Annotated in this window: 77 protein-coding genes, 2 tRNA genes, 3 rRNA genes and 4 pseudogenes; 32 read left to right on the forward strand and 54 right to left on the reverse strand. The window is 37.7% G+C overall.

What is annotated here, in order from left to right:
* Window positions 1–502 precede the first annotated feature (502 nt).
* Window positions 503–1,828: an ISNCY family transposase gene (locus MZO21_RS12340; protein ID WP_248129642.1), complete on the forward strand. Its 1,326-nt coding sequence runs from the start codon at window positions 503–505 to the stop codon at window positions 1,826–1,828.
* A 147-nt stretch (window positions 1,829–1,975) separates the two neighbouring features.
* Window positions 1,976–3,193: pseudogene (locus tag MZO21_RS12345) on the forward strand (ISNCY family transposase); the annotation flags it as partial.
* A gap of 43 nt (window positions 3,194–3,236) precedes the next feature.
* Here MZO21_RS12345 and MZO21_RS12350 read toward each other — a convergent pair.
* A protein-coding gene (locus MZO21_RS12350) for an IS3-like element ISAba21 family transposase (RefSeq protein WP_085940850.1) occupies window positions 3,237–4,402 on the reverse strand; the annotation gives its coding sequence in 2 pieces (ribosomal slippage) (window positions 3,237–4,144 and window positions 4,144–4,402; 1,167 coding nt in all).
* A gap of 63 nt (window positions 4,403–4,465) precedes the next feature.
* On the opposite strand from MZO21_RS12350, the pseudogene MZO21_RS12355 reads away from it, so the two are divergent.
* Window positions 4,466–4,834, forward strand: a pseudogene (locus tag MZO21_RS12355) (macro domain-containing protein); the annotation flags it as partial.
* Window positions 4,835–4,933: 99 nt separating this feature from the next.
* Here the strand turns inward: MZO21_RS12355 and MZO21_RS12360 are convergent.
* Window positions 4,934–5,056, reverse strand: a pseudogene (locus MZO21_RS12360) (helix-turn-helix domain-containing protein); the annotation flags it as partial.
* 91 nt (window positions 5,057–5,147) lie between these two features.
* Here MZO21_RS12360 and MZO21_RS12365 point away from each other — a divergent pair.
* The 9 genes and pseudogenes from MZO21_RS12365 to MZO21_RS12405 all read left to right on the forward strand — a co-directional run bounded on the left by MZO21_RS12365 (window position 5,148) and on the right by MZO21_RS12405 (window position 14,070).
* Window positions 5,148–5,376: pseudogene (locus MZO21_RS12365) on the forward strand (VF530 family DNA-binding protein).
* Between the two features lie 543 nt (window positions 5,377–5,919).
* Window positions 5,920–7,035, forward strand: coding sequence for a bifunctional 3,4-dihydroxy-2-butanone-4-phosphate synthase/GTP cyclohydrolase II (gene ribBA / locus MZO21_RS12370; protein WP_248103292.1), 1,116 nt, complete (start codon window positions 5,920–5,922; stop codon window positions 7,033–7,035).
* 18 nt (window positions 7,036–7,053) lie between these two features.
* Complete coding sequence (gene ribH, locus MZO21_RS12375) at window positions 7,054–7,524, forward strand: 6,7-dimethyl-8-ribityllumazine synthase (protein WP_152873952.1); 471 nt, start codon at window positions 7,054–7,056, stop codon at window positions 7,522–7,524.
* A gap of 3 nt (window positions 7,525–7,527) precedes the next feature.
* Window positions 7,528–7,977, forward strand: coding sequence for a transcription antitermination factor NusB (gene nusB / locus MZO21_RS12380; protein ID WP_154773158.1), 450 nt, complete (start codon window positions 7,528–7,530; stop codon window positions 7,975–7,977).
* 19 nt (window positions 7,978–7,996) lie between these two features.
* Complete coding sequence (gene thiL, locus MZO21_RS12385; RefSeq protein ID WP_248103289.1) at window positions 7,997–8,914, forward strand: thiamine-phosphate kinase; 918 nt, start codon at window positions 7,997–7,999, stop codon at window positions 8,912–8,914.
* Entirely contained in the window at window positions 8,892–9,413 is a 522-nt protein-coding gene (locus tag MZO21_RS12390) for a phosphatidylglycerophosphatase A family protein (protein ID WP_248103286.1), read from the forward strand. The genes thiL and MZO21_RS12390 overlap by 23 nt, the downstream gene beginning before the upstream one ends.
* A gap of 20 nt (window positions 9,414–9,433) precedes the next feature.
* Window positions 9,434–10,798: a bifunctional UDP-N-acetylglucosamine diphosphorylase/glucosamine-1-phosphate N-acetyltransferase GlmU gene (gene glmU, locus MZO21_RS12395; protein WP_248103279.1), complete on the forward strand. Its 1,365-nt coding sequence runs from the start codon at window positions 9,434–9,436 to the stop codon at window positions 10,796–10,798.
* A gap of 12 nt (window positions 10,799–10,810) precedes the next feature.
* Entirely contained in the window at window positions 10,811–12,649 is a 1,839-nt protein-coding gene (glmS, locus tag MZO21_RS12400; protein ID WP_248103245.1) for a glutamine--fructose-6-phosphate transaminase (isomerizing), read from the forward strand.
* 50 nt (window positions 12,650–12,699) lie between these two features.
* Entirely contained in the window at window positions 12,700–14,070 is a 1,371-nt protein-coding gene (locus tag MZO21_RS12405; RefSeq protein ID WP_248103243.1) for a phosphomannomutase CpsG, read from the forward strand.
* Window positions 14,071–14,131: 61 nt separating this feature from the next.
* Here the strand turns inward: MZO21_RS12405 and galE are convergent, their stop codons facing one another.
* From galE to MZO21_RS12515, 22 genes are all read right to left on the reverse strand, one after another.
* Window positions 14,132–15,151: a UDP-glucose 4-epimerase GalE gene (gene galE / locus MZO21_RS12410; RefSeq protein ID WP_248103241.1), complete on the reverse strand. Its 1,020-nt coding sequence runs from the start codon at window positions 15,149–15,151 to the stop codon at window positions 14,132–14,134.
* Entirely contained in the window at window positions 15,144–16,817 is a 1,674-nt protein-coding gene (gene pgi, locus MZO21_RS12415) for a glucose-6-phosphate isomerase (protein WP_248103239.1), read from the reverse strand. The genes galE and pgi overlap by 8 nt, the downstream gene beginning before the upstream one ends.
* Window positions 16,817–18,073, reverse strand: coding sequence for a nucleotide sugar dehydrogenase (locus tag MZO21_RS12420; RefSeq protein WP_248103237.1), 1,257 nt, complete (start codon window positions 18,071–18,073; stop codon window positions 16,817–16,819). The genes pgi and MZO21_RS12420 overlap by 1 nt, the downstream gene beginning before the upstream one ends.
* A gap of 13 nt (window positions 18,074–18,086) precedes the next feature.
* The gene (gene galU / locus MZO21_RS12425) at window positions 18,087–18,965 is read right to left on the reverse strand and encodes a UTP--glucose-1-phosphate uridylyltransferase GalU (protein WP_248103235.1); all 879 of its coding nucleotides are present in this window, start codon (window positions 18,963–18,965) and stop codon (window positions 18,087–18,089) included.
* 26 nt (window positions 18,966–18,991) lie between these two features.
* Window positions 18,992–20,866 carry a polysaccharide biosynthesis protein gene (locus tag MZO21_RS12430; protein WP_248103233.1) on the reverse strand — a complete coding sequence of 625 codons (1,875 nt, stop codon included), beginning with the start codon at window positions 20,864–20,866 and terminating at the stop codon, window positions 18,992–18,994.
* Between the two features lie 120 nt (window positions 20,867–20,986).
* Window positions 20,987–22,156, reverse strand: a complete 1,170-nt coding sequence (locus MZO21_RS12435; RefSeq protein ID WP_248103232.1) for a DegT/DnrJ/EryC1/StrS family aminotransferase — start codon at window positions 22,154–22,156, stop codon at window positions 20,987–20,989.
* 21 nt (window positions 22,157–22,177) lie between these two features.
* A complete protein-coding gene (locus tag MZO21_RS12440) occupies window positions 22,178–22,834 on the reverse strand; it encodes an acetyltransferase (RefSeq protein WP_248103231.1) in 657 nt (218 codons plus the stop codon).
* Window positions 22,827–23,435: a sugar transferase gene (locus MZO21_RS12445; RefSeq protein WP_248103230.1), complete on the reverse strand. Its 609-nt coding sequence runs from the start codon at window positions 23,433–23,435 to the stop codon at window positions 22,827–22,829. The genes MZO21_RS12440 and MZO21_RS12445 overlap by 8 nt, the downstream gene beginning before the upstream one ends.
* Window positions 23,432–24,574: a glycosyltransferase family 4 protein gene (locus MZO21_RS12450; protein ID WP_248103229.1), complete on the reverse strand. Its 1,143-nt coding sequence runs from the start codon at window positions 24,572–24,574 to the stop codon at window positions 23,432–23,434. Before MZO21_RS12450 ends, MZO21_RS12445 begins: the two co-directional genes overlap by 4 nt.
* Window positions 24,571–25,665 carry a glycosyltransferase gene (locus MZO21_RS12455; protein ID WP_248103228.1) on the reverse strand — a complete coding sequence of 365 codons (1,095 nt, stop codon included), beginning with the start codon at window positions 25,663–25,665 and terminating at the stop codon, window positions 24,571–24,573. Before MZO21_RS12455 ends, MZO21_RS12450 begins: the two co-directional genes overlap by 4 nt.
* Complete coding sequence (locus MZO21_RS12460; protein WP_248103227.1) at window positions 25,662–26,792, reverse strand: glycosyltransferase; 1,131 nt, start codon at window positions 26,790–26,792, stop codon at window positions 25,662–25,664. Before MZO21_RS12460 ends, MZO21_RS12455 begins: the two co-directional genes overlap by 4 nt.
* Window positions 26,793–26,815: 23 nt before the next feature.
* Window positions 26,816–27,361, reverse strand: a complete 546-nt coding sequence (locus MZO21_RS12465; RefSeq protein WP_248103226.1) for an acyltransferase — start codon at window positions 27,359–27,361, stop codon at window positions 26,816–26,818.
* Window positions 27,362–27,521: 160 nt separating this feature from the next.
* Window positions 27,522–28,058: an acyltransferase gene (locus MZO21_RS12470; RefSeq protein ID WP_248103225.1), complete on the reverse strand. Its 537-nt coding sequence runs from the start codon at window positions 28,056–28,058 to the stop codon at window positions 27,522–27,524.
* Between the two features lie 65 nt (window positions 28,059–28,123).
* Window positions 28,124–29,257, reverse strand: coding sequence for an oligosaccharide flippase family protein (locus MZO21_RS12475; RefSeq protein WP_248103224.1), 1,134 nt, complete (start codon window positions 29,255–29,257; stop codon window positions 28,124–28,126).
* A 38-nt stretch (window positions 29,258–29,295) separates the two neighbouring features.
* Complete coding sequence (locus MZO21_RS12480) at window positions 29,296–30,321, reverse strand: NAD-dependent epimerase/dehydratase family protein (RefSeq protein WP_248103223.1); 1,026 nt, start codon at window positions 30,319–30,321, stop codon at window positions 29,296–29,298.
* A 26-nt stretch (window positions 30,322–30,347) separates the two neighbouring features.
* Window positions 30,348–31,625, reverse strand: a complete 1,278-nt coding sequence (tviB, locus tag MZO21_RS12485; RefSeq protein ID WP_154773138.1) for a Vi polysaccharide biosynthesis UDP-N-acetylglucosamine C-6 dehydrogenase TviB — start codon at window positions 31,623–31,625, stop codon at window positions 30,348–30,350.
* 165 nt (window positions 31,626–31,790) lie between these two features.
* Entirely contained in the window at window positions 31,791–32,612 is an 822-nt protein-coding gene (gene dapB, locus MZO21_RS12490) for a 4-hydroxy-tetrahydrodipicolinate reductase (protein ID WP_154773137.1), read from the reverse strand.
* 156 nt (window positions 32,613–32,768) lie between these two features.
* Window positions 32,769–33,095: a transposase family protein gene (locus MZO21_RS12495; RefSeq protein ID WP_178927752.1), complete on the reverse strand. Its 327-nt coding sequence runs from the start codon at window positions 33,093–33,095 to the stop codon at window positions 32,769–32,771.
* A gap of 49 nt (window positions 33,096–33,144) precedes the next feature.
* Window positions 33,145–33,807, reverse strand: coding sequence for an IS1595 family transposase (locus tag MZO21_RS12500; protein WP_152875444.1), 663 nt, complete (start codon window positions 33,805–33,807; stop codon window positions 33,145–33,147).
* Window positions 33,808–33,955: 148 nt separating this feature from the next.
* Complete coding sequence (locus MZO21_RS12505; RefSeq protein WP_152872730.1) at window positions 33,956–34,360, reverse strand: transposase family protein; 405 nt, start codon at window positions 34,358–34,360, stop codon at window positions 33,956–33,958.
* 258 nt (window positions 34,361–34,618) lie between these two features.
* Window positions 34,619–35,731, reverse strand: coding sequence for a molecular chaperone DnaJ (gene dnaJ / locus MZO21_RS12510; RefSeq protein WP_154773136.1), 1,113 nt, complete (start codon window positions 35,729–35,731; stop codon window positions 34,619–34,621).
* 106 nt (window positions 35,732–35,837) lie between these two features.
* Entirely contained in the window at window positions 35,838–36,215 is a 378-nt protein-coding gene (locus MZO21_RS12515; RefSeq protein ID WP_154773135.1) for a hypothetical protein, read from the reverse strand.
* 607 nt (window positions 36,216–36,822) lie between these two features.
* Here MZO21_RS12515 and ppc point away from each other — a divergent pair.
* The 3 genes from ppc to MZO21_RS12530 all read left to right on the forward strand — a co-directional run bounded on the left by ppc (window position 36,823) and on the right by MZO21_RS12530 (window position 42,106).
* Window positions 36,823–39,507 (forward strand): phosphoenolpyruvate carboxylase, encoded by a 2,685-nt coding sequence (ppc, locus tag MZO21_RS12520; protein ID WP_248104056.1) that lies wholly within the window; start codon window positions 36,823–36,825, stop codon window positions 39,505–39,507.
* Between the two features lie 296 nt (window positions 39,508–39,803).
* The gene (locus MZO21_RS12525; RefSeq protein WP_248104053.1) at window positions 39,804–41,105 is read left to right on the forward strand and encodes a solute carrier family 23 protein; all 1,302 of its coding nucleotides are present in this window, start codon (window positions 39,804–39,806) and stop codon (window positions 41,103–41,105) included.
* Between the two features lie 95 nt (window positions 41,106–41,200).
* Window positions 41,201–42,106, forward strand: coding sequence for a LysR family transcriptional regulator (locus MZO21_RS12530; RefSeq protein ID WP_248104051.1), 906 nt, complete (start codon window positions 41,201–41,203; stop codon window positions 42,104–42,106).
* Window positions 42,107–42,180: 74 nt separating this feature from the next.
* Here the strand turns inward: MZO21_RS12530 and MZO21_RS12535 are convergent, their stop codons facing one another.
* The 3 genes from MZO21_RS12535 to MZO21_RS12545 form a co-directional block, all read right to left on the reverse strand.
* Window positions 42,181–42,903 carry a sulfite exporter TauE/SafE family protein gene (locus MZO21_RS12535; RefSeq protein WP_154773131.1) on the reverse strand — a complete coding sequence of 241 codons (723 nt, stop codon included), beginning with the start codon at window positions 42,901–42,903 and terminating at the stop codon, window positions 42,181–42,183.
* Between the two features lie 145 nt (window positions 42,904–43,048).
* Window positions 43,049–43,333, reverse strand: a complete 285-nt coding sequence (locus MZO21_RS12540; RefSeq protein ID WP_154773130.1) for a chorismate mutase — start codon at window positions 43,331–43,333, stop codon at window positions 43,049–43,051.
* Window positions 43,330–44,631: a hypothetical protein gene (locus MZO21_RS12545; protein WP_154773129.1), complete on the reverse strand. Its 1,302-nt coding sequence runs from the start codon at window positions 44,629–44,631 to the stop codon at window positions 43,330–43,332. Before MZO21_RS12545 ends, MZO21_RS12540 begins: the two co-directional genes overlap by 4 nt.
* A gap of 213 nt (window positions 44,632–44,844) precedes the next feature.
* Between MZO21_RS12545 and MZO21_RS12550 the strand changes: the two genes are divergently transcribed.
* The gene (locus MZO21_RS12550) at window positions 44,845–45,546 is read left to right on the forward strand and encodes an IS1 family transposase (RefSeq protein WP_152874006.1); all 702 of its coding nucleotides are present in this window, start codon (window positions 44,845–44,847) and stop codon (window positions 45,544–45,546) included.
* 137 nt (window positions 45,547–45,683) lie between these two features.
* On the opposite strand, the gene ilvD is transcribed toward MZO21_RS12550, so the two are convergent.
* Both ilvD and MZO21_RS12560 read right to left on the reverse strand, forming a co-directional pair.
* Window positions 45,684–47,513, reverse strand: a complete 1,830-nt coding sequence (gene ilvD, locus MZO21_RS12555) for a dihydroxy-acid dehydratase (RefSeq protein WP_154773807.1) — start codon at window positions 47,511–47,513, stop codon at window positions 45,684–45,686.
* A 430-nt stretch (window positions 47,514–47,943) separates the two neighbouring features.
* Window positions 47,944–49,109 (reverse strand): IS3-like element ISAba22 family transposase gene (locus tag MZO21_RS12560; protein ID WP_248104027.1). Its coding sequence is split into 2 segments (ribosomal slippage): window positions 47,944–48,851 and window positions 48,851–49,109, totalling 1,167 coding nucleotides; the frame shifts between segments, so codons are not numbered across the junction.
* Between the two features lie 126 nt (window positions 49,110–49,235).
* Here MZO21_RS12560 and fmt point away from each other — a divergent pair.
* Both fmt and rsmB read left to right on the forward strand, forming a co-directional pair.
* On the forward strand, window positions 49,236–50,195 hold the full coding sequence (gene fmt / locus MZO21_RS12565; RefSeq protein WP_171501375.1) for a methionyl-tRNA formyltransferase: 960 nt from the start codon (window positions 49,236–49,238) through the stop codon (window positions 50,193–50,195).
* Window positions 50,195–51,499, forward strand: a complete 1,305-nt coding sequence (rsmB, locus tag MZO21_RS12570) for a 16S rRNA (cytosine(967)-C(5))-methyltransferase RsmB (protein ID WP_154773722.1) — start codon at window positions 50,195–50,197, stop codon at window positions 51,497–51,499. The genes fmt and rsmB overlap by 1 nt, the downstream gene beginning before the upstream one ends.
* Window positions 51,500–51,560: 61 nt before the next feature.
* Here rsmB and MZO21_RS12575 read toward each other — a convergent pair whose 3' ends face one another.
* The 11 genes from MZO21_RS12575 to MZO21_RS12625 all read right to left on the reverse strand — a co-directional run bounded on the left by MZO21_RS12575 (window position 51,561) and on the right by MZO21_RS12625 (window position 64,540).
* Window positions 51,561–51,668 carry a methionine/alanine import family NSS transporter small subunit gene (locus tag MZO21_RS12575; RefSeq protein WP_154773724.1) on the reverse strand — a complete coding sequence of 36 codons (108 nt, stop codon included), beginning with the start codon at window positions 51,666–51,668 and terminating at the stop codon, window positions 51,561–51,563.
* Between the two features lies 1 nt (window position 51,669).
* Window positions 51,670–53,154: a sodium-dependent transporter gene (locus MZO21_RS12580; protein ID WP_248104024.1), complete on the reverse strand. Its 1,485-nt coding sequence runs from the start codon at window positions 53,152–53,154 to the stop codon at window positions 51,670–51,672.
* Window positions 53,155–53,620: 466 nt separating this feature from the next.
* Window positions 53,621–55,066, reverse strand: a complete 1,446-nt coding sequence (locus tag MZO21_RS12585; RefSeq protein ID WP_248104021.1) for an aldehyde dehydrogenase family protein — start codon at window positions 55,064–55,066, stop codon at window positions 53,621–53,623.
* Between the two features lie 479 nt (window positions 55,067–55,545).
* Window positions 55,546–56,199 (reverse strand): hypothetical protein, encoded by a 654-nt coding sequence (locus tag MZO21_RS12590; RefSeq protein ID WP_248104018.1) that lies wholly within the window; start codon window positions 56,197–56,199, stop codon window positions 55,546–55,548.
* A 153-nt stretch (window positions 56,200–56,352) separates the two neighbouring features.
* Window positions 56,353–56,467, reverse strand: a 5S ribosomal RNA gene (gene rrf, locus MZO21_RS12595).
* A 187-nt stretch (window positions 56,468–56,654) separates the two neighbouring features.
* Window positions 56,655–59,549 (reverse strand): 23S ribosomal RNA (locus tag MZO21_RS12600).
* A 374-nt stretch (window positions 59,550–59,923) separates the two neighbouring features.
* A tRNA-Ala gene (locus MZO21_RS12605) sits at window positions 59,924–59,999 on the reverse strand.
* A gap of 68 nt (window positions 60,000–60,067) precedes the next feature.
* A tRNA-Ile gene (locus MZO21_RS12610) sits at window positions 60,068–60,144 on the reverse strand.
* A 60-nt stretch (window positions 60,145–60,204) separates the two neighbouring features.
* A 16S ribosomal RNA gene (locus tag MZO21_RS12615) occupies window positions 60,205–61,741 on the reverse strand.
* Together the 16S, 23S and 5S rRNA genes with 2 tRNA genes alongside form the textbook arrangement of a ribosomal RNA operon.
* Window positions 61,742–62,179: 438 nt before the next feature.
* Window positions 62,180–62,743: a peptidylprolyl isomerase gene (locus tag MZO21_RS12620; protein WP_154772980.1), complete on the reverse strand. Its 564-nt coding sequence runs from the start codon at window positions 62,741–62,743 to the stop codon at window positions 62,180–62,182.
* 936 nt (window positions 62,744–63,679) lie between these two features.
* The gene (locus MZO21_RS12625) at window positions 63,680–64,540 is read right to left on the reverse strand and encodes an MBL fold metallo-hydrolase (RefSeq protein WP_407060891.1); all 861 of its coding nucleotides are present in this window, start codon (window positions 64,538–64,540) and stop codon (window positions 63,680–63,682) included.
* A 109-nt stretch (window positions 64,541–64,649) separates the two neighbouring features.
* Here MZO21_RS12625 and MZO21_RS12630 point away from each other — a divergent pair, with 109 nt between their 5' ends.
* The 5 genes from MZO21_RS12630 (at window position 64,650) to MZO21_RS12650 (ending at window position 69,906) form a co-directional block, all read left to right on the forward strand.
* The gene (locus tag MZO21_RS12630) at window positions 64,650–65,525 is read left to right on the forward strand and encodes a LysR family transcriptional regulator (RefSeq protein WP_154772981.1); all 876 of its coding nucleotides are present in this window, start codon (window positions 64,650–64,652) and stop codon (window positions 65,523–65,525) included.
* 181 nt (window positions 65,526–65,706) lie between these two features.
* Window positions 65,707–66,246: a nucleotide exchange factor GrpE gene (gene grpE, locus MZO21_RS12635; protein ID WP_248103912.1), complete on the forward strand. Its 540-nt coding sequence runs from the start codon at window positions 65,707–65,709 to the stop codon at window positions 66,244–66,246.
* 121 nt (window positions 66,247–66,367) lie between these two features.
* Window positions 66,368–68,302, forward strand: a complete 1,935-nt coding sequence (dnaK, locus tag MZO21_RS12640) for a molecular chaperone DnaK (RefSeq protein WP_154772983.1) — start codon at window positions 66,368–66,370, stop codon at window positions 68,300–68,302.
* A 165-nt stretch (window positions 68,303–68,467) separates the two neighbouring features.
* Window positions 68,468–69,394, forward strand: a complete 927-nt coding sequence (locus MZO21_RS12645; RefSeq protein WP_154772984.1) for a matrixin family metalloprotease — start codon at window positions 68,468–68,470, stop codon at window positions 69,392–69,394.
* 134 nt (window positions 69,395–69,528) lie between these two features.
* The gene (locus tag MZO21_RS12650; RefSeq protein WP_171501291.1) at window positions 69,529–69,906 is read left to right on the forward strand and encodes a hypothetical protein; all 378 of its coding nucleotides are present in this window, start codon (window positions 69,529–69,531) and stop codon (window positions 69,904–69,906) included.
* Window positions 69,907–69,964: 58 nt separating this feature from the next.
* Here MZO21_RS12650 and MZO21_RS12655 read toward each other — a convergent pair whose 3' ends face one another.
* The 4 genes from MZO21_RS12655 to MZO21_RS12670 all read right to left on the reverse strand — a co-directional run bounded on the left by MZO21_RS12655 (window position 69,965) and on the right by MZO21_RS12670 (window position 74,118).
* Entirely contained in the window at window positions 69,965–71,251 is a 1,287-nt protein-coding gene (locus MZO21_RS12655) for a lytic murein transglycosylase (RefSeq protein ID WP_154772985.1), read from the reverse strand.
* Between the two features lie 667 nt (window positions 71,252–71,918).
* Window positions 71,919–73,040, reverse strand: a complete 1,122-nt coding sequence (locus MZO21_RS12660) for a 5-(carboxyamino)imidazole ribonucleotide synthase (RefSeq protein WP_248103915.1) — start codon at window positions 73,038–73,040, stop codon at window positions 71,919–71,921.
* A gap of 28 nt (window positions 73,041–73,068) precedes the next feature.
* Complete coding sequence (gene purE / locus MZO21_RS12665; RefSeq protein ID WP_154772987.1) at window positions 73,069–73,581, reverse strand: 5-(carboxyamino)imidazole ribonucleotide mutase; 513 nt, start codon at window positions 73,579–73,581, stop codon at window positions 73,069–73,071.
* 195 nt (window positions 73,582–73,776) lie between these two features.
* Window positions 73,777–74,118 (reverse strand): DMT family protein, encoded by a 342-nt coding sequence (locus tag MZO21_RS12670; RefSeq protein ID WP_248103917.1) that lies wholly within the window; start codon window positions 74,116–74,118, stop codon window positions 73,777–73,779.
* 246 nt (window positions 74,119–74,364) lie between these two features.
* On the opposite strand from MZO21_RS12670, the gene mpl reads away from it, so the two are divergent.
* Both mpl and MZO21_RS12680 read left to right on the forward strand, forming a co-directional pair.
* Window positions 74,365–75,729, forward strand: a complete 1,365-nt coding sequence (gene mpl / locus MZO21_RS12675) for a UDP-N-acetylmuramate:L-alanyl-gamma-D-glutamyl-meso-diaminopimelate ligase (RefSeq protein ID WP_248103919.1) — start codon at window positions 74,365–74,367, stop codon at window positions 75,727–75,729.
* Between the two features lie 101 nt (window positions 75,730–75,830).
* Window positions 75,831–77,135: an IS4 family transposase gene (locus MZO21_RS12680; protein ID WP_248104251.1), complete on the forward strand. Its 1,305-nt coding sequence runs from the start codon at window positions 75,831–75,833 to the stop codon at window positions 77,133–77,135.
* Window positions 77,136–77,200: 65 nt separating this feature from the next.
* Here the strand turns inward: MZO21_RS12680 and MZO21_RS12685 are convergent, their stop codons facing one another.
* Window positions 77,201–77,485 (reverse strand): GNAT family N-acetyltransferase, encoded by a 285-nt coding sequence (locus MZO21_RS12685; RefSeq protein ID WP_248103178.1) that lies wholly within the window; start codon window positions 77,483–77,485, stop codon window positions 77,201–77,203.
* A gap of 44 nt (window positions 77,486–77,529) precedes the next feature.
* Window positions 77,530–77,817 (reverse strand): GNAT family N-acetyltransferase, encoded by a 288-nt coding sequence (locus MZO21_RS12690; RefSeq protein ID WP_248103181.1) that lies wholly within the window; start codon window positions 77,815–77,817, stop codon window positions 77,530–77,532.
* Between the two features lie 186 nt (window positions 77,818–78,003).
* Between MZO21_RS12690 and MZO21_RS12695 the strand changes: the two genes are divergently transcribed.
* Both MZO21_RS12695 and MZO21_RS12700 read left to right on the forward strand, forming a co-directional pair.
* Window positions 78,004–79,200, forward strand: a complete 1,197-nt coding sequence (locus tag MZO21_RS12695; RefSeq protein ID WP_248103184.1) for a sugar transporter — start codon at window positions 78,004–78,006, stop codon at window positions 79,198–79,200.
* Between the two features lie 311 nt (window positions 79,201–79,511).
* Window positions 79,512–80,474: a TerC family protein gene (locus MZO21_RS12700; protein WP_154772992.1), complete on the forward strand. Its 963-nt coding sequence runs from the start codon at window positions 79,512–79,514 to the stop codon at window positions 80,472–80,474.
* 44 nt (window positions 80,475–80,518) lie between these two features.
* Here the strand turns inward: MZO21_RS12700 and MZO21_RS12705 are convergent, their stop codons facing one another.
* A complete protein-coding gene (locus tag MZO21_RS12705; protein WP_248103187.1) occupies window positions 80,519–81,097 on the reverse strand; it encodes a nucleotidyltransferase family protein in 579 nt (192 codons plus the stop codon).
* A gap of 124 nt (window positions 81,098–81,221) precedes the next feature.
* On the opposite strand from MZO21_RS12705, the gene guaD reads away from it, so the two are divergent.
* From guaD to MZO21_RS12720, 3 genes are all read left to right on the forward strand, one after another.
* Complete coding sequence (gene guaD / locus MZO21_RS12710; protein ID WP_154772993.1) at window positions 81,222–82,547, forward strand: guanine deaminase; 1,326 nt, start codon at window positions 81,222–81,224, stop codon at window positions 82,545–82,547.
* Window positions 82,548–82,756: 209 nt separating this feature from the next.
* Window positions 82,757–83,284 (forward strand): hypoxanthine phosphoribosyltransferase, encoded by a 528-nt coding sequence (hpt, locus tag MZO21_RS12715; protein WP_154772994.1) that lies wholly within the window; start codon window positions 82,757–82,759, stop codon window positions 83,282–83,284.
* Window positions 83,285–83,456: 172 nt separating this feature from the next.
* Complete coding sequence (locus MZO21_RS12720) at window positions 83,457–83,708, forward strand: GlsB/YeaQ/YmgE family stress response membrane protein (RefSeq protein WP_248103190.1); 252 nt, start codon at window positions 83,457–83,459, stop codon at window positions 83,706–83,708.
* Between the two features lie 55 nt (window positions 83,709–83,763).
* On the opposite strand, the gene MZO21_RS12725 is transcribed toward MZO21_RS12720, so the two are convergent.
* Window positions 83,764–84,459 (reverse strand): DsbC family protein, encoded by a 696-nt coding sequence (locus tag MZO21_RS12725; RefSeq protein WP_154772996.1) that lies wholly within the window; start codon window positions 84,457–84,459, stop codon window positions 83,764–83,766.
* A gap of 115 nt (window positions 84,460–84,574) precedes the next feature.
* Complete coding sequence (gene dmeF, locus MZO21_RS12730) at window positions 84,575–85,537, reverse strand: CDF family Co(II)/Ni(II) efflux transporter DmeF (protein WP_248103193.1); 963 nt, start codon at window positions 85,535–85,537, stop codon at window positions 84,575–84,577.
* 55 nt (window positions 85,538–85,592) lie between these two features.
* Between dmeF and MZO21_RS12735 the strand changes: the two genes are divergently transcribed.
* Together MZO21_RS12735 and MZO21_RS12740 are read left to right on the forward strand one after the other, a co-directional pair.
* Entirely contained in the window at window positions 85,593–85,859 is a 267-nt protein-coding gene (locus MZO21_RS12735; protein WP_248103196.1) for a metal/formaldehyde-sensitive transcriptional repressor, read from the forward strand.
* 45 nt (window positions 85,860–85,904) lie between these two features.
* Window positions 85,905–86,333, forward strand: coding sequence for an Sbal_3080 family lipoprotein (locus MZO21_RS12740; protein WP_248103199.1), 429 nt, complete (start codon window positions 85,905–85,907; stop codon window positions 86,331–86,333).
* A gap of 36 nt (window positions 86,334–86,369) precedes the next feature.
* On the opposite strand, the gene mnmE is transcribed toward MZO21_RS12740, so the two are convergent.
* The 5 genes from mnmE to rpmH form a co-directional block, all read right to left on the reverse strand.
* Window positions 86,370–87,725 (reverse strand): tRNA uridine-5-carboxymethylaminomethyl(34) synthesis GTPase MnmE, encoded by a 1,356-nt coding sequence (mnmE, locus tag MZO21_RS12745; protein WP_154773000.1) that lies wholly within the window; start codon window positions 87,723–87,725, stop codon window positions 86,370–86,372.
* A gap of 91 nt (window positions 87,726–87,816) precedes the next feature.
* Window positions 87,817–89,583: a membrane protein insertase YidC gene (gene yidC / locus MZO21_RS12750; RefSeq protein ID WP_154773001.1), complete on the reverse strand. Its 1,767-nt coding sequence runs from the start codon at window positions 89,581–89,583 to the stop codon at window positions 87,817–87,819.
* 5 nt (window positions 89,584–89,588) lie between these two features.
* Window positions 89,589–89,909 carry a membrane protein insertion efficiency factor YidD gene (gene yidD, locus MZO21_RS12755; RefSeq protein ID WP_154773002.1) on the reverse strand — a complete coding sequence of 107 codons (321 nt, stop codon included), beginning with the start codon at window positions 89,907–89,909 and terminating at the stop codon, window positions 89,589–89,591.
* A gap of 9 nt (window positions 89,910–89,918) precedes the next feature.
* Entirely contained in the window at window positions 89,919–90,311 is a 393-nt protein-coding gene (gene rnpA, locus MZO21_RS12760; RefSeq protein ID WP_171501296.1) for a ribonuclease P protein component, read from the reverse strand.
* A 29-nt stretch (window positions 90,312–90,340) separates the two neighbouring features.
* Window positions 90,341–90,475: a 50S ribosomal protein L34 gene (gene rpmH / locus MZO21_RS12765; protein ID WP_000831329.1), complete on the reverse strand. Its 135-nt coding sequence runs from the start codon at window positions 90,473–90,475 to the stop codon at window positions 90,341–90,343.
* Between the last annotated feature and the right edge of the window lie 655 nt (window positions 90,476–91,130).

The raw sequence follows: 91,130 nt of genomic DNA on the forward strand, positions 1-91,130 counted from the left end.
TCAATAATTATGTTGAAAAAGACCATATTTTAAATTTATGAGATAAATCTAATATTTTAATGTATAATTTATGTTCACTTATTAACTCCAAAAATATTTAAATATTCATGTATTTTTTAGAGTTAAGGTCAAAAATCTGAGACTAGGCTTGATATTTCTAAAATAAAAAAGCTCTGACAAAAAGTGTGCCTACTACAATGCCTCCTACTGAAGTAAACGTAAAAAATAATCAAAAGTCAAAATCTTGGTTTTATATTTCTGTACGTCAAAAATTTGTTATAGCAATCTTATTTGCCTGCCTATGGACTTGGTTCTCTCTTTGGATGGCAGAAAGTTGGATACATGACTTAAGTACTCTTATAGGTGAGATTCCAGCTCTTTTCTTTATTTATGGTTGTAAGCCCAAAATAGAAATGTCCGGTTTCTCCAAAGTAAAAATGTCCGCTTTTAGAATATGCACTTTTGCGATTATTGAAGCGGACGGTTTGATATGTTGGTGTCTATGTCGGATAAAGAACTTAAACGATTGTCGGTCTTGCAGGAAATCTGCGATCAACGCATAACTCAATCCCAGGCTGCTCAGCTACTTCATATTTCAGAACGTCAGATCAGACGCTTACTGCAGAAATACAAAGCTCAAGGCCCAGCTGCATTAGCCCATGCTGGTCGTGGCCAAACCAGCAACTGCAAACTTCCTGAAGAACTCAGACTCAAGTGCCTCAATATTGTTTCGGATCAACTCCATGGTTTCGGACCCACTTTAGCGCATGAAAAGCTCACTACCGTTCATGGATTCGATCTTTCAGTGGAAACCCTGCGTTGCTGGATGATTGCAGCCGATTTATGGATTCCTCGCTCCAAGCGCCTGAAACGCCCATATCAGCCTCGATATAACCGAGATTGTTATGGTGAACTGGTACAAATCGATGGCTCACACCATGACTGGTTTGAAGGAAGAGCCGCTAAATGCTGTCTGCTAGTCTTTATCGATGATGCCACAGGCAAATTGCAGCATTTACGCTTCTGTGAATCAGAATCAGCCTTTGACTATATGATTTCGACACGCTTGTATGTTGAACAGCATGGTAAGCCTTTAGCGTTTTACAGCGACAAACATTCAGTCTTTAGGGTGAATCAAAGCAGCAAGAAAGACAGCAAGATTACCCAGTTTGGACGCGTACTCAGTACCCTCAATATCGATATCATCTTCGCTAACTCACCCCAGGCCAAAGGTCGCGTAGAACGTGCCAACAGAACCCTTCAGGACCGTCTGATCAAGGAAATGCGCCTGGAGGGTATCAATTCGATTGCAGATGCGAATAAGTGGTTACCCTACTTTATCGAGCAGTTTAATCGTAAATTTGCCAAGATGGCTTTTAATCCCAAGGATCTACACCGGACTGTCACTGAAACAGCTGAGGAATTAGATGATGTTTTTACCTGGCGTGAACCCCGTAGAGTCACGAATAGCTTGACCATTACTTATGATAAATGCGTATATCTCCTGGAGAATACAGAGGAAAATCAGAGGCTAATCGGTAAATATCTTGAATTTCTGGAATACCCTGATGGTACGGTAGCGATTGAGCATCAAGGTCGGAAGATCAATTACAGCATCTTCGATAAGTTAAGTCAGCTCAACCAGCGAGAGATCGTTGAGAATAAACGTTTGGGTTCAGTCTTGGCTCATATCCAGCAACAGCATGAAGAATTGGAACAGCAAAACAAACGTAATCGTTCTCAAAAGATGCCACGTAGACGTGCACAGAAAACAGCAATCAAAGAACGAAATCTGAATCCTGTGCTTGACTTGGAAAGTCCTGTATAGGACATTTCTATTTGGTTATTAGGTAGGACATTTCTACTTGGGAATAACAGTTTTTGTTAGAACCCATTTAAAGTGTCTATATTCTCACCAATAAAAATGTCTGGTTTATGATGGTTTTTATCACCATGGACTGGATATAAAATATAGATGCTGATCACTATGTCTGACAAAGAAATTCAACGTCTTGCAGTTCTGCAAGACGTTCGAGATCATCGTATTACCCAAGTCCGTGCTGCTGAAATCCTGAATCTTTCCACCCGTCAAATTACCCGGTTATTGCAGAAGCTCAATCAAGATGGTGTTTCAGGCATGACGCATGCCAGTCGTGGTCAACCGGGCCATCATCGCCATGACGATTTATTAAAATCGCAATGTCTTTCCATTATTTCTGAACATCTGCTGGGCTTTGGACCTACCTTGGCGCATGAGAAGCTCAGCAGCATGTTTGACCTGAATATCCCGGTAGAAACGGTTCGGCGCTGGATGACTGCAAATGACCTTTGGATTCCGCGATCCAAACGTCTAAAACGCCCATACCAGCCACGCTATAACCGTGATTGCTTCGGTGAGCTGATCCAGATTGATGGCTCATATCATGACTGGTTTGAAGGAAGAGCCACCAAATGCTGTTTGCTGGTTTATATCGATGATGCTACCGGCAAGCTGTTGCATCTACGCTTTTGTGAGGCTGAAACGACCTTTGACTATATGCTTTCAACCCGAGCCTACATTGAGCAATACGGCAAGCCCTTGGCCTTTTATAGCGATAAACACTCGGTATTTAGAGTCAACCAGAAATCCAGGCAAGACAGCCAGATCACGCAATTTGGGCGGATTCTGAATGAGTTAAACATTGATATTATCTTCGCCAATTCACCCCAGGCCAAAGGTCGCGTAGAGCGAGCGAATAGAACCCTTCAGGACCGTTTGATCAAGGAGATGCGCCTGGAAGGCATCTGTTCGATTGCAGAAGCAAATGCCTGGTTGCCCTGCTTTATTGAGCAGTTCAATCAGAAGTTCGCCAAATGTGCGCGAAACTCAAAGAACCTGCATCGACCATTAACCGAATCTGATCTTGAACTGGATGATATTTTTACCTGGCAGGAACCGCGTAAGGTCACCAAGAACCTGACGATTACCTATGACAAATGTATTTATCTGCTTGAACCGACAGAGCTGAATCATAAGCTTGCTGGGCAATACGTTTCATTTCTGGAGTATCCGGATGGCACTGTGGCCCTCATGCATGAAGGACGAAAGCTCAACTACAGCATCTTCAATAAATTGGCTGGGCTGCAGCAAAATGAGATTGTTGAGAATAAACGGTTAGGTTCAGTCCTGGCGCATATCCAGCAACAACATGAAGTGATATGTGCTGAATTAGCAGGAGACTTTCACTTGGGATATGCTAGGCAGCTAACCGATAAAAGTTCTCTGCTATTTGATTTGGCGTTTTAAAATCCAAACTCTTTTGAATTCTTCGCTGATTATAAAATAACACAATGTATTTTGTAATATCTGCTTTAGCTTCATCTCTGGTTTTATAGTTGCAATGATGCACTAATTCATTCTTGAGTATGCCCCAGAAACTTTCAATCGGTGCATTATCGTAACAGTCCCCACGTTTGCTCATTGAACCTTGAAAATCACATTTTTCCAGTATCTTTCGATATTCATGGCTGCAATATTGGCTGCCTCTGTCCGAATGAACAATTAAGCCTTTCGTTGGTTTTTGATTACGAATCGCCATAGTCAGTGCATTGCAAACAAGTTGTGCGGTCATACGCTCATTTAAGCTATAGCCAACCACTTGTTTCGTGTACAGGTCTTTTACTGCTGCCAAGTATAACCAACCTTCAGCAGTCCAAATGTATGTAATATCGCTTGACCATGCAAGATTGGGCTTAGTCATTGAAAACTGTTGCTCTAGTAAATTTGCGTAGATCGCTCGATTATGATCACTCTTCGTAGTTCTTTTGAAACGCTTATGACGCTTACAATACAGCTGGTTGAGCTTTTTTATTTGACGTACAGCATACGTACTGATTTTGATACCTTGCGCTTGTAAATGTTTAGTTAATCGAATATAGCCATAGCTTTGTTTAGTTTCCTCATGAGCTATTTTGACCAAAATTGTCTGTTGATTTCGCTGAACCAATCTTTTATTCATGCCTCGTTTTAGCCAATCATAAAATCGTGACACTGAAACGTGAAGTAATCTAGCCATAAAGCTAATCGGGAATAAATGTCTTTGCTGTTTCATATAGGCGTACCTTACTGACTTTCTTTCGCAAAGTACGCTGCTGCCTTTTTTAGAAATTCACGTTCCATTTCAGCTGTTTTGAGCTGTTGTTTGAGCTTTTTATTTTCTTCGAGTAAGGCATTTAGATCAGGTGAATATTGTTTAGTGCCTGCTAAGGTGCCAGTCTTTGCTTTATTATTCCAATTTGAAAGAGTTTGCATTGAAATGCCAAGTTGTCTGGCTGTTTCCGATACATTGCCTTGATTGGCTTCAATCAATTTTATTGCTTCAACTTTAAATTCTGCGGTGTAAGTCTTCTGTTTCTTGCTCATGGTAAACTCCTGATGAGTGTCTATAGTTTACCAAGTTAAAACCTCCTGTTTTCTCAGCACACATCAGGTTCTGCAGAGGTGACTATTGCTGGCGATCTACCAGCAAAATTTGTCATTCATGCAGTAGGTCCTCGATGGTTAGACGGAACTAAGGATGAACCTCAATTGCTCTGCGATACCTATAGTAATGCACTACTTAGAGCTGAAAAAATCACAGCAAAAACCGTTTCTTTTCCAAACATTTCCACAGGAATTTATTCTTTTCCACCGCAACTTGCTGCTGAAATTGCGATAGGAACTGTTTTATCAACCTTGATGACATATAGAACAGTAGAACATGTTTTCTTCGTTTCTAAGGAAAGAGAACATTATGAAACGTACAGGAATATACTGCTGCAACTAGAAGATCCCCATATCGATATTTTGCTTTAAACAATCAAGGCAACTTTAGAGTTTTTACCGCATTCAATACTATCTGCTTTCATTTTAATTGGCTAATGACCAAAGCTCATTAACGCTAGTTCTAATAATTTAGTCTATGAATTTTAAATATCGGTAAACAGCCTGCCGGCTGATACCAAACGCTTTTGCCAGATCAGCTTTGGATGAATACTTCCCTTCTTTCCAGGCTTGTTGTAACGCTTTGGCCTGATCAGTGGACTGCCACCACTCTCCTAGACAAATTTCGTCTATTCTTGGACTGCCATCACTTTCCTTACCAAATAGATTGATCCAATATGAAAACATCAAAGACCCCTTACACGGCAAAAAGCTTGCTGATATTTTGGATGAGTTGCTAGATTACTATAGTGGCTTTGAAGGCTTGAATCGTAAAATTGAAATTAGATGCTTTTGGCATAGACCCAAGTTTTAAATCATCATTACGATTCTTGCGTACCACACCATAAGCACGTGAAAAAGTAGAAAGCTTATATTTGTACGTCTTACGCCAAAAGGCAAAACAGAAACCGTAGACCCAGGCACCCCCTCTCTCATCATAAAATTATACCAGTCAGTAAAATACCTTTAGATTAAGCATTTCTATGTTGGTTATTATTGTTGATTACTATATTGCAATTAGTGACCAAAAATCAAAGTACCCTACCCCACCTTAAATTACACCACACAAAATAAAAACCCTATATAACTGTTATATATAGGGTTTATTAAAATATAAATTATGTTATTTAGTGTATTTTATGTCGGTGACTCTTGCCAAGGTTGGGGTCATTAATTATACGAGAAACGCTTCAACCACCTATTCAAAACAGAAATACATCCACTAATTTCAATAGTGAATATCCATCTAAAATATTCTGCAAACCAACTGATTAAACATTCAACACAATTACATCTTTCAAAAGAATGTTCGCTTTTCAATATTTTGAAGACTGTGTATAACAATGAACAAGTAAGTAAAAATCAGAAGCATAGGCAAAATGCTGTAAAAAGCGTTAAACTATGCAACCATTTAATGAATTTAAACGTCATTAGTGACTTAAAAAAGGTGAAGGTTGATGCCGCTCAATACTGTTGAAGAGCTTGTAGCAGATATCCGTGCAGGAAAAATGGTTATCCTAATGGATGACGAAGATCGTGAAAATGAAGGCGACTTAGTTATTGCTGCTACTCACGTTCGTCCAGAAGATATCAACTTCATGATTACGCATGCGCGTGGTCTTGTATGTTTAACGTTAAGTAAAGAACGCTGCCAACAGCTTAATCTACCACTTATGGTCGATGCGAACGGCGCTCAGCATGGTACAAACTTCACTTTATCTATTGAAGCAGCTCAAGGTATTTCGACAGGTATTTCACCTGCTGAACGAGCGCATACAATTCAGACTGCAGTAGCAGCACATGCAAAGCCTGCTGACATTGTTCAACCAGGTCATATTTTCCCACTGATGGCTCAGCCAGGTGGTGTATTACACCGTGCAGGTCATACAGAAGCAGGCTGCGATTTATCTCGTTTAGCTGGCTTAGAGCCTGCATCTGTAATTTGTGAAATTATCAATGAAGATGGCACGATGGCACGTCGTCCTGACCTTGAAGTTTTTGCAGAAAAACATGGTTTAAAAATTGGTACAATTGCCGATCTTATTCACTACCGCATGACCAATGAGCAAACGGTAGAACGTATTGATCAACAAACACTTGATACTGAATACGGTACATTTGAACTTTTCCGCTATCGTGAATTAGGTAATCCTGATATTCATTTAGCATTAGTAAAAGGCGAGCCAAAAGAAGGCGTGACCACTGTTCGTGTTCATGGTTTTAATCCAACACGTGATTTACTTAAAATCAATAAGCAAGATGGCGAGCCTGCTTGGAACTTAGATCGTGCTTTAAAAGAAATTTCGAACAGCGATCGTGGTGTTTTAGTTTGGATTGGTCAGCGTCATTTACAAGATTTAGGTCCAGCACTTGATGTGTTAACAACACCTAAAAATGTGAAATCGAATTCTGCTCTTTCACAGCAATATCAAACAATTGGTGTGGGTGCACAAATTCTTCGCGATTTAGGCGTAGAAAAAATGAAGTTATTAAGTTCGCCTTTACGCTTCAACGCATTATCAGGTTTTAATTTAGAAGTGGTGGAATACATCACAGCACAACAAACATCTTAAGAAATAATCGAGGTTGTTATGGCTATTCGCCGTATTGAAGGTATGTTACATCTCGCTAGCGAAGGCCGTTACGCGATTTTAGTTGGGCGTTTTAACAGTTTTGTTGTTGAACATCTGTTAGAAGGTGCAATTGATACATTGAAACGTCATGGCGTATCAGAGGATAATATCACTGTTGTTCATGCACCAGGTGCTTGGGAACTTCCTGTTGTTGCGAAGAAACTTGCAGCTTCAAATGGTTTCGATGCAATTATTGCACTAGGTGCCGTGATTCGTGGTAGCACGCCTCACTTCGATTTTGTTGCTGGTGAATGTGCCAAAGGTTTAGGCGTTGTTGGCCTAGACACAGGCTTACCAGTAATTAATGGTGTATTAACTACGGATAGTATTGAACAAGCGATTGAACGCTCTGGTACAAAAGCAGGTAATAAAGGTGGTGAAGCTGCCCTTACTGCAATTGAAATGGTTAACTTGTTAAAGGCTATTTAAAGCATGTCGCAAACACTTCAAGCTACTTATGCAGCAAAACGTAAAGCACGTCGCTTTGCTGTACAAGGCATTTATGAATGGCAAATGAGCCACAATCCAGTACATGAAATTGAGGCACGTACACGTGTTGAAAATGCCATGCACAAAGTGGATCTTAGCTATTATCATGAATTGCTCACTCAAGTGGTTGCAAATCATGAAGCGTTAGATGCGCTATTAATTCCTGTATTGGATCGTGAACTTAGCGCATTAGATGGCGTTGAACTTGCGACCCTTCGTCTTGGCGCATATGAATTGAAAGAACATCTTGAAATTCCATACCGCGTTGTTTTAGATGAAGCAATTGAGCTTGCTAAACACTTTGGTGGTGCAGACAGTCATAAATACATCAATGGTGTATTGGATCGTTTAGCAACTACTTTACGTGAAGCAGAAAAACAACAAGCTAATTAATTTTAAGTAGTTTAGTTGTATGGCTGAGTTCTCTATCATTGACACTTATTTTAATCGAAAGGCTTTCTCGTCAGTCGATTTAGGTGTGGGTGATGACTCAGCCTTGCTCTCCCCTCCTCCACAGCAACAATTGGTCATTTGTGCCGATACACTTGTTGCAGGAAGACATTTCCCTCTAGATACAGATCCACATGCTATTGGTTGGAAATCTGTCGCAGTCAATTTATCTGATATTGCTGCTATGGGTGCAAAACCTCACAGCATCTTACTCGCATTGAGTTTACCCCAAATTGATCATGACTGGCTCAAAGGCTTTAGTCAGGGTTTATACGATTGTTGCGATCAATTTGGTGTAAGTTTAATTGGTGGTGATACCACTCAAAGTCCTCATCTAACTATTTCCGTAACGGCCCTTGGTTGGGTAGATACAGGGAAAGGCGTTCTACGTTCAGGTGCCCAAGTTGGCGACTACATTTGTGTGAGTGGTCAAGTTGGCGATGCTGCTTTTGGCTTAAATCATCGTGATCATCCACTAAAAAAACGTTTAGATTATCCAACACCTCGTTGTGCCTTAGGACAAAGCTTAAAAGACTTAGCTAATAGCATGATTGATGTTTCTGACGGCTTAGCTCAAGATCTTGGGCATATATTAAAAGCATCAAATGTTGGCGCTCAAGTTGAACTAAATCAACTACCAATCGATATTGCATTAAAAGAATTAGCACAAGAACAGCGATGGAAATATGCACTTTCTGGTGGCGATGACTATGAATTATGTTTTACAATCAGCCCCGCAAATCATACAAAACTATTGCAACAACAACTCGATATAAATATCAGTACCATTGGGCAAATTACAGAAAACAAAGAATTATGCTTTGTGCAAAATGGTAAAACTAAAATGTTAAAATTTAATGGATATCAACACTTTGCATAAGCCTGCAATCAAGTTTAAAGAGATGTCTTGGGGAAATCGCTTTATCGTCTTTTGTGGCGTCGGTTTTGGTTCAGGATTATCACCCAAAGCACCCGGCACAGCAGGTTCCGCTTTCGCTTTATTATTTGTGCCTATTTGGCTTGCAATTGGTTTTTTTAACTCCATTGTAGCCATCACAATTATGTCATTTATTGGCATTTATATTTGCGGACAAACTGCTAAAGTGATGGGCGTTCATGATGATGGTCGTATTGTCTGGGATGAATTTGCAGGTCAATCAATTACATTCTTGCCACTCATTTATTTGGGGCAAATGAGTTGGTTATGGTTATTAGTTGGTTTTGCACTATTCCGCTTATTCGATGTTTGGAAACCATGGCCAATACGTATAATTGATCGCCAAGTCGGTGGTGGTTTTGGTATCATGTTTGACGATATTATTGCAGGCCTATGGGCAGCAATCTGTATTGTTTTATACCTATATATTTCAATAGCTTAAGCCAATTTTCAAGGTGTATTATGTCAACTTCTGTGATTATTCTTGCTGCAGGCAAAGGCACTCGAATGCGTTCGAGCTTACCTAAAGTATTGCAGCCACTCGCAGGATGTCCTTTACTTGGTCATGTCATTGAAACTGCAAAAAAATTAGATGCAAAAAACATCATCACCATTTATGGTCATGGTGGTGACTTAGTACAACAAGCATTTACACATGAAAATGTTCAATGGGTAGAACAAACCGAACAGCTTGGCACAGGTCATGCAGTAAAAGTTACGTTACCAGTACTTCCTAAAAATGGTATTTCACTTATTCTTTCAGGTGACGTACCTTGCATTACCCAAGAAACACTTGAGAAGCTTCTTAATGTTTCACGTGAAACAGGTATTGGACTTGTAACACTTACACTTCCAGATGCAACTGGCTACGGTCGTATTGTGCGTGAAAATGGTAAAATTCAAGCCATTGTTGAACATAAAGATGCATCTAGTGAACAACATAAAATTAAAGAAATTAACACAGGTATTTACTGTGTTAGCAATGCGAAATTACATGAATGGTTGCCTCGCTTAAGTAACAACAATGCTCAAGGTGAATATTACCTGACTGATATTGTTGCTATGGCAATTGCAGATGGTTTAGAAGTTGCATCAGTTGAACCACTTATGCCATTTGAAGTTGAAGGCGTAAATGATCGACTTCAACTTGCGGCCTTAGAACGCGAGTATCAAGCAGACCAAGCTAAAAAATTGATGCAACAAGGTGTTCATTTAATTGACCCTACTCGCTTTGATTTGCGTGGTTCACTAAAAGTTGGTCAAGATGTTCGTATTGACATTAACGTGATTATTGAAGGTGATTGCGAGCTTGGCAACAATGTAGAAATTGGCGCGGGTTGCATCATTAAAAATACTAAAATTGCTTCAGGTACTAAAGTTCAACCATATAGCGTATTTGATAATGCTGTTGTGGGTGAAGATGCTCAAATTGGTCCATTTGCACGTTTACGCCCAGGTGCGAAACTGGCTGCCGAGGTTCATATTGGCAACTTTGTTGAAGTTAAAAATTCAAGCATTGGATTAGGTTCAAAAGCAAACCACTTTACTTACCTTGGCGATGCTGAGGTTGGCGCAGGTTCAAATATTGGTGCAGGTACAATTACCTGTAACTACGATGGCGCAAATAAATTCAAAACCATTATTGGCGATAATGCCTTTATTGGTTCAAATAGCTCGCTTGTTGCCCCTGTTCATATAGCAAATGGCGCAACAGTTGGTGCTGGCTCTACAATCACTCAAGATGTTGCGGAAAATAGCTTAGCTGTAGAACGTTCTAAGCAATTTGCTAAAGAAAATTATCAACGTCCACAAAAGATTAAGAAATAAGAGGAATTCACTATGTGTGGTATTGTCGGTGGCGTTGCAGAACGTAATATTAGTAATATCCTTATTGAAGGTTTAAAGCGATTAGAATACCGTGGCTACGATTCAGCAGGTTTAGCTTTAATTAATCAAGGGCAAGTGCTTCGTGAACGTCGGGTTGGTAAAGTTGCCAATTTAGCAGATGCTGTTTCAGAATCTCAAATTTCAGGTTCGCTTGGTATTGCGCACACACGTTGGGCAACGCACGGTAAACCAACCGAAGAAAATGCACATCCTCATATTTCAGGCAATGTCGCTGTTGTACATAACGGTATTATCGAAAATTACCAAGAATTAAAAGATGATTTAGAAGCGCTTGGTTATGTATTTACATCGCAAACAGATACTGAAGTTGTTGCTCATTTAGTGAATGATGCACTAAAAACTGCGCCAAGTTTATTAGAAGCTGTACGCAAAGTTGTACCCCAGCTTAAAGGTGCTTATGCGCTTGGTATCGTACATACAGATCATCCTGATGAATTAATTACAGTTCGTGAAGGTTCACCGCTTGTAATTGGTGTAGGTATTGGTGAAAACTTTATTAGCTCTGACCAACTGGCACTTCTTCCAATTACAAACCGTTTTATTTACCTTGAAGAAGGTGATATTGCACGCTTAACACGTCATACAATTGAAGTGTTTGTAGATGGTCAATTGGTTGAACGCCCTGTTAAGGAGCTAGATGCAACAGTAAGCAATGCGTCTAAAGGTGAGTATAAGCACTACATGCTCAAAGAAATTTATGAGCAACCTGAAGCAATTAAGCAAACGATTTCACAAGCGTTAAATGGCAATGCACTTCGTGAAGATTTCTTAGCTTCTGCAATTGAAGATTTCTCGAATATTCAGCAAGTTCAAATTATTGCTTGTGGTACAAGTTACCACGCAGGCATGATCGCAAAATATTGGTTCGAGCAACTGATTGATATGCCTTGCCAAGTTGAAATTGCGAGTGAATTCCGCTATCGCTCACCTGTGATTGTGAACAACACGCTTTATGTTTGTATTTCTCAATCTGGTGAAACAGCAGATACTTTAGCGGCACTTCGTGACACACAAAAACGTGCTGTTGCTAAAAACTTAAATATCACCACCATGACGATTTGCAACGTTGCAACATCTTCAATGGTACGTGAAACAAATCACAGCTTATTGACGCTTGCAGGCCCTGAAATTGGCGTTGCATCAACAAAAGCATTTACCACTCAACTTGCAGCATTAATGCTTCTTGTATTGAAAATTGGTCAAATTAAGCAAACAATTTCAGAAGATCAAATTGCAAAAATTGTGACTGAACTTTGGCATACACCAAAAGTTATTTTAGATACTTTGCAAAACGATAAAGAAATTTTACGTTTATCTGAACTCTTTGTTGAAAAGCAGCACTGCCTATTCTTAGGTCGTGGCACACACTTCCCTATTGCATTGGAAGGCGCTTTAAAACTTAAAGAAATTTCATATATTCATGCTGAAGGTTATGCAGCAGGTGAGCTTAAACATGGTCCACTTGCACTTGTAGATAATGACATGCCTGTTGTTATTCTTGCACCTAAAGATGACATGCTTGATAAGTTAAAATCGAATATGGAAGAAGTTCAAGCACGTGGTGGTGAACTTTTTGTGTTCGCAGATGAACATAGTGGTATTAAAGGCAAAGACCGTCAACATGTAGTGAATGTGCCAACAGTTGACCCAATTCTTGCGCCAATTGTTTACAGTATTCCTGTGCAATTACTGTCTTATCATGTTGCAGTACTTCGTGGTACGGATGTCGACCAACCACGTAACCTTGCAAAATCTGTGACTGTTGAATAATTGAATAAAGGGCTGGATTTTCCAGCCTTTTTTCTAAAGTTGGAAATAAAATGACAAAGCTTACTTGTTTTAAAGCCTACGATATTCGAGGCAAACTTGGCACAGAACTCAATGAAGAGATCGCATATAAAATTGGTCGTGCCTATGGTGAAATTTACCAACCAAAATCGGTTGTTGTTGGCTGTGATGTCCGTTTAACGAGTGAAGATCTAAAACAGGCAACCATCAAAGGTTTGAATGATGCAGGCGTAAATGTTTTAGATTTAGGCATGACAGGCACTGAAGAAGTTTATTTCGGTGCTTTCCATCTTGATGTTCAAGGTGGTATTGAGGTGACTGCAAGCCATAATCCAATGGACTATAACGGAATGAAATTAGTCCGTGAAAATGCACGTCCAATTAGTGCCGATACAGGTCTAAAAGAAATTCAATTACTTGCTGAATCAGGTCAATTTAAAGATGTTGCTGTAAAAGGCACTTCTGAAAAATATAATATTTTGCCTGAATTTATCGATCATTTGATGACGTATATTGATCCTGCAAAAATCAGCTCATTAAAGCTCGTTGTAAATGCTGGTAATGGCGCAGCAGGTCATGTAATTGATGCAATTGAAGAAAAATTCAAAGCATTAAATCTCCCTGTAGAATTTATCAAAATTCATCATGAAGCAGATGGCACGTTCCCAAATGGTATTCCCAACCCGATCTTAGTAGAAAACCGTGATAGCACACGTAATGCAGTTCTTGAGCATGGTGCAGATATGGGGATTGCTTGGGATGGTGACTTCGATCGTTGTTTCCTTTTTGATGAAAAAGGGCAATTCATTGAAGGCTATTACATTGTTGGTTTACTTGCACAAGCATTCTTATTGAAACAATCTGGTGAGAAAATTGTTCATGACCCACGTTTAGTTTGGAACACTTTTGATATTGTTGAACAGTTCAATGGTGAAGCAATCCAATCTAAATCTGGCCATTCATTCATTAAAGAAAAAATGCGTGAACATAATGCAGTATATGGCGGTGAAATGAGTGCTCATCACTATTTCCGTGATTTTGCCTATTGTGATAGCGGTATGATTCCTTGGTTATTGGCGGTTTCTGTACTATCAGAAACTCAAAAACCACTCTCATCACTTGTTGAAGAAATGATTGATAAATTCCCTTGTTCAGGTGAAATCAATTTTAAAGTTGCAAATACTCAAGTCACCATTCAAAAGATTTTCGATCATTTTGCAGAGCAAAATCCAACAATTGATAAAACAGATGGTGTGAGTTTAGATTTTGGTTCGTGGCGTTTAAACGTTCGTGCATCAAATACAGAACCACTGTTACGCTTGAACATTGAAAGCCGTAAAGATCAAAATCCTAAGCCTATGCAAGCTTATATAGATGAACTTACACAACTCATTCAGTCTTAATTTCTAGATTGATGTAGAAAATAAAAAAGAGCCTTAAAGGCTCTTTTTTTATTGCTAACATTTAATCACGATATCCATTTGGGTTTTGTTTTTGCCAGTTCCAACTATCAGCCAACATATCTTCCAAACCAAATTTTGCTGTCCAACCCAACTCTTGCACAGCACGTGCATTATTGGCAAAAGACGTTGCAACATCACCCTCACGTCGTGGTGCAAATTCAAATGGAATTTCTATACCATTCACTCTTTCAAATGTATTTTTAATTTCTAAAACTGAACAACCATTGCCTGTACCAATATTCCAAGCACGACAACCTTGAGCATTTAAACGATTATTCAATGCACATAGGTGCGCATTTGCTAAATCAACAACATGAATATAATCACGTACACCTGTGCCATCAACCGTGTCATAATCATTACCAAAAATAGAGAGTTTTTCACGACGACCAACAGCAACTTGTGTCACATAAGGCATTAAGTTATTTGGAATACCTTGTGGGTCTTCACCCATTAAGCCACTTTTATGTGCGCCTACAGGATTAAAATAACGTAATAGTGCAATTGACCAACGCTCATCGGCTTGAGCAAGTTTTTCTAATAATTGTTCAACAATCAGTTTGGTATAACCATAATTATTACTTGGCATCCCTGTTGGCATATCTTCATTCAGCGGAGAGATATTTGCCTCATCATATACAGTTGCAGATGAACTAAAGACCAAATTAAAAACATTGGCGCGTTCCATCGCTTGAACTAAGCTAATTGAACCCGAAATATTATTTTCAAAATACTTTAAAGGAATTTTCTGACTTTCACCCACGGCTTTTAAGCCTGCAAAATGAATCACTGCATCAATCTGATGATTCTGAAAAATTTGGTCTAAAACAACCTCATCAAGAATATCACCCTCTACAAAATCAACTGATTTTGCAGTAAGTGTTTGAACTCGATTTAATGCTTCTTTTGAACTGTTTGATAAATTATCTAATACAACAACATCATGTCCTGCATTTAAGAGTTCTACACAAGTATGCGAACCAATGTAGCCCGCGCCACCTGTTACCAAAACCTTAGACATGTTCTTTCCCCATTAAAATATGTATTAAACCTTGTGTAGATGCATCAAGTGTCGACAAATCAGTTTGCTCACCATTCAAAATTGGCAGTAATTGATTGGCGATTTCTTTGCCCTTTTCTACACCCCATTGATCAAATGGGTTGATATTCCATAATACAGACTGTACAAAAACTTTGTGCTCATACATCGCAATGAGCATGCCTAAACTATAAGGATTCAACTCTTGCATCAAAATAGTCGAGCTTGGTTGATTACCCTCATATTTTTTATATTCAGGTAAATCTGCAACTTCGTTTTGATCTAGTGCTTCATTACCAAAAGCCAAAAGCCGAGATTGTGCCAAGCAATTAGACAGCGCTAAATGATGTTGTTGAATAAGCGCTTCAGCGTTATCCACATAAGTAAATTGCTGACTGTTATAACGCTTTACAGGCGCAATAAAGTCACTACTTACCGACTGCGTCCCTTGATGTAGCAACTGATAAAATGCATGTTGGGCATTTGGGCCCACTTCACCCCAAACAATTGGGCAAGTATCCCATGCAACTTTTTCGCCATCTCGCTGAATCGACTTACCATTCGATTCCATTTCCAATTGCTGTAAATATGAAGCAAAGTATTTTAAGCGACCATCATAAGGCAGCACCGCATGAGTTTGAATATCTAAAAAATTATTATTCCAAGCACCCAACAGCCCCATCAAAACAGGAATATTTTGATCAAAAGAAGCCGTTTGAAAATGCTGATCAATTGCATAAGCACCTGCCAACAATTGCTTAAAGCCTTCCACACCAATCGTCAATGCAATGGGTAAACCAATACAAGACCATAATGAATAACGACCACCCACCCAATCCCACAATAAGAATTGATTTTCAGGTGCAATCCCCCAAGCGGTCATTTTCTCAGGCTTTGTTGAAACACCAATAAAGTGATGCTTTAAAATTTGTTGATCTTGACCCAGTGCTTTTTCTAGCCATAAACGTACAGTTTGTGCATTAGATAAAGTATCAATCGTGCCAAAAGACTTCGATGAAATAATAAATAGCGTTGTTTCAGGTCGTAGCTTATGCAATAAATCTGAGAGCTGACTTCCATCAATGGTCGAAACAAAATGTGTATTTAACGGCTTTGCTGTGGTTTTCTTAAAATCCGAAAGCGCATGACTCACCATGAGTGGACCTAAGTCAGAACCACCCACACCAATATTGACGACATCTTGAATGACTTCACCCGTTGCACCACGGTATTGCCCATCATGAATTTTATTCACTAAGGCATACATGCGATCTAACTGTTCATGTACTTGAGATGCTAATTCAGGATGCACTTGATCATTTTTAGGCAAACGAAGTGCCCAATGCATCGCAGCACGATTTTCTGTGTAATTGATTTGTTCAGTTGAAAATAAGCGTTTAATCCACGGCGTTAGATCTTGTGCATTTGCCCAAGCGGCCAAACCTTTTAATACATTTTGATTAATACGATGTTTACTAAAATCGAAAACAATTGGAGATAAAGACACAGAAAAATTTTGAAAACGTGTCGTTTCTTCAGCAAATAATTCTGTTAAATGCTTTTTCTCAAATTCAGTTTTTAACGCCTGTAAATTCTGAATCACCGAATCTAAACTTTCGACTGGATAAGGATGAATTTTACCAACCATTAGCGCCCCACCCCCATATATGCAAACCCTTGAGCTTTAACATAACTTGGGTCATAAATATTTCGACCATCCAAAATAAGCGGATGATTCATTGTTTTTAATAATATTGAATAATCTGGACTCCAATATTGCTTCCAAGCAGTCAATAAACAAAGTGCATGTGCATTTTGAGTCGCTTCATATTGGTCTGTACAATAAATTAAATCTGCACGCTGACCATATTCTTTTTCAATTTCAGCCAAAGCTTGGGGATCATGTAATTTTACAGTAACACCCTGTGCCCATAACGCTTTTAACATGGCATGAATTGGAGATTGTTGAATACGGGCTGTATTTTCTTTAAATGCCGCCCCCCAAATTGCAACCGTTTTACCGCTTAAATCACCATGGAAATAGTTCCACAATTTGCGGAATAAAATTTCTTTTTGTTGCTCGTTAATGTCCCAAACTTGTGCCAATAACTGACTTTTCGTGCCTGTATCGGACACTGTATTCGACAAAGTTAAAATATCATGTGAAAAGTTTTCACCACCAAAACCCGCTCCTGGATATAAATACGATGTACCAATGCGACTATCTGCCGCCATACCTTGGCGGACATGTTCAATATCAATCCCTAGTTTTTCTGCAACCACAGCTAAATCATTAATATAACTAATGCGCGTTGCCAACATGCCAGAAACACTAAGTTTGGTAAACTCAGCATCAAGTACAGGCATAAATAAATACTGATGTGCACGTGGAAAAAGCGGTCTTAAAAGCTCTTTAATCTTATTTTCACTACGTTCAGAAGAGCTACCAACAATCAATTGTTTAATTTGAATTAAACTTTGTAAAGCATTACCTTCTTGAATAATATCGGGTAAATAGACCCAATCATCTTCCGACAATACTTTTTCAAATTTCTCTGTACCATGAAGCCCTAAAGTTGAAGCATTAATCATTAATTTAGGGTGAATGATTGGACGTAATTTCAACTCTTTTAGAATTTCAATGCTTTTCGCTTCTTCCGTTGGATTAAAACTAAAGAAGTAAGCATCAATATCTAAAGGGATATGTGAAAAGTTGCAATAGGTCAAAAAACCGTTTTCTTGTTGCGTATCAAGCAAACGTTTTACCGCTTCATCTTGCGTATAAGCTTGTTCTGTTATTGGCTTTTTTAGTACATCACACCAAAATACTTGATGCCCACACTCAGCCAACAAAGCCGAAAACACACCTGAATAAAGGGTTTGTCCAAATACTGCAACTTTCATAAAAGGTCCTTTTCTATAGTTTTAATTCTTTGATGAGATCCTTAAATGCATCACCAAGTTTAGGATGATCTACACCATAATGAAGTACAGCTTTTAAATAGCCAAGCTTACTACCACAGTCAAAGGTTTGACCTTTCATACGATAAGCTTCAACAGTATCTGTTTCTTGCAACATCGCAATTGCATCGGTCAATTGAATTTCATTACCTGCACCTTTTGGTGTTTGTTCAAGTAATTGCATAATTTTTGCAGGTAAAATATATCGACCAACCACTGATAGATTAGATGGTGCCGTACCCACAGCAGGCTTTTCAACAATACCTTGCATTTGAATGCTATGACCTTCCGCAGGTGTAGACGCAACATCTACAATACCGTATTGATCAACTAAGTTATCAGGAACAGCTTCCACCATAATTTGAGAAGCTTGTGTTTCATTAAAACGCTGAATCATCAAACTCAAATCATTGGTTTCAGATGGATCTTTCACTAAAACATCGGGTAGTAGAACTGCAAAATCATCATTACCCACCACAGCTTTTGCGCATAATACTGCATGTCCCAAACCTAGCGCTTGTGGCTGACGTACACTAATGACGCTGACATGAGGCGGTAAAATTTCAGTAATTTCTTTAAGTAAATCAATTTTCTTTTTATTTTCTAACGTTGTTTCTAATTCAAAATTACGGTCAAAATAATTTTCAATAGATGCCTTTGAAGAATGCGTCACTAAAATAATTTGTTCAATACCAGCAGCAACAGCTTCTTTCACCACATACTCAATTGCAGGACGGTCAACAACGGTCACCATCTCTTTTGGAATTGACTTACTTGCAGGTAAAAAACGTGTACCCAAACCTGCAACAGGAAGAATGGCTTTTTTAATGCTCATAACTTAACTCAAATATATTTATAGGATTAGTTTACCTGAATCTGATTACCACGGTGATAACCATCGACATAATGTTCTAATTGAGTCAGCGCCCAGTTCACATCATCTTCAACAGCTGTGAGTGATTCAATTCGTTCAAATGTTTTTAAAATGTCTTCTAAAAGGTAATGCTTTTCATACGATCTTAAAATACGGCTATGTTCTGTTGTTTCCGTATTTTCTTGATCAATAAGTAATTCCTCATATAATTTTTCACCCGGACGTAAGCCTGTATATTGAATTTCAATATCACCATCTTGAGTATTTGCATCTTTCACTTTTAAACCGCTGAGTGAAATCATTTGGCGTGCTAAATCCTGAATACGTACAGGTTGCCCCATATCTAGCAAGAAAACATCCCCACCTTTACCCATCGCACCTGCTTGAATAACCAACTGAGATGCTTCAGGTATGGTCATAAAGTAACGTGTCACTTCAGGGTGAGTCACGGTAATTGGTCCACCTTTGGCAATTTGCTGTCTAAATAAAGGAACAACTGAACCAGATGAACCCAAAACATTACCAAAACGAACAATGCTAATTTGCGTTGTATTTTGTGCCTCAGCCATTGCCTGACAATATAACTCTGCCAAACGTTTTGAAGCACCCATGACATTGGTCGGACGCACCGCTTTATCTGTCGAGATTAAAACAAAGGTTTCAACGCCCTGTTTGACTGCTGCATTTAAGCTAAAAGCTGTACCCACTGCGTTATTTTTCAAGCCTGCAATTGGGTTGCATTCTACCAATGGCACATGCTTATATGCCGCTGCGTGATAGACTGTTTGTACTTGATATTGCTGAATCACACGTTCCAGTTTCCGCTGATCAAGCACTGTGCCCAAAATTGGTACAATGTCTTCATTCGACAATAAACGTAATTCTTTTTCAATTTGATACAGTGCAAACTCTGTCATTTCATAAATAATCAACATTTTCGGCTGATTTTTAATAATTTGACGACACAGCTCCGAACCAATAGAACCGCCTGCACCTGTGACCATCACCACTTTATGATGAATATTTTTGGCTAAAAGCTCTGATACAGGTGGAACAGGATCACGTCCCAATAAGTCAATAATATCAACTTCCTGAATATCTGAAATGCGGACTTCACCATCTACAAGACGGGTTAAACTAGGTAGCTCGGTAATTTTCAGATGCGTAGGTTCTAAGAATTTAATAATTTCACTTTTACGTTCACGACCGACCGATGGCAACGCAATTAAAATTTCATCAACCGTGTCTTTCTTTAAAATTTTAAGCGCATGTCGAGGATGATAAACTTTTAAACGCCCGACCATTTGACCCGATAAAGATGAATTGTCATCAATAAAAAATACAGGTAAATGTTCATCTGACTTATTTAAAAGTGCAGCAATTTGCTGTCCTGCGAAACCCGCACCATAAATCGCCACACGTTTACGTAGTACATCTGACTGGAAATGCGAACGTACCACAAAACGAATTACACCGCGGCTAAACCAAATCCATGCAAACATCATGAAACCAAACATGAGCGGAATAGACATTGGAATAAATGCAGGCGTTAAATATGCCAAAAGATATAAAGCAAAAACAGTTAAAGATGTCGCAAGTGCTAATTTAGCAATAAGTGCTTCATTAAAGGTGCGAACAATAAACTTATAAACACCACATGCCACCAAAATCAAACTGGCAATCGCAGCAACCCACAGCGGACCAAATGGGATATTTGGCACAGCTTCTACACCTAAATTCACCAAACGAATGGCATAACATAGCCAAATCAGGATGGGGAAAATAAGAAAATCCATCAGCACCAAGAAGCTTTGCTTCACAATACGAGGTGCTGTAGATAGTGGCAGAATGATTGATTTCACAGAGTAAGATTCGATCCAAGCATGTGTTGTTTTAGGGAAATAAACTCTCTAGCTTTAAACACTATTTTAAATGTTATACGCCAAATGATTATACCTGAGTTCATCATTTGGCGAATCTTTTTAGATTTGAGCAATCACCTGTTGAATCGCATTCACAGTTTTCTGAATACTGTCTTCAGATAATGTCGGATGAACCAAAAACATTAAACTTGTTTCGCCTAATGCTTTTGCATTTTTTAACGGTTTTTCAGGACGCCAATTTGTGTCATCGAATGCTTTTTCTAAATAAACTTCAGAACAAGAACCACTAAAGCACGGCACATTGAGCGCACTAATTTCTGCCATGATGCGATCACGTGACCAGCCTTCAGGTAAAACATCAACATTCACTTGCACATAACATTTATATGCTGCATGCACATAATCAGAAGATGGTTTTGCTACAGTAAAATATGGATTATTTTCAAATATGGCTTGAATACGTGCCATATTGGCATTACGTTTTGCAGTCCACTTCGGCATCTCAACAAGCTGTAAACGACCAATGACCGCTTGCATTTCCATCATGCGCCAGTTTGTACCAAATGAATCATGCAACCAACGGAAACCCGGTGGATGTTGTTTGTTATAAATACTGTCGTAGTTTTTACCATGATCTTTATAAGACCACATTTTTCTCCAAAGCATTTCATCATTGGTGGTGACCATACCACCTTCACCACCTGTGGTCATAATCTTATCTTGGCAGAAAGACCATGCACCAATATGACCAATTGAACCCGCAGGCTGACCTTTGTACATTGCACCATGCGCTTGGGCACAATCTTCAATCACGAAAATGCCTTTTTCTTCTGCCAATTGCATGATTGGATCCATATTACACATCCAACCTGCCAAATGTACACAAATAATGGCTTTAGTCTTTGGCGTAAGCATCGCTTCAATCGTACGACGTGAAATATTTTGTGAATCAAGTTCAACATCCGCAAAAATTGGATTTGCCCCTGCGGTCACAATTGAACTTGCTGATGCTAAGAAAGTACGTGATGTCACAATCACATCATCGCCTGCACCTACGCCCAATGCTTTTAGGGCTAAATCTAGGGCAACCGTACCATTAGCTACAGCTACTGCATGTTTCGTTCCTGCAAATTGAGCAAATTCCTTTTCAAATTCGCGACATTCTTGACCTGTCCAATAATTCACTTTATTCGACAACAGAACTTTTGATACCGCGTCTGCTTCAGCTTGAGTAAAGCTTGGCCACGGTTCAAATGCAGTATTTAACATGGATTTTTCCTAGTTTAAAATTTATTTTGGTTCGACAATGCGAGCCGGATTGCCGACTACAGTGACACCTGCAGGTACACTTTTCGTCACGACAGCGCCCATACCTACAATTGCACCTTTTCCAATCACCAAAGGCTTTTCAGGTGTTCCCTGTTTAATTACAGCACCTGCACCTATATAAGCATGATCTTCAATATGAATATTGCCGTTACATTTTACGCCTGGTGCAAAGGTAACGAAATCACCAATAACACAATCATGCTCAACATAACTATATAAATTGGCGTGGAAGCATTTTCCAATTTTAATATTTGAAGTAATGCTGACAAATGGACTAATTGCACAACCTTCGGCAATGTCTGTTTCATCCATCAACACGGCGTTATCTGCAACTACAGACCACAATGCAATACCATCTTCACTTAAGCGATTTGCTAATTTTTCACGCACACGACTATTTGCAATCGCGATGAGAACCGATTTTTCTGATGTTTGTTCTTTTAGAAATTGCGCATAGTTCATTGCACGATGACCATTTACCATGGCAATGTCCGTCAGTGCATCATCAATAAAGACAATTTCTGATGCATCTTGTTCTCGTGCTAATTGCTGACGGGCAATGGGCATAAGACTACGTCCACACCCTGAAACACCATACACAGCACAAAGTTTAGTCATTTTTATGTTCCACAGTACCTGTGAATTTACTCATAGTCACTTCGCCTTCAGCACTAATATCGTCTTTTGCGAGTACTTTCTTCACTGTTTTTAACATGATTTTGAAATCAAGCCAAAGTGATTGATTTTCAACATACCATGTATCAAGTTCAAATTTCTTTTCCCAAGAAATCGCATTGCGCCCATTCACTTGCGCATAACCTGTAATGCCTGGACGTACATGATGACGTTTGGCTTGTTCTTCGTTATACAAAGGTAAATATTCCACAAGTAATGGACGTGGTCCAACTATGCTCATATCGCCTTTAATCACGTTCCAAAGTTCAGGCATTTCATCCAAACTTGTTGCGCGAAGCATTTTCCCAAAAGGAGTTAAACGCTCGCTATCTGGTAACGGATTGCTATTTGCGTCAACAGCATCTTTCATGGTTCGAAACTTAATCATTTCAAATGGTTTACCATGCAAACCCGGACGCACTTGACGGAAAAGCACAGGCGAACCCAAATTCTTTTTAACTTTGCGAGCCACAATAAAATAAACAGGCGACAATAAAATCAATGCGATAGATGCAATCACAATATCAAGTAATCGTTTGATCATGGCAAAATTCCCATCTCTGTCATCATATGCTTATTCACTTGATGCACATCATATTTATTCAATGCAATTTCACGTGAACGCTGTCCCATGTAACGAATGAGTTTCGGATCTTCTATGAAATACTGCATGGTTTGTACCAAATCATCGACCGATTTTACCCCAACCAAATAGCCATTTTGACCATTGATTACCGTTTCACGACAACCCGGTGCATCTGTGGTAATAATCGCTCGACCCATTGCCATTGCTTCTAAAACTGTGCGTGGCGTGCCTTCGCGGTAAGATGGTAATACATACACAGAACTTGCCTGAATCGTAGGACGTACATCACTCAACTTGCCCCAATAATTTACCGTTTTATCTGCCACCCAAGCATCGAGTTCGGCTTGTGAAATTGCAGATGGATTATCATCAATCCAACCCACCAAATGAAACTCTGCTTCAGAATGCTTCGCTTTTACAATACGTGCAGCTTCTGCATATTCACGTACGCCTTTATCTCCAAGTAAACGAGCAATCAGTAAAAAAGATGCTTTAGCTTCGCCTTCATCATTTTCAGGCAAAGGCATAACATCAAAATCTTGAACATTCACACCTGAGCCGTTCACGACAACCGCAGGTTTTTTGGCATCGAGTAATTTCATGTCGTGAAAAAGCTTTAAATCATCAGGGTTTTGAAAAAAGACTTTATCGGCAAATTTCAAAGCTTGGCCATATAAATGATGCACCATTTTTTGGAAAATACTGCGCTTACCCGATTCCACATTTTGAAATGCATAACCTAGCCCTGTAATCAGCGCAAAGCTATGTGGAACTTGCGCTAAACGAGCTGCGAATGTGCCATAAATGACAGGTTTAATCGTATAAGAAAGCACATAATCGGGCTGAATGTGACGCATCAATGCAACCAAAGCCAATAAGGTTTTTAAGTCCTGAATAGGATTGGTTCCTGTGCGTTGCATGGGTACCGAATGAACCTGATAGCCCATATTTTTGAGTTGTTCAAGCTCATGAGGAAAGTCTGTTAAATCGGGCGCGCAAATATGTATTTCATAACCTTTGGCATGAATGGCTTCTAATAATTTGCCACGGAAATTCAAGACAGATGGTAAAAAGCTACTCACCATTAAAAATTTCATCTGCTTTTACTCCACATTGCCAAATATTGTTGGCTCACACTTTCAATGCCAAAATTCTGCTCTACACGTAATCGTGTTGCTTGTTTCAATTGCTGTTTTTCTTCAATTGATGAATGTACGTAAGTCAAAATTGCTTGTGCTAATGCATCTGCATCGCGTGGTGGAACAATCCAACCGTGATCATTCACAATATATTTTGCATCACCAACATCGGTACTAATACATGGTAAGCCCGAAGCCATTGCTTCAACCAAAACATTCGGAAAACCTTCCGTAATCGAAGTCATTAAAAAGGCATCAATTGACTGATAAAACTCAGGCATATTTGAAACTTGATCAAGCAATTGAACTTGGTTTTTATCTAAGTTGTATTGTTCAAAATATTGCTTAATTTCAGGGTTTTCTAAATTCGCCCCTGCACCTGCAATTTTAAAAATGATCGGCTGATCTTTTAATTTAGTAATCGTTTCAAATAAATATGGATAGCCTTTTGCAGTGTGATAACGCCCTGCAAAGCCAATGACAATAGGCTCGTGAAGCTCTGAATTCGGCTGATATTTTTCTAGAACCACGCCATTGGCTATAACAGCAGAATTGGCATTTTTAAAACCAAATTTTTCATGCTGTTCTAAAGATGAATGCGCACAATAAATAATGCCTTCAGGCTTTTTCGCTAAAAATTTACTGAAAGCTAAAGCCACTTTTGTGCTAATGGACTCATCTTTTGGAGATGCCAACGAATGATGAATACCCCAAAAAACCTGAGGCTTATTATTCATTTTCAATGTCGCAAGAGAAGTCAGTGCATTGGCGTGATACATCCAACATTGCACAGTTTCAGGCACTAAACTTTCAAGTAAATTACGTAATTTCCCTACAACAGAAATACTATTTAAACCATTCCAACCCAAAGCATAATGAGATGAGCACATTGCCAAAGCATCTGCATAAACTTCTGAGGTTTTCATTAATGAAATAATGATGTGTTCACATTCATGCTGAGTTTGCTGAATCAAGCGAGACAGCATCATTTCTGCACCACCAACGCCTGCAAAATTGGTAATCACATGAACAACTTTCTGTTTTTTCAAGATGGATTCTCCATCATGTTCAAATAGCGTTGAAGTACATTTTGCTTATGAAATTGACTGCAATGTTGTTCAAACTCAGCTTCGCTATAATCGACATAATTTTCGAATAATGCCTTTTTCATGGCTGAAGTCATTGCAGTTTCATCATTACATTCGACCAATAAGCCGAATTTCGAATTCACTAAAATTTCCATTGGACCACTTGGGCAATTGGTACTGACCACTTTAATTTTTGAAGCCAATGCCTGAATTAGCACACCCGGCAAACCTTCCCAATTTGAACTTAAAACAAATAAATCAGCATATTTAAAATACGCATATGGATTTGGGTCAAAACCTGCTAAATCGACCACATCGACCAGATTTAAGTCTCGAATGAGTTGTTCAAGTTCGCTACGTAACTCCCCCTCACCCAAAATAAGTAATCGAGTTTCAGGATGCTCTTGATTCAACTTTGCAAATGATTGAATAAGAAAACTAAAATTTTTCGCTTCGGTCAAACGCCCGACTGCCATCACCACTTTCGTGTTTGCTTGATTGTCTGCTTGGAAAAAATGATGTGATGTTGGTGCTTTTAGTTTTTCAAAATAAGCATCATCAATAACAGGGTTATAAATGGTGATTAAATTTTGTTTTTGATATGCATAATATTCACGAAAATCATCCAATACCCCATTAGAAACACAGACCACTTGATCTGCCATTGGGTAGGTAAAATTCACTAAACTTTTTAAAATAAATTTCGATAGCCCTTCATTTTTCATATTTTTAGAAGGTGTCGAAACTTCACGAAAAATCATTTTTGTTTTTACCCCTGCTAATTTTTTAGCAAAGGCACAAATCACATTGGTATGTGTTTGAGTTGCAACAACACAATCGTAGTTTTCAGTTTGAAATCTTTTTTTCAAAGGAAATAAGGCATTCACTACACGCCCACAGTCAAAATTCACCAATTGAATTTTCGGGTTTACCTCAGGTAGTAACTTTCCTTTTTCACCATGAATATTACAGACAGCTAAATGAATATTTAGACCTTGTTCAACGAAACTATTTGCAAGTTGAATGACGGTACGCTCTGCCCCACCGCCCCCAAGCGTAGGTAAAAAGAACATGACTTTATTCAGCATAACAAGACCTAAAAAATATGAAATTAAGAGTGTTTTTGATTTTGCAATTCAATGGCACACTGCACACGTTCAGCATAGCCGTGAACATCCGCCAAGTCTGTATCACTTGCACAGGTTGCTTTAATTTTGGCTTGGTAATCTTCAAAACTTGATACCACTTTTGCAGGTACACCAATTGCCACAGAATTATCTGAAATGTCTTTGGTGACAACCGAGCCTGCACCAATCACCACGTCTGAGCCAATTGTGACACCCGGCATAATAATGGTATTCACCCCAATAAAAACGCGTGAACCCACTGTAATCGGTGCAAACTTTTGATAGCGCTTACCGTGTTCATCTTTAACCAAACACGTACTACCATCATGGGTAATAAATTTTACGCCCGATGTCACCGTTACATCATCACCAATATTCACTAAAAATGGTTCTGACCCCCAACTTCTAATATAAATTCGGCAACGCTCACCAACAACCACGCCTTTCTTACGTGCGTAAGCGACACTACCTTTTATAAAGAAATAAACTAAATCAAAAACTTGGCATAAAATAGCTTTTATAAATTTCATGACGAAAAACCTTTGATTTAGTGAGGGGAATTGAATTGAAACGGGTGATGTATCAATAAATACAATACAAAATCGAATGCACTTATTTTAACTGAAAATCTACTTTTCAGATATGACATGACCATTGAGGATATATGTATTGATGTCCGTTTGAATCGAATTATTCTTTTGACTTTTGTTGCAGTTTTTTCGCAGGTGTTCCCACATACACGCCTGCTTCCGTAATGTTTTTACTGACCAATGAGCAAGCCCCAACCACTACATCATCGCTAATATGCACACCATCTAGTACAGTAACACGTGCGCCAAACCAAACATTTTGACCAATCTCAATGCCTTCTTTGGTAATAGCATCTTTAAACAAAATATCAGGATCATCAAATTTATGATTACTCGCAATCATAATACTTTGTGTGCCTATACGCGTGTTATCACCAATTTTTAAGCCGCCACAACCATTTAAAAATGACTTGGAATTGATACTCACATCACATCCAATTTCCACTTTTCCGCCAAAGCATTTGATATAACAACTTTCCCCAATAAAGCTGTTATCACCAATGACCAATGATGCTCCATTTTCTACAATCAGCGTTACATCATCGCCAATATAGACATTTTTACCAATGCGAACTTGCCCTGAAATATCTAATTTCGTACGTTTTCCAAAGTATTTAAACTGGCTAGAAAATGCCATGTTATATAGGCTTTTTCGGCACAAGGTAGAAAACCAATTGAGTACTTTTAAGCATTTAAAAAAGATCACTTTGGGTTTCTCCAAACCACGTACAAAATGGCAAAATTGTAAAAAATTAAAGACGCTGGCACAGCCAAAAGCATATACATTTTATTGTCTATCAACATATACAATGCTGCAAACAATGTAAATTTTATAATCAGTTCAACAATTTGCAATTTAAATAATTGTTGGCTATTTCGTTTTGCAATTAAATACGCAGAACTTGGCGGGTTACAGAATACTGCCCAATATCCTAAAGCTAAAATTTGGAAATAGAGCGAAATACCCACCCAATGCTGACCAAAAATCATTAAATATAATGATTCAGGTAACACAAAAAAAAGCGCAAAAAATGGCAACGAAATGAGACTTAAAAAGACACTACTTTTTAAGGCTTCGCGTGGTGAATCTGCATGTTTAAATTTACGAATGAAAAACTGACGAATAGTTTGCGACATCAAATTAATAGGTACGCGTAATGTCCGCTCAACAATTGCATAAAAACCAACGGCTTGATAACCAATAAAATGCGACACCACGTAATACGGCAAATTATGTGAAAAGCTGTTTAATAATGCATGTGGCGTATTGGAAAAAATGAAATCTTTGTAATTTTTATAACTACTCCAACTCACTTGGTATAAACCGTGAATTGCAATATAAAGTAACACGGTAAATAGCATAATCACCGAGCTAACAGCATAGCTACACACCAAGCTAATACTCATCAATAATGGCAAACTTAGCTGTGCCACCACCACAATTAAACTACGGTAAATATTTAAGCCAGCACAAAAAACTTCTGCTTCATGGGCAAATTTATAGTTATATAAACTTTGTAAAACAGTATTCGATAACACACCAAAACAAATGGCAAGAATCATCGAACTATCAAAAAAGAAGCTCAGAACACCTGCCGACAAGACGCAAAAAATAAGGGAAAAAACCGAACCCTCAAATATTAAACTTTTTTGATCTGCATCGTCTGCGACAAGTTGAGCTTGATCTAAACGTAAATTGGCAATGGTTGAAAGCACACTCACTATTGCAAGTGCCACACCATATTGACCAAAATCGTGAACAGAATATAGGCGCGTTAAAAAAGGAAGTGCGATAAATGTAATTATCGCACCCACTAATAAACTGGATGTAATCAATCCAATTGATTGATATTTTGAAACAAGCGCTTTTATCCTCATTTCAGATTTTTAACGTACCACTGCATTGCAAGTTGAATCCCTTCTGCAATTTTAAATTTCGGATCATAAGCTAAATGATTTTCGATTTTCGCAATGCTTGCTTGAGAATGACGCACATCCCCTGCTCGGAATTCACGATAAACCACATCTTTCTGATAATTCACTGAATTTTCAGCCAATGCAACTTTAATTGCGTTGAACAAGTCATTCAATGTTGTACGATCGCCCACAGCCACGTTATAGACTTGATTTTTCGCTTCATCATTCATGGTTGTTGCTGCCAAAATATTGGCTTGAACCGTATTATCAATAAAGCAGAAATCGCGACTTGTTTCGCCATCACCATTAATGAATACGTCATCGCCTGCAATCATCGCTGCTGTCCATTTTGGAATAACCGCAGCGTATGCACCGTTTGGATCTTGGCGTTGACCAAATACATTAAAGTAACGTAAACCAATGGTTTTAAAACCGTACGTACGTGCAAATACGTCAGCATAAAGCTCATTGACGTATTTTGTTACCGCATATGGTGATAATGGATTACCAATATGTTCTTCAACTTTTGGCAATGCGGGATGATCACCATAAGTCGAGCTACTTGCAGCATAAGTAAAACTTGAAACGCCTGCATCACGCGCAGCAGTCAACATGTTCAAGAAACCGCTAATATTGGTTTCATTGGTTGCAATTGGGTCTGCTATAGAACGTGGAACAGAACCTAAAGCCGCTTCATGTAGCACATAGTCCACGCCTGAACACGCTTTTTGGCAATCTTCAAATTTACGAATATCACCTTCAATGAAGCTAAAACCCGCCCACTGTTCTGCCGATACTAAGCTTTTTACTTCATCTAAATTGTGCTGATGACCTGTTGCAAAGTTATCTAAACCCACCACTTTTTGGTTGAGCTTTAATAAAGTTTCTAACAAATTCGAGCCGATAAAGCCAGCAACACCTGTCACTAACCAAGTTTTTGGTGTTTGTTTTAATTGCTCACAAACCACTTCAAATTGGTTCATTGTTTCTTTCCTAATTTCTATTTCAATTACAGACGAATATCTGACGCAGTTTGCGGTAAAACATATTTCAAGTCGTACAACACGTGGCTTTCTTTACCTAACGCACGAATTTTCTCTGCACCTAAAGCCACAAATTGCTCGTGTGCAACAGCTAAAATTACAGCATCGTAAATACCATTTTGCAGCGCATCCGTGGTACGAATGCCATATTCATGTTCAGCTTCGTCCGCATTTACCCAAGGGTCATAAATGTCTACATCAATATGATATTCTTGAAGTTCTTTCACAATATCAATAATTTTAGTATTGCGAATATCTGGACAGTTTTCTTTAAAACTCAAACCAAGCACAAGAACTTTCGCACCTTCAACCTGAATTTTTTTCTTAATCATGCTCTTCACAAGTTGAGTCACAACATAAGCGCCCATCGCATCATTTAAACGACGACCTGCCAAAATAATTTCAGGATGATAACCAATCGCTTGTGCTTTATAAGTCAAGTAATACGGGTCAACACCAATACAGTGACCACCGACTAAACCCGGACGGAACGGAAGAAAGTTCCACTTTGTACCCGCAGCTTTTAACACTGATTCAGTATCGATGCCCATTTTATTAAAGATGAGTGCTAACTCATTAATGAGAGCAATGTTTACATCACGTTGCGTATTTTCAATTACTTTTGCAGCCTCAGCCACTTTAATGCTTTCCGCTTTGTGCGTGCCTGCTTCAATCACTAATTTATAAACTTGATCGACAAATTCAGCCACTTCAGGTGTAGAACCTGATGTTACTTTTAGAATATTGCTTACGCGGTGCAGTTTATCGCCCGGGTTAATACGTTCAGGGCTATAGCCTGCGTAAAAATCTTGGTTAAATATTAAACCCGACACTTTTTCTAATACTGGAATACAGACTTCTTCAGTTGCACCCGGATAAACTGTTGATTCATACACCACGATATCACCTGCATTTAACACCTGACCAATGCTTGTAGACGCTTTTACAAGCGGTGTTAAATCGGGTTGTTTGAATTCATCAATAGGCGTTGGAACAGTCACAATAAAGAAGTTACAGTCTTTTAAATCTTCTAAATTTGCGGTGTAACTTAATTGAGCTGCTTGTGCTAATTCTTCAGGTGACACTTCTAATGTATGGTCATGTCCTGATGTTAATTCATCAATTCGTTTTTGATGGATATCAAATCCCACAACTGGCACTTTCTTACCGAACTCAACGGCCAAAGGAAGACCAACATAACCCAATCCAATAATTGCGATTTTTAGTTCAGCGAGTTGCAACATACAGAGCCTTATGGTTTTGTGTATATAATAAAAAAGAGCCTTTTAGAGGCTCTCTTTATTATAACAGAAATGGAGTTTTTCCCGTTATTAAAAGGTTTTGTAAATTTGTTTCTAATAAGATATTTATCCGATTGAACATATTCATATTACAAAACCTATTGTGCTTTAAACTTGAATATCATTAAAGCCTAAAACATCTTTCATATCGTATTTTTTAGCGTCACGACCCACCACCCAAGCAGCAGCACGTACTGCGCCCGATGCAAAGTTCATGCGGTTTGTTGCTTTATGGGTAATTTCAACACGTTCGCCATCTGCAATAAACATTGCTGTGTGTTCACCCACAATGTCGCCACCACGAATAGTTTGGAAGCCAATGCTTTGACGTTCACGTGCACCTGTATGACCTTCACGGCAATAGACTGCATCTTCTTTAAGGTCACGACCTAATGTGTCTGCAATTGCCTCACCCCACATTAAAGCAGTACCCGATGGTGCATCTACTTTATGACGGTGATGTGCTTCAATAATTTCGATATCTACAGTATCGCCAAATACTTTTGAAGCAAGTTCAAGCAGTTTAATTGATACGTTTACACCAACTGAGTAGTTTGCAGCATAAACCACAGGTGTTTGGGTTGCTGTTTCTTCTAAATATGCTTTTTGCTCGTCATTCATACCTGTAGTACCAATCACGATTGCAACGCCAGCTTCACGACAAAGTTTTAGGTGATTTGCTGTTGCCACAGGTGCTGTGAAGTCAATCACGACGTCACAGTCTTTTAATACTTCTTCTAGGCTACCTGAAACTTTTACGCCAACTGCTCCAATTCCTGCAAGTTCGCCCGCATCTGAACCAATCAAACTGCTTTCAGGGCGTTCTACTGCTGCTGCAAGTTGGTAGCCTGCTTGTTGAACGGCTTGAATTAGAATGCGTCCCATACGACCGCCTGCACCTAATACACCAATGCGTGGAGCTGCTGACATATCATTTTCCTAAAGATGATTCAAAATTGTTCTTACTATAGCAAATGTCGTGCTGAACTCTAAGATGCTGTCTATAAAATTGTGTGTTATTTGAAATTTGTTTTGCTGATGATTTTTTATTTTGTCTTATTTAATTTGTGGAACATTAGACTTCCTTCATAAATCATTTTTCAACCAATTTAATTGTTTATCTTTCACCCAATCTAAATTGTATATGCCAGCAAGTAAATTAAACCGCAGGTTTAATCGTTTACGACGATTTCTATATACACAAGATAAAATCTTAAAACATTTCATCCTTCCAAATACATGCTCTACTTGAATTCGTCTACGACCAATCTCTTTATTTAACTTTTTTAATTCAGAATCTAGTTTTTCAGTTTTCTTTGCTTTAGATGGCATGAGGCATCCAAAACCCAATTTCTTTATCCCTAAATACCCCTTATCAACGATAAAAAAGGGCTTAAATTTTAATTTCCTCATGCTTTTTTTAAATATTTTAGGCTCTAGACTAGCAGATTTGCACTTAGTTTTACCTAATGAGGTCCCACAACTCTGTTGCTAGCTCATTAGGCTCCCTCATCCAACGCCATTCTGTTTCTTTAAGATGATAATCAAAATACTCTTTTGATATACCGTTGAACTTTGCTAGCCTTCTTTTACAAAAGCTCCAGAATGATTCTATTCCATTTATATGACATTGTCCTCTGGCAAATTCATTCGCTCCATGATTTACTCTAAAATGCTTTGAGTAACCAACATCTACCAAACCATTGTATCCACGCCAACCATCACTATAAATTACACTTTCAAGTGCAACTTTACCTAAGATAACTTGTTGTAATGTAGTCTTTTTACAATCAGGGACTATTTCTGTATAAACTCGACCATTCCTTTCAAATATTCCAAATACAGGTTGTTTTAAAGTACCTCGACCTCGCTTCAATTTCCCATGAAAACCACGTTGTCTTTTTGCTCCAAAATAGCTCTCATCAACTTCAATAGAACCTACAAACTTTGCTCTTAAATCTGTTTGATGATCGTAGATTGCTTCTCTAAAAAGCATGTACCAATAGTTGATGGTATTACGGTTCAAGTTAAGCAATAAGGCTGTTTTAGAAGCAGGAATATCAATGCAAAAGCACTGAATAATTTTTTTAATCTTATAGTGACTTAATTTACTGTTTTCTATCATGATTCTAGACTAACATATCTATTCTGCTAGTCTAGAGCCTATTTTAAAATCATGCATGCTTCCATGACTTCCACATACACTCAGTATTTCACCTGTTGTATAGTGCATAGATAGCTGAAATTTAAAGGTATGTCGCTTTTTTTTACCGCTATACCATTTCTTCTGTTTTTTTTGGACGTTGAACTAATATTTCAGTTGCATCAATCACAACAACTTCCCAATCCACTTCATCTCGATTAGGAAGTTGTTTTGGCAAGTTAAATTTTCCAGAACGGATTAAGGTATCTTCAATAACGCGTGTGATACGAATTGCACTCGTTTCAGATACACCGTAACTCATACCAAGATGGAAAAATGTTCGATATTCTCTCCAATATTCTATACATAAGAGCAAACGATCTTCCAACGGTAATTTATGTGGTCGTCCTTTACCAATATGACAAGGTAACTCCTTATTTAGCTCGGCCAACATGAGGTTAAATGTAGCCCAACTAACACCGGTAAGCCTACGAAACTTAACGTCTGATAATTTTTGAATATCTTTGAATTTCATCCAAGGATTATCCCTTGGATTAAATAATTTTGCTGATTAATTTAAGATCAAATAAATTGTACGTTTTTTGATTTATGACGGAAGTCTATTGATTATTTAAGAGGCTTGAAATATGAAAAATTATAAAAAAAGCCCAATCGATTGAGATTGGGCTTTTTACTATGCGATAAAGCTATGAATTATAATGAATAAAAAATAGCTGTTATTCACCCAAAAACAAAAAAGGACGCCTCAGCGTCCTTTTTATTCAACTTCAAATTAGTCAAACAAACCAAAGAAAGACTTTTTCTTCGGAGAAGATTTATTGTCATCTCCATCCATAGAAGCTTGAAGCTCTTCTAATAATTCACGCTGACGTGCAGTTAAATTCACAGGCGTTTCAACCACAATACGGCAAAGCAAATCACCCGTCATGCTTGTACGAACAGGTTTTACACCTTTACCACGTAAGCGGAATAACTTACCAGTTTGCGTACCTTCAGGCACTTTCAAACTTACACGACCATCAAGCGTCGGAATTTCTATTTCTTTACCTAAAGCAGCATCAGCAATGCTTACAGGTACATCCATATAAAGGTCTGCGCCATCACGTTGGAAAATCTCATGCTCACGCACTTGAACTTCTACGTATAAATCACCCGATTGACCATCACGAATCGCCTCACCTTTACCAGATAAACGAACGCGATCACCATTATCTACACCCGCAGGAATAGTCACTTCAAGTGTTTGTTGACGGTCTGCTACGCCAGAACCATGACAAGACTTACATGGGTTCTTAATGGTTTTACCTTGTCCACGACAAGTACTACATGTTTGCTGAACAGAGAAGAAACCTTGTTGCATACGTACTTGACCAGCACCATGACATGTTTTACAGGTTTCAACATCTTTCGGATCTTTAGCACCCTTGCCATCACATGGTTCACATGGTGCAGGAGCAGTAAAAGTAATGGTCTTTTTAACGCCTTTCACAGCTTCTTCAAGCGTAAGATCCATTACATAACGTAAGTCAGATCCACGGCGCGCGCGTTGTTGCTGACGACCACCGCCACCAAACGCACCACCAAAAATATCGCCAAACTGGCTAAAGATATCTTCTGCGCTAAAACCACCACCAAAGCCGCCACCGCCGCCCATACCACCTTCAAAAGCTTGATGCCCCATACGGTCGTACATGCTGCGTTTTTCGCTATCAGATAAAATTTCATAAGCTTCTGCAGCTTCTTTAAATTTCTCTTCAGCTTCAGCATTGTCAGGATTTCTATCTGGATGATATTTCATCGCCAACTTGCGGTAGGCTTTCTTAATTTCATCATCACTAGCAGTTTTAGAAACGCCTAAAACCTCATAATAATCACGTTTAGCCATGTCAGGCGATGCTCCTCACGGAATTTTATTAATACTTAACTGTGGTCTGAATTGGGGGTCAAACCAAATTTTACAAGAGGGTGTTTGAAAAAAAATTATACCTAATTTAAAAAACAGCTTTGTTTTTGAAAAACTTAGACATGCCTTTTAACCATGCATTTAATAAGAACAGGAAGGCAATAATGGCAAAAACCACACCAATAACGGTACAAGCGGTTACCCACATGTAGGTATCCCAATAGTAAAAATACAGTGGAATGAACCATACAGAAGTAAACAGAGAAAGAAGTATATAAATAACGATGTTACGCATTACCCAAAAGGAATGTGTTTGTAACCAAACTTCCACACCTTGGGCTAAGGAGATTTTTCTAGCAAAAAGATAGGCAAATAGACCAAATACGATTGTAAATAAAGTAAGAAACATAAACACATATGAAATCGCGATGCTTCGGCGACTCTTCGTTATGCTGTCCTTTGCCATATTGGTTACTACCCCATTCTATACATATTTCGTTTTATGATTTTTAGCAAAATTATGTATTAAATATCTTAAATTTATTAAGGCGCTACTATAGTTAATTTTACAGTGTTTCGCACTTAATATTGACAGAAAATCATGCACAAATGTTATTTTTTTTTACTTTAAACTGCTGTCTGTATAAAGGTCGTAAGGAAATTGCGTTAAAAGTGACATAAGTATTGCTTAACCCTAAATTCATACACCATTACGTTCTCTATAAAATGATGTATAACACAACTTCTTTGTATTTTTATCTTCAATTTTTAGCCTTAATTTTTCATAAAGTTTTACTATATTTTTCATTTAAACGAAAAATCCCTTCAGCAATTTAGTCTTTATTTATTTCATTATTTTTATGTTCCACGTGAAGTCGATTTTCTTATATTTATTTTCATGATTAATATTGGCTATTTTTTCCATTTTATTTATAAGCTCACTTGCTCATTTTAAATAGAAATTCATTCGCAGGTTTTATCATCAACATTTGTGCTACTTTTGTCTGTAAATACCTAGAAATGTCATCTATTCACGGTATATTCAAATCAAGAACAAGCGGGGAATGATTAAAATGATTCAACAAATTGCTGCTCCATTACGCGAAGACGTACGTTTACTTGGAAACTTGTTGGGTGAAACACTCAAGGAGCAAGCAGGACAAGATTTGTTTAATCAAGTCGAGCAAATTCGTGCTTTATCTAAAGGTGCGAGAGATGGACAAGTTGAAGCTGAAAGAGAATTAGAAAAATTATTATCTAGCTTAGGTGATGAAGAAATTTTACCTCTCACCCGAGCATTCACCCACTTTTTAAACTTCTCCAATATTGCCGAACAATATCATGTGGTTCGTAGCCGTCGCCAAAGTGAGTTTGATGAGTCTTTACCATCACCAAATCCACTCGATCATTTATTTGAAAAATTTAAACAACATCAAATTTCCGCAGAAACCTTATATAAGCAAGTTTGCGAACTTAAAATTGAACTGGTTCTAACAGCTCACCCCACAGAAGTAAGCCGTCGTACGCTTATTCAAAAGTACGATGGTATTAACGATTGTCTACATAAATTTGATCAGCAAAAACTGACACCACATGAACGCCAAACGGTTTTAGATGACTTAAAACAACTGATTTGTTCTGCATGGCAAACAGATGAAATTCGTCAAAACAAGCCAACGCCAATTGATGAAGCAAAGTGGGGCTTTACAACCATCGAACAAACTTTATGGAATGCTGTTCCAAAGTTTGTGCGTGAATTAAATGGCATGGTGCAAGATCAATGCGGTAAAAGTTTGCCTTTAACTATTGCGCCTGTTCGCTTCGCATCTTGGATGGGTGGTGACCGTGACGGAAATCCAAATGTAACGCATAACGTTACTCAAGAAGTTTTGTGGCTTTCTCGCTGGCAAGCATCTGAATTATATTTACGTGATATTGAAGATTTACGTTGGGAACTTTCAATTCAGCAATGTTCAGATGAATTAAAACAAGCTTTAGGCAAAAATCATGCAGAACCATATCGTGAATATTTACGTGACACTCGTGAGCGTTTAAAAGCAACACGCCATTGGCTATCAGAAAAGCTTGCAGGTCGTGATGCAGATAGCAGCCGTGTTATTCAAAGTAAAGAGGAACTTCTGCAACCTCTTCTTTTATGCTATCGCTCTTTAATTGATTGTAATTTGCCTGAAATTGCCAATGGTAAATTGCTCGATTACATTCACCGTGTAAATTGTTTTGGTATTGAACTTTTAAAACTCGATATTCGCCAAGAATCTGGTCGTCATCGCCAAGCGATTTCAGCAATTACGGAATATTTAGGTTTAGGTAATTTTGAAACGTGGACAGAACAAGCGCGTCAAAATTTCTTATTGCAAGAATTACAAAGCAAACGCCCTCTTTTACCTAAATATTTAAATGAGCCTGCAGGTAGCCTCATTGAACATCCAGATGTTCAGGAAGTGTTTGCAACTATGCGCACTTTGGCAAAACAGCCTCAAGAAAGTTTAGGTGCCTATATTATTTCTATGGCGGAATATCCAAGTGATGTTTTAGCTGTTCTACTTTTGCAAAAAGAAGCAGACATTAAGCATTCTTTACGTGTAGTTCCGCTATTTGAAACTTTAAAAGATTTAGATGGTGCTGCATCAACTATGAATACCCTGTTTGGTATGCATTGGTATAAGCAACATATTCAAGGCAAACACGAAGTCATGATTGGTTATTCTGACTCTGCAAAAGATGCAGGTTTCATGTCTGCAAACTGGGCACAATATCGTGCTCAAGAAGAATTAACTGCTGTCGCACAAACGCATGGCGTTCAATTAACACTATTCCATGGTCGTGGTGGTTCAATCAGCCGTGGTGGTGCACCAACTCAACAAGCTTTATTCTCTCAACCACCTGGTTCAATTTCAGGTGCAATTCGTGTGACTGAACAAGGTGAAATGATTCGCTTCAAATTTGGTTTAGAAGGTATTGCGCTCCAAAACTTAGAGGTTTATACGGCTGCAACTTTAGAAGCAACACTTCTACCACCGCCTGTGCCAAAAGATGAATGGCGTGCGCTTATGGATGAAATGACCGATTTATCTGTACAGGTATATCGTCAAACCGTTCGTGAAAACCCTCATTTTGTGAAATATTTACGTACGGTAACGCCTGAGTTAGAACTTCAAATGCTGCCACTTGGTTCTCGCCCTGCAAAACGTAAAGTCAGTGGTGGCATAGAATCTTTACGTGCTATTCCATGGGTATTTGCTTGGACACAAATTCGCTTAATGCTTCCTGCTTGGTTAGGAACAGGTGCTGCAATTAATCAAGTCATTGCAAATGACCAAAAAGGATTGCTAGATGAAATGCTTCAAGAATGGCCTTACTTCCAAACACTTATTGATATGCTCGAAATGGTACTTTCAAAAGCAGATGGTCATGTAGCACTTTATTACGAAGCACACCTTACAGATGATGAAGATTTAAAAGTTTTAGGTGAACAACTACGCCAACGCTTAAAAGATGCTGTAAAAACATTATTGGCACTTAAAGGCGAATCTAAACTTTTAAGTAGTAATGAAGTTTTAGATCAGTCCATGAAAGTGCGTAAACCATACTTATTACCGTTGCATCTATTACAAGCCGAACTTATGAAACGTCGTCGTTTATATATGAATGAAAAACAGGCTGAAAATACCCCTGTCGATCATGCATTAATGGTTACTATTGCAGGTATTGCTGCTGGCTTACGCAATACAGGCTAATTTATAAACACCTACAAAAAAGCACACTATTATGTGTGCTTTTTTAATAAACGTTCATTAAAAATAATTATTATATATATAAGTAAAATTACAAACTTTAAACACTACAAAAACATATAAATTTTAGCGGTTAAGTGCTGATTTTATGCCATTTTTTAGTAAAAAAACTTTTATCACTCGTTAAAAAAACAAATAAAGTCATGCAATTAGTTTGAATTTTTTTTTTGTTAAAGACATTAAAACTTTTTTACAACAAGAGTATGATGTGTTCAATTTATCTTTTGAGTGCTCATTTTATGTCCAATTGGTTTCCAAAATGGCGCGCATACGAAGGCAGTATTGATGCTCGTCCTGTAGGTACAAACGAATATTTACCTCCTGCACAAAGTATTGTATTAGGCATACAGCATGCTTTTGCTATGTTTGGTGCGACCGTTTTAGCTCCGTTTTTAATGGGCTTCGATGCAAACCTTGCCATTTTAATGTCAGGTATTTGTACCATCCTGTTTTTCTTTATGACAGGTGGTCGTGTTCCTAGTTATTTAGGTTCTAGTTTTGCATTTATTGGTGTTGTTATTGCCGCAACAGGCTATGCAGCCTCAGGTACAGGCGCGCCAAATGCAAATATCGCCCTTGCTGCTGGCGGTATTATGGCATGTGGTGTTTTATATGCCATTTTCGGTTTTATTGTTATGGCAACGGGTACCCGTTGGATCGAAAAGCTCATGCCACCTGTTGTAACAGGTGCTGTGGTGATGATTATTGGTCTAAATTTAGCACCAATCACCATTAAAGGTGTTGCAGGTAATAACTTTAATATGTGGATGGCTTTAGTGACTGTGCTTTGCATGGGTTCAATTGCAGTATTCACTAAAGGCTTACTACAACGTCTATTATTATTAGTTGGCTTATTATTGGCTTACTTAACGTATTACATTATTTCAAATGTAATGGGTTATGGCACACCAATTAACTTTGCACCTATCCAACAAGCATCTTGGTTTGGTTTACCACAGTTCCATGCACCTGAATTTAGCGCAAATGCAATGCTCATTATTGCCCCTATCGCGCTTATTTTAGTGGCAGAAAACTTAGGTCATATTAAAGCTGTTGGCGCAATGACAGGTGAAAACCTAGATCCACATATTGGTAAAGCATTTGTTGCCGATGGTATTGCAACTACGCTTTCTGGCGGTGTTGGCGCTCCAGGTATGACAACTTACGGCGAAAATATTGGTGTAATGGCGGTTACTCGTGTTTACTCTACTATTATCTTTGTTTTTGCAGGTGTATTTGCTATTTTCCTAGGCTTCTCGCCTAAGTTTGGCGCAATCATTCATACCATTCCAACTGCAATTTTAACAGGTGCCTCAATTGTGGTATTTGGTTTAATTACTATTGCTGGTGCAAAAATTTGGATTGAAAACAAAGTCGATTTTTCTAAGAACAAAAACCTAATGGTTGCTGCAGTAACTATTATTTTAGGTACTGGCGACTTTGCACTTCAATTTGGTAGCTTTAACCTTGGTGGTATTGGTACCGCTACATTTGCTGCACTTATTTTGAACTGGTTCTTCAGTTTAGGCGACAAATCATAATAAAAGTTATTAAATATTTATAGCAGTCTTCGGACTGCTTTTTTTATGCTTCATTTTTTCATAAGATAAAGCTACATATAGAATGATTATTTACTATGCGCTTAGATTTGTTCGACCTACAACTCGTGCTTCATATTGTTGATACAGGTAGTCTCACCAAAGGTGCAGAACGTTCTGCTATTTCACTTCAAGCCTGTAGTGAGCGCATTAAAAAGCTCGAAAAATTACTTTCTGTTAGTTTGTTTACGCGTCACTCTTCTGGCGTTCAACTCACTTTAGCAGGGCAAACTTTTGTAGAACATGCACAACAAATTTTGCAACAAACTAAGCAGATGCAACAAGCGATGGCACCTTTTTCTGAGGGTTTAAGTTCTAGTATTACGCTTTGGTGTAACTCTTCTGCGCAAAGTGAATATTTACCTTTATTATTACCGCAATATTTAGTTGAAAACCCGAATACTCAAATAGATTTAAAAGAGGCGGAATCGAATGATATTGTGCAAGCAATTGAATCGGGTGTTGCTAAACTAGGTTTAATTTCAAGTTTTTTTAAGTCACACGAATTGCAAACTTTGGAATTTTCAGATGATCCTTTGGTGCTCATTTGCCCTATTCATCATGAACTTGCAACACAAAATCAACTACAGCTTTCAGACCTACTTTCACATGCTTTTGTGGGGCTCATGCAATACCACTCTTTACAGCAGTCGATTGAAACTCAAGCGAAGTTATTAGGCTGTACAATCCAATACCGTTTACGTCTACCCAATTTTGCGGCAATTGCGCAAGTTGTTGCCAATGGTGTTGGAATTGCGATTATGCCTAAACGTGCCGCTTTACGTTTAAAGGAGTTATATGCTTTTCAACATGTGGAATTGACAGGTGAATGGGCGAATCGGAAGTTATTACTAACTGCTAAAATTTTTGATGATCTGCCTGTAACATATCAGCACTTTGCACAGTTTTTAATATCGCAGAATAGTCAGTTAAAATTGGAATGAGTTATTAAAATATTAGCTCAAGCACATATTCTTAGATTTTATATATTCAAAATTAATTTATCTGAAAATTGCGATTACCGTAAAATCATATAACTACCCAAAGCAATTAAGCCAAAGAAAAATACTTTACGAAACTTTTGCTCAGAAATTCGGTAACGAATTTTTGTACCTAACCACATACCTATCAAAGCAGGAATCAATGCAATCATAGACATTACATAATCAATTGGCATATTTTCAACAGGATTTTGATGTAAAAATATCGCTAAACATATGGTCGATGTTGTAAATGCTAACCCAAGCGATTGAACTAAATCATCACGTTGTAAATTCAAGGTCTGTAAATACGGTACAACAGGAATAACTACAACTCCCGTCGCAACAGTTAAAGCACCGCCTAAATACCCCATAATTGGCGACAACCAATTTTCATACTTTGATAAATTAGGCATACTTTTGGCAAACAAACCATACAAACCATAGAGAGCAAGCATTCCGCCCAACAAAGCTTCACTATTAAAATCGCTATGGCCTAAAGTTGGGAAAACACTCCAAATAGAACCAACAATAATACCAATCAACAATAACCAAAATCGACGAATTAGCTGTAATACACGACCTTCAGCAAAAAGTTGCCAAATATTCGTCACCATAGATGGAATAATCAATAACGTTGCCGCTTGAAATGGACTAATCACCATGGTCAATAATCCCATAGATACAGCAGGTAAACCTAAACCAATTGTGCCTTTGATCATGCCTGCAAGTGCAAATACGGTAATTACAAACCAAACCATGTGATAAATCCTTCAATACGTTTGGCTATGCTAAATAAAATTTCATCTTTTAAAAATCAGGGTTTAATGTAGCAAGCCTCAATAAAATATTGAGGCTTGCTTTAAAATACACCTATAAAAAAAGGCATGTTAAACATGCCTTTTTTTATAGGTGTATTTCTTTTAATTCACGACGAATAAAATGCTGAATCATTTCTCTATAAATATTTTCAATTAACTCAGGATCTAAACCTTGTTCAGATGCTTGCACGCAAACTTTTTCGATCACTTCTTCAATACGTGGTGACTTTATATCTTCCGATTTACGCTTAAAACGAATGACCTGATCTACATAAAATTGACGCGTTGCAATGAGTTCAATCAATGCATCATCTATTGCATCTACTCGATTACGTGCATCTTCTAGCGATTCCACTTTTTCTCTTTTCATTTTAATTCGCTATCCGTATTACTTTCACTTTTATATCTATGTTCTAACACGTTACTGAAAATACTTTCAATCATCCAAACACGATATAAGCTATTAAATACATAACTTTGCTCGTCAACTCTTAAATCAAGCACAGGAAAGTTCGGTTGAGATTTCATTTCACAATGAATATCATTTTCTTGAAGCTTTGACCTTACATCTAAATCTGTAAGTTCTTTAATATCTAAATCATGCATTAATTCATTTAAATGAGATGCATAAGACAAGTCTTTTCCTTCAGTCCAAACTGCTTTTAAAATATGATAAATAGCATCTATTTGTTGTTCTTCAGGTACACTATAAAACAACTTCGCCATATTGATTGTGCTTGTTTCAGTTGGGCGACAAAATGGTGTAAAAGCAACTTCTGTACGCTTCGATAAGCGTGTTGCCAGACTCCAATCAAATTGATCTCGCCCTTGATAACTTAAAGGATAGATCTTCAATTGAATATTATAATAATTCGCCAATTCTTCTTTTATATATGCCAATAGCAACCACGAAATTGGGTCTTCTAAAGCAATATATAAATCTAATTCAGGATCTAATCCCTGAATTTCATTTAGCTCTTCTGCATCACTAATTAAATGCTCACGCCATTCAATATGATTAATTAAGAAAATTGGATTATCTGTAAGTAAATTTTGACGTTTTAAACGGCGCGTTAACCTTAATAAATCATCTACAGCATGATACTTTCGGTCAGCAAATTGAAAATAACCAGTAAGAACTTCATCATTATTAAAAATACGCTCTTCAAAATTTTGGACTTTATGATGTTGGCTTGCCATCGCATAGAGCGTACGTAATTTTCCATACTGCTTTTGCCAAAGCATGTGAAATACATCTTCCAATAAATATAGAAAATCCTGCCCTCTTAATGGCGTATTTTTTAAGATAACTTCAGCTTGTTTTAAAGCCTCTTCTGTTGGCTGTTCAGGTGCTTCATGAAAGCTAAAACGGTGCTGTTTAGACAAAATTTTGGCATCATTTAAACAATAATTTTGCCATTCCATTGCAGACATATTATTCGGTGGTTCTGCCGCTTTATCTGAAATTATGACTTTTAAAGGTTTTAATTCTTCTATTAATATTTCTTCTAATTGTGGTAATTGCTGAACCGCTAAATAGCTATAAACATCATCCAAACGCAAATGAATAGTCAATCCCTGATCTATAGATAACACCTCTTGGCGAATTGGTTTTTGATAAAACCAACTCGATCGAATTGGATCGAACCAACGGCGTAGCAATGACATGAGATAAACCTCGAAGAATGTTTGATATTCAACGTTTACATTGAATCAACATGCAACATAAAAAATTAAAAGTAAAAATAATTAAAATAGTATAAGCCTGATGAAAAAGTTATAGCAATTCGAAATGAAATGTTCAATCTTTAGATAAATTTCAGGTGGTGTTTCAAAAAGTATGCTGAAAAAAAACAGGTTGGCTTTTGATAAAATAGTGAGATGCAAATAACACTAGAAATCAAATGTCCAACCTGTCGAAGTGACAGTATAAAGAAAAATGGCTTCAAACTAAATGGTAAGCAAAACTATCAATGTAAAAACTGCAAGCGTCAGTTTATTGGGGATCATGCTCTTAGTTACCGAGGTTGTCATTCTGGTATAACAAATAAAATACTCCACCTGATGGTTAGAGGGGGTGGTATAAGAGATATTGCAGAAACCGAGCGTGTCAGCATAGGTAAGGTTTTACGAACATTAAGTAAATCCACTTATAAAATTCGCCCTAAGCAAAATTATTATGAATCTATTGAGGTTGATGAGTTTTGGACTTTTGTAGGAAATAAAAAGAATAAACAATGGCTTATTTACGCATACCATAGAGAAACAGGTGAAATTGTTGCTTATGTTTGGGGTAAACGAGATCTGGCGACAGTCCAACGATTGAAGGCAAAGTTAAAGCAATTAGGTGTTCACTACACCCGAATTTCAAGTGATCACTGGGATAGTTTTGTGACTGCCTTTAAAAACTGTAAGCAAAGTATTGGTAAGTTTTTTACTGTAGGTATTGAAGGAAATAATTGTAAAATAAGGCATCGAATTAGACGTAGTTTTAGGAAAAGTTGTAATTTTTCGAAAAAGCTTGAAAACCATTTTAAAGCCTTCGACTTAACCTTCTTTTATATCAATAATGGCTTCATTTAATTTCAGCATACTTTTGGAAACACCACCAAATTTCATTTTGAAAAATCCAGCAATATTTAACCAATTTCATGAATTTATTTCATAAAAAAGCACTCAAAAAATGAGTGCTTTTTTTGTGCTAATCTAATAATAAATACTTAGATTTCGCGTACTGCACCTTTCGCAGCACTTGTTGTGTGCATTGCATAGGCTTTTAAAGCTTTTGAAATTTTACGTGGACGTTCTTTTGCAGGCTTCCAACCTTTTGCTTCCTGAACTTCACGACGTTGTGCCAATACATCATCCGCAACTGCTAAATGAATTGTACGGTTTGGAATATCAATTTCGATACGGTCGCCATCTTCAACTAAAGCAATTGTACCGCCTTCAGCCGCTTCTGGTGAAACGTGACCAATTGAAAGACCTGAAGAACCACCCGAGAAACGACCATCTGTTACCAATGCACAATCTTTACCTAAACCTTTCGATTTTAAGTAACTTGTTGGGTACAACATTTCTTGCATACCCGGACCACCTTGTGGGCCTTCGTAACGGATCAGAACCACATCACCCGCAACAATTTTGCCACCAAGAATTGCCTCTACTGCATCATCTTGGCTTTCAAATACGCGTGCTGTACCGTTAAATTTAAGGATAGAGTCATCTACACCCGCAGTTTTTACGATACAGCCATCAAGTGCGATGTTACCGTAAAGTACTGCTAAACCACCATCTTTAGAGAAGGCATGTTCTGCATTACGAATCACACCATTTTCACGGTCACCATCAAGGCGTGAATAGTAACGATCTTGCGAAAATGCTGTTTGAGTTGGCACACCGCCCGGTGCAGATTTAAAGAATTTATATACGTCTTCATCTTCAGTGCGGATAATATCCCACTTGTCTAAAGCATCTTTTAATGTTGCCTCATGTACGGTTGGAACTGATGTATCTAGTAAGCCTGCACGATCTAACTCACCTAAGATTGACATAATGCCGCCAGCGCGGTGAATATCTTCCATATGGACATTTTTTACCGCAGGTGCAACTTTACATAGCACTGGCACTTTACGAGATAAACGATCGATATCGTCCATTGTAAAATCAACTTCTGCTTCGTGTGCAGCCGCCAACAAGTGAAGTACAGTATTGGTTGAACCGCCCATAGCAATGTCCAAAGTCATTGCATTTTCATACGATGCTTTAGTGGCTACATTACGTGGCAATACGCTGTAATCATTTTGTTCATAATGACGTTTAGTAATTTCAACGATCAATTGACCAGCTTTTTCAAATAACTTTTTACGGTTTGCATGTGTTGCAAGCGTAGAACCATTACCTGGTAAAGATAAACCTAAAGCTTCAGTTAAGCAGTTCATTGAGTTGGCAGTGAACATACCTGAACACGAACCACAAGTTGGACATGCAGAACGTTCATACGCTTTTACTTCTTCATCTGTAAAGTTGTCATCTGCTGCCACAATCATGGCATCAACAAGGTCAATTGCTTGTTCATTACCACGGATTTGGACTTTACCCGCTTCCATTGGACCGCCAGATACAAATACCACTGGAATGTTTAAGCGCATAGATGCCATTAACATCCCAGGTGTAATTTTGTCACAGTTTGAAATACACACCATTGCATCGGCGCAATGTGCATTCACCATGTATTCAACTGAGTCTGCAATTAAGTCACGTGATGGCAGTGAATACAGCATGCCGTCATGTCCCATTGCAATACCATCATCCACGGCAATGGTATTAAATTCTTTTGCCACACCACCAGATGCCTGAATTTGTTCAGCAACCAACTGACCTAAATCTTTTAGGTGTACATGACCCGGTACAAATTGAGTAAATGAGTTAACCACGGCAATAATTGGCTTACCGAAATCTTCATCTTTCATACCTGTTGCACGCCATAAGCCACGTGCGCCGGCCATATTTCTTCCGTGTGTTGATGTTTTTGAACGATAATCTGGCATGGTGTTTTCCAACAATGTATATGCTTGAATAAGTACTTAGCCTATTCTGGCGAAATATTCCTATTAATATTCAATATATCAGCCAAAGACTGAGTTTTCATACTATAACTTGTGTTTACAGTATGATCACTGAAATTTTCATTATCTATATGAAATTTCTTAATCAATCTTCAATTCAATACATGATTCTTTTTCTACTATACCGCTATATCGATAGAGAAAATATAAAAATTATATGAATAATTTTTCAATTTTGCATAAATAAAAGCTATAAAAAAGAGCTCCTCAGAACTCTTTTTTATAGCTTTTATATTATCTTTTATTGAAATATAAACCTGTACATTGTTTACCAATTTCATCCATACAAATTTCTGCTGCTATAGGAGAATGATATACGCTGAATTATCAGGAGACTTTCCCTTGGAAGATTCTAGGCAGCCAACTTATAAAAGTCTTCGGCCATTTGATTTGGTGTCTTAAAACCCAAACCCTTTTGAATTCTTCGATGATTATAAAATAACTCAATGTATTTTATAATATCTGCTTTGGCTTCTTCTCTGGTTTGATAGTTGTAATGATGCACTAACTCATTTTTCAGTATTCCCCAAAAGCTTTCAATCGGTGCATTATCGTAACAGTCTCCGCGCTTGCTCATTGAACCTTGAAAACCATATTGCTCAAGTATATTTCGATATTCATGGCTGCTATATTGACTTCCTCTGTCTGAATGCACAATCAGTTCTTTGGTTGGTTTTTGATTGTGAATAGCCATATTTAGCGCATTACAAACAAGCTGTGTTGTCATGCGCTCATTTAAGCTATAGCCAACCACTTGCTTCGTGTAAAGGTCTTTTACCGCTGCTAAATACAGCCATCCTTCAACAGTCCATATGTACGTAATATCACTTGACCATGCTTGATTTGGTCTAGTCATTGAGAATTGTTGCTCCAGCAGGTTTTCATAGATCGCTCGATTATGGTCACTATTCGTAGTCCTTTTAAAACGCTTGTGTCGCTTACAATACAGGTGGTTCAGCGCTTTTATCTGACGTACAGCGTACATACTCATTTTTATACCCTGAGCTTGTAAGTATTTGGTTAATCGAATATAACCATAGCTCTGCCTTGTCTCCTCATGGGCTATTTTCACCAATATCGTCTGTTGATTTCGTTGAATCGTTCTTTTGCTCACGCCTCTCTTGAGCCAATCATAAAAACATGAAACTGAAACATGAAGTAATCGAGCCATTAAGGTAATTGGAAAAGAATATCTTTTTTGTTTAATATAGGCGTACCTTACTGACTTTCTTTGGCAAAGTACGCTGCTGCCTTTTTTAAAAATTCACGTTCCATTTCAGCTATTTTGAGCTGTTGTTTGAGTTTTTTATTTTCTTCGAGTAGAGCGTTTAGATCAGGTGAATACTGTTTTGTACCTGCTAAAGTTCCAGCCTTTGCTTTGGTATTCCAATTTGAAAGAGTTTGCATTGAAATGCTAAGTTGTCTAGCTGTTTCCGAGACATTGCCTTGATTGGCTTCAATTAATTTGATGGCTTCAGCTTTAAATTCTGTGGTGTAAGTCTTGTGTTTCTTGCTCATGGTAAACTCCTGATGAGTGTGTTTAGTTTACCAAGTTAAAACCTCCTGTTTTTTCAGCACACATCATTTTCTTTTTAGTAAATAAAATCGCATATAATAAATGCAATTTTTCATTGGACTTGGTGTGTGAAAATCATCTTTGCAGGAACTCCTGAGTTTGCAGCATCTGCTTTGGCTGCTTTAATAAATACAAATCACGAAATTGTTGCGGTATATACTCAACCAGATCGTAAAGCTGGTCGTGGACAAAAACTCACAGCATCTGCTGTTAAACAACTTGCTTTAGAGCACAACATTCCCGTTTATCAACCTTTACATTTTAAGTCTTCGACTGAAGAAGGTTTAGCAGCACAAGCAGAGCTCAAAGCATTAAATGCTGACGTAATGGTCGTTGCCGCTTATGGTCTAATTTTGCCGCAAGTAGTTTTAGACACTCCTAAATACGGTTGTTTGAATATTCATGGTTCATTGTTACCCCGTTGGCGTGGTGCAGCGCCTATTCAGCGTGCTATTGCAACAGGTGATTCTGAAACTGGCGTAACCATTATGAAAATGGCAGCGGGTTTAGATACTGGCGATATGATGTTCAAAACAGTCTGTCCAATAGAAGCAACTGACACATCAGCAAGTTTGCATGACAAATTAGCAGAACAAGGTGCACAGGCAATTGTTGACGTATTAGAAACAGAAGAAAAATTACAACACTATTTAGATATTCGTGAAGTTCAAGATGAAGCTTTAACTGTTTATGCACATAAGCTTTCAAAAGCTGAAGCTGAAATAAATTGGGATGTTAATGCAAAGCAAATTGATTTAAATATTCGTGCTTTTAATCCGTGGCCTGTTGCCTTTATTGCTTTAGATGAAAAAAATAACTTGCGTGTTTGGAATTCACAAATCTCAACTCTAAGTGCAAACAATGCTAAAATAGGTGAAATTCTTGCCATAGATAAACACGGTGTACATGTTGCATGTGCAAATAATACCGTGATTACCCTTACATCTCTCCAATGGCCGGGGGGTAAACCTCTGAATGCCGTGCAAATTATGCAAACCCAAAAATTGAATCTTGGACAAATTTTATAATGAAGCAATCTTCCCACGCCTCGGGTAAAAACCTCAACTTACGTGCTCAGGTTGTGAAAACGTTATTGGCTGTCCAAAATGGTCAGTCATTACAATCTGTATTGGCTCAACACATGAATATTGTGTCGGATAAAGACCGTGCGCTTTATCATGAGCTAGTACTTGGTTGTTTACGTCAATGGCATTCGCTTAAACAGTTAACCCTACCTTTACTTTCTAAGCCTTTAGAAAATCAAGTTGTTGAAACTTGTCTTTATCTTGGTTTATATCAATTATTGTGTACTAGAGTTGCAGCACATGCGGCAATTTCAGAAACTGTAGAAGCTGCTAAACAACTTGGTATGGAAAGTTTAAGTGGCGTGGTGAATGCGATTTTACGTCGTGCTACACGTGAAACTGAAGAATTTTACGACGTACTTGAACAAGCACCTGGTTTACCAAGTTGGTTATCTAAGCGCTTGAAAAAAGACTGGCCAGAACAACTTGCTGAAATTAGTTATGAACTCAAGCAAGTTGCTCCTCTTACTTTACGTGTAAATACACGCCAAGTGGGTCGCGATGAATATCTTGATATTTTAGAAGATGAAGGTATTGATGCACATCGTTGTGAAATTTCAGAAGTTGGTATTGTGATGGACGAAAGTTTACACATTCCAAGCTTGCCTGGTTTCGAAGCGGGCGGTTTTTCTGTTCAAGATGAACATGCTCAACTTTGCGCAACTTTATTACCTAATTTAGATGGTAAGTTTGTGATTGATGCATGTTCTGCGCCTGGCGGTAAAACAGCGCATATTTTAGAAACATTCCAACCTAAAAAATTAATTGCACTCGATCAAGATGAAAAGCGCTTAAAACGTGTTTCTGAAAACTTAGAGCGTTTAATTTTAGATGGTAAGCATGTTGAAATTATTACTGCCAATGCAGTAACTTGGACTGCACCTGAACAAGCGGACTGTATTGTTTTAGATGCGCCATGTTCTGCTGTTGGTGTAATGCGTCGTCATCCTGATATTCGTTTACTTCGTCAATCTACAGATATTGCTAAAACTGTAGAATTGCAAAAGCAAATTCTTGAAAATATGTGGCAACAACTGAAAGCTGGTGGAACATTGCTTTACATTACCTGCTCAATTTTAAAAGCAGAAAATGAACAGCAGATGATTGAATTTTTCAAAAATCATTCTGATGCTCAAGAAGTTAAAATTGATGCAGATTGGGGTATTGAACAAATTCATGGTCGCCAACTTTTACCACAAGTTGGTCGTGGCGATGGTTTCTACTACTGCCGTATTCAAAAAGTTTAATTTCAGATTTATTTAAATTAAGCCATAAAAAAAGGAACCTTTGCGGTTCCTTTTTTTATGTTTATTCGTCTTCGTCAGGATGTTTAATTAAGTGAACTGTTGCCAAAATTAAACCACCCCAAAGTAAAACCGTTGAAATAATCAACATAATTGTTGCCGATGTATTCATCTTAGTTCTCCTCAGAATCTTTATCTTTTAAGCAACTAAATGCAATTGCACCAATAATAAATACAGCAAGAACAGCGCCTGCAATTGGCCATAGCACTTCAGGTGCGTATCCACCGTAACCTTCAGTTACTACAGCTTTAAGTGTTAAACCTAAAGCAACTAATAATGACAGTGGTGTAACTACTGTTAATAAGAAATCCCAACCTTTACCCAATTTAATACTTGAGTATTGGTTAATATGATCTTTTAACTGAGCCAATAAAGGACGACGGAACCAAGTTACCAATACAATAGAAAGTAAGCCACCCAATACAATACCAATGTTATTGGCAAAGTAATCGATAATATCTACAAAGGTGATTGCACTTTTTGTCGAGAAAATTAAAGTAGAAACAATAGCAGAACCACCAGCAACAATGGTTACGGCTTTCTTACGTGACCAACCCAATTTATCTTGGAAAGATGCAATTGGCACTTCTAAAATACTTACCATAGAGGTGATACCTGCTACAGCAAGAGATGAGAAGAATAAGAAACCAAATAAATCACCACCCGCACCTAAACTTGAAATAATTTTAGGGAATGCAATGAAGGCTAAGCCAATACCACCAGATACCACTTCATTTACAGGTACGCCTGCGCTAAATGCCATAAAACCTAGTGCAGCAAAAATACCAATACCTGCCAAAATTTCAAATGATGAGTTTGCTAATGCGACCACAACACCTGAACCGGTTAAGTTGGTTTTTACTTTTAAGTAAGATGCATAGGTCAACATGATCCCGAAGCCAATAGATAACGAGAAGAAGATATGACCAAAAGCAGCTAACCATACTTTATAGTTCGCCATTGCTTCCCAGTTTGGTGTAAAGAATGCATTTAAGCCCTCTACAGCACCTGGTAAACGCACAGCTTGAATCACTAAAATAGTAAATAAAATAACAAGTAATGGAATAAAAATCTTATTTGAAAGTTCTACACCTTTTTTCACACCACCATACAGAATGAACATGGTAATTGCCCAAACAATCACTAATCCAAAGAATAGTATTGGAACAAAACCAAATTCCAAACCTGTACCATTTTGTAAATAGGTATTAAAGAAGAAGCCTTGTGTATCTTCGCCCCATTTTTGACCAATGGAATAGAAGATATAACTACCAGCCCAAGATAGTACGCTTGCATAGTAAATACCAATGATTAGCGTAACCATTACTTGCCACCAACCTAAAGCTTCACTGTTCATAAGCTTTTTATAGGCTGTTGGTGGTGCTTTTCGGAACTTATGCCCTACAGCATAATCCAAGAATAATAATGGTAGCCCTGCTGCAAAAATAGCAACTAAGTATGGAATTAAAAATGCACCTCCACCATTTTCATAGGCAACATATGGAAAGCGCCAAATATTACCAAGGCCAACGGCAGATCCAATTGCGGCAATAATGAAGCCTGATCGTGCAGACCAATTTTCACGAGAATTTGTCATAAAACACCTAAATTTTGGGTACTCAATTGCTGCTTGTTATTAGGATGTATACGCAAGCAAGAAAGCGACCACTTAAAATATTTTTTGTCCGATTTAGTTTTATGCCTTTTGAGCATGCTGTTCTAAATATCAAACAGAACACCGTCAAAAATGCCTTGGTTAAAGTCCATTTTTAAATACGTGTCTTATATGAAAACAACAATAACGAGTTTTTACTTCTTTTTGTGTATTTTTTGCAAATTTTTTAGTTTTTATAATCTATATATTAATAAAGGATTAAAAATTAATCATATTTTGCAAAATAACTTAAAAATTATAATGTAATTTAAGTATCAACAATAGTATTCGCTATGCAAATGAGAAACAGAGAATAGAAATAGATTTTCATTTACTTGAATTGTCATTTATTCTTATGATCTGCAACCATATATTTATAGTTGCAGGTTTAAATTACACAAATGAAATATTAAAGCTTAATTGCTAAAACGCGTTCTTCTTGCATATCACGAATTGCTGACTGAATACCTTCACGCCCTAGTCCTGAGTCTTTGACACCACCATAAGGCATGTTATCTACCCGAAAAGATGGAATATCATTAATAATCACACCACCAACATGTAAGTTATTCCATGCATACATCATCTTATTTAAGTTTTGAGTATATACACCTGCTTGTAAACCAAATCGACTTGAATTGATTTTATCTATGCCCTGCTCAAAGGATTTATATTTCTCAATCACGGCAACAGGTCCAAAGACTTCATCTTTATATACTTCAAGTGATTCATCTACATTTTCAAGCAAAGTTGGTTCAAACATCACGCCTTGAACATCTCCACCTGAAAGCACTTTCGCTCCTTTTTTAATTGCTTTATCGACCCATTTTTTTAGTCGAATGGCTTCAGCATCCTTAATCATTGGACCCACCAATGTTGTGTCTAAAGATGGATCTGCGGCTTTAATTTTTTTCAGTTTTGAAATTAACTTTTTCTTCACATCTACATAAATATCCGCATGTACTAAAATGCGCTGTACGCTAATACACACCTGCCCTGCATGGTTATATGCTCCACCAATCAACCGATCAATAAATGCATCTGTAATTTCTGTGTCAGGTTCAACCAATACTGCGGCATTTCCACCCAATTCTAAGGTGACTTTTTTACGACCTGCACGGGCTTTCATATCCCAGCCCACAACATCTGAGCCTGTAAAACTCAAAAGCTTAAAGCGGTCATCTGTAACTAAGATATCTGCATGTTCTCTTGGGCAAGGTAAGACTGAAAATGCACCTTTAGGTAAGTCTGTTTCGGCTAAAACTTCAGCAATTTTAATTGCTGAAATTGGCGTTAAACTTGCAGGTTTTAATACAAATGGACAACCTGCTGCAATGGCTGGCGCAATTTTATGAGCCGTTAAATTAAGTGGAAAATTAAATGGGCTAATTAAAGAAACAACACCAATCGGAACTTGTTTTACGAAACCTTGATAACCTGATGATGATGCTGTGACCGCCAAAGGAATGAGCTTACCTTCATCTAGTTGTGTCACCGCATCTGCTGCAATTTGAAAGGTATTTATTAAACGTTCAACTTCTGCGGCTGCGGCTTTTCGAGGTTTTCCACCTTCTGCAATTAAAATTTCAATTAGTTCATCACGCATTTCATTAAAACGTTTTACGCAATGTAATAGTATTTTTTGTTTTTGAAATGGTTCTAATTTTGCCATTTCCTTTTCTGCTTTAACCGCAGATTGAATCGCTTTTTGTAATGTTTTCTCATCTGCTAATGCCACACGTGCAAATGTAGTTTGCTTGTATTTATCTTGCACATCTAACCATTTTTCGGTTTTGTAAGCCTTACCTGCAACATAAAGTGGATAGTCTTTAATGTGTTGATTGCTTTCGGTCATTACAGCATCCTCATTCTATAAAGCGTTTATATTTACTTGCCTTATATAATGCGCTTAGTTGGCTCAAGCTTCACTGTTTTTAAGTAACAATTTGATGTTTCCACTATGTACGCTATTTCGTACATTTAATGAGGAGAATGCCGAATATGCATCATTTTTTATTTATTTTATATTAGGTTCATACAGAGACAGGTAGGTCTCAATATAAGAAACAATAAAAAGAAGAAAATAATAGACAGCAGGATGCTAGGTACAACAGGAGTTTTACTTTTCATTGAATACAAAGAAACCCCGTCAGGATGATGGGGTATCTTTTTTATAAATTACACATTTTATTCTTATAATAAAAATATAGCATATTGAATTTTGTCTTTACTTCTTACAACTCATTTCTATAAGTAATTTTAATTTATCCATTTTCACTAATAGTTACTAAAACGTTAATTATCATTAGCTTAAAAAATATAATCCATCATTATTTATTCTAGAGGAAATTTGATTTTACCTTCTTTAACTAATTTACTCATACCTTTCATTCTCCGATAATGAGCCAATAATAGTTTAGAAACTTCTTCTTCATCTCCAAAATTATCATACATATCCTTCAAACTATTAAATCCTAAGCCTTTTGCTAGCTCTTCATTTAACTTTCTAACATGTTTTATAGTTTCTACATCAAGTTTTAAAAGATGATTCTGCTTCTCTTTACGCTTTCGTCCAAGTTCAATAAGTATACTATGCAACTTATTATAAGTTTCAGCAGTAGCCGTTAATCCCTTAATAAATGCAGCAATGCTTAAAGCTATATTTATCGCTACTTCATAATTTAAAATCAGCTCTATAAATCCAGGTGACGCATAAGATATAGCACGTACTTTTGGACGCTCCTTACTTGGTATATGCTTAATAAATAAAGAATATATATTTACATACGTTAATCCATCACGAAGCTTATATTCATTTAGCTCATTAAATAAAGCTGCTGCTCTTGAATTATTTATATTATTTTCAAGGCAATATAAAAATGCATAATTCTGCATATATAGTCTTGTAAAATCATTTAAATTTTCTAATGTCCACCTTTCATCTAAAAGCACTCTATAATTCTCTGCATCATACTTTTTAAGTATCATTAAAACTTCCCTATTATTAATACCTTAATTTGATAAATAATATTTTATTTTTCCTAATATTTTCATTCTTAAAATTCCATTTTTATTATTTCTTTTATTTCCCCCGCCCATAAAAAAACCCCCTCCAATACGGAGGGGGTTTTAGAATTAATGAGCTGGCGATGACTTACTCTCACATGGGTAACCCCACACTACCATCAGCGCAAAGAGGTTTCACTTCTGAGTTCGGGAAGGGATCAGGTGGTTCACTCTTGCTATTGTCGCCAGCACAACTGTTTATGGACTTATTCGGGTCTTATTTACATCATTTGATGTATGCCTTACTTCGTACCAAATAGAATACATTAACAGGTATATCTGAGTTGAACATTGTCTTACTAACTTTCTTCTGAATCAAGCTATTTTGCTTAATATCGAATCAATTGAGCTTTATACAACAACTGTTTGGGTGTTGTATAGTCAAGCCTCACGAGCAATTAGTATTGGTCAGCTTCACATATCACTATGCTTCCACATCCAACCTATCAACGTCGTAGTCTTCAACGGCTCTTTAGAGGACATAAAGTCCTAGGGAAATCTTATCTTGAGGTAGGCTTCCCGCTTAGATGCTTTCAGCGGTTATCCCTTCCGAACATAGCTACCCGGCGATGCGACTGGCGTCACAACCGGTACACCAGAGGTTCGTCCACTCTGGTCCTCTCGTACTAGGAGCAGATCCTCTCAAATTTCCAACGCCCACGGTAGATAGGGACCGAACTGTCTCACGACGTTCTAAACCCAGCTCGCGTACCTCTTTAAATGGCGAACAGCCATACCCTTGGGACCTGCTTCAGCCCCAGGATGAGATGAGCCGACATCGAGGTGCCAAACACCGCCGTCGATATGAACTCTTGGGCGGTATCAGCCTGTTATCCCCAGAGTACCTTTTATCCGTTGAGCGATGGCCCTTCCATACAGAACCACCGGATCACTAAGACCTACTTTCGTACCTGCTCGACTTGTGGGTCTCGCAGTTAAGCGCGCTTTTGCCTTTATACTCTACGCGTGATTTCCGACCACGCTGAGCGCACCTTCGTACTCCTCCGTTACTCTTTAGGAGGAGACCGCCCCAGTCAAACTACCCACCAGACATGGTCCTCGCTCCAGATTATGGAGCAGAGTTAGAACCTCAATATTACCAGGGTGGTATTTCAAGATTGGCTCCACCGCAACTAGCGTCGCGGTTTCAAAGCCTCCCACCTATCCTACACAAGTAAGATCAAAGTTCAATGTCAAGCTGCAGTAAAGGTTCACGGGGTCTTTCCGTCTAGCCGCGGGTACACCGCATCTTCACGGCGAATTCGATTTCACTGAGCCTCTGCTGGAGACAGCGCCCCCATCATTATGCCATTCGTGCAGGTCGGAACTTACCCGACAAGGAATTTCGCTACCTTAGGACCGTTATAGTTACGGCCGCCGTTTACTGGGGCTTCGATCAAGAGCTTCGCTTACGCTAACCCCATCAATTAACCTTCCAGCACCGGGCAGGCATCACACCCTATACGTCCACTTTCGTGTTTGCAGAGTGCTATGTTTTTAATAAACAGTTGCAGGGGCCTGGTTTCTGTGGCTGCCGATAGCTCAGGAAGCAAGTTCCATCACCGTCAGCAGCGTACCTTCTCCCGAAGTTACGGTACCATTTTGCCTAGTTCCTTCAGCAGAGTTCTCTCAAGCGCTTTGGTCTACTCGACCTGACCACCTGTGTCGGTTTCGGGTACGATTCCTGTGTAACTGAAGCTTAGAGACTTTTCCTGGAAGTATAGTATCAGCCACTTCGCTAATAAATTAGCTTGCTATCAGTTCTCAGCATAGAGTACCCCGGATTTGCCTAAGATACATGCCTACAACCTTTCACCTGGACAACCAACGCCAGGCTGACTTAACTTTCTCCGTCCTCTCATCGCATTACACAGAAGTATTGGAATATTAACCAATTTCCCATCGACTACGCCTCTCGGCCTCGCCTTAGGGGTCGACTCACCCAGCCCCGATTAACGTTGGACTGGAACCCTTGGTCTTTCAGCGAACGGGTTTTTCACCCGTTTTGTCGTTACTCACGTCAGCATTCGCACTTCTGATACCTCCAGCAGACTTCTCAATCCACCTTCATCGGCTTACAGAACGCTCCCCTACCACTTGCAATAAATTGCAAATCCGCAGCTTCGGCATATAGTTTTAGCCCCGTTACATCTTCCGCGCAGGCCGACTCGACTAGTGAGCTATTACGCTTTCTTTAAAGGGTGGCTGCTTCTAAGCCAACCTCCTAGCTGTCTATGCCTTCCCACATCGTTTCCCACTTAACTATAATTTTGGGGCCTTAGCTGGCGGTCTGGATTGTTTTCCTCTTGACTACGGACGTTAGCACCCGCAGTCTGTCTCCCGGATAGTACTCATTGGTATTCGGAGTTTGCATCGGTTTGGTAAGTCGGGATGACCCCCTAGCCGAAACAGTGCTCTACCCCCAATGGTATTCGTCCGAGGCGCTACCTAAATAGCTTTCGGGGAGAACCAGCTATCACCAAGTTTGATTAGCCTTTCACCCCTATCCACAAGTCATCCCCTGGCTTTTCAACGACAGTGGGTTCGGTCCTCCAGTTAGTGTTACCCAACCTTCAACCTGCTCATGGATAGATCACCTGGTTTCGGGTCTATGCCCAGCAACTAAACGCCCTATTAAGACTCGATTTCTCTACGGCTCCCCTATTCGGTTAACCTTGCTACTGAACATAAGTCGCTGACCCATTATACAAAAGGTACGCAGTCACCGGACACAATGCCGGCTCCCACTGCTTGTATGCATGCGGTTTCAGGATCTATTTCACTCCCCTCACAGGGGTTCTTTTCGCCTTTCCCTCACGGTACTGGTTCACTATCGGTCAGTCAGGAGTATTTAGCCTTGGAGGATGGTCCCCCCATATTCAGACAAGGTTTCACGTGCCCCGCCCTACTCGACATCATCATATAAGCCCTTTCGTGTACAGGACTATCACCCACTATGGTTGCACTTCCCAGAGCATTCCACTAGAACTTATATGACTTAATGGGCTGTTCCCCTTTCGCTCGCCGCTACTGAGGGAATCTCAATTGATTTCTTTTCCTAAGGGTACTGAGATGTTTCACTTCCCCTCGTTCGCCTTGCAACACTATGTATTCATGTTGCAATACCTACCTTATGGTAAGTGGGTTTCCCCATTCAGAAATCTCCGGATCACAGGATATTTGCCGCCTCCCCGGAGCTTATCGCAGGCTATTACGTCTTTCATCGCCTCTGACTGCCAAGGCATCCACCACATGCACTTAATTACTTGACTATACAACCCCAAACAGTCGTTAATCCCTACAAGTAGGATTAGCAACAGATCAACTAACAAGTTAGTCAATCATACAGTTGGCGTCTGTGCACTTAAGCACTGTACAGCTTCAATTAGATTCATATACCAAAACGCTTGATTCAGTTTAATCGCTAGTAAATCATCATTCTCGTAAACTCAGAATTGCTTCTTCGTTTTTAAGTTTGATGAGTTATGAACAAATTATTTCAACTCAAATATATTCTGTTAATGATTTTTCTAGCCTTCGTCAGGTCTAGAAACTGTGATAAATCACAGAACTTAATAAACTTAAACTCTATCGTTTAATTTACTAAATTCTATAATCTCTCAGCTTATATATCGTAAACGATATATGGTGGAGACTAGGAGAGTCGAACTCCTGACCTCCTGCGTGCAAAGCAGGCGCTCTACCAACTAAGCTAAGTCCCCAGCTTATCATATAGATTCAATGTCTCTGATTCTCTGTCTTACTCTGCAATTAATTGCTTCGTCAGTAGTGGTGGGTCTGACAAGACTTGAACTTGTGACCCCACGCTTATCAAGCGTGTGCTCTAACCAACTGAGCTACAGACCCTCAGGTACATCGTATGAAGAACAACTTGTTGTGGATTCTTACCAATCGTCAATCTTTCGTTAAGGAGGTGATCCAGCCGCAGGTTCCCCTACGGCTACCTTGTTACGACTTCACCCCAGTCGTCGGCCACACCGTGGTAAGCGTCCTCCTTGCGGTTAGACTACCTACTTCTGGTGCAACAAACTCCCATGGTGTGACGGGCGGTGTGTACAAGGCCCGGGAACGTATTCACCGCGGCATTCTGATCCGCGATTACTAGCGATTCCGACTTCACGCAGTCGAGTTGCAGACTGCGATCCGGACTACGATCGGCTTTTTGAGATTAGCATCCTCTCGCGAGGTAGCAACCCTTTGTACCGACCATTGTAGCACGTGTGTAGCCCTGGTCGTAAGGGCCATGATGACTTGACGTCGTCCCCGCCTTCCTCCAGTTTGTCACTGGCAGTATCCTTAAAGTTCCCACCCGAAGTGCTGGCAAATAAGGAAAAGGGTTGCGCTCGTTGCGGGACTTAACCCAACATCTCACGACACGAGCTGACGACAGCCATGCAGCACCTGTATGTAAGCTCCCGAAGGCACCAATCCATCTCTGGAAAGTTCTTACTATGTCAAGACCAGGTAAGGTTCTTCGCGTTGCATCGAATTAAACCACATGCTCCACCGCTTGTGCGGGCCCCCGTCAATTCATTTGAGTTTTAGTCTTGCGACCGTACTCCCCAGGCGGTCTACTTATCGCGTTAGCTGCGCCACTAAAGCCTCAAAGGCCCCAACGGCTAGTAGACATCGTTTACGGCATGGACTACCAGGGTATCTAATCCTGTTTGCTCCCCATGCTTTCGTGCCTCAGTGTCAGTATTAGGCCAGATGGCTGCCTTCGCCATCGGTATTCCTCCAGATCTCTACGCATTTCACCGCTACACCTGGAATTCTACCATCCTCTCCCATACTCTAGTCTCCCAGTATCGAATGCAATTCCTAAGTTAAGCTCAGGGATTTCACATCCGACTTAAAAGACCACCTACGCACGCTTTACGCCCAGTAAATCCGATTAACGCTCGCACCCTCTGTATTACCGCGGCTGCTGGCACAGAGTTAGCCGGTGCTTATTCTGCGAGTAACGTCCACTATCCAAGAGTATTAATCTCGGTAGCCTCCTCCTCGCTTAAAGTGCTTTACAACCAAAAGGCCTTCTTCACACACGCGGCATGGCTGGATCAGGGTTCCCCCCATTGTCCAATATTCCCCACTGCTGCCTCCCGTAGGAGTCTGGGCCGTGTCTCAGTCCCAGTGTGGCGGATCATCCTCTCAGACCCGCTACAGATCGTCGCCTTGGTAGGCCTTTACCCCACCAACTAGCTAATCTGACTTAGGCTCATCTATTAACGCAAGGTCCGAAGATCCCCTGCTTTCCCCCGTAGGGCGTATGCGGTATTAGCAGCCGTTTCCAACTGTTGTCCCCCATTAATAGGTAGATTCCTAAGCATTACTCACCCGTCCGCCGCTGAATCCTGTAGCAAGCTACTTTCATCCGCTCGACTTGCATGTGTTAAGCCTGCCGCCAGCGTTCAATCTGAGCCATGATCAAACTCTTCAGTTTAAAATCAGTAGTACCTTTAAAGGGTACCAATCTTGGCTCATCAATTTTCTGACAAATATTTCTCAAATAAACTTCGAGTAATTTCTACCTTCAAATCAATGAAAATAATTTCGATTGATCAATCAGTAAAAATCCACACAAGTTGTTCTTCATAATCTCTTAATGATCTTTCTAACACCTCGTCAGTGCTAGAAGCTGGACTTCAATAAACTTAACAACTCAGCACTTCGTGCTTCGTTCGTTTCCGTCTATCTCGTCGGTATGGGTGCATTCTAGAGGATTCCTTAAGCTTTGCAAGCGCTTTTAACCTCTTGTTTTCACGAGTGTTGTATTTTTACGCACCATTTTGAATCAAAAATACACAACTTAGCACCCAACCCATTAATATTTCACACAAATATGTATTTTTAATTAAAACACATTTTTATATGCATTTTTTTAATTCGTTGGTGCTTTTATCTTCATATTGATAATTTCAACAGCTTCTACAGGTACATCTTGATGTGTTAGTTTATTTTGCGTTGGCACATTTGCTATTTTATCTACTATATCCATACCTTTAATGACCTTGCCAAATACGGCATAGCCTGCATTTCTTTCTGCTTTATTCAAAAAAGCATTGTCCTCTAAATTAATAAAGAACTGGCTTGATGCAGAATTAGGATCATTACGACGCGCCATTGCTAAAGTGCCACGGCTATTTAACAGACCATTGCTAGATTCATTACGAATAGTTTCATTAGTTTGTTTTTCTGAAAGATCTTTAGTCATACCACCACCCTGAATCATGAATCCTGGGATTACACGATGGAAAACAGTTCCGTTATAAAAACTACTATCTATATAGCGCTTAAAGTTATCTACTGTAATAGGCGCTTTATCATCATAAAGCTCGAGTTCCACCACACCTACGGACGTTTTCATTTCAACAATAGTATTTGCAGCCATCACACTAATAGTAGCGAAGCCCATTGTCGTTGCTAAAATAATTTGCTTTAACATTTGATACCTATATTCAGATTCACATCACTTGCGTTGCATCATATGCATCTATAGCTATTAAATCTGTTTAAGAAACATAATTTGTTTAAAGTTTACGCTAAAAAACCACACGCATATATTTTTTACTTTTTAGACATAGATCTTAGTTGTTCATCATTTATCTTATCTATACGTTATTCACTACATATATAGTCAAAAAGCTGCTTTATCTTTATTTATATTATTTGTTTCACGTGGAACATTTTTTAGACAAATTATTTAATGATTGAGGTTTGCCTATATAGCCATTCTATCGATGTCTTAAAATGATGGCTTCTAACAAAGTTACTAAAATCAATGTAGCCCTTCTATCCTTTATTCTTCATCCGAAGAACCTAATATAGTTTTTATAAGAAATACTGCAACTCAACCAATTATACAAAACCTTAAATACGGTGATGAAATGCCGAAATGAAATAAACCCAAAGATAAAATGTATCTTTGGGTTTATTTTTGGGAGAGATCAACTATTGAGAATGCCGCTTTTTGTTTAACAACAAAGCGTATTAAATTAATTAAAAATAATATAAAAAAAAGGCCCACCCATAGGACGGGTAAGCCTTGAAAACTAAATAATAAAATAAGAAGAAACATACAGCGATATGAATCTGAGTAAATAATATTCAACTTATCACATCTTGTGAAATATAATTTTAATCGATATTAATAGGTTTTAAATCTTAATAAAATTTTAAGTATAAAAAAAGCTGACCATGGGGATGATCAGCCAAAAACAAGAATTGAGTTGCAGTAACCATATTTAGCTCTCTCCTCAAAATATAGCCACTGCGTATATAGACATAATAGCGATGAAATCTCGCTTCGTAAAAACGATATATTTCATAATATTAATCAACTATTACGATCAATCATTATTTTCTATTACTGATTAACAACTTAAGGCCACTTCACCTCACCTTTTACAACTTTTGCGCCAAGTTCAAGACTAGAATCCCCTGCTAATTCAGGATATTTCTTTTTCATTTGTGCAATAAGTTCTGCTGAATTTTTTGATGCTGTAACTGCTTTTTCATATTGAGCTAAATAGTCCAATGAAAAGTTCACTGCTGCTAAATTTTGCGGTGCATTTACAGAGGTATGTGCAGGAACAACAACTTCAGGATTCAGTTTTTTAATATCGTTTAAAGTGGCTGCCACGCTTGCACGATCTTGTTTTGTCGCAGAATCTGCCATCCACAAATGAGAACCCGAAGTTACAGGAATACCACCTACAACTGCTTTTTGTTGTGGAATCCACAAATAAGTCAGTTCATTTTTACCTTTAATCTCAATATTCACATCTTCGAGTCTTAACTTTTTAGATGTGTAAGCTTCTGGCACAATAATTTTGCTTGGTGCATTTGCGCCCATTTGCGGTGCCCAATAATCCACTTTCAATTGATATGTAGATTGAATATGTTTAACAGTTTCAGGGGTTGCAACAATTTGAACATTTGGGAAATATGTTTTAAATACGTCTAAAGCGAAGTAAAAATCTGGATCGCCATAACTAACAAAAATAGTTTTTAAATTTTTACCAGAATCGATAATATCTGCTGCAATACGTAATGCTTCTGATTTTGAAAATTGAGCATTTACTAAAATTGCATCTTTATCGCCTTCTAATAATGTTGATGTCACACCAAAATGTTCTGGTGCAGCAACATAGTTTTTAATTTTTAAATCTTGCGCCATTGCAGTATGCATACCAAGTGCAAGCGTTGTTAAAGTAATCGCTGTTGTTTTCAAAGATTTCATTTTTTGTATGTCTCTATATTTGATAGATACACTTTAAATTGCAATCATGTTTAATAAACACACAAAATTAAGATAAACTATTGCATAAATTGCAACAATCATAAAAATTATGGATACATTAAAAGCAATACAAGTTTTTGTTTGCATTGAAAAAAATGGTAGTTTAACCAAAGCAGCAGATCAGCTTGGCTATTCACGTGCAATGGTTTCTCGCTATTTAGAACATTTAGAAAACCACTTTTCGACACGTTTATTTCATAGAAGTACGCGTAATATCTCCTTAACAAGCGCAGGAGAAAAAGCACTTTTATATTGTCAAAATATTCTCCAGCAACAAAAACTTCTTCAAGAACTCTCTTTAGAAGAACAATATACGGGTACGATTCGTTTAACTTGCGGTTTATTTATTTTAGAAAATGGATTGGTTCAAGCTATTCAAGCTTTCCAAAAAAAATACACGCATATTCGATTTGATATTTTAATTACAGAAGAAACGCTAGATTTGGTTGAAGCTCAAATTGATGTTGCTTTTCGAATTACAGCAAAAGTGTCTGACAGTTTAATTGCACGACCTTTATTACAAGTGCATTCTGTACTGTGTGCTCACCGTGAATATTTAGAAGCACTACCTAAAATTGTGCATCCAGATCAACTCATTCAATATGCATGTATTACACATCACAGCATGCAAAATACTTGGACACTTTCCACACAAGAACAACAGCCTCAAAACTACCCTATTCGTATTGTTGCTCAAAGTAATGATGCGCATGCATTACATCAAATGTGTCGCAATAAAATGGGCATTGCAATGTTGCCTTATACAATAGTGAAAGATGACTTAGAAAATAGAACTTTAATTGAAGTTTTAAGCAATTATGAAGCACCTCAAATGACACTTTCTGCGGTGTATTCTTCACGACGCTATCTACCTAAAAAGACACAAGAATTTATCGCTTTTGTGATTGAGCATCTTAAAAAATAGTTCAACTTTCAAAATTTAAGTAAATTTAATTATTCATATCGCTTGAATTTTTCTAGCTCGCCCCGATTTCTGTATTAATCATGACACTTAACAAACGCATGGCAGTTCAGTAGTAACAGAGTTCAATCTGACGCCAAAAGGACTGTACATGTTTAAGAACCCATTTAAACGGAGTAAATCAATGGCGACTGATCAGAATCAAGAAGCTCAAGACCTTCAACAAGAGCCAGCCGAACAGCAAACTCAAGCTGAAAATGAGCAAGCTGAAGTTTCAGTTGAAGATTTACAAGAGCAAATTAAAACATTAGCAGAAAGCTTAAAACTTGAAAAAGCACGTACTGCAAATGCGGTATATGAAGCTCAAAAAAGCGTAGAACGTATTCAACGTGAATCTGAAAAGCATAAAGATACTGTGCTTGAAAAATTCTCTAAAGAATTATTAGACACTGTAGATAATCTTGAACGTGCAATTGCTGCCGTTGGTAAAGATAAATCAGCATTATCTGAAGGTGTAGAACTTACCCTTAAATCACTCCTTACAACTTTAGAAAAGTTTGGTGTTGTGGTTGTAGATACAGCAAATGGCTTCAATGCAGATTTACATCAAGCAGTAGGTATTGCTCCTGAAGCAAAAGCAAATGAAATTGGCACTGTATTGCAAAAAGGCTACACATTAAAAGGTCGTTTATTACGCCCTGCAATGGTGTTAGTTGGCGCATAAGGCCTAAAAATTCGGGAGTTTTTTAATTTTTTTTGAAAACAATACTTGAAAAAAATTGAACGGCTCTCATATCGGATAACAAGCGAAAACATTGTAAAAGAAATTCAGAGGAAACATCCAAATGGCTAAAATCATTGGTATTGACTTAGGTACTACAAACTCTTGCGTAGCAGTACTTGAAGGCGACACAGTTAAAGTTATCGAAAACGCTGAAGGCGCTCGTACAACTCCATCTATTATTGCGTATAAAGATGGCGAAATTCTTGTTGGTCAATCTGCTAAGCGTCAAGCGGTAACTAACCCGAAAAACACATTATTCGCAATCAAACGTTTAATTGGTCGTAAGTACCAAGACCAAGCAGTTCAAAAAGATATTGGTCTTGTACCTTACAAAATCATCAAAGCAGACAACGGTGATGCTTGGGTTGATGTAAACGACAAAAAATTAGCGCCACAACAAATCTCTGCTGAAATCTTGAAAAAGATGAAAAAAACAGCTGAAGATTACTTAGGCGAAACAGTAACTGAAGCAGTTATTACTGTTCCTGCTTACTTCAACGATGCTCAACGTCAAGCAACTAAAGATGCGGGTAAAATTGCTGGTTTAGAAGTTAAACGTATCATCAACGAACCTACAGCTGCTGCTTTAGCGTTTGGTATGGATAAGAAAGAAGGCGACCGTAAAATCGCTGTTTACGACCTTGGTGGTGGTACTTTCGACGTATCAATCATTGAAATTGCTGACCTTGATGGCGACCAACAAATTGAAGTGTTATCTACAAACGGTGACACATTCCTTGGTGGTGAAGACTTCGATAACGCATTAATTGAATTCCTTGTTGAAGAATTCAAAAAAGAGCAAAACGTAAACTTGAAACAAGATCCTCTTGCTCTTCAACGTTTAAAAGAAGCTGCTGAAAAAGCGAAGATCGAACTTTCATCTTCTAATGCAACTGAAATTAACCTTCCGTACATCACTGCTGATGCAACCGGCCCTAAACACTTAGTAATTAACGTTACTCGTGCAAAATTAGAAGGTTTAGTTGCTGATTTAGTTGCTCGTACAATTGAGCCATGTAAGATTGCGCTTAAAGATGCTGGTCTTTCGACTTCTGACATCTCTGACGTAATTTTAGTTGGTGGTCAGTCTCGTATGCCACTTGTACAACAAAAAGTACAAGAATTCTTTGGTCGTGAGCCACGTAAAGACGTAAACCCTGACGAAGCTGTAGCAATGGGTGCTGGTATTCAAGGTGCGGTACTTTCAGGTGACAAAACTGACGTACTTTTACTTGACGTTACACCGCTTACACTTGGTATTGAAACAATGGGTGGCGTGTTAACAGCAATTATTGAGAAAAACACAACGATTCCTGCGAAGAAATCTCAAGTGTTCTCAACTGCTGCTGACAACCAACCTGCTGTAGACATTTCGGTTTACCAAGGTGAACGTAAAATGGCTCAGCAAAACAAATTATTGGGTAACTTCCAATTAGGCGACATTCCACCTGCTCCACGTGGTGTGCCACAAATTGAAGTATCTTTCGACATCAATGCTGATGGTATTTTGAAAGTATCTGCTAAAGATAAGAGCACTGGTAAAGAGCAATCTATCCAAATTAAAGCAAACTCAGGTTTGTCTGATGCTGAAATCGAAGCAATGATTAAAGATGCTGAAGCGAATGCTGAAGAAGACCGCAAATTTGAAGAGTTAGCAAAAGCACGTAACGAAGCTGATGCACTTGTATCTTCTGCTCAAAAAGCAGTTAAAGATCTTGGCGAGCAAGTAACTGCAGATGAAAAAACTGCAATCGAAACTGCTGTAGCTGAACTTGAAGCTTCTACAAAAGAAAATGATGTAGAAGAAATTAAAGCGAAAACTGAAGCGCTTCAAAACATCATCATGCCTATTAGCCAACGTGCTTATGAAGCTGCACAAGGTCAAGGCGGTGCTGAAGGCTTTGATCCGAATGCATTCGGTGGCGATGCTGGTCAAAAAGCTGACGATGGCGTTGTAGATGCTGAGTTTAAAGAAGTTAAAGACGACAAAAAATAATTTGTCACTTTAGAAAAAACCGCGCGAAAGCGCGGTTTTTTTATGACTTTGATTCAATATATTTTCACTTTTAAAATAGAATAATCATTTAAATGATAAATTTAATTGTTCTAAATTTAACTTAAATCTTATACAGTTAAAGCACAATAATTCTTCGATTTAAAAATGCGTGTATTTATTCTGGTCTTTGTAAGCTTAGTTTTTATTTTATTGATTGTTCAAAATAAAAAACATCCTCAAGTGATATTAAATAGCCCCATTGATAGAGTTTTACACCCTACAGATACTCGACTCAGATATAAAATTTCAGAAATAGATTCTAGATTTAATATTTCACATGAACGAGCTATTCAATTAAGCCAAGAAGCAGCTGCAATTTGGACAGCAGGCACAGGAAAAGAATTTTTTATTTATGACCCAAAAGCAAAATTAACTATAAATTTTCACTACGATGAACGTCAAGAAGACAGTTCAGCTCGTTTAGCACATCAAAAAAATATTCAGAATGAGCAAACACAATGGGAAGCAAAAAATAACGAAGTAAACTCACTTCACAATGAAATTGATCGGATTAATGCCCTTTTAAATGCCAAGAAAATTGAATACGAAACACAAGTTCAAAATCATAATCAACAAATTGCACACATTAACCAAAATGGCGGAGCACATGCTTCACAACGCGAAGCTTTCAATCAACAAAGAGTATTTCTAGAACAAAAATTGCAGAATTTAAAATTTGAAATAGATAGCTATAATTCAAAAATCCATCAGCTCAATATGCAAATAGATGAGTTAAATCAAATCAACCAAAATATTAATGCATCTATCCAGCATTTTAATTCGAAATTTAAACCTTATTTATTCGATAAAGGTAATTTTGATGGACGTAATATTAATATTTTTGAGTTTCAATCTGAAGATGACTTACGTTTAACACTTGCACATGAATTTGGTCATGCATTAGGTTTAAAACATCATGAAGACCCTAAAGGTCTCATGCACCCAATGATGCAAGATCAAGAACAAACTAATTTTAGATTATTACATTCAGATTTAATGCTATTTCAAAATCGTGCTTATTCAAGGGAATAATCAATAAAATAATGTATCTAACAAATATCACTTATTAAAAGCTTTTTGCTTTAAAAAAACTCAACCAATCTGCCAATTTCTTGAATATCACGATTCATGCTATTGTATAGATAGATCACTTAGAGGAAAAAGCTGTGAGTTACTATCATATTATTTTGGAAGTAAACGATCATATCAGCACGATTGAAGAAACACGTGATATTGAACTATTTGATATTGTTGAACTTCAACCGTATCTTCACTCAATTTTATTACCTTATTTCAATGAACAAATACTTGAATTAGATGATGATAATATTGAGTTTAAAGATGTTCTTCACCTTGAAATTAAGCAAACATTATTACCAATAAATGACTTAATTGAAGAAGAACAGCGACTTCTTCCTAGTGATACAGACGTGACCATCACAGCGTATGAAATTTTTAATAATCGTGATTTAAGTATTGATATCACAACAGCTGTTTTTGACTTATTAGAAGCTGTAAAAATTGATCCGAATGCGACAATTTAACTAGCTCTAATTATAAAAAAGGTCTGCAAATGCAGACCTTTTTTATTTGTATCATTTGTTATTTCATTATCTTTTTTGCATTTTCATCACGAATAGCATTCAAAAATAATTGCCCTGCTCTACCCGTTGGACTCAAACCAAAACGTAATTGTTCCTGACGAATTGCTTGGCGAGTTCTATCTCCAATCAAACCATCAACATCACCAATTGAATAACCTCGGCTTAATAAATAAGCTTGAATTTGACGACGTTCAGTTCTAGATGTTCCTGCATCGTTGGTTGGCCATTCTGCTACAAAACCTTCTGCACCTTGTAAACGATCAGATAAATGTGCAATTGCAAGTGCATAACTTTCTGCTGCATTGTAGCTATAAATGGCATCAAAGTTTTTAAAGACTAAGAATAATGGTCCACTTGCACCCGCTGGTGACATTAAACCTGCTTGCGATAATTCGGTTAAGTTACCTTGAATTAAAGGTGTACCATCTACTCGAACAACGCCACGCTCCACCCATGAAGCAAGTGTCTTTTTATTACGACGTCCTTCGCCAGCAATAGACATACCTTCAGGCACTTTAATTTCAAAACCCCATGGTTGACCTGTTTGCCATCCACGTTTTTTCAGAAAATTAGCTGTAGAGGCTAAAGCATCTGTCGTACTTGAAACTAAATCACGACGACCATCACCATCAAAATCTACCGCAAGTTCTTCATAAGTTGATGGCATAAATTGAGTATGACCAAATGCCCCAGCCCAAGATCCTTTTAGCTGATCTTGTGTTAAATCGCCACGTTGAAGAATTCGCATTGCCGCAAAAAACTCTCCTCGGAAAAAGTTTTGACGACGACCTTCACAGCTTAATGTTCCCAATGACTGTAATAAATCATTTTTACCGGAAATATTACCGTAGTTACTTTCAACTCCCCAAACGGCAACTACTGTTTCAATAGACACGCCGTAAGTTGTAGAAACTTTCTTTAGCACATCTGCATGTTGTCGAATTTTTATTTTTCCTAATTCAACGCGCTCAACATCAACCAAGCCAGATAAATAATCCCAAATGGGTGTCGAAAATTCTGGCTGATAATTAAGTTTTTCAATAACCGAATAATCTGGCGTTAAATTTTGTGTATAGCGATCAAAAGTTAAACTTGAAACACCAGACTGCATTGCCTGATTTTTTAAGTTCGAAATACAGATTTGAAAAGGACTTGGAGAATTGGAGTCAGAAATATTTTGCCCAGCAGTAATTACTGGAACCGTTTGACCATTAATAATGAGCTCAGCTTGAACCTGAGTTGTGATAAATAAAGCTGAACCAAAAAGAAAAGCAATATTACGCATATTATCCCGATGCTTTTTTGAATTTAAATTATGACTTAAACATACCACTAACAAAGCCAAATAATATAAGTAAATCGTAAATTTAAATTCATTTTCCTTCACTTTAAATTCATATTTTTACTTTTAAATTCAAAATATAGTTTTAAAGTGGATTTTTTGAATTTAAAACTATAAATATGCATAAAACTTTGAATTTAAAAACCATAAAATAGGTGCGTTTTAAATTTAAAATAAGGTTTTTAAATTTAAATTAGTGAGATATAAATTCAAAATAACCAAGTTACCCACAATGAAAACAACCCAAGGAGCTTTTAACTCACTAATTTTGAATTTAAATTGATGTTTTTAAATTCAAAATATCAGTTTTAAATTCATTTTTAGATAATTTAAATTCAAAGACAGCCTTTTGAATTCATTTTGATGGATTTTAAATTCAAAACTTTAAATTCAAACTACTTAATTTCTTATTTTTATGAATACCTCTCATATAACCATCTATTTTTATTCTTTAATTTTTATATAACTACTTTAATATATTGATTATTTTTAGATCAATAATCTTCCGATAAATGGTGCCAAACTCGAAAGAGGCGCAATCATGCCCGAACTACACGCATAAAAAAAGCGGTCATTTGCATGACCGCTTTTTTAACATTCAAACTTTGGTTTAAATGCTCATATCTTCGCTAAGTGCGAGTGGATTCGGTAAAATCTTCGCCAACTTACGACATAAAGTTGTCAATTCAGCACTGTCATTTGGCATAAGGGTAATATGACCAATTTTACGACCTTCACGCTCAGTTTTATTGTACAGGTGAAGATGTACACCGTCTAAAGCAAGTACGTCTTCAGATTTAGGATATTGACCAATGATATTGATCATCACTATTGGACGTACCACAGCTGTTGAACCTAATGGTAAACCTGCAACTGCACGAATATGATTTTCGAATTGTGAGCAAACAGCACCTTCAATAGACCAGTGTCCAGAATTATGAACTCGTGGTGCCATTTCATTGGCATATAAGCCTTTATCTGTCACAAACAACTCAAGCGTTAACACACCCACATAGTTCAAGTGATTGAGCAAGCGAGTAATGTAGTCTTGTGCAACAGGCTGTAAATCTGCGCTGTTTGGTGCAGGTACAATTGAATGCGACAAAATACCATTGTGGTGATGGTTTTCAGCCAATGGCCAAGTTTTTACATCACCGTTTTGACCACGTACCGCAATAATCGAAACTTCACGTGAGAAAATCACAAAGCTTTCTGCAATTAATGAACCAGCAGGACCAAGTTCCGCCCATGCTTGATCAATTTGATCTGCGCTGCGTAAAACAAATTGACCTTTACCGTCGTAACCGCCTGTCGCTGTTTTTAAAACAATAGGCAAACCAAGTTCAGCAACTGCTGACTTTAAGCTTTCTAATGAATCTACAGCTTTATACGGCGCAACAGGAATATCTAATTCATCGAATAATGCTTTTTCAGAAAGACGATGCTGTGCAATAGCTAATGCTTGACGCGGAGGATGCATATCTTTGTTTTGCGTTAAAACATCAACATCTGCCAACGGCGTATTTTCAAATTCAAGGCTAAAAACATCTGCACTTTCAATGAATTGTTGTAATCCATTTTCAGCTTTAGTCGAAATAACCTGACCCAAAGCTGCTGAAGGGCAATCTGTACTTGCTTCAAAGAAAGTACATTGAATGTTTAAAGGCAATGCCGCTTGCGCCATCATTCGACCAAGCTGACCACCACCAAAAATACCAATGGTTTTATCCATGATAAAAATTCCTTAATTAAGCTTGGCTTTAGATTTGACCAGGAATATTTTTGCTTGCGACTTTTTCAGTTTGTGCAGCACGGAAATCTGCAACATTTTTAGCAATTTCAGGACGTGTTAAACCTAGAATTTGCGCTGCCATAATTGCAGCATTTGTTGCGCCCGCTGGACCAATTGCAAGTGTACCTACAGCAATACCTGCTGGCATTTGTACAATTGAAAGTAATGAATCTACGCCATTTAAAATAGATGACTTCACTGGTACACCAAGCACAGGTAAATCAGTTTTTGCCGCACACATACCTGGTAAATGCGCTGCGCCACCTGCACCTGCAATAATGACTTGAATACCACGATCACGTGCTTGTTCAGCATATTCGAATAAGCGATCTGGAGTACGGTGTGCAGACACAACCTCAGCTTCAAAAGGGACACCAAGTTGCTTAAGCATATTGGCAGTGTGTTCTAGAGTAGCCCAGTCAGACTGAGAACCCATGATAATTCCAACGAGAGGAGTGTCTTGTGAAGCGGCCGCATTCATTGCAATGTTTCCAGAGATTAAAGTAAGAGAGATAAATCTCGACTATAGCCAAGCTTTAATAAGAGCCACATATTATAGACTGATTTTTCAACTCAATAAAATTTAACGCTTCATTCAAAGCATGATTTTTATTATTTTCTATAAATATTACAAAAAATGAAGCAAAAATAGGGCAGTAGTAAATTTCTGTTTTTACTACTGACTGCGGAATACAAAATAAACACAACCACATAAGCATAATGCTGCCCAAATATAGTCAAGTTTGAACGGTTGTTTAAATAGGAAAATCATAAAGGGCACAAATACCAATAAAGTTACAACTTCTTGGGTAATTTTCATTTGCCCAACAACCCAACCATTTTGAGCCAGCATTTTGGTCGCAGGAATCATCAGACCATATTCAAATAGCGCAATAAACCAACTGAATAAAATAGCCTGCCACAACGGAGCATCGTGCGGTAAAAATTTTAAATGACCGTACCATGCAAGTGTCATAAAACAATTGGCAAGAATTAGAAGTAATATTGGTACAAACATCTAAGAAATAACCTAAAAAAGATTTCGCTATTGTACAAATTTATTTCCAAATTTGATGCAAATTTATGAATCATTTTTTTTGAACAAAATTAGGTATTTTCATTGCGAAAAACGTCTTAATTGATACAAGAAAAACTATCTTTTCAGGTATAGCCTTGCTATCGTTGCTTACAAATCGAATAAATCATGACAACACCACCAAAAACAACGTGATGTGTCAAAAAAAGAAGTGGAGTTAAACGTATTATGCATCTGCATATTTTAGGTATCTGTGGCACATTCATGGGTTCTTTAGCATTACTTGCGCGTGACCTTGGTCATACAGTTACAGGCTCAGATCAAAACGTTTATCCACCTATGTCTACGCAGTTAGAAAATGCGGGTATTACCTTAATGCAAGGCTATGACCGTAGCCACTTACAACCACATCCAGATTTAGTGATTGTTGGTAATGCCATGAAACGTGGTATTGATGCTGTGGAATATATGCTGAATGAAGGCTTACCGTATATTTCGGGTCCTCAATTCCTTGCAGATCATGTATTACAAGGCAAACATGTACTTGGTGTTGCAGGTACACATGGTAAAACAACAACAACAACAATGCTGGCTTGGGTGCTTGATCAAGCAGGTTTAGAACCAGGCTTCTTAATTGGTGGCGTACCTTTAGGTTTTAGCGAAAGTGCTCGTTTAGGCGGTGGAAAATACTTCTGTGTAGAAGCAGATGAATACGATTCTGCATTCTTCGACAAGCGCTCTAAGTTCGTGCATTACCATCCTAAAACAGCCATTTTAAATAACTTAGAATTTGACCATGCCGATATTTTTGATGATTTGGCGGCAATTCAAAAACAATTCCATCATTTAGTTCGTACCATTCCAAGTGAAGGTCGCATTATTGCGCCTATTACTGAAACCAATATTGATGAAGTTTTAGAACAAGGTTGTTGGACACCTGTTGTGCGTACAAGCTTAGATGCGAACGAAAAATCCGAGCTTTATGCAGAGCAATTATCTGCCGATGGTTCTCACTTTAAAGTGTTACAACACGGCGTTGTAAAAGGCGAAGTGAAATGGACAATGACAGGTCAGCATTCTGTGGCGAATGCTTTAGCGACCATTGCTGCCGCAGAACATGTTGGCGTTTCAATTGAAACGGCATGTGAAGCTTTATCTAATTTTGGTGGTGTAAAACGCCGTATGGAGCTTTTAGGCACTGTACGTGGTATTGAAGTTTATGATGACTTTGCACATCACCCAACGGCAATTGATACGACACTTGAAGGTGCACGTAAGCGTTTAGGCGAACGTAAACTTTGGGCAATTATTGAACCACGTTCAAACACCATGCGTATGGGTAGCCATAAAGATGGTTTAGCATATTCTGCTCGTTTGGCAGATGAAGTGATTTGGTATCAACCTGAAGGTTTAGATTGGGACTTACAACCTGTAATTGATGCTGCGCCAAATAAAGCTGTAATTGCACGTACTTTAAATGACATCATTCAAACTGTAGTCAGCCAAGCAGGTGAGGGCGATGCTGTTGTGATTATGTCGAATGGCGGTTTTGGTGGATTACATCAAAAGTTAATTACAGCGTTAAAAGCTTAACTTATTGCTTAAAAAAAGCCCGCAAATGCGTAATGCCAGTCAGTTAAGCAAAAAAAGTTAAAATGCTGTAAAAAGAGCGTATGTAAATACGCTCTTTTTTTATGAATTTATCTCAGAATCTAGATTTAACATTAAAACAAACCCTACCTTCACTTTCACAATTCAGTGAATTGATTGATTTAAACTGGATTGAAGATTGCTTAAACCAAACAGGTAAAGCATCAATTCGAAAAAGAAAACTGCCTGCTGAACATGTTGTTTGGCTGGTGATCGGACTTGCTCTATTTCGAAATCAGCCGATTTGGTATGTGGTTCAACAATTGCAACTTGTTTTCGGTACGGCAGAATACTGTGTACCGAGTGCATCCGTACAAGCAAGACAGCGCTTAGGATTAGAACCCATGAGTGCTTTATTTTCGACATTAAGTCAGGCATGGTTTAAAGACTCACAACAACAATATAGCAACTTTCACGGTCTATGCGTTTGTGCTGTAGATGGTGTGGTTTGGTCTATGCCTCATACAGAAGAAAACTTTAAGCACTTTGGTTCATCCAAAGGCAAAACAGCAGCTGCCCCTTACCCACAAGTCAGAGCGACTTGCCTAGTGAATACCAATACACATGAAATGATTGATGCCCAAATTGGCAGTATGGATCAAGGTGAATTAACCTTAGCCAGTCAATTAAAAGCACCAGTTCGCAGTATTACCCTATTTGATCGTGCTTACTTCTCTGCTGATTTTTTAGTGAGTTGGCAATCTCAGGCAGAAGAGAGTCATTGGTTGATGCGAGCAAAGGACAACCTGCGTTATGAAGTGATTCATCATAATGCGGCCCATGACTTTCAGATCAAAATGCCTGTTTCAGCAAGAGCAAAAAAGATAAATCCGTCATTGGGTGACTATTGGGAAGCACGTTTAATTGAAGTTGAATATGCAGGGAAAATAAGATGTTACATTACATCATTAACAGATTCTAAAGTTTATCCATTCAAAGACCTTGCAATGCTTTATATCCAGCGTTGGGAAATAGAAATGTGTTATCGGGAAATTAAAAGTGATTTACAGGATGCAAGGATTTTAAGAAGCAAACAACCTGATTTGGTCTATCAAGAATTGTGGGGGGTATTTATTGCATATAATATCTTAAGAAGACAGATGAGGTTTATCGCTGAACATGCAAAGGTGAGTCCTTTAAGGATCAGTTTCCATATTGCATCCATGAGTATTATCAATATCTTAAGGCACACACCTTTAGAATCAGCAGGAAACCTACCCAAACATTTAGCGCAATTATTTGAACAATCTAAAATATTTGTATTACCTGAAAAAAGGCAAAGGCAATGTCCGCGAGTAGTGAAAATTAAAGCACAAAAATATCCAAGAAAATGCCAGTCAATTTCTTAACTGACTGGCATTACGCAAATGCGGGCTTTTTTATTATTGAAAGATCAAAACTAAGGTTTAAAAATTTAAGCCTTCACATCTGAAAAGCTTTCATCTCGTCTAAACATTACTTCAACATAAGAACAAGTAGGCAAAATTTTAAGGTTCTTTTCACGTGCAAACTCGACTAAAACATCAAGTAATTGGCGCGCAACGCCTTGACCACGTAAAGAGTCATCTACCCATGTATGGTTTGCAATAACAGTATATTCACTGCTCCACACATAGGTGATTTCAGCAACTCTTTCCCCAGCAGCATCCACTGCAAAAAACTCACCCAATTGACCATTGTCTTCATGTTGAAATTGCATAGCAAATCTCTAATATTTCTATTTAAATAATAAACATGAATATTTTAACCGAATAAAACATCACGAATAGAAGAATCTTTATTAAAAACAGATTTTGCAAAAGGGCATAACGGTAAAATTTTCACACCCTTGCTACGCGCAAACTCTACAGCACTATTCACTAAATGCACGCCTACGTTTTGTCCACGCAATTCATCTTCCACATGCGTATGGTCAATAATAAATTTATCATCACCTGCCCAAGAATATGTCATTTCAGCTAAACGCTGACCATCTTCACCAATATAAAACTCACCTTTAGAGCCATTTTCTTTATGTTTAATTTCTAACACTTTTCTGTCCTTTAAATTATTCTTAATCTAAAAAATGCCACGTTTTTTTTGGGCATACTGTTAATTTTTATTACCCGCAACATATTTAGGTCACATACAAAATCTATGATGAGAAGGCAAACACATAACTTAACTTCATATTGAATTAAGCCTACAATTCCCCCAAATATTCTTTGCTATTTTTATATGAAAACTTCTCCCATAGAAGCAGATACCACTCCTACCAAGCAGTGGATTTGTGTGATTACACTTGCCTTTGGTGCTTTTATTTTTAACACCACAGAATTTATACCCATCGCCTTATTAAGTGATATAGGTAATAGTTTTGGAATGCCTGCAACAGATGTCGGCATGATGATTACGCTTTACGCATGGGTTGTTGCACCAATCTCTTTACCAATTATGTTACTCACGAAAAATATCGAAAGACGGTTTTTACTGACGGTTTTATTTGTTGTTTTTATTGTAAGTCACGTTTTATCTTATTTTGCATGGAGTTTTACGGTTCTGCTAATTAGCCGTATTGGTATTGCATTTTCACATGCTTTATTTTGGGCAATTACTGCATCTTTAGCCGTTCGTGTTGCACCTAAAGGCAAAGAATTTCAAGCTTTAGGTTTACTTGCAACAGGTACAGCTTTAGCCATGGTTTTAGGTATTCCATTTGGTCGCATGATTGGTGAAACTTACGGATGGCGAAATACCTTTGGGCTTATAGCCATTTGTGCAACTTTTGTCTGTATTACGCTTGCCAAAACTTTGCCATTATTACCAAGTGTCAATTCAGGTTCTATTCGAAGTTTATCTAGCTTTATAAAACGTCCAAGTTTAATGATGGTTTTTGCTTTAACCATTATTGTGATTACAGCCCAATTTACGGCATATAGTTATATAGAACCTTTTTCACTCAATATTGCTCAATTTAGTTCTGCACAAACCACAACTTTACTGCTTATTTTTGGTGGCGCTGGTTTCTTTGGTTCATATCTTTTTGGCAAATTTAGTGCTCGCTATCCAAAACTTGCAATTCCTTTAAGTACTTTTTGTTTAGCTACTTCAATGCTTCTTTTACTGCCGTTTTCGAGTGGCTTTTTAAGCTTAAGTGCTGTGTGTTTACTATGGGGCGTTGGCATTATTGGATTTAGCCTTGCACTTCAAGCCAAAACACTCAACCTCGCTTCCGATGCAACCGATGTCGCGATGGCAATTTACTCTGGCTTATACAATGTTGGTATTGGTGGCGGTGCATTATTGGGTGGACTTGTTAGCACACATATAGGGTTAAGCTATATTGGAATTATTGGCGGTGTTCTTGCTGTTTTAGGAACATTACTCACATTAATTTTGGTACGCCGTGCAGACTTTATGCCAAATAAAGTTTAATTGTTTTAACATTTACGTATTTGCAGATTCAGTCAAAATCTGTCATGCTTCGCGCATATTTGGATTTATCCAAAACAAAATTTAGTTGAACAAGGGGAGTAGCCTCCTCCAAACGTTAAACACTCTTTATGAATATTTAACGTGTCAGAATATCGTCATTACACTTTGCAAAAAGTCGGTATCTGAGCATCTTGAGTTTAAATACAAAGATGTAGGCAAGACCTTGATCATGTTGTTACAGATGTTTTATTTCATCTGACGACTGGTCAAGGTTTTTTTATGGCTGGTTGTTAGATGTGGAGAATTCCCCTATGGAAACAATCGGCACTTTATGGCTGTATTTAGCATTCTTCGGTATTGTTACTGTTATGCTCATCATCGACTTTTTAGGCTTTAAACAAAAGCAAGGTCAAGAAGTTAAAGTTAAAACCGCAGCATACTGGAGTATTGCTTGGGTTACAGTCGCGACTTTATTTGGTGGTGGCTTGTGGTTATACCTAGAACAAACCGCAGGCGCGACAGTCGCGAATACCAAAGTGATGGAATACTTTGCAGGTTATTTACTCGAAAAATCACTCGCAATTGATAACGTATTCGTTTGGCTGATGATTTTTGCCGCTTTTGCAATTCCTCCTGCATTACAACGTAAATTGCTTTTATACGGCGTATTAGGCGCAATTGTTTTACGTACCATCTTTATTTTTATTGGTGCATGGTTTGTTCAAGAATTCTCTTGGATTCTCTACATTTTCGGTGCGTTCTTAGTTTATACAGGCTTCAAGTTCTTAAAAGGTCAAGATGACGATCCGAATATTGAAGATATGGCGATTCTAAAATGGCTACGTAAACACATGCGTATTACACCAAAGCTAGAAGGCGATAAATTCTTTGTTCGTCAAAATGGTATGCTTTGGGCAACACCACTTTTCTTGGTTTTAATTTTAGTAGAAGCATCTGACGTTATTTTCGCAGTCGACTCTATTCCTGCTATTTTTGCGGTAACCACAGACCCGTTCATTGTATTAACTGCAAACTTAATGGCAATTTTAGGCTTACGTGCAATGTTCTTCTTATTGTCGGGCGCTGCATCTAAAATGCATTACTTACCGTATGGCTTAGGTCTTATTTTAGTGTTCATTGGCTTTAAAATGCTGATGCTTGACGTATTCCACATGCCAATTTGGATTTCATTAGGCTTTATTGTCATTACCCTGACAATTACAGCAATTCTGTCGATTCGACACAGCAAAAAATATAACGAAACAACCTTATAAGCTTAAAATATGAATGATAAAAGCCTTCCTTTGGGAGGGCTTTTTTAATCTATTAATTTTAACTTTGACCATTTCCCTAAAAAATCCTTTGTTTTTAATCTATATAAAAACACATCATGACTGACTAAATTTTTATTCCAACGTAGCTTCAATTCAAATAAGTCCGACAGTCCAAAGGGTGCGATATATTCGATTTCATTCATTGCATTCAAACGTACCGCAACAGATGTTGCTGTTTCAGGCCATAACGACAACGCATGCTCAATAGACCTTAATGGCGCAATATTTTCACCGGTATCGGTTTTATACCAAGTATGAACCAAAGCTTGATTGGTGATATCCCACTGTATATTTGGAAAGATTTTCGACATTTCTTTTTCTAAATTTTCTGCATAACAATCATCAGATACATCATAAAAAATAACATCAACTTCGGTATTTTCTAAAGCGTACTCTTGATCATGTAAATGTGCCCAAACCGTATTACGAATAATGCCTGCTGCAATATATGCTTGTGATTCTATAGCTTTTAAAGCCTTTAAAATTTGCATGATATTCGTATTTTTAAGCAGAATATTTTTCAAATTTTCAGCATACTTTTCTTCCATATTGATCATTTTCATATTCACACTCGTTTTTAAATAATGATCCTAAATTCAAAATTGGTAAAGATTATGTGATGAATCATGGAAGAGTTGATTTTTTACGTTACAATCAAGCGAAAAAAGTACAACCATAGGTTTTCTAATGTCTTCAATTTTATCTCCTATTGCCATTCGTGGTCGTTTTCTCGATATTCAAAATACAGTTTCAAAAGCATCCGATATCGACCAAGCTGTTCGATATATTGAAGATGGCTTACTCATTAGTCATGAAGGAAAAATTTCATGGTTTGGTACGTGGGAAGAAGGGCAATCTCAACTTAATGCAGATATGAATGTTCAGCATTATCCTGATCAACTCATTGTTCCTGGTTTTATTGACACGCACATTCATTTTCCACAATCAGAAATGATTGGTGCATATGGCGAACAACTTTTAGAGTGGTTAAACACTTATACATTCCCAACTGAAATTCAGTTTGAAAACAAAGCATATGCAGACAAAATTGCTCAATTCTTTGTAAACGAACTTCTTAAAAACGGCACAACAACTGCACTGGTTTTTTGTACGGTTCATCCTCAATCTGTAGATGCTTTATTTGAAGTTGCAGAACAGCACCAAATGCGCTTAATTGCAGGTAAAGTGATGATGGATCGTCATGCACCTGAAGCTCTTTGTGACACAGCAGAAAGTGCATACACAGACTCTAAAGCACTTATTGAAAAGTGGCACGGAAAAGGTCGTAACTTATATGCAATCACTCCACGTTTCGCACCAACATCTACACCTGAACAACTTTCTGCAGCAGGTAAACTAAAAGCTGAATTCCCAGATGTTTATGTGCATACGCATTTAAGTGAAAATAAAAATGAAATTGCATGGGTAAAAGATTTATTCCCAGAACAAAAGGGCTATTTAGATGTTTATCATCATTATGGTTTAACAGGATCGCGTTCTGTATTTGCACACTGCGTTCACTTGAAAGATGAAGAGTGGGATTGCATGCATCAAACTGATTCTGCAATTGCGTTTTGTCCAACTTCAAACTTGTTCTTAGGTAGCGGTTTATTCCCTTTGAAAAAGACATGGGAAAAACAAGTAAAAGTGGGCTTAGGCACAGATGTAGGCGCAGGAACTTCATTTAACCAACTACAAACGCTAAATGAAGCTTACAAAGTTCAACAACTGCAAGGCGATAAACTCTCTGCATTTGAAGCGCTTTATCATGCAACAATTGGTGGGGCAAAAGCCTTAGATTTAGATGAAAAGTTAGGTAATTTCAACATTGGAAAAGAAGCCGACTTTGTTGTTTTAGATTTAAAACCAACAGCAATTCAGGCTTTACGCCAAGAACGTGCAAAAGGTATTGATGATGCTTTCTTTGCACTCATGACCATGGGCGATGACCGCAACATTCACAGTACTTATGTATTTGGTCAATTGGCTTATAGCAAAAGTAATGCTCAATAAATAATTGCGCTTCGCTTTTTTTATGTGAGAAATTTACTATTTGTTATATTTTTATTTGTGCTTAATTCACAAATTGAAAAACAATGACTACACTCTACATAGCCAAAAGGGATGCATCTCATCTTCAGATGTATTAAAATTAAGATAATATGAGGTGTTGCTGGTCAACGCCTTTTTTATTTTTAACTTTTTTCTTTAGGTATCTACCCATGACCGTTCAAATGAGCGTAATGATTTCCACAGAAGAAATCCAAGCTAAAGTTAAAGAGCTTGGTGCAATTATTGATGCACACTACGCAAACAGTGACAAAGAATTAGTACTTGTAGGTTTATTACGTGGTTCTGTAATTTTCATGTCAGATTTATGCCGCGCAATCACAAAACCACACGAACTAGATTTTATGACGGTATCAAGTTATGGCGGTGGAACCGTATCTTCAAAAGACGTTAAAATTTTGAAAGATTTAGACGGTGAAATTCGTGGTAAAGATATTCTTGTTGTTGAAGATATTATCGACTCAGGTAATACCTTAAGCAAAGTTTTAGAAATTTTAAGTACGCGCGAGCCTAATTCAATTGAGCTTTGCACTTTAGTGAGCAAGCCTTCACGCCGTGAAATTGACTTAGAAGTTAAATTTTTAGGCTTTGAAGTAGAAGACAAATTCATTGTAGGTTATGGCTTAGATTACGATCAAAAATATCGCCATCTTCCATTTATTGGTGAAATTGGTCTTTAATCAGTTTCATTTTAAAAAGTGGCGTAAGCCACTTTTTTTATTTTCATAAAAAAATTAAAGAACAAAAAAACAACAACTTTTAGCCAAACTTTTCTTTCCTCTTCATGTTTTTTATTTAATGATAGATTTACAAGTTTTTATAATACAAAGATAAATAACAAGGAGATTCATTATGTGGTCACTCATCGTTGCAATTGTTATTGGTTTTGTTGCAGGCTTAATTGCTCGTGCTATTCACCCCGGTGAAGATAAGGCAGGTTTTTTTGTTACCGCTGCATTAGGTATTGCAGGCTCATTACTTGCAACATACGGCGGACGTTTCCTTGGTTTATATCTAGAAGGGTCTAGTGCAGGCTTTATTGCTTCTATTATTGGCGCAATTATCATTCTATTTATTTATAATTTAATTGCGAAAAAATCGTAAATTAATGAATAAAAAAAGCACCGAATATGGTGCTTTTTTTAGCTTTAAACTTAACTTATAAACCAAATTCTTTAAAAATTTGTTCAATTTGTTCAGCAGGGTATGCACCTGAAACTTTGAATCCATTCGAGAAAATAATGGTCGGTGTACCACTAATTCCCAAAGTACGTGCCAAAGAAAGGTTACGATCAATTGGGTTTTCACAGGTCTTTTGACCTGTTGGCTCATAGCCTTTTGAAATTAAATCATCCCATGCTTGTGCAGGATTTTTCTCACAGAAAATTTTCTTAGATGGTGCAACAGATTGTGGTTTAAATGCCAAAATAAAAGTATTGATTGTAACATTATCTAGCTTTTTAAGTTCTGCTTCTAACTGCTTACAGAAAGGGCAGTTTGGGTCTGTAAATACCGCAATTTGACGTTTACCATTTCCCTTAACTATTTTAATTGCATCATTAAATGGAAGTTTATTCCAATCTAGTGAATTCTGCTGAACCAACAAGCTTTTAGTTAAATTTTGCTTATCTTTCAAACGAACCATTGAACCAGCAAGAATATGTTGAGCATCATCATTTAAATAAACAACTTGCCCATTTAATGAACCGCTGTAAATTCCTTTCATTTCTGTAACTTGAATATTTTGAATATTCACATCGGGATTATTTTTAGCCAAATTTGTTTTTACTGTTTCTACATTTGCAAATGCAAACGTAGACATAAATGCTGTTGCTATAAGTATGGCTTTTTTCATTTTAAATTTTCACATTTATTAAATTGCCTTAATTCTACGCTTTTCACTTTACAAAAGTGTTTGATTTTCTTTAACTCAAACCACAAACACTATAAATTGTTCCACGTGAAACAACTTATATTTTATTAATTTCAACTGATATATGTGCAATTTCATCATGAATTGAAAGCGCATGACGAACATTATCTGCTGTTAAGTTTTCATTGGTTTCTAAAGATAAAATACAAGAAAACTTGCCTTTAGCCACTTTCCACACATGAATATCTGTAATATTTACATTAGCAGATAATTCATCAATCACTTCTCTAATTTCATCTACAACAGGATGATCCATTTCAGCATCTAATAATGTTTTTCCAGCTTCTTTCATTAATCCTAAAGCCCATTTAGCCACAAGAATTGAACCTACAATACCCAATAAAGCATCAAGAAAATCCCACCCCATATACTTACCTGCAATTAATGCAACAATTGCAAATACAGAGGTCACAGCATCTGCAACCACATGCAAAAAGGCAGCTTTTTGGTTTAAATCATGATGATCATTTTCCTGAGCATGATTATGTGAATACTCATGCGAATGGTGATGGTGATGGTGATGGTGATGGTGATGGTGATGGTGATGGTCGCCATCATGAAGTAACCAAGCACAAATAAGGTTGATCGTTAAACCTAAAATCGCAATTGGAATAGCTTCGTTATAATGAATTTCAACAGGATTTATAATTCGAATAACAGATTGAACAGCCATAAAAACGGCAACAACCATTAATAAAATAGCGCTGCTATAACCCGCTAAAATTTCTATTTTCCATGTACCAAAACAAAATCTAGATTCTTTTGCATAGTGCCTAGCTGCTCTGTAAGCAAAATAAGCTAAACCCAATGCAAGCATATGTGAACTCATATGCCATCCATCGGCAAGTAAAGCCATTGAATTAAAAATCCATCCCCCAATGACTTCTAACAGCATCATAATTGCCGTTAAAATTGTCGCGATTAAAATTCGCTTTTGAGCTAATGGATTGCCCTCATCAAATTGATGTGAATGTATTCTTTTAGATTGAAAATTTTGCATAATAATAGGGGAACAATATACTCCCCTATAGTATATTTAGTTTTTGGAGTGTTGTGTGAGTCATCTACATCAAGATAAGAAAATTTTAAACCGTGTAAAGCGTTTACAGGGGCAACTTAAAGCTGTTGAAGCATCTTTAAGTGAACCAGAAACAGAATGTATTGATGTTTTACAACAAGTCGCAGCAATTAAAGGTGCTGTTAATGGTTTAATGAACGAATTAACCGAGGCGCATTTACGCCATCATGTTTTAGCCGATGCTGAACAAGTCAATGAAGAAGAGTTAACTGAGTTTTTAAAATTATTAAAGCGGTATGGGTAGTCTGATATAGTATTGTTTTTATTCATTATAATATCAGGGGGAATAATGCTAAAACGGATCTTAATATTAGGGCTTTTAATATCACTCAGCGCTTGTACGTCTATTCAAGTTAATAATACGCAAGGATTTCAAACAAAAAATATCAAACACATTTGTATTATAAAAAATGCAAAAGTTACCATCGGTGATTTTGAAAATATGATTGTAAGAAGCCTAGCGAGATATAGTATTAGAGCTGAGGTTTATCCTGAACAATCTAAACCTTTGTTCTGCGATGTCACAATGACCTATACCGCGTTAAGAAGTTGGGATATGGCAACCTATTTAAGTTCTGCAAAATTTGTGCTCTACCAAAACAATCAACAAGTTTCTGAAGCGACATTCCACTTAAAAGGAAAAGGTGGTTTAGCTTTAAATAAATGGCGTTCAACGGAAACAAAAGTAAATGAATTAGTTGATGAATTACTAAAATAAAAAAAGCCCTCATTTGAGGGCTTTTAAAATATCGAATTACTTTCCAATACAGAACGATCCGAAAATCTTTCCTAATAAATCATCTGCACTAAAATCACCCGTAATTTCACCTAAGGCATTTTGCGCTAAACGAAGAGATTCTGCGACCAATTCGCCTGCGTTATAAACCACAAGTTGCTCACGAGCTTCTGCTAAATATTCCTGTGTGCGCTTCATTGCGTCTAAATGACGTGTTCTTGCAATAAATGTATCTTCTTCAGGTTGGAAGCCTGCATGCGCTGTAATCGCATCTATGAGCGATTGAACGCCTGTTTCTTGCTTAGCAGACACAGCTATATGACGGAAACCTTGATAATCTAAAATTTCAGCACGTTTCCCTGTTAAATCACACTTGTTACCAATCAATATTAAACGCTTTGGCTCAATATGATCTGCAAAATATTCTTGTGCTAATGCAAGCGGATCTTCACCTTGGCTTAAGTCATAAACAAGCAGTAATAAATCCGCTTGTTCAATTTCTTTAATTGCACGACGAATACCTTCTTTCTCAACAATATCACCAGTTTCACGTAAACCTGCGGTATCGGTTAAGGTAATTGGTAAACCATTTAAGGTAATTTTTTCATGTAAAACATCACGTGTTGTACCTGCAATATCCGTCACAATTGCACGCTCAATGCCCGCCAAAGCATTTAATAATGAAGATTTACCTGCATTCGGTTTCCCCGCAATAACAACTTGCAAACCTTCACGTAGCAATTGCCCCTGACGCGCAGATTGTTGAACAGCAGTTACCGCATTAGCAACACCATCTAACAGGTTTAAAATTTTGCCGTCAGCTAGGAAATCAATTTCTTCTTCAGGAAAATCAATTGCAGCTTCCACATGCAAACGCAAATGAATGAGCTGTTCTAAAACTGCATTTACTTTTGTTGAAAATGCACCTTGTAAAGAACGTACAGCGGAGCGTGCAGCAGCTTGTGATGTTGCATCGATTAAATCTGCAATAGCTTCTGCTTGAACTAAATCTAATTTGCCATTTTCAAAGGCACGCATAGAAAATTCACCAGCTTTAGCAGCAATAGCACCAAGCTCAAATAAGCGTCCTAAAAGTGCATTTTGAATAACAGGACCACCATGACCTTGTAACTCAACAACATCTTCACCAGTAAATGAGTGTGGATTTGGAAAGCAAATTGCTAAACCTTCATCCATCACTTCATTATTTGCATCGTAGAACTTACGAAAACCAGCATAACGTGCTTGGTCTAATTCTTTTTTTGTTAGTACTTCTGCAATTTCATAAGCTTTTGGACCCGATAGGCGAATCACCCCGACACCACCACGACCTGGTGGTGTGGCAATAGCAGCAATAGTGGTTCGGTTTTGCATAAAATTCACCTAAAAAATTAAAAGTACATACAAATAAAAATCCGCCTAAGATTACCATCTTAAGCGGATTTATTCAGCTATTCAGCAAGTCTTACTTTGCTGCGTTCGCTTCTTCACGTTTTACACGGTCTTTTTCAACAGATTTGTTGATTAAACCTTGCTGTAAAATCGTAATACTGTTGTTACAGATCCAGTAAAGTACAAGACCTGCTGGGAAGAACAACATAAATACAGTGAAGATAATTGGCATAAATTTAAATACTTTCGCTTGCATAGGATCTGCAGGCTGAGGGTTTAAACTTTGCTGAACATACATGGTTACACCCATTAATAATGGAAGAATAAACCATGGGTCCATTGCCGATAAATCTTGAATCCAAGCTAACCATGGTGCATGGCGAAGCTCAACAGATTCCATCAATACCCAATACAACGCAAGGAAGATTGGCATTTGAAGCAATAATGGTAAACAACCAGAAAGCGGGTTTACTTGTTCACGTTTGTAAAGCGCCATCATTTCTTGAGAGAAACGCATGCGGTCTTCACCAAACTCTTCTTTCATGCGTTGCATTTCTGGTGCAATCACACGCATTTTCGCCATTGAGCGGTAGCTCTTAGACGATAAAGGCCAAAGAATAAGTTTAACAAGAATCGTCAATAAAATAATTGACCAACCCCAGTTTCCAACAATTCCGTGGAAGAATTGCAAACCTAAGAATAGAAGTTTAGCAATTGGCCACAACCAACCGTAATCTACAGTTTGGTTTAAACCAACAGCCAAATCTTTCAATTCAGATTGAATTTTAGGACCTGAATAGAATGTCGCATCCACCTCAGCAACAGTGCCAGCAGGAACTGTGATTGTCGGAGATGTAAAACCAATGATGTTCATATCATCAGCAGATTTACGAGATTCTAATTTTGCTGTGAAAGCTTGACCTTCACCTTGTGTTAACTTGATATCACCAGGAATCCAAGCACTTACAAAGTAATGCTGAACCATAGCAACCCAAGCATCTTTCGCATCTACACTTAACTTTTCTTCACTAAAGTTAGCAAATTTAAGTTTATTGTAGTGCTCATCAGGCGTACCCCAAGCTCCACCTAAGAATGTTCCTAAAGTAAATATACCTTGGTCAGACTTACCTGGATCTTCTGAGTTGTCACGCTTAAGCTGACCAAACATTTGACCTTGCCAAGCGCCTGCACTGCGGTTAATCACTTTATGATTAACAACAACTGGGTAATTACCTTCTTTAAACGTGAAGGTTTTGATAATTTCAATACCATCAGTTGTTTTGTATACCATTGGAACAGTTAAAACTTTAACTGCTTTTCCATCTTTATCTTGTGTCGCTTTAGCATCGGCTAAGCTATAAGTTGTTTTTTCAAACTCATATACAGGACGACCATTACGACTACTATCTGGACCATTTAGACCAATTAAACCAGATTGTGCGACATAAGTACGTTTTGCATCGCTCTCAAGCATTACAAAAGGATCATCGCTATCTTTATTTTTGTCATGATTGAGTAATTCAATACGAACAATATCACCGCCTTTAGGATTAATCCAAAGGTGATAAAGGTCAGTTTGTACTGAAATAAGTTGTTGACTTACAGGTGCTGTGGCATCGGTAGTCTGTTGCGTAGTTGCAATATTTGCTTGCGGCACATCAGTCGTTGCTGTAGCCGTTTGACCATTTGGCAAGTCTGCGGACACATCTTTAGAAACAGCGACAGCTTCTTGCTGTACTTTAGGTTCTACGTGTCCATAATCTTTTTGCCAAGCCAAAATGAGCAAATATGCGACAACGAACATAGCTCCTAGAATGGCAATCCTGGCCCATTGTTGCATATCAATTACCCCAAGTGGTTAGAGTGATTTTGGTTCATTAAACGATCACGAAAGGGTACAACAACGTGAAGCGTTTGAGAATCTATTTGCTGAAATGAAATAAAACGAATTACCTTTGGAGGGATAGGGTCATAACCCGATCCTCCCCAGGGGTGACAACGACAAATACGTCTAGTCGCCAGCCACACACCACGCACAGCACCATGTGTATGGACTGCTTCCAATGAATATTGAGAACAAGTGGGAATATAACGACAGCGAGGTCCTAATAAAGGACTAAGCGCAATCTGATAGAAACGAATAAACCAATGCAGTAAACGAACCATTGGCCATCTCTACTTTTGTGGGGATGGAACTATTTTTGAATGCTTTTTGGCAAGGCGTTGCAGTTTTTGCCAAGCACTTTGTAATTGCTGATGCAATTCAGCGTTTGGAATTGTATCAATACCTACTTTAGGCATAACAACAATATCTAAATCATCTAATTGCTGTTGATGCAGGCGAAAACTTTCGCGAGCAAGACGTTTTACTCTATTTCTTTCATGTGCACGACGCACTTTCTTTTTAGCAACGACAATACCCAAACGGCTGTTAGGCAATTCGGAACGTTTTGCTAAAAATAAGAAATGGGGCTGATGCACTTTAAAAAGCGCACCATCAAACACACCTTTATAATCTGCAGCACAGCGTAATCGAACCTCTGTGCTGAAGCTATAAAGTTTTGTTATAACACCCAAGGTTATAATAACTTAACTGATTAAACAGTTAAGCTATGACGACCTTTTGCACGACGGCGAGCTAATACTTGACGACCAGCTTTAGTAGCCATACGAGCACGGAAACCATGAACGCGCTTACGCTTTAATTCAGATGGTTGGAATGTACGTTTCATATTGAAACTCCAAAAATGATCTTGCTATGAAGGTTCGCGATTTTAGTGCTCATTGCTTGAGCTGTCAATGAAAAACGCTACTTGTAACAAAAATGATGTCTTTTTTTAAAATTAAGTCTTTTATAGAATATATTTTTTAAAATATACTTATTAACAACTTAACATACTAATTAGAATGAATATTTAAAACTTAATAACATGTTTATCAACAAATTTTTTTAATTCAATTAAGCCAACTTAATTATTTTGGTTTTAAATTTGAATTTAAATAAGTTTAGAAATATACCCACAAATTTAAAGCCTCTTATTAATAAATTCAAATTTATAAATTTAAATTTATTACTATTAGCGTTGATTATTTCTGTGGAAATCACATTTTTCTATTATAAAAACAAGTATTTATATTGTGGATATTTATGTTCTAATAAAAAGAATACTTTGTGGATAACTTTGTGATATATTTTATCCACACCTTATTTATTATCTTATCCACAGGTGAGAGAATTTAAATTTATTTGCTTGTTTTACGTTTTTTTGTACAAATGAGCTTTAATTTGCCATGACAGATGTGGATAACTTCGTTAGAATGGCGACCCGCTTTTGCGGTCTTGAATATTTTTAATACATCATATTATGTAACGAACAGGGGGTTCGC

This window comes from Acinetobacter portensis, from assembly GCF_023158935.1.
Classification (GTDB): Bacteria; Pseudomonadota; Gammaproteobacteria; order Pseudomonadales; family Moraxellaceae; genus Acinetobacter; species Acinetobacter faecalis.

What these genes read in the sequence shown, in the direction of transcription:
- MZO21_RS12340 (WP_248129642.1), top strand. Translation starts at nt 503, where the DNA reads ATGTCGGATAAAGAACTTAAACGATTGTCGGTCTTGCAGGAAATCTGC.
- ribBA (WP_248103292.1), top strand. Translation starts at nt 5,920, where the DNA reads ATGCCGCTCAATACTGTTGAAGAGCTTGTAGCAGATATCCGTGCAGGA.
- ribH (WP_152873952.1), top strand. Translation starts at nt 7,054, where the DNA reads ATGGCTATTCGCCGTATTGAAGGTATGTTACATCTCGCTAGCGAAGGC.
- nusB (WP_154773158.1), top strand. Translation starts at nt 7,528, where the DNA reads ATGTCGCAAACACTTCAAGCTACTTATGCAGCAAAACGTAAAGCACGT.
- thiL (WP_248103289.1), top strand. Translation starts at nt 7,997, where the DNA reads ATGGCTGAGTTCTCTATCATTGACACTTATTTTAATCGAAAGGCTTTC.
- MZO21_RS12390 (WP_248103286.1), top strand. Translation starts at nt 8,892, where the DNA reads ATGGATATCAACACTTTGCATAAGCCTGCAATCAAGTTTAAAGAGATG.
- glmU (WP_248103279.1), top strand. Translation starts at nt 9,434, where the DNA reads ATGTCAACTTCTGTGATTATTCTTGCTGCAGGCAAAGGCACTCGAATG.
- glmS (WP_248103245.1), top strand. Translation starts at nt 10,811, where the DNA reads ATGTGTGGTATTGTCGGTGGCGTTGCAGAACGTAATATTAGTAATATC.
- MZO21_RS12405 (WP_248103243.1), top strand. Translation starts at nt 12,700, where the DNA reads ATGACAAAGCTTACTTGTTTTAAAGCCTACGATATTCGAGGCAAACTT.
- galE (WP_248103241.1), bottom strand. Translation starts at nt 15,151, where the DNA reads ATGTCTAAGGTTTTGGTAACAGGTGGCGCGGGCTACATTGGTTCGCAT.
- pgi (WP_248103239.1), bottom strand. Translation starts at nt 16,817, where the DNA reads ATGGTTGGTAAAATTCATCCTTATCCAGTCGAAAGTTTAGATTCGGTG.
- MZO21_RS12420 (WP_248103237.1), bottom strand. Translation starts at nt 18,073, where the DNA reads ATGAAAGTTGCAGTATTTGGACAAACCCTTTATTCAGGTGTGTTTTCG.
- galU (WP_248103235.1), bottom strand. Translation starts at nt 18,965, where the DNA reads ATGAGCATTAAAAAAGCCATTCTTCCTGTTGCAGGTTTGGGTACACGT.
- MZO21_RS12435 (WP_248103232.1), bottom strand. Translation starts at nt 22,156, where the DNA reads ATGTTAAATACTGCATTTGAACCGTGGCCAAGCTTTACTCAAGCTGAA.
- MZO21_RS12440 (WP_248103231.1), bottom strand. Translation starts at nt 22,834, where the DNA reads ATGACTAAACTTTGTGCTGTGTATGGTGTTTCAGGGTGTGGACGTAGT.
- MZO21_RS12445 (WP_248103230.1), bottom strand. Translation starts at nt 23,435, where the DNA reads ATGATCAAACGATTACTTGATATTGTGATTGCATCTATCGCATTGATT.
- MZO21_RS12450 (WP_248103229.1), bottom strand. Translation starts at nt 24,574, where the DNA reads ATGAAATTTTTAATGGTGAGTAGCTTTTTACCATCTGTCTTGAATTTC.
- MZO21_RS12460 (WP_248103227.1), bottom strand. Translation starts at nt 26,792, where the DNA reads ATGCTGAATAAAGTCATGTTCTTTTTACCTACGCTTGGGGGCGGTGGG.
- MZO21_RS12465 (WP_248103226.1), bottom strand. Translation starts at nt 27,361, where the DNA reads ATGAAATTTATAAAAGCTATTTTATGCCAAGTTTTTGATTTAGTTTAT.
- MZO21_RS12470 (WP_248103225.1), bottom strand. Translation starts at nt 28,058, where the DNA reads ATGGCATTTTCTAGCCAGTTTAAATACTTTGGAAAACGTACGAAATTA.
- MZO21_RS12480 (WP_248103223.1), bottom strand. Translation starts at nt 30,321, where the DNA reads ATGAACCAATTTGAAGTGGTTTGTGAGCAATTAAAACAAACACCAAAA.
- tviB (WP_154773138.1), bottom strand. Translation starts at nt 31,625, where the DNA reads ATGTTGCAACTCGCTGAACTAAAAATCGCAATTATTGGATTGGGTTAT.
- dapB (WP_154773137.1), bottom strand. Translation starts at nt 32,612, where the DNA reads ATGTCAGCAGCTCCACGCATTGGTGTATTAGGTGCAGGCGGTCGTATG.
- MZO21_RS12495 (WP_178927752.1), bottom strand. Translation starts at nt 33,095, where the DNA reads ATGAGGAAATTAAAATTTAAGCCCTTTTTTATCGTTGATAAGGGGTAT.
- MZO21_RS12500 (WP_152875444.1), bottom strand. Translation starts at nt 33,807, where the DNA reads ATGATAGAAAACAGTAAATTAAGTCACTATAAGATTAAAAAAATTATT.
- MZO21_RS12505 (WP_152872730.1), bottom strand. Translation starts at nt 34,360, where the DNA reads ATGAAATTCAAAGATATTCAAAAATTATCAGACGTTAAGTTTCGTAGG.
- dnaJ (WP_154773136.1), bottom strand. Translation starts at nt 35,731, where the DNA reads ATGGCTAAACGTGATTATTATGAGGTTTTAGGCGTTTCTAAAACTGCT.
- MZO21_RS12515 (WP_154773135.1), bottom strand. Translation starts at nt 36,215, where the DNA reads ATGGCAAAGGACAGCATAACGAAGAGTCGCCGAAGCATCGCGATTTCA.
- ppc (WP_248104056.1), top strand. Translation starts at nt 36,823, where the DNA reads ATGATTCAACAAATTGCTGCTCCATTACGCGAAGACGTACGTTTACTT.
- MZO21_RS12525 (WP_248104053.1), top strand. Translation starts at nt 39,804, where the DNA reads ATGTCCAATTGGTTTCCAAAATGGCGCGCATACGAAGGCAGTATTGAT.
- MZO21_RS12530 (WP_248104051.1), top strand. Translation starts at nt 41,201, where the DNA reads ATGCGCTTAGATTTGTTCGACCTACAACTCGTGCTTCATATTGTTGAT.
- MZO21_RS12535 (WP_154773131.1), bottom strand. Translation starts at nt 42,903, where the DNA reads ATGGTTTGGTTTGTAATTACCGTATTTGCACTTGCAGGCATGATCAAA.
- MZO21_RS12540 (WP_154773130.1), bottom strand. Translation starts at nt 43,333, where the DNA reads ATGAAAAGAGAAAAAGTGGAATCGCTAGAAGATGCACGTAATCGAGTA.
- MZO21_RS12545 (WP_154773129.1), bottom strand. Translation starts at nt 44,631, where the DNA reads ATGTCATTGCTACGCCGTTGGTTCGATCCAATTCGATCGAGTTGGTTT.
- MZO21_RS12550 (WP_152874006.1), top strand. Translation starts at nt 44,845, where the DNA reads ATGCAAATAACACTAGAAATCAAATGTCCAACCTGTCGAAGTGACAGT.
- ilvD (WP_154773807.1), bottom strand. Translation starts at nt 47,513, where the DNA reads ATGCCAGATTATCGTTCAAAAACATCAACACACGGAAGAAATATGGCC.
- rsmB (WP_154773722.1), top strand. Translation starts at nt 50,195, where the DNA reads ATGAAGCAATCTTCCCACGCCTCGGGTAAAAACCTCAACTTACGTGCT.
- MZO21_RS12575 (WP_154773724.1), bottom strand. Translation starts at nt 51,668, where the DNA reads ATGAATACATCGGCAACAATTATGTTGATTATTTCAACGGTTTTACTT.
- MZO21_RS12580 (WP_248104024.1), bottom strand. Translation starts at nt 53,154, where the DNA reads ATGACAAATTCTCGTGAAAATTGGTCTGCACGATCAGGCTTCATTATT.
- MZO21_RS12585 (WP_248104021.1), bottom strand. Translation starts at nt 55,066, where the DNA reads ATGACCGAAAGCAATCAACACATTAAAGACTATCCACTTTATGTTGCA.
- MZO21_RS12590 (WP_248104018.1), bottom strand. Translation starts at nt 56,199, where the DNA reads ATGATACTTAAAAAGTATGATGCAGAGAATTATAGAGTGCTTTTAGAT.
- MZO21_RS12620 (WP_154772980.1), bottom strand. Translation starts at nt 62,743, where the DNA reads ATGTTAAAGCAAATTATTTTAGCAACGACAATGGGCTTCGCTACTATT.
- MZO21_RS12625 (WP_407060891.1), bottom strand. Translation starts at nt 64,540, where the DNA reads ATGAAATCTTTGAAAACAACAGCGATTACTTTAACAACGCTTGCACTT.
- MZO21_RS12630 (WP_154772981.1), top strand. Translation starts at nt 64,650, where the DNA reads ATGGATACATTAAAAGCAATACAAGTTTTTGTTTGCATTGAAAAAAAT.
- grpE (WP_248103912.1), top strand. Translation starts at nt 65,707, where the DNA reads ATGGCGACTGATCAGAATCAAGAAGCTCAAGACCTTCAACAAGAGCCA.
- dnaK (WP_154772983.1), top strand. Translation starts at nt 66,368, where the DNA reads ATGGCTAAAATCATTGGTATTGACTTAGGTACTACAAACTCTTGCGTA.
- MZO21_RS12645 (WP_154772984.1), top strand. Translation starts at nt 68,468, where the DNA reads ATGCGTGTATTTATTCTGGTCTTTGTAAGCTTAGTTTTTATTTTATTG.
- MZO21_RS12655 (WP_154772985.1), bottom strand. Translation starts at nt 71,251, where the DNA reads ATGCGTAATATTGCTTTTCTTTTTGGTTCAGCTTTATTTATCACAACT.
- MZO21_RS12660 (WP_248103915.1), bottom strand. Translation starts at nt 73,040, where the DNA reads ATGGATAAAACCATTGGTATTTTTGGTGGTGGTCAGCTTGGTCGAATG.
- purE (WP_154772987.1), bottom strand. Translation starts at nt 73,581, where the DNA reads ATGAATGCGGCCGCTTCACAAGACACTCCTCTCGTTGGAATTATCATG.
- MZO21_RS12670 (WP_248103917.1), bottom strand. Translation starts at nt 74,118, where the DNA reads ATGTTTGTACCAATATTACTTCTAATTCTTGCCAATTGTTTTATGACA.
- mpl (WP_248103919.1), top strand. Translation starts at nt 74,365, where the DNA reads ATGCATCTGCATATTTTAGGTATCTGTGGCACATTCATGGGTTCTTTA.
- MZO21_RS12680 (WP_248104251.1), top strand. Translation starts at nt 75,831, where the DNA reads ATGAATTTATCTCAGAATCTAGATTTAACATTAAAACAAACCCTACCT.
- MZO21_RS12685 (WP_248103178.1), bottom strand. Translation starts at nt 77,485, where the DNA reads ATGCAATTTCAACATGAAGACAATGGTCAATTGGGTGAGTTTTTTGCA.
- MZO21_RS12695 (WP_248103184.1), top strand. Translation starts at nt 78,004, where the DNA reads ATGAAAACTTCTCCCATAGAAGCAGATACCACTCCTACCAAGCAGTGG.
- MZO21_RS12700 (WP_154772992.1), top strand. Translation starts at nt 79,512, where the DNA reads ATGGAAACAATCGGCACTTTATGGCTGTATTTAGCATTCTTCGGTATT.
- MZO21_RS12705 (WP_248103187.1), bottom strand. Translation starts at nt 81,097, where the DNA reads ATGAAAATGATCAATATGGAAGAAAAGTATGCTGAAAATTTGAAAAAT.
- guaD (WP_154772993.1), top strand. Translation starts at nt 81,222, where the DNA reads ATGTCTTCAATTTTATCTCCTATTGCCATTCGTGGTCGTTTTCTCGAT.
- hpt (WP_154772994.1), top strand. Translation starts at nt 82,757, where the DNA reads ATGACCGTTCAAATGAGCGTAATGATTTCCACAGAAGAAATCCAAGCT.
- MZO21_RS12720 (WP_248103190.1), top strand. Translation starts at nt 83,457, where the DNA reads ATGTGGTCACTCATCGTTGCAATTGTTATTGGTTTTGTTGCAGGCTTA.
- MZO21_RS12725 (WP_154772996.1), bottom strand. Translation starts at nt 84,459, where the DNA reads ATGAAAAAAGCCATACTTATAGCAACAGCATTTATGTCTACGTTTGCA.
- dmeF (WP_248103193.1), bottom strand. Translation starts at nt 85,537, where the DNA reads ATGCAAAATTTTCAATCTAAAAGAATACATTCACATCAATTTGATGAG.
- MZO21_RS12740 (WP_248103199.1), top strand. Translation starts at nt 85,905, where the DNA reads ATGCTAAAACGGATCTTAATATTAGGGCTTTTAATATCACTCAGCGCT.
- mnmE (WP_154773000.1), bottom strand. Translation starts at nt 87,725, where the DNA reads ATGCAAAACCGAACCACTATTGCTGCTATTGCCACACCACCAGGTCGT.
- yidC (WP_154773001.1), bottom strand. Translation starts at nt 89,583, where the DNA reads ATGCAACAATGGGCCAGGATTGCCATTCTAGGAGCTATGTTCGTTGTC.
- yidD (WP_154773002.1), bottom strand. Translation starts at nt 89,909, where the DNA reads ATGGTTCGTTTACTGCATTGGTTTATTCGTTTCTATCAGATTGCGCTT.
- rpmH (WP_000831329.1), bottom strand. Translation starts at nt 90,475, where the DNA reads ATGAAACGTACATTCCAACCATCTGAATTAAAGCGTAAGCGCGTTCAT.